The sequence below is a fragment of the Gordonia sp. NPDC058843 genome (genome assembly GCF_042743165.1).
In the GTDB taxonomy this organism is placed as follows: Bacteria; Actinomycetota; Actinomycetes; order Mycobacteriales; family Mycobacteriaceae; genus Gordonia.
The window spans coordinates 1-95,705 of sequence record NZ_JBHYNC010000009.1; the positions used below are offsets into that span (position 1 = coordinate 1).

General features: G+C 67.4%; 92 protein-coding genes and 1 pseudogene. 41 read left to right on the forward strand and 52 right to left on the reverse strand.

All coding sequences use genetic code 11. The annotated features are described in order from the left end of the window. Positions 1-237 precede the first annotated feature (237 nt). The 3 genes from ACFW3F_RS08790 to ACFW3F_RS08800 form a co-directional block, all read right to left on the reverse strand. Positions 238-1,560 (reverse strand): amidohydrolase family protein, encoded by a 1,323-nt coding sequence (locus ACFW3F_RS08790; protein ID WP_388056343.1) that lies wholly within the window; start codon positions 1,558-1,560, stop codon positions 238-240. After that, on the reverse strand, positions 1,557-2,522 hold the full coding sequence (locus tag ACFW3F_RS08795) for a PDR/VanB family oxidoreductase (RefSeq protein WP_388056345.1): 966 nt from the start codon (positions 2,520-2,522) through the stop codon (positions 1,557-1,559). The genes ACFW3F_RS08790 and ACFW3F_RS08795 overlap by 4 nt, the downstream gene beginning before the upstream one ends. Positions 2,523-2,592: 70 nt before the next feature. Then, complete coding sequence (locus tag ACFW3F_RS08800) at positions 2,593-3,198, reverse strand: helix-turn-helix domain-containing protein (RefSeq protein WP_388056347.1); 606 nt, start codon at positions 3,196-3,198, stop codon at positions 2,593-2,595. A gap of 216 nt (positions 3,199-3,414) precedes the next feature. Between ACFW3F_RS08800 and ACFW3F_RS08805 the strand changes: the two genes are divergently transcribed. The 9 genes from ACFW3F_RS08805 to ACFW3F_RS08845 all read left to right on the forward strand — a co-directional run bounded on the left by ACFW3F_RS08805 (position 3,415) and on the right by ACFW3F_RS08845 (position 13,534). Continuing rightward, a complete protein-coding gene (locus ACFW3F_RS08805; RefSeq protein ID WP_388056349.1) occupies positions 3,415-4,749 on the forward strand; it encodes an amidohydrolase family protein in 1,335 nt (444 codons plus the stop codon). After that, a complete protein-coding gene (locus ACFW3F_RS08810) occupies positions 4,749-5,519 on the forward strand; it encodes an ABC transporter ATP-binding protein (protein WP_388056351.1) in 771 nt (256 codons plus the stop codon). Before ACFW3F_RS08805 ends, ACFW3F_RS08810 begins: the two co-directional genes overlap by 1 nt. Next, a complete protein-coding gene (locus ACFW3F_RS08815; RefSeq protein WP_388056353.1) occupies positions 5,516-6,427 on the forward strand; it encodes an ABC transporter permease in 912 nt (303 codons plus the stop codon). Before ACFW3F_RS08810 ends, ACFW3F_RS08815 begins: the two co-directional genes overlap by 4 nt. A gap of 70 nt (positions 6,428-6,497) precedes the next feature. Further along, positions 6,498-7,676 (forward strand): ABC transporter substrate-binding protein, encoded by a 1,179-nt coding sequence (locus tag ACFW3F_RS08820; protein WP_388056355.1) that lies wholly within the window; start codon positions 6,498-6,500, stop codon positions 7,674-7,676. Further along, a complete protein-coding gene (locus ACFW3F_RS08825) occupies positions 7,673-9,004 on the forward strand; it encodes an FAD-binding oxidoreductase (protein ID WP_388056357.1) in 1,332 nt (443 codons plus the stop codon). Before ACFW3F_RS08820 ends, ACFW3F_RS08825 begins: the two co-directional genes overlap by 4 nt. Beyond that, positions 9,001-9,801 carry a creatininase family protein gene (locus ACFW3F_RS08830; protein ID WP_388056359.1) on the forward strand — a complete coding sequence of 267 codons (801 nt, stop codon included), beginning with the start codon at positions 9,001-9,003 and terminating at the stop codon, positions 9,799-9,801. Before ACFW3F_RS08825 ends, ACFW3F_RS08830 begins: the two co-directional genes overlap by 4 nt. Then, positions 9,798-10,409: a pyridoxal 5'-phosphate synthase gene (locus ACFW3F_RS08835; RefSeq protein ID WP_388056361.1), complete on the forward strand. Its 612-nt coding sequence runs from the start codon at positions 9,798-9,800 to the stop codon at positions 10,407-10,409. The genes ACFW3F_RS08830 and ACFW3F_RS08835 overlap by 4 nt, the downstream gene beginning before the upstream one ends. After that, positions 10,406-11,791: an amidohydrolase family protein gene (locus ACFW3F_RS08840; RefSeq protein WP_388056363.1), complete on the forward strand. Its 1,386-nt coding sequence runs from the start codon at positions 10,406-10,408 to the stop codon at positions 11,789-11,791. The genes ACFW3F_RS08835 and ACFW3F_RS08840 overlap by 4 nt, the downstream gene beginning before the upstream one ends. A 105-nt stretch (positions 11,792-11,896) precedes the next feature. Next, a complete protein-coding gene (locus tag ACFW3F_RS08845; RefSeq protein WP_388056365.1) occupies positions 11,897-13,534 on the forward strand; it encodes an oxygenase MpaB family protein in 1,638 nt (545 codons plus the stop codon). Here the strand turns inward: ACFW3F_RS08845 and ACFW3F_RS08850 are convergent. Then, complete coding sequence (locus tag ACFW3F_RS08850; RefSeq protein WP_388056367.1) at positions 13,486-14,124, reverse strand: TetR/AcrR family transcriptional regulator; 639 nt, start codon at positions 14,122-14,124, stop codon at positions 13,486-13,488. The two genes, ACFW3F_RS08845 and ACFW3F_RS08850, sit on opposite strands and share 49 nt — an antisense overlap. A 135-nt stretch (positions 14,125-14,259) precedes the next feature. On the opposite strand from ACFW3F_RS08850, the gene ACFW3F_RS08855 reads away from it, so the two are divergent. Next, positions 14,260-15,012, forward strand: coding sequence for a nuclear transport factor 2 family protein (locus tag ACFW3F_RS08855; protein WP_388056369.1), 753 nt, complete (start codon positions 14,260-14,262; stop codon positions 15,010-15,012). A gap of 157 nt (positions 15,013-15,169) precedes the next feature. Here the strand turns inward: ACFW3F_RS08855 and ACFW3F_RS08860 are convergent, their stop codons facing one another. Beyond that, positions 15,170-15,976, reverse strand: a complete 807-nt coding sequence (locus tag ACFW3F_RS08860; RefSeq protein WP_388056370.1) for an MFS transporter — start codon at positions 15,974-15,976, stop codon at positions 15,170-15,172. Positions 15,977-16,551: 575 nt separating this feature from the next. Here ACFW3F_RS08860 and ACFW3F_RS08865 point away from each other — a divergent pair. Then, positions 16,552-17,296, forward strand: a pseudogene (locus ACFW3F_RS08865) (HNH endonuclease signature motif containing protein); the annotation flags it as partial. A gap of 133 nt (positions 17,297-17,429) precedes the next feature. Here the strand turns inward: ACFW3F_RS08865 and ACFW3F_RS08870 are convergent. Then, positions 17,430-18,848 carry an MFS transporter gene (locus tag ACFW3F_RS08870; protein WP_388056371.1) on the reverse strand — a complete coding sequence of 473 codons (1,419 nt, stop codon included), beginning with the start codon at positions 18,846-18,848 and terminating at the stop codon, positions 17,430-17,432. A gap of 112 nt (positions 18,849-18,960) precedes the next feature. After that, a complete protein-coding gene (locus ACFW3F_RS08875) occupies positions 18,961-20,076 on the reverse strand; it encodes an ADP-ribosylglycohydrolase family protein (protein ID WP_388056372.1) in 1,116 nt (371 codons plus the stop codon). A 118-nt stretch (positions 20,077-20,194) separates the two neighbouring features. On the opposite strand from ACFW3F_RS08875, the gene ACFW3F_RS08880 reads away from it, so the two are divergent. The 3 genes from ACFW3F_RS08880 to ACFW3F_RS08890 all read left to right on the forward strand — a co-directional run bounded on the left by ACFW3F_RS08880 (position 20,195) and on the right by ACFW3F_RS08890 (position 23,611). Continuing rightward, positions 20,195-21,193, forward strand: coding sequence for a TIGR00341 family protein (locus ACFW3F_RS08880; RefSeq protein WP_388056373.1), 999 nt, complete (start codon positions 20,195-20,197; stop codon positions 21,191-21,193). A 111-nt stretch (positions 21,194-21,304) separates the two neighbouring features. Beyond that, the gene (locus ACFW3F_RS08885; RefSeq protein WP_388056374.1) at positions 21,305-23,206 is read left to right on the forward strand and encodes an alkyl/aryl-sulfatase; all 1,902 of its coding nucleotides are present in this window, start codon (positions 21,305-21,307) and stop codon (positions 23,204-23,206) included. A gap of 87 nt (positions 23,207-23,293) precedes the next feature. After that, complete coding sequence (locus ACFW3F_RS08890) at positions 23,294-23,611, forward strand: hypothetical protein (protein WP_086534062.1); 318 nt, start codon at positions 23,294-23,296, stop codon at positions 23,609-23,611. 81 nt (positions 23,612-23,692) lie between these two features. On the opposite strand, the gene ACFW3F_RS08895 is transcribed toward ACFW3F_RS08890, so the two are convergent. Further along, positions 23,693-25,846, reverse strand: a complete 2,154-nt coding sequence (locus tag ACFW3F_RS08895; protein ID WP_388056375.1) for an acyl-CoA dehydrogenase — start codon at positions 25,844-25,846, stop codon at positions 23,693-23,695. A 372-nt stretch (positions 25,847-26,218) separates the two neighbouring features. Between ACFW3F_RS08895 and ACFW3F_RS08900 the strand changes: the two genes are divergently transcribed. The 4 genes from ACFW3F_RS08900 to ACFW3F_RS08915 all read left to right on the forward strand — a co-directional run bounded on the left by ACFW3F_RS08900 (position 26,219) and on the right by ACFW3F_RS08915 (position 29,998). Next, on the forward strand, positions 26,219-27,529 hold the full coding sequence (locus tag ACFW3F_RS08900; protein ID WP_388056376.1) for a fatty acid desaturase family protein: 1,311 nt from the start codon (positions 26,219-26,221) through the stop codon (positions 27,527-27,529). A gap of 51 nt (positions 27,530-27,580) precedes the next feature. Continuing rightward, on the forward strand, positions 27,581-28,372 hold the full coding sequence (locus ACFW3F_RS08905) for a GAF and ANTAR domain-containing protein (RefSeq protein WP_388056377.1): 792 nt from the start codon (positions 27,581-27,583) through the stop codon (positions 28,370-28,372). Next, complete coding sequence (locus ACFW3F_RS08910; protein WP_388056378.1) at positions 28,369-29,160, forward strand: GAF and ANTAR domain-containing protein; 792 nt, start codon at positions 28,369-28,371, stop codon at positions 29,158-29,160. The genes ACFW3F_RS08905 and ACFW3F_RS08910 overlap by 4 nt, the downstream gene beginning before the upstream one ends. Before the next feature lie 67 nt (positions 29,161-29,227). Beyond that, the gene (locus ACFW3F_RS08915) at positions 29,228-29,998 is read left to right on the forward strand and encodes a GAF and ANTAR domain-containing protein (RefSeq protein ID WP_388056379.1); all 771 of its coding nucleotides are present in this window, start codon (positions 29,228-29,230) and stop codon (positions 29,996-29,998) included. A 35-nt stretch (positions 29,999-30,033) separates the two neighbouring features. Here the strand turns inward: ACFW3F_RS08915 and ACFW3F_RS08920 are convergent, their stop codons facing one another. After that, entirely contained in the window at positions 30,034-30,885 is an 852-nt protein-coding gene (locus ACFW3F_RS08920; RefSeq protein WP_388056380.1) for a sulfurtransferase, read from the reverse strand. Between the two features lie 107 nt (positions 30,886-30,992). Between ACFW3F_RS08920 and ACFW3F_RS08925 the strand changes: the two genes are divergently transcribed. Continuing rightward, positions 30,993-32,162, forward strand: a complete 1,170-nt coding sequence (locus tag ACFW3F_RS08925) for a metallophosphoesterase (RefSeq protein ID WP_388056382.1) — start codon at positions 30,993-30,995, stop codon at positions 32,160-32,162. A gap of 197 nt (positions 32,163-32,359) precedes the next feature. On the opposite strand, the gene catC is transcribed toward ACFW3F_RS08925, so the two are convergent. The 8 genes from catC to ACFW3F_RS08965 all read right to left on the reverse strand — a co-directional run bounded on the left by catC (position 32,360) and on the right by ACFW3F_RS08965 (position 39,327). Next, the gene (gene catC, locus ACFW3F_RS08930) at positions 32,360-32,653 is read right to left on the reverse strand and encodes a muconolactone Delta-isomerase (RefSeq protein WP_388056384.1); all 294 of its coding nucleotides are present in this window, start codon (positions 32,651-32,653) and stop codon (positions 32,360-32,362) included. Then, positions 32,653-33,519: a catechol 1,2-dioxygenase gene (catA, locus tag ACFW3F_RS08935; protein ID WP_388056385.1), complete on the reverse strand. Its 867-nt coding sequence runs from the start codon at positions 33,517-33,519 to the stop codon at positions 32,653-32,655. The genes catC and catA overlap by 1 nt, the downstream gene beginning before the upstream one ends. A 62-nt stretch (positions 33,520-33,581) precedes the next feature. After that, entirely contained in the window at positions 33,582-34,685 is a 1,104-nt protein-coding gene (locus tag ACFW3F_RS08940; RefSeq protein WP_388056387.1) for a mandelate racemase/muconate lactonizing enzyme family protein, read from the reverse strand. Then, a complete protein-coding gene (locus ACFW3F_RS08945; RefSeq protein ID WP_388056389.1) occupies positions 34,682-35,674 on the reverse strand; it encodes a LysR family transcriptional regulator in 993 nt (330 codons plus the stop codon). Before ACFW3F_RS08945 ends, ACFW3F_RS08940 begins: the two co-directional genes overlap by 4 nt. A 153-nt stretch (positions 35,675-35,827) precedes the next feature. Further along, positions 35,828-36,487 (reverse strand): 3-oxoacid CoA-transferase subunit B, encoded by a 660-nt coding sequence (locus ACFW3F_RS08950; RefSeq protein WP_388056391.1) that lies wholly within the window; start codon positions 36,485-36,487, stop codon positions 35,828-35,830. 10 nt (positions 36,488-36,497) lie between these two features. Then, the gene (locus ACFW3F_RS08955) at positions 36,498-37,328 is read right to left on the reverse strand and encodes a CoA transferase subunit A (protein ID WP_388056393.1); all 831 of its coding nucleotides are present in this window, start codon (positions 37,326-37,328) and stop codon (positions 36,498-36,500) included. Next, entirely contained in the window at positions 37,325-38,092 is a 768-nt protein-coding gene (pcaD, locus tag ACFW3F_RS08960) for a 3-oxoadipate enol-lactonase (protein ID WP_388056395.1), read from the reverse strand. The genes ACFW3F_RS08955 and pcaD overlap by 4 nt, the downstream gene beginning before the upstream one ends. Beyond that, positions 38,089-39,327 carry an acetyl-CoA C-acetyltransferase gene (locus ACFW3F_RS08965; protein WP_388056397.1) on the reverse strand — a complete coding sequence of 413 codons (1,239 nt, stop codon included), beginning with the start codon at positions 39,325-39,327 and terminating at the stop codon, positions 38,089-38,091. The genes pcaD and ACFW3F_RS08965 overlap by 4 nt, the downstream gene beginning before the upstream one ends. Before the next feature lie 91 nt (positions 39,328-39,418). Here ACFW3F_RS08965 and ACFW3F_RS08970 point away from each other — a divergent pair, with 91 nt between their 5' ends. Further along, positions 39,419-40,324, forward strand: a complete 906-nt coding sequence (locus tag ACFW3F_RS08970; RefSeq protein ID WP_388056399.1) for a LysR substrate-binding domain-containing protein — start codon at positions 39,419-39,421, stop codon at positions 40,322-40,324. A gap of 49 nt (positions 40,325-40,373) precedes the next feature. Here the strand turns inward: ACFW3F_RS08970 and ACFW3F_RS08975 are convergent, their stop codons facing one another. Next, entirely contained in the window at positions 40,374-41,150 is a 777-nt protein-coding gene (locus tag ACFW3F_RS08975) for an enoyl-CoA hydratase (protein WP_388056401.1), read from the reverse strand. Between the two features lie 124 nt (positions 41,151-41,274). Continuing rightward, the gene (locus ACFW3F_RS08980) at positions 41,275-42,381 is read right to left on the reverse strand and encodes an enoyl-CoA hydratase/isomerase family protein (protein ID WP_388056403.1); all 1,107 of its coding nucleotides are present in this window, start codon (positions 42,379-42,381) and stop codon (positions 41,275-41,277) included. An 83-nt stretch (positions 42,382-42,464) separates the two neighbouring features. Here ACFW3F_RS08980 and ACFW3F_RS08985 point away from each other — a divergent pair, with 83 nt between their 5' ends. Next, positions 42,465-43,337, forward strand: a complete 873-nt coding sequence (locus ACFW3F_RS08985; protein WP_388056405.1) for a siderophore-interacting protein — start codon at positions 42,465-42,467, stop codon at positions 43,335-43,337. A gap of 20 nt (positions 43,338-43,357) precedes the next feature. Here ACFW3F_RS08985 and ACFW3F_RS08990 read toward each other — a convergent pair whose 3' ends face one another. Genes ACFW3F_RS08990 through ACFW3F_RS09040 form a run of 11 tightly spaced genes read right to left on the reverse strand, consistent with a single transcriptional unit; the run spans position 43,358 to position 55,670 of the window. Then, on the reverse strand, positions 43,358-44,527 hold the full coding sequence (locus tag ACFW3F_RS08990; protein WP_388056407.1) for a tyrosine-protein phosphatase: 1,170 nt from the start codon (positions 44,525-44,527) through the stop codon (positions 43,358-43,360). A 34-nt stretch (positions 44,528-44,561) separates the two neighbouring features. Continuing rightward, positions 44,562-45,698, reverse strand: coding sequence for a thiolase family protein (locus ACFW3F_RS08995; RefSeq protein ID WP_388056409.1), 1,137 nt, complete (start codon positions 45,696-45,698; stop codon positions 44,562-44,564). Beyond that, on the reverse strand, positions 45,695-46,126 hold the full coding sequence (locus ACFW3F_RS09000) for a Zn-ribbon domain-containing OB-fold protein (protein ID WP_388056410.1): 432 nt from the start codon (positions 46,124-46,126) through the stop codon (positions 45,695-45,697). Before ACFW3F_RS09000 ends, ACFW3F_RS08995 begins: the two co-directional genes overlap by 4 nt. Beyond that, positions 46,126-47,625, reverse strand: a complete 1,500-nt coding sequence (locus ACFW3F_RS09005; protein WP_388056412.1) for a carboxyltransferase — start codon at positions 47,623-47,625, stop codon at positions 46,126-46,128. The genes ACFW3F_RS09000 and ACFW3F_RS09005 overlap by 1 nt, the downstream gene beginning before the upstream one ends. Beyond that, positions 47,622-49,037, reverse strand: a complete 1,416-nt coding sequence (locus tag ACFW3F_RS09010; protein WP_388056414.1) for an acetyl/propionyl/methylcrotonyl-CoA carboxylase subunit alpha — start codon at positions 49,035-49,037, stop codon at positions 47,622-47,624. The genes ACFW3F_RS09005 and ACFW3F_RS09010 overlap by 4 nt, the downstream gene beginning before the upstream one ends. Positions 49,038-49,047: 10 nt before the next feature. Further along, positions 49,048-49,611: an acetyl-CoA carboxylase biotin carboxyl carrier protein gene (locus ACFW3F_RS09015; protein ID WP_388056416.1), complete on the reverse strand. Its 564-nt coding sequence runs from the start codon at positions 49,609-49,611 to the stop codon at positions 49,048-49,050. Continuing rightward, on the reverse strand, positions 49,608-51,353 hold the full coding sequence (locus tag ACFW3F_RS09020; protein WP_388056418.1) for a pyruvate, phosphate dikinase: 1,746 nt from the start codon (positions 51,351-51,353) through the stop codon (positions 49,608-49,610). Before ACFW3F_RS09020 ends, ACFW3F_RS09015 begins: the two co-directional genes overlap by 4 nt. Next, entirely contained in the window at positions 51,350-51,958 is a 609-nt protein-coding gene (locus ACFW3F_RS09025) for a hypothetical protein (RefSeq protein ID WP_388056420.1), read from the reverse strand. Before ACFW3F_RS09025 ends, ACFW3F_RS09020 begins: the two co-directional genes overlap by 4 nt. After that, positions 51,951-53,444 (reverse strand): AMP-binding protein, encoded by a 1,494-nt coding sequence (locus tag ACFW3F_RS09030; protein WP_388056421.1) that lies wholly within the window; start codon positions 53,442-53,444, stop codon positions 51,951-51,953. Before ACFW3F_RS09030 ends, ACFW3F_RS09025 begins: the two co-directional genes overlap by 8 nt. Further along, a complete protein-coding gene (locus ACFW3F_RS09035) occupies positions 53,444-54,949 on the reverse strand; it encodes a hypothetical protein (RefSeq protein ID WP_388056423.1) in 1,506 nt (501 codons plus the stop codon). Before ACFW3F_RS09035 ends, ACFW3F_RS09030 begins: the two co-directional genes overlap by 1 nt. A gap of 10 nt (positions 54,950-54,959) precedes the next feature. Continuing rightward, on the reverse strand, positions 54,960-55,670 hold the full coding sequence (locus ACFW3F_RS09040; RefSeq protein WP_388056425.1) for a PEP-utilizing enzyme: 711 nt from the start codon (positions 55,668-55,670) through the stop codon (positions 54,960-54,962). Between the two features lie 199 nt (positions 55,671-55,869). On the opposite strand from ACFW3F_RS09040, the gene ACFW3F_RS09045 reads away from it, so the two are divergent. The 5 genes from ACFW3F_RS09045 to ACFW3F_RS09065 all read left to right on the forward strand — a co-directional run bounded on the left by ACFW3F_RS09045 (position 55,870) and on the right by ACFW3F_RS09065 (position 61,342). After that, positions 55,870-56,649, forward strand: a complete 780-nt coding sequence (locus ACFW3F_RS09045; protein ID WP_388056427.1) for a response regulator transcription factor — start codon at positions 55,870-55,872, stop codon at positions 56,647-56,649. A gap of 142 nt (positions 56,650-56,791) precedes the next feature. Further along, entirely contained in the window at positions 56,792-57,172 is a 381-nt protein-coding gene (locus ACFW3F_RS09050) for a PEP-utilizing enzyme (RefSeq protein WP_388056430.1), read from the forward strand. After that, positions 57,169-58,362 carry a hypothetical protein gene (locus tag ACFW3F_RS09055; protein WP_388056432.1) on the forward strand — a complete coding sequence of 398 codons (1,194 nt, stop codon included), beginning with the start codon at positions 57,169-57,171 and terminating at the stop codon, positions 58,360-58,362. Before ACFW3F_RS09050 ends, ACFW3F_RS09055 begins: the two co-directional genes overlap by 4 nt. Continuing rightward, on the forward strand, positions 58,359-60,089 hold the full coding sequence (locus tag ACFW3F_RS09060) for a PEP-utilizing enzyme (protein WP_388056434.1): 1,731 nt from the start codon (positions 58,359-58,361) through the stop codon (positions 60,087-60,089). The genes ACFW3F_RS09055 and ACFW3F_RS09060 overlap by 4 nt, the downstream gene beginning before the upstream one ends. Positions 60,090-60,193: 104 nt before the next feature. After that, positions 60,194-61,342: a hypothetical protein gene (locus ACFW3F_RS09065; RefSeq protein WP_388056436.1), complete on the forward strand. Its 1,149-nt coding sequence runs from the start codon at positions 60,194-60,196 to the stop codon at positions 61,340-61,342. 76 nt (positions 61,343-61,418) lie between these two features. On the opposite strand, the gene ACFW3F_RS09070 is transcribed toward ACFW3F_RS09065, so the two are convergent. Both ACFW3F_RS09070 and ACFW3F_RS09075 read right to left on the reverse strand, forming a co-directional pair. Then, the gene (locus ACFW3F_RS09070; RefSeq protein ID WP_388056438.1) at positions 61,419-62,288 is read right to left on the reverse strand and encodes an SDR family oxidoreductase; all 870 of its coding nucleotides are present in this window, start codon (positions 62,286-62,288) and stop codon (positions 61,419-61,421) included. Then, positions 62,285-62,776, reverse strand: a complete 492-nt coding sequence (locus ACFW3F_RS09075; protein WP_388056440.1) for a MarR family winged helix-turn-helix transcriptional regulator — start codon at positions 62,774-62,776, stop codon at positions 62,285-62,287. Before ACFW3F_RS09075 ends, ACFW3F_RS09070 begins: the two co-directional genes overlap by 4 nt. A gap of 92 nt (positions 62,777-62,868) precedes the next feature. Between ACFW3F_RS09075 and ACFW3F_RS09080 the strand changes: the two genes are divergently transcribed. Continuing rightward, a complete protein-coding gene (locus tag ACFW3F_RS09080) occupies positions 62,869-64,350 on the forward strand; it encodes an MFS transporter (RefSeq protein ID WP_388056441.1) in 1,482 nt (493 codons plus the stop codon). A gap of 366 nt (positions 64,351-64,716) precedes the next feature. Here the strand turns inward: ACFW3F_RS09080 and ACFW3F_RS09085 are convergent, their stop codons facing one another. Then, the gene (locus ACFW3F_RS09085; protein WP_388056443.1) at positions 64,717-65,472 is read right to left on the reverse strand and encodes a GntR family transcriptional regulator; all 756 of its coding nucleotides are present in this window, start codon (positions 65,470-65,472) and stop codon (positions 64,717-64,719) included. A gap of 51 nt (positions 65,473-65,523) precedes the next feature. Then, entirely contained in the window at positions 65,524-66,675 is a 1,152-nt protein-coding gene (locus tag ACFW3F_RS09090) for an acyl-CoA dehydrogenase family protein (protein WP_388056445.1), read from the reverse strand. A 182-nt stretch (positions 66,676-66,857) separates the two neighbouring features. Here ACFW3F_RS09090 and ACFW3F_RS09095 point away from each other — a divergent pair, with 182 nt between their 5' ends. Genes ACFW3F_RS09095 through ACFW3F_RS09105 form a run of 3 tightly spaced genes read left to right on the forward strand, consistent with a single transcriptional unit; the run spans position 66,858 to position 69,876 of the window. Beyond that, complete coding sequence (locus tag ACFW3F_RS09095) at positions 66,858-67,670, forward strand: HpcH/HpaI aldolase/citrate lyase family protein (protein ID WP_388056579.1); 813 nt, start codon at positions 66,858-66,860, stop codon at positions 67,668-67,670. Next, the gene (locus tag ACFW3F_RS09100) at positions 67,667-68,692 is read left to right on the forward strand and encodes a MaoC family dehydratase (RefSeq protein ID WP_388056447.1); all 1,026 of its coding nucleotides are present in this window, start codon (positions 67,667-67,669) and stop codon (positions 68,690-68,692) included. The genes ACFW3F_RS09095 and ACFW3F_RS09100 overlap by 4 nt, the downstream gene beginning before the upstream one ends. Before the next feature lie 44 nt (positions 68,693-68,736). Further along, entirely contained in the window at positions 68,737-69,876 is a 1,140-nt protein-coding gene (locus tag ACFW3F_RS09105) for a CoA transferase (protein WP_388056448.1), read from the forward strand. Between the two features lie 17 nt (positions 69,877-69,893). Here ACFW3F_RS09105 and thpD read toward each other — a convergent pair whose 3' ends face one another. The 5 genes from thpD to ACFW3F_RS09130 form a co-directional block, all read right to left on the reverse strand. After that, the gene (gene thpD, locus ACFW3F_RS09110) at positions 69,894-70,811 is read right to left on the reverse strand and encodes an ectoine hydroxylase (protein ID WP_388056450.1); all 918 of its coding nucleotides are present in this window, start codon (positions 70,809-70,811) and stop codon (positions 69,894-69,896) included. Between the two features lie 229 nt (positions 70,812-71,040). Then, positions 71,041-71,826: a PaaI family thioesterase gene (locus tag ACFW3F_RS09115; RefSeq protein WP_388056452.1), complete on the reverse strand. Its 786-nt coding sequence runs from the start codon at positions 71,824-71,826 to the stop codon at positions 71,041-71,043. Positions 71,827-71,829: 3 nt separating this feature from the next. Then, on the reverse strand, positions 71,830-73,197 hold the full coding sequence (hpnE, locus tag ACFW3F_RS09120) for a hydroxysqualene dehydroxylase HpnE (protein WP_388056453.1): 1,368 nt from the start codon (positions 73,195-73,197) through the stop codon (positions 71,830-71,832). Between the two features lie 82 nt (positions 73,198-73,279). Next, the gene (locus ACFW3F_RS09125) at positions 73,280-74,467 is read right to left on the reverse strand and encodes a CynX/NimT family MFS transporter (protein ID WP_388056455.1); all 1,188 of its coding nucleotides are present in this window, start codon (positions 74,465-74,467) and stop codon (positions 73,280-73,282) included. Next, entirely contained in the window at positions 74,464-75,138 is a 675-nt protein-coding gene (locus tag ACFW3F_RS09130) for a FadR/GntR family transcriptional regulator (RefSeq protein WP_388056457.1), read from the reverse strand. Before ACFW3F_RS09130 ends, ACFW3F_RS09125 begins: the two co-directional genes overlap by 4 nt. A gap of 152 nt (positions 75,139-75,290) precedes the next feature. Between ACFW3F_RS09130 and ACFW3F_RS09135 the strand changes: the two genes are divergently transcribed. After that, positions 75,291-76,577, forward strand: coding sequence for a lipase family protein (locus ACFW3F_RS09135; protein ID WP_388056459.1), 1,287 nt, complete (start codon positions 75,291-75,293; stop codon positions 76,575-76,577). A gap of 10 nt (positions 76,578-76,587) precedes the next feature. Here the strand turns inward: ACFW3F_RS09135 and ACFW3F_RS09140 are convergent, their stop codons facing one another. Next, on the reverse strand, positions 76,588-77,448 hold the full coding sequence (locus ACFW3F_RS09140) for an SDR family oxidoreductase (RefSeq protein WP_388056461.1): 861 nt from the start codon (positions 77,446-77,448) through the stop codon (positions 76,588-76,590). A 62-nt stretch (positions 77,449-77,510) separates the two neighbouring features. Then, on the reverse strand, positions 77,511-77,759 hold the full coding sequence (locus ACFW3F_RS09145; protein WP_388056463.1) for a hypothetical protein: 249 nt from the start codon (positions 77,757-77,759) through the stop codon (positions 77,511-77,513). Between the two features lie 244 nt (positions 77,760-78,003). On the opposite strand from ACFW3F_RS09145, the gene ACFW3F_RS09150 reads away from it, so the two are divergent. The 5 genes from ACFW3F_RS09150 to ACFW3F_RS09170 all read left to right on the forward strand — a co-directional run bounded on the left by ACFW3F_RS09150 (position 78,004) and on the right by ACFW3F_RS09170 (position 82,996). Further along, positions 78,004-78,678 carry a PAS and ANTAR domain-containing protein gene (locus tag ACFW3F_RS09150; RefSeq protein ID WP_388056465.1) on the forward strand — a complete coding sequence of 225 codons (675 nt, stop codon included), beginning with the start codon at positions 78,004-78,006 and terminating at the stop codon, positions 78,676-78,678. A 254-nt stretch (positions 78,679-78,932) separates the two neighbouring features. After that, positions 78,933-80,048 carry a glycosyltransferase family 1 protein gene (locus ACFW3F_RS09155; RefSeq protein WP_388056581.1) on the forward strand — a complete coding sequence of 372 codons (1,116 nt, stop codon included), beginning with the start codon at positions 78,933-78,935 and terminating at the stop codon, positions 80,046-80,048. Beyond that, positions 80,041-81,150, forward strand: a complete 1,110-nt coding sequence (locus ACFW3F_RS09160; protein WP_388056467.1) for a glycosyltransferase family 4 protein — start codon at positions 80,041-80,043, stop codon at positions 81,148-81,150. The genes ACFW3F_RS09155 and ACFW3F_RS09160 overlap by 8 nt, the downstream gene beginning before the upstream one ends. Next, positions 81,147-82,130, forward strand: coding sequence for a hypothetical protein (locus tag ACFW3F_RS09165; protein ID WP_388056469.1), 984 nt, complete (start codon positions 81,147-81,149; stop codon positions 82,128-82,130). The genes ACFW3F_RS09160 and ACFW3F_RS09165 overlap by 4 nt, the downstream gene beginning before the upstream one ends. After that, the gene (locus tag ACFW3F_RS09170) at positions 82,127-82,996 is read left to right on the forward strand and encodes a galactosyltransferase-related protein (protein WP_388056471.1); all 870 of its coding nucleotides are present in this window, start codon (positions 82,127-82,129) and stop codon (positions 82,994-82,996) included. Before ACFW3F_RS09165 ends, ACFW3F_RS09170 begins: the two co-directional genes overlap by 4 nt. Here the strand turns inward: ACFW3F_RS09170 and ACFW3F_RS09175 are convergent. Then, positions 82,968-83,393, reverse strand: a complete 426-nt coding sequence (locus ACFW3F_RS09175) for an anti-sigma factor (RefSeq protein WP_388056473.1) — start codon at positions 83,391-83,393, stop codon at positions 82,968-82,970. The genes ACFW3F_RS09170 and ACFW3F_RS09175 overlap by 29 nt on opposite strands. 327 nt (positions 83,394-83,720) lie before the next feature. Here ACFW3F_RS09175 and ACFW3F_RS09180 point away from each other — a divergent pair, with 327 nt between their 5' ends. Then, the gene (locus ACFW3F_RS09180) at positions 83,721-84,173 is read left to right on the forward strand and encodes a hypothetical protein (protein ID WP_388056475.1); all 453 of its coding nucleotides are present in this window, start codon (positions 83,721-83,723) and stop codon (positions 84,171-84,173) included. A 2-nt stretch (positions 84,174-84,175) separates the two neighbouring features. Continuing rightward, positions 84,176-85,354, forward strand: a complete 1,179-nt coding sequence (locus ACFW3F_RS09185; protein ID WP_388056477.1) for a zinc-dependent alcohol dehydrogenase — start codon at positions 84,176-84,178, stop codon at positions 85,352-85,354. On the opposite strand, the gene ACFW3F_RS09190 is transcribed toward ACFW3F_RS09185, so the two are convergent. Then, positions 85,344-86,168, reverse strand: coding sequence for an RNA polymerase sigma factor SigF (locus ACFW3F_RS09190; protein ID WP_388056479.1), 825 nt, complete (start codon positions 86,166-86,168; stop codon positions 85,344-85,346). The two genes, ACFW3F_RS09185 and ACFW3F_RS09190, sit on opposite strands and share 11 nt — an antisense overlap. Further along, the gene (locus tag ACFW3F_RS09195) at positions 86,155-86,496 is read right to left on the reverse strand and encodes a hypothetical protein (RefSeq protein WP_388056481.1); all 342 of its coding nucleotides are present in this window, start codon (positions 86,494-86,496) and stop codon (positions 86,155-86,157) included. Before ACFW3F_RS09195 ends, ACFW3F_RS09190 begins: the two co-directional genes overlap by 14 nt. 117 nt (positions 86,497-86,613) lie before the next feature. Between ACFW3F_RS09195 and ACFW3F_RS09200 the strand changes: the two genes are divergently transcribed. Beyond that, positions 86,614-87,060: an STAS domain-containing protein gene (locus tag ACFW3F_RS09200; RefSeq protein WP_388056483.1), complete on the forward strand. Its 447-nt coding sequence runs from the start codon at positions 86,614-86,616 to the stop codon at positions 87,058-87,060. 82 nt (positions 87,061-87,142) lie between these two features. Here ACFW3F_RS09200 and ACFW3F_RS09205 read toward each other — a convergent pair whose 3' ends face one another. After that, entirely contained in the window at positions 87,143-88,330 is a 1,188-nt protein-coding gene (locus ACFW3F_RS09205) for an acyl-CoA dehydrogenase family protein (protein WP_388056485.1), read from the reverse strand. A 134-nt stretch (positions 88,331-88,464) separates the two neighbouring features. On the opposite strand from ACFW3F_RS09205, the gene ACFW3F_RS09210 reads away from it, so the two are divergent. After that, positions 88,465-89,472 carry a LacI family DNA-binding transcriptional regulator gene (locus ACFW3F_RS09210; protein ID WP_388056487.1) on the forward strand — a complete coding sequence of 336 codons (1,008 nt, stop codon included), beginning with the start codon at positions 88,465-88,467 and terminating at the stop codon, positions 89,470-89,472. Between the two features lie 60 nt (positions 89,473-89,532). On the opposite strand, the gene ACFW3F_RS09215 is transcribed toward ACFW3F_RS09210, so the two are convergent. The 4 genes from ACFW3F_RS09215 to ACFW3F_RS09230 all read right to left on the reverse strand — a co-directional run bounded on the left by ACFW3F_RS09215 (position 89,533) and on the right by ACFW3F_RS09230 (position 92,264). After that, entirely contained in the window at positions 89,533-90,357 is an 825-nt protein-coding gene (locus tag ACFW3F_RS09215) for a mycofactocin-coupled SDR family oxidoreductase (RefSeq protein ID WP_388056489.1), read from the reverse strand. 105 nt (positions 90,358-90,462) lie between these two features. Beyond that, on the reverse strand, positions 90,463-91,140 hold the full coding sequence (locus tag ACFW3F_RS09220; RefSeq protein ID WP_388056491.1) for a hypothetical protein: 678 nt from the start codon (positions 91,138-91,140) through the stop codon (positions 90,463-90,465). An 82-nt stretch (positions 91,141-91,222) separates the two neighbouring features. Further along, entirely contained in the window at positions 91,223-91,540 is a 318-nt protein-coding gene (locus tag ACFW3F_RS09225; protein ID WP_388056493.1) for a DUF2470 domain-containing protein, read from the reverse strand. Beyond that, the gene (locus ACFW3F_RS09230) at positions 91,533-92,264 is read right to left on the reverse strand and encodes a tyrosine-protein phosphatase (RefSeq protein ID WP_388056495.1); all 732 of its coding nucleotides are present in this window, start codon (positions 92,262-92,264) and stop codon (positions 91,533-91,535) included. The genes ACFW3F_RS09225 and ACFW3F_RS09230 overlap by 8 nt, the downstream gene beginning before the upstream one ends. Before the next feature lie 162 nt (positions 92,265-92,426). Here ACFW3F_RS09230 and ACFW3F_RS09235 point away from each other — a divergent pair, with 162 nt between their 5' ends. Beyond that, positions 92,427-93,059, forward strand: coding sequence for a flavin reductase family protein (locus ACFW3F_RS09235; RefSeq protein ID WP_388056497.1), 633 nt, complete (start codon positions 92,427-92,429; stop codon positions 93,057-93,059). Positions 93,060-93,160: 101 nt separating this feature from the next. Here ACFW3F_RS09235 and ACFW3F_RS09240 read toward each other — a convergent pair whose 3' ends face one another. From ACFW3F_RS09240 to msrB, 3 genes are all read right to left on the reverse strand, one after another. Next, on the reverse strand, positions 93,161-94,099 hold the full coding sequence (locus ACFW3F_RS09240) for a PfkB family carbohydrate kinase (RefSeq protein WP_388056499.1): 939 nt from the start codon (positions 94,097-94,099) through the stop codon (positions 93,161-93,163). A 174-nt stretch (positions 94,100-94,273) separates the two neighbouring features. Continuing rightward, complete coding sequence (msrA, locus tag ACFW3F_RS09245) at positions 94,274-94,822, reverse strand: peptide-methionine (S)-S-oxide reductase MsrA (RefSeq protein WP_388056501.1); 549 nt, start codon at positions 94,820-94,822, stop codon at positions 94,274-94,276. Continuing rightward, the gene (msrB, locus tag ACFW3F_RS09250) at positions 94,819-95,313 is read right to left on the reverse strand and encodes a peptide-methionine (R)-S-oxide reductase MsrB (RefSeq protein ID WP_388056503.1); all 495 of its coding nucleotides are present in this window, start codon (positions 95,311-95,313) and stop codon (positions 94,819-94,821) included. The genes msrA and msrB overlap by 4 nt, the downstream gene beginning before the upstream one ends. Positions 95,314-95,705 lie beyond the last annotated feature (392 nt).

Below are 95,705 nucleotides of genomic sequence, written 5' to 3' on the forward strand. Positions count from 1 at the left end.
AACAACCCCCCACACACCCACCCCCCCCCCCCCCCCCCACACCCCCCACCCCCGGACTGTGGGTGGGTGGGGCCCCCCCCCCCCCCCCCCCCACGAAGGGTCTAGCAACCTATCTCGCCAAGACCCTTCGAGGCTCGCTTCGCTCGCACCTCAGGGAGCAAGAGGTCCTTCGTGCTCCTCAGGGAGCAAGGGGTTCATCGCTCGCACCTCAGGGAGCAAGAAGTTCTACGGGCTTCCTCAGGAGGCAGGTACCTGCCGATTCTTGAGTAACCTGCCGAGTTCGGTTGCGAGCGAGCGGGATTGTGCGGTGACGAGCTCGCCGTCGCGCACCACCCACCGGCCGCCCACCATGACGTCGCGGGGTCGCCGACCCGGGCCTGCCCACAGCAGGCCGTCGAACGGGTCGGACACCCCGGCGTCGAAGACGTCCGAGCACTCCCACACGCAGAGGTCGGCCGCAGCCCCGGGCCGCAGGTGTCCCAGCTCGGCCCGTCCGAGACCTGCGGCGGCACCCTCGGACGCCATCGCGAGAACCGCACGGGCCGTGAGTGGTTCACCGATCAGGCCCGAGACCTGCATCGCCAGCCGAGCGTCGGCGAGCATATGCCCGGCATCGTTGCTCCCGCCGCCACTCGTGCCGAGGCCCACCCGCACGCCCGCTGACGTGAGTGCGGCGACCCGCGCGACGCCCCATCCCATCGGCACGTCGCACCCCGGCGCATGGGTCGCCGACGCTCCGGACCGCGCCAACAGGGCTACTTCGTCGTCGGTGATGTCGCACAGGTGTGCCACGGTGACGTCGCCGTCGAGCCAGCCCCACTCGTCCAACAGTGTGAGCGGTCGACGACCGTACCGTTCCGCGGCAACCTGCACATCGACCTGCTCGTTGGCCTGAGTGCGGCGACGCAGACCCAGGCGGGACGCGACCTCGGCGAGCAAGGCGAAGGTCTCCGGCCCGTCGGCGTGCACCCCGGACGGTCCGACCGCCAGCTGAAGCATGCCGTCGGCGCTGGTCCCACGCGCTCCCTCACCCAGATGCGCCCGGTGGATGTCCTCGACCGATGCGGCGGCCAGGTCCGGGTCGTCACGGGCAGTGCCCCGGACGAAGACCAGCCGAGCACCGACCCGCGCCGCCGCACCGATCGTCGCATCCGCCAGCGCGACCGGGTCCTGATCTCGCGGCCAGGTGAGATGGTGGTCGGCCACCGTCGTCACGCCGCACAGCAGCGACTCCGCGAGGCCGACGGCGGCTGCCATGGCAACGAGCTCGGGGTCGACACCGACCGACGAATAGCGTTGCGCCATCAGGCCGAGCCAGTCCGGCATCGGGACGAACCGGCTCTCCGGACGTGACCGAAACGCGGTCTGCAGCAGATGATGGTGGGCGTTCACGAGGCCAGGTGTGACGACGCAACCCGAGACGTCGACGACCTCGCCCGTTCCGGGCCGGCCGCCGACCGTGTTCCCGACTCGTCCGTCCTCGACGACGACTGGGCCATGAGTGACCGTGGTGGCGTCGCGCAGGACCGCCGCGGCCCCGGTGAGCACGGTCGTGGTCACAGTTCGAGAACCAAACGACCACTCGTGCACCGTGACACGCAGATCATCATGGATTCGTTCTCGGACCGCTCCGCCGAGGACAGGATCGAGTCCCGGTGATCCACCTCGCCGCTGACCACCCCGGTCTCACACGTTCCGCACACCCCTTCGCGACAGGACGATGGTGCCACCACCCCGCGTCCGTCCAGGACGTCGAGGATGGTGCGGTCCTTCGGCACCCTCACCGTCACACCCGAAAATGCGAGCGAGAGTTCGAATTCCGAGTTGTCCGCAGACGTGGCCGTGGTGGCGGTGAACTGCTCGGCGAACGAGTCCACCGCTGGTTGCGGTTCGCACACGCGCGCAACAGCGTCCAGCATCGACGGTGGCCCGCAAGCGTAGACCGCGGTGCCGCGCGCGAGCCCGGCCAACTCCTCACCGAGATCGAGACGACCCGAACGACCCGACTCGTGAACCGTCACCAGACCGGGATACCCGGACTCGATCTCGTCCACGAACGCCATCTCCGCGCGGGACCGCCCGACGTAGACGAGCCGCCACGGGCGGCCCGACCGGTGCGCCTGCTCCACCAGAGCGAGGACGGGGGTGATGCCGATGCCGCCGGCCACGAATACGTAACCGAGTGCACGTGTCAGCGCGAAGTGGTTGCGCGGCAGACTGATCGTCACCTCGGCCCCTACGTCGATGTCGTCGTGCGCGGAGACCGATCCGCCGCGGCTGTCGGCGCGACGTTCGATGGCGATTCGGTAGGTTCTCGTGTCGTCGGTCGAGGAGCACAGCGAATACTGCCGCACCGGTCCGGCGGGGGTGTGCAGATCGACGTGCGATCCGGCGCTCCACGGCGGCAGCGCGGCGCCACCGTCCGGTGCGAGAACGAACTCGTCGATCCGACAGGTGAGCTCGCGCCGGGACACGACACGAACACGCACGGCATCCTGAATGCCGGGTGCTGACAATGACATCGGAGATCTCCTCGGTACTGCGATCTCCGCCGGGATTCCCAGCCACAGGAACCACCCCCATGGTCGCGAGTCATAACCCTTGCGCCGACGCCTGGACAACGACCAGGCGAGCAGCCTCGGAACCGATGAGCCGCCACCGATGGGGAATGCCGCCAGCGTAGTAAAGGCTGTCGCCTCTTCGCAATTCGAGGAGGCTGCCGTCGCCGAGGTCGACCTCGACCTCGCCGTCGACGACATGCAGCCATTCATCCTGCTCGTGCTGGAAGTACTCGCCGTAGTCCCGTCTGTTCAACAACTGTTCCTGAGGGAAGAACGCGGCGTCCCCCCGCACGAGCAGCCGCGCATACCCCGCGTTGTCGCCGGCCTGCGGAAGGATCGCGCCTTCACCCGCGCGCACCAATTGCGCCCCGGCCGGCGCCGACGACGGGGCACCCGCCACGTGCGCGGGATCGGCGGCCAGCATGAGGCTCACCTGGGTGGTGTCCAGAGCCCTCGCTATTCGTTCCAGGGTCGTCATACTCGGTCGCGCGTAGCCGCGCTCGAGCTGCGACAGGAACGGGTGTGAGATACCGGCCTGCGCAGCCAGATTGGCGAGCGTGAGGCCGTGTGCCTTCCGTCGCCGGCGAATTTCGGCGCCCAGCGACACCTGCGCGAGATCCGGCTCGTCGAGCGCCATGTGGTCGCACCCTTCCTGCGGTGAACTCGGACCGATGGTTACACGCCCGCAGCGCTGGTTAACGTCGCGGCAACAGCGCATTCCTATATTCGGTCCTGTTGACGTGATCAACAAGTATCACGGACCGCCCCACCCCCGCCGACCCCAGCCACAGCGGGACCACCAACCTCTCGTGCACTGCCGCACGCCACCCGAAGTCCTCGAGAAAGTTTCCCTATGCAGGTTCCGCAGACAGCACCCGTCCCGGGCATCACCGGGTCGCTGGTCGACGGATCAGTGGTCGACGTCGAGCTGTCGACCGATACCGACGGCATTCGTCGGGTCCGGGCGGTCACGCCGTCGTCCCCAGTCGCGCCGCGCACCCTCGGCTGGCTCGATCTCCGCGACCACCTTCTGCTACCGCCGGCGGCCGAGCCCCACGCCCACCTGGACAAGGCGCTGTCCTGGCCTGAACTGTCGCCACCGAGCGGCGATCTCGCCGACGCGATCGCCTCCTGGCGAGCGGGCAGCGTCGCCCTCGACGAACTGTCTTTCCGGACGCGCGCCCTGCACGCGACCTCGTCAATGCTGCGAAACGGGATCACCGCGGTACGCACCCACGCCGATGTGCTCCCACACGAGGACCCACTGCGCGCCGTCCGTGTGCTCACCGAGGTCAGGGATTCCCTACGCGGACTGATGGACATCCAGATCGCCGTACTCGCTAGCCCGATGACGCCGGCGGCGCACATCGAGGCCGCACTCGATGCAGGCGTCGATCTGGTCGGCGGCGCACCGCACATCGCCGACGAACCGCTCGTCGAACTCACCAGGTTGCTCGACCTGGCCGAGGCGCGCGGCATCGGCGCCGACCTGCACGTCGACGAGTTTCTCGACGGCGATCACCTCACCATCGAGGCCTACGCCGACCGTGTCGCCGACTGGCCCGAGGACCGTGTCCGCACGGCGGGGCACTGTTGTCGGCTCGACACCCTGCCCACTGACGACCTGCAGCGGGTCGCACGGGCACTCGCGCGTGCCCGCGTCTCGGTCGTCGCACTGCCGGTGACCAATCTGTATCTGCAGGGCCGATCCGGTCCATCGGCCGGGCGTCGGGGGATCACCCCGATCGACGTCCTGCGCGACCACGGCGTCCGCGTCGCCGGGGGCGCGGACAACATCCGCGATCCGTTCAACCCCGTCGGACGGGCCGACCCGCTGGAGACAGCTGCCCTGCTGATCACCGCAGCCCATCAGAGCCCCTACACCGCAACCGATCTGGTGACCACCGAAGCGCGTTCCGTGCTCGGGCTCGAACCGGCGGGACCCGTCGTCGGTGCGCGCGGCGACTTCGTCGCGATCCGCGGAGGCGACCTCATCGAGGTGATCGCGACCGCCCCGGCCGACCGCGTCGTCATCGTGAACGGCATCCCGGTCGCGCGGACCGAGACGACCACCTGGACGACGTTCCCGCCGTTCCCGGTTCCCTACGCAGCCGGGGCATCGCCGGCCGAAGAGTCCCCCGCCGGAGTGACACCGGTAGCCATGTCCCCCGTCGGTTCGGAGAGATGATGAGTTCACCAGCAACGACCCCCAGACCAGCGCTCGGTCACCCACTCGTCGGTTTCGAACACGTCGAACTCACCTACCCGGACGGCACCCATGCCCTCCGCGATGTGAATCTCACCGTGCGCGAGGGCGAATTCGTCAGCGTCGTGGGTCCATCGGGGTGCGGCAAGTCGACCCTGCTGCGATTGTCGTCGGGATTGGAGACGATCACGGACGGCTACCTGCAGAGTGGCGCCGAACGGATCGGCTACGTGTTCCAGGACGCCACGCTGCTCCCGTGGCGGTCGGTGGCCGACAACGTCGCGCTGCTGGGCGAACTCGACGGCGCACCGAAATCCGAACGGCGCGAGCGGGTTCGCGCGGCGCTCGAAACGGTCGGGCTGACCGGATTCGACAAGCACCTGCCGCACATGCTGTCCGGCGGCATGCGGATGCGGGTGTCGCTGGCCCGGTCACTGACCCTCGACCCCGATCTGTTCCTGTTCGACGAGCCCTTCGCCGCACTCGACGAACTCACCCGCGAGCGGCTCGGCACCGATCTGACCGAGCTGTTCGCGGTCAAACGCTTTGCCGGCCTGTTCATCACGCACTCGGTCGCCGAGGCGGCATTCCTGTCCACACGGGTCCTGGTGATGTCCGGGCGCCCCGGCACCATCGTCGACGAGATCGAGGTCCCGTTCGACTATCCTCGCTCACCCGACCTGCGGTTCGAGCCGGAGTTCGGCGTCATCGCGGGCAGGATCTCCCGCGCACTCCGAGAGGCACATTCATGAGCGCCCCCGATACCGGCACCGCGACCGGAACCACGCGAAGCGCGAGAATCCCGAAGCCCGGCAGGGCCGGCGCGGCGGACCCCGGGTCCACCACGGAGCTCGCGGTGGCCGCGCGCACCGACCGGCGGGGCCGTTCCCGCACGAAGGCGGTCGGGATCGCCGCACCGCTCGTCGTCCTGGCGCTGGTCATGGGGGTCTGGTACCTCGTCAGCTACGCCGTCCTCGATCCCGGGCGACGATTCCTGATGCCACCGCCGCACCAGGTCGTCACCGACGGCCTGCTCGGCGATGCCGCGCCGGCCATGTGGGAAGCGTTGAGTCGCACGGCGACCGTCGCGCTGACCGGTCTGGCGATCGCCGCGATCATCGGCATCGCATGGGCGGTGATCATGTCGCAGTCGCGACTGATGGAGAACGCACTGTTTCCGTACGCGGTGGTCCTGCAGTGCGTCCCGATCCTCGCTCTCGTCCCGCTTGTCGGGTTCTGGTTCGGATTCGGTTTCAGTGCACGAGTTTTCGTCTGCGTACTGATCTCACTGTTCCCGATCGTGTCCAACACGCTCTTCGGTCTGCGATCCGTCGACCGGCCGATGCGCGACCTGTTCGCCCTCCACCACCCGAGCCGCCTCACCATCCTGCGCAAGCTGGAGTTCCCCGCCGCGATGCCGGCGATCTTCGCCGGCCTCCGCATCTCTGCCGGCCTGTCGGTGGTGGGCGCCATCGTTGGCGACTTCTTCTTCAAGCAAGGCAATCCCGGCATCGGCATCCTGATCGACAACTATCGGTCGCGGCTGCAGGCCGAGGAGTTGTTCGCCTCGATCGTGCTCGCCTCTCTTCTCGGCGTCGCCGTCTTCTGGTTCTTCGGCTGGCTCGGCAACCGGATCGTCGGACGCTGGTACCAGCACTGAACACCGTCGATCTGCGATCTGCCCTCGACTCCCTCATCGCCCCGAATCCCCCTGCACGAAGGAAGCACTCATGAGCACACATGTTTGGCGTCGTCTGTCGAAGACCACCGGTGTGGCGGCCGTGGCCGCCGCCCTCGCGTTCACCGCCGCGTGCGGTTCCGGCGAGACCACCGAATCGTCCGGTTACACCGGTGCCGTGGGACCGGTCGACCTGAGCGTCAACTGCCCGGAGAAGATCGTGGTCCAGACCGACTGGAACCCGGAGGCCGAGCACGGCCACCTCTACCAGCTCCTCGGTCCCGAGCCGACGATCAATGCCGGCAACAAGCGAGTTGTCGGTCCGCTCTTCGACCGGGGCGAGTACACCGGCGTCGACATCGAGATCCGCTCCGGCGGACCGGCCATCGGCTTCCAGTCGGTGACCTCGCAGCTGTACTCCGATCCCGAGATCCTCCTGGGCTACGTCGACACCGATCAGGCGATCCAGAACTCGAAGGACAACCCGACGACGGCGGTCATGGCGCCGCTCGACATCAGTCCGCAGATGATCATGTGGGACCCCTCCACCTACCCGCAGGCGCAGGGGATCGCCGACCTCAAACCCGCGAACGCCCGCGTGCTCTACTTCGAGGGATCGACCTACATGGACTACCTGACCGGATCGGGTGTCCTCTCCCCGGACCAGGTCGACGGCAGTTACGACGGAACGCCGGCCAACTTCGTCTCCGACGGCGGCAAGACCGCCCAGCAGGGATTCGCCAGCTCCGAGCCCCAGGTCTATCAGGAGGAGGTCGAGGGCTGGCAGAAGCCGGTGAAGTACCAGCTGATCCATGACGTCGGCTTCCCGACCTACAAGTCGTCGGTGGCGGTTCGCTCGGCTGCGCTGGAGGAGAACGCCGCCTGCCTCGAGCAGCTCGTCCCCGTCTTGCAGCGCGGGTCCGTCGACTACCTGGCGTCGCCGCAGGCAGCGGACAAGGTCATCCTCGACGCCGTCCAGCAGTACGACACGGGGTGGGTGTACTCCCAGCGCAATGCCGACTACGCCCGCCAGACGATGGCCGACCTGAACCTGATGAGCAACGGCACCGACGCGACCATCGGCAACTTCGACACCGCCCGCGTCGCCCGCGTGATGGAGGTGACCGGACCGATCTTCGCCGAACAGGGCACCCCGGCCGCCGACGGCCTGACGCCCGAGGCGATCGCGACCAACCGTTTCATCGACCCCTCGGTGGGCCTGCCGTCATGACCGCGCCGGTGGTCGCCGTCGGTACCGATGAGGGGCGCCCCGATTTCGGACCCGACGACGTCGAAGCGCTGGCCGACGACCTGCTCGCCATCGTCGGTCCGCGCGGCATCAGCTCCCTTCCCCGTGCACTCGAACGGGCCGCCCGCGACGGCTCCGGGATGAGTCCGATCCTGTCGGCGCAGGACCTCGGGCAGCCGGACCTCGTGTGCTACCCGCGCACGGCCTCCGCGGTACCCGAGATCGTGCGCGCCGCGGTCGCCCGCGGGGTGCCGATCACCACGCGCGGCAAGGGCACCGGCAACTACGGCCAGGTCATCCCGCGCTTCGGTGGACTCGTCCTCGACATGACATCGCTGACCGAGATCAGTGACGTCACCGGACGTTCCGTCACCGGACAGGCAGGCGCGCGGATGATCAACCTGGAGCAGGCCGCCTGGGCGCACGGCAGGCAGCTGTGGATGTACCCGTCGACCGTCCAGTCGACGCTCGGGGGGTTCCTGGCGGGGGGTTCCGCCGGTACCGGCACGATCGTGCACGGTCGCAACCATCAGGGCTTCGTCGATGCGCTCGATGTCGTCCACGCCACCGGCGACGCCGAGGTCGTCCATCTCGAAGGCGATGACGCTACACCCTTCGTCCACACCTACGGGGTTGCCGGCATCATCGTCGGCGCCACGGTCCGCATCGAACCACTGCAGCAATGGCGTTGTGTCTACGCGAGTTTCGAATCCGGGCGGGAGGCATTCGACGCGGCGTTCCGGCTGGCGACGGTCGAGCCGAAGCCGCGCCTGCTGTCTGCGGACGGTCCCACCATCACCGCGGCACTGCCCGACGACCCCGCACTCGTCCGTGGCCGCGCCAGCGTGCGCGGGATCATCGACGCTCGTGCACTCGAGGAGACCACCGAGCTGATCGCCGCCACCGGCGGCCGCGTCGAAGCGGTCCGCGAGGGCATCTCCGAGACGGTCAAGCTGTCGACGCTGTCCTACAACCACCCGACATGGTGGTTGCAGAAGTCGCAGCCGGACAAGTGGTTCCACATGGAGGTGCGCGGTGACGCACTCGTCACCCGGCTCGACGAGGTCGAGGAGGTTTACGAGGGCGGCATGCTGCATCTCGAGGTCGGCCACGAGACGATGTTCGGAATGCTCAACGGGATCTACCGCAGTCCGCAGCAGGTCATCGACGGGGTCGCCGCACTCGAGGAACTCGGGGTCGGTGTCCACTCCCCACACCAGTGGTACGTCGATCTCGACGCCGAGCGCGTCCGCGCGCTGGCGCAGCAGACCGATCCGAAGGGGCTGCTCAACCCGGGAAGGTGGATGTGAACGTGGTGGACACGAAGACCGCGATCCCGACCGGACACCGGCGCTACGCCGAGCTGACCACCGAACAGATCGGCACCGCCCTGTCCCGGAATTCGATCCTCGTCCTGCCCACGGGCGCAATCGAACCGCACGGACCACACCTCCCGCTCGCCACCGACCTCATCGTCGCGGAGTCGGTCGCCGAGGCCGTCGTGGACCGCGGTGCTGCCGCGGGGCACGACGTCTGGCTGTTACCCGCTTTGGGATACACGAAGTCCGACGAGCACTCCCGGTTACCGGGCACGATCTGGCTGCGGGCGAGCACCCTGTTCGAGACGATCGTCGACATCGGTGCCTCGCTCGCGCAGACCCCCGCGCGGCGGGTACTCTTCCTGAACGCGCACGGCGGCAACTCCGCATTGATCGAGGTCGCGGCGCGCGAGCTCCGACGACGGTTCGACCTGCAGACGTTCTTCTCCTCCGGGCCGGGTCATCCCGGCCCCACCGAGCGCGGCCTCGGCATCCATGCCGGGTGGGCGGAAACGTCGATGATGCTGCACCTCCGACCTGACCTGGTGCACATGGACAAGGCGGTCGCGTCCGTGGCGGATGCGGTTGCCGACGCCACGCACGTCGGATTCGCCGAGACCGTCCGATTCGGTTGGCTGTCCACCGATTTCGCCGAGTCGGGCGTCATCGGCGATCCCACCGGTGCCGACGCATCGACCGGCGCGAGGCTCTTCGATGAGCGGGTCGAGGCACTCGTCGCCGCGCTACCGGAGATCGCCACGTTCGATCCGGGCCGGGCCGGACGTTGATCACCAGCGGAACGGGCTTCGGAACAGATTGCGCGGCTGCGGATCAGCTCACGATCGAGCCGATGGCGCTCCTGCGAGACTGGCTGCCCGCGCCGGACGAACCGCGCCCGCTGATGGCCCTGGCGACCTGCGGTCGCGATGGTTATCCCCGCGTTCGGCACGTCCTGATCACCGAAGCCGACGACACGGCGATCTACTTCCACACCGACACCAGGTCGGCGAAGGTCGCCGAACTGACCGAGACCCCCCGCGCCTCGGTCGCCGTCGCCTGGCCCGCTGTAGGCCGCCAGGTCGTCGCGCACGGCGATGTCCGGCGGGCGCCGGATGACGAACTGCACCGCGCGTACTCGCGTCGGTCCCGCTACCTGCAGCTGCTGGCATGGATGAACGATGACGATCTCGCCGTGCTGTCACCCGACGAGCGGCGACGACGCTGGGCAGACTTCGACGCGTCTCACCCGGGGCTGACCGCACCGCCGACCTGGACCGGGTACGCCGTCGACCTCCGGGAGATCACCTTCTGGCGGGGCGACCCGGACGGACCGTCGCAACGAGTACGGTTCACCCACAACGGGAATCACTGGACATCGGAGGTTCTACCGGGATGACCGGCACTTATCACAACGCGCTGATCCTGCCGGTCAGCGGAGCGAAGCCGTGGTTCTGGGGATGGCTGTCGATCGGAGACGACGGCCGGATCTCTGGGATGGGCGAGGGTTCTCCACCCGCCGACGCGCCGCTTCCCCGTCATGACCTCGACGGCGCCTTTCTCGCACCCGGATTCGTCTCGGCGCACAGCCACATCTACACCGCCGGGATGCGAGGTGTCGCCCCGAGCAGTCCGCTGTACGAATGGGTCACCCTCAACAGCACCATGCTGCTCGGCGCCGAGGCGGAGGACCTGTACTGGATGACACTGGCGGGCGGACTCGACCATCTGTCCTCCGGCATCACGTCCGTGTACAACTTCACCCAGTCGCGGGTTCTCGCACTGTTCGACTACGAGGAATCCGTCCTCAAGGCCGCGCGGGTGCACCCGCCCGAGTTCGTCACCGCCCAGGTGGATGGTCTGGCGGCCGCCGGAATCCGATTCGTCACCAGCGTCCGACTCGACGACGAGCAACTCGGCGAGGAGGCGGCCTTCGCCGGTTTCGACGAGGTCATGACCCACCTCGCCACCGTCGACCCGGCACTCGATCTGGGAGGCTCGGTCTACGGATCGGTGCAGTGGTCGTCGTCGCAGGCGACCGCGGAACGCGAACGCGCCCTTATGGACCGGTACGGGATCACCAATCAGGCACATTTCGTCGAGACCGCCGAACAGATCGAGATCCAGCAGTCGAAGTTCGACTGGTACGACGCCGCGGGCGTGTTGGGCCCCGACTTCGCGTTCGGGCACTTCGTCCACCCGACCGAGGACATGTTCACGCGTGTCCGCGAGACCGGGTGTGCGGTGGTGTGGCAACCGATGTCCAACGGCCGGCTCGGTTCCGGCATCGCCGATGTACCCCGCCTGCTGCGGGATTCGGTCACCGTCGGCATGGGCGTCGACGACCAGTCATGCACCGACGTGTCGGACCCGTTCGAGAACATGCGCACCGGGTTGTTCCTGCAGCGCGGAAAGCGCAGCGACGCAGCGATTCTGACCCCGATCGAGGTGCTCACCCTGCACACACTCGGGTCGGCATCGGCGATGGGGGTGGCCGACAGAGTGGGTTCGCTGGAGGTCGGCAAGTTCGCCGATCTCCTGGTCGTCGATCCACGCGCGCCCCACCTCGGACCCATCTGGGATCCGATCGCCACCTACGTTCTCGGATGCGGACTGCGGAATCTGCGCGAGGTCGTCGTGGGCGGCCGGACGGTGTGGCATCGGGATGTGGCCGACCCCCTACGTGCGCAGGCTGATTCGGAACTGGCCGAGAGGATGATCGCGTCGGCGGCGCAGGCCGGGATTCATCCGGCGTTTCCGAACCACGTCGCAGGACCGTGAACGCCGTCGTTGACACCTCACGCTCGAAGTGACACGATCCCTCAATCATAGGAATCACCCGATTCCTATGACTGTGAAGGTCAGATGTCGAGATGAGGTACACCCATGCCGGAACCCGGACCGTCGACGCCGACAGAGCCGCCCGGTCCTGACGACGACACGGGCTACTTCGGCCCCGATTCGTGGTCGTGGAAGGTCTTTCTGCACCCCGCGACGCAGGTCATGATCGCGCAGATCACCAATGCGCTCGAATCCCCCCACATCGTGTTCCAGCATGTTCTGGCCGAACACGATCCCGTGTTCGGCGCACCGTCGCGGACGGCGCAGGTCCGAAATGGTCCTCAGGTGACGTTCTTCGAGCGGGTCGTACGGACAGTGAGTGTTCCCGCGCCCATTCTCTTCGGGTCGAAGTCGCAGGCCGATCTGGCTGCCCGCAAGCTGTTCAACTATCACCGGCCGATGCGTGGCACGATGGCCGGGAGTAGCCGAGAGTATTCCGCCACCGACGAATCCAGCATGTTGTTCGCCGCGGTCACCATCGTCCACGCCGCCATCCTGGCGTACGAGAACTTCGCCTACGAGAACGGACGACGCGTACCGGGGCTCTCAGATCGAGAGATGTGTGAGTACCTGTCCGAGGGCTCACAGATCGCGGTTCTCATGGGCGTGCCACGAGAGACATTTCCCACCACACCGGACGATCTCGACAGATACTACGAATCCGTCGCCGATCAGTTCTGCACCAAACAGGGGTGGTCAGCAGACCGGTTGCGCGCGATACGACTCCTGACCACACTCGGCGACGGCCGTCGGCTGCGCCACGTCGCAGTCGATCTCACGCTGGCCCTCTCCGAGCTGATGTGCATGGCCGTTGTGCCAGAGATGTTTCGGCGCGGCAACGGCATACCGAGGATCGCCGATCCATTGCTCCGACTGATGTATATCGCTGCGCAACCCCTCTTTCGCCGGCTCGGCAGCAGTGCGTCTCTCACCGCGAGGGTGCACGACCTCTATCGCCGCGACGACCCGCAGACCACCCGGCTCCTCGACGATGCTTTGCGCCTCACCGCCTCTCCCGCGGAGGCATATTCGCTGCCGCTTGCGTCGACGCACCTCACTCGGCACGGCGACGGCCGCGCCACCGGTGATCACTCCGCTGTACAGGAAGCCTTTGACGAGCTACCCGCTGTCGACGCCGGCGAGCTGCGGGGCCGGTGGCGTGGCACCGAGATTCTCACGAATCACACACTGGATGGATCTCTGGAACGAATCGGATGGTACGGCAAGCATTTCGACGCCGACGGCCGCGCAATGCCGATCTTGATCCAGACTCCGGCCGGACGGGTCTATCCATTGAACCCGGCAATGATCCCAACCCCGCTCCTTCTCAAACCGCCCAGATTCCCGACCCGGGTGGACCAGGTACTCCGGCGGATCCTGCACGCCACGGCTCCGATCCTGTCCAGTGATCGCCCGGCCGCATCAGTCCGCATGATCGGCTATCGCGGGAAGCAGACCGCGGCCATGATCTACGACAAACAGCCTGTCATCGACACTTTCAAGTCAGCCGGGCCGAACCTGGTGTTGGGGGCCATGCAGTCTCGTGCGGAGGATCGCCCCCACTTCTTCCTTCTCGAGAGAGACGACGCCGTGCAGGACGGTGCCGGCACCCGGCACAGCATCACCCGGCGAGCTCATTCGGGCAGGCCGTCACGCGGGCGCGCGGCGTCGGCCAGCGCGTAGACGATGTCAACCGCGGTCTCCGCGAGCTGCTCGCGGTCGATGTCCAGCCGCCCGTCCGCGAACCCTAGATAGAGCGCCACCAGCGCGCCGGACAGTCCGGTCGCCAGCGCGGGGATCCGCTCCGGGCGCGGACTCATCGCGCTCTCCGCGCCGAGCAATCTCAACATGGTCTCGACGAACATCTGGGCGCGTCTCGCACTGTGGTCGCGGAGGATGTCGTCGCTCAACGGTTCACGAAGGAGGATTCGAGCGCGGCGGGGGTCCTCCTCGAAGAAGTCACCGCAGACGACGCAGACCGCGTGGATCGACGTTCGGAAGTCATCGCCCATTTCCACACCCGACACGCGCTCGAGGAGTCGGTTCTCGACGCGATCGTAAACAGCAACGAGGAAATCTTCGCGGCCACTGAAGGTCTCGTAGAAGTAGCGCGGACTGAGTTGCGCCTCGCGTACCACCGCCCGCATCGTCACGGCGCCGACACCCGCGCTTCCGAGCAACTCCTCGCCGACATCCAGCAATTGTTCTCGTCGTTTCAGAGAACGGTCGTGGAGCGTCTGCCCCCGCCACACCTTGTGCGAATCCTCGTCCACCGTTCGACCCCTCGTTGCCGCATCGATCGCCGATCTCGACAATACGCACCCCGTTCCATCCCAGAACCCGCCCGGGCGGGCCGACCACACCCGGATTCCCGCCGTGATCATGCGGCACAACCAGAAAGGAAAGCGATGACGTTCAGCGAAGAGATGTTCCAGGAGGCTCTACGGAAACCGCGGCTCGCGCGACCCGCACCCGAGTATCTCGACTCGAACCGGGGCGATCCCGTCCGTGTCCTCTCCGAGGACGAGCTCCAGGCCACGACGCGCGAGTGGTTCACGATGTGGGAAGCAAAACTGGACATGTACAGCAAGGCATTCGACCGTGACTTCTCATGGCTCATGACCTGGGCCAAGAAGTACTGGTGGAGCTTTCTCGTCCGGGACATGAGCCTGAACCACGAGTTGTACGCGCCGGACATGAAGTACACGGATGTAACGACTTTCGGCCGGACAATCGTCGGGATCGACGACTTCGTGACCTACAACTTCGCCTTCTTCGATGCGATCCCTGACTGGCGCTACGACCCGATGCCGGACCAGGTCTACGTCGACGTCACACCGGAGGGCACGGTCCGCACCATGATCAGATACATGGGGAGCGGACATTTCGACGGATCATTGCGCCTGTACCCGTACGACGAGACGGCCGCGGTTGTGCACGGCAACGGCCGATTCCTCCAGTGCCCCGCCGTGGATCGCTACCACTTCAACGAGGACGGACTCCTCCAGGAAGGTGAAACCCTGTACGACTCACTCGATGCGCTCCAGCGTTCGAGAATCCTCCCACGCGATGACAGTTGGCAGTTCCGTACCCTTTTCGCGGCGTCCAAGGTGCCGTCGGTCCTCCGACAAGCGCAGGTGAGACTGGGGCGGACCTCCTGACGTCTCGTCGTCCGCACTCGGAAAGGATTGTGGCCGGGGCGGTGTCGGGCACACAGGGCCGATTCCTTCGCGGATCGGTGTGAGCAGATCTCGAGCATCGTATGCGCGCCGGCCCGGGCTCGATCACGTCGACGATGTGGTCGGGTTCGGGTTCCGGTCAGCGCCCGTGCCGGCTGCCGGGCGGAGTCGAGAGTGCGCTACCCGGTGTACCCGGCCGCCGTCGCAGTACCGCGATCGTCACCGTCGTGACGACCAGCGCCACGATCGTCCCGACCGCGACTCCGACGACCGCCGTCGTCTCGCCGAGCGCGGTCACGATGATCCCGACGAACGCCCAGATCAGGGTGAGCGGGTAGGCGATCAACACCGACCCCACGGAGGCGGTGACAGCCAGCCCGACAACGGCGCACGCGACCAGCACGACCAGCTGCCATCCCAGGGCCTGCGGATCGGCGAGATCGGCACCGATTGCGGCGGCCCAGTTCTGGAAGACCGCGGCGGTCGCCCAGGCCGCGTACACACCGACGAGGATGCGGGTCAGGACCGTGAGCCACCGTGGCGCCGAGTCGTCGGCCGGTCTCGCGGCGATCCGGGCCGCGTCGAGCAGGACCACCGTCATGACCGTCAGCACGATCGGGGTCACCCACGTCCATTCGGCGGCCGACACCAGAATCCACACCGCCGCGCCTGCAAACGCGACTTCGAGGTCGACGAGCAGACGCCGCGGATCGCCGGTCCCGGTGGCCCCCTTCCACACCACGGCGACAGCGAACGCGATCGACAAAAGGTAGATGAGGCTCCAGATAGAGAACGTGTAGCCGGCCGGGGTGATCAACAGATCGGTCGTCGACTCGTTGGGCGAGGCGCCGAAGCCGGAGAACGGGACGACGGGCGCGAGCACCTGCGCGACCGCGAGGAACACGGCAAGCCAGGTGATCGGACCGGAGATGCGTGTAGGTGTCATGTCTTCCAACGTAGGCACAGTTGCCCGACCACGCCGCTACTCCCGCTGACGTGCAAGGGAGGCTGCTACTTCTCAGCCGGGGGGCCACCCATTGCTCCCTGAGGAGCGAGCGATGCACCCCCCGTCCGAAGAATCACTGACCCCGTGGCCCGTTCTGCTCCCTGACGAGCGAGCGACGCACCCCCTGCCCCCCCCTGAGGAGCTCCCGGAGCTTGCGGAGGGCGCGTCACGAAGGGTCCGGCGACCGATGTTGCGAAACCCTTCGTGACGCTCGCAAGCTCGCTCCTCAGGGAGCAGGGTGACGCTCGCAAGCTCGCTCCTCAGCTCAGCTCAGCTCAGGGAGCGGAGTTCTTTCGATCAGTCCGCCCGATGTGACTGGTGGGGTTTCTGTTCACCACGGTTCACCACGGTTCACCGCTGGGGCGTGAGTGACATCGACTGCAGCACAGCTTGTTTGAAAGATGCCCGGACTGTGGAGAAACCTCGTCGTCGAACGTTTTGGCGAGTACCTTGGTGTCATGACCTCGATCACCGAGCTCCGCAACAGGTACGACACCGATCCAAACGCGGTCACCGCGGCTGACGATGCGTCGCTCAACACCGTGCACACCCGAGTGACCGACGAAGGCAGAGTCGCGATCACCGCAGATGTGACCGCGGTGATCGGGGAAAAGTTCCTGACGATGATCGACGAACGCTCCTGCCCACGCCCCGAACCCGACGGCGCCGAGGATCGCCGTGATGTTGCCCAACGCCGCGCCCTTCTGCTCCCTGAGGTGCGAGCGAAGCGAGCCTCGAAGGGTGTACCAACGCGTCTCACCGGGCCCTTCGTGGCTCGTCGCTTTGGCTCCTCGCACCTCAGGGACCAGGGGTTAAGTGGCTCTTTCGGTATAGGGCCGGTGGTGCACCGCGTCGGCCACAACAGCACGACGGTTGTCGTGTGATGGCGGGGTGACCGAGATCGTCCTCGACAGCGAAGGGGTGCCGTTACGGATGGGAACCACGAAACGACTGTTCCCGCATCACCTGCGACAAGCGATCATCGTGCGGGACGTCTGTTGTGTGAAATGCGGTGCCCCCGCAGCGCATACGCAAGTCCACCACGTGGTCCATTGGGCTGACGGCGGGCCGACTGATCTGGACAACGGATGCCTACTCTGCCAACGCTGTCACACTCAAGTCCATCACCACGGCTGGAGCGTGGTGATGGGTCCCGACCGGCATCCGTGGCTCATCCCACCGGCAGACGTCGACCCGAGACGCCTACCCCGACCGGCCTACAACCGGCGCACCATGCGACTCGACGACACACTCGTCTAACCGCCCCCGCGCCCACCTGTCCCTTCGGCGTCGACCCGGCGCCACCCGACCTTTGACAACTCCACAGTGTGAAACGGGACCCCCTGCCCACCGGGACTCTGTAGCGAAAGACAGTCGATAGCAGTCTGTTTCGCTACAGATCCCGGTGGGGTCGGGGCGATTGTCCGTGAAATGCTTTCGACACCTGCGGTTTCGCTGTTCTGCCTGCCCAGGGTGCCGCACCGACGACGCGCCGGCCGGGGTCGCCCACCGCACACGTCGACGCGGACTGTCCCCCGGTCGCTGCTCGGTCCCGGCGCACCACCAGCGCGATGGCGACGGCCGCGACGACGGCGTAGACGATGCCGGTGACGACGGCCCCGCCGATGGTCCCGACTGCCTGCCCGGCGATCCCGTCGAGGACCACCATCACACCCGCCCCGCTGTAGGCGAAGGCGGAGAACCTCGACGCCACCCGGCCCTGCTCGACGGCGATGAGACCGCCGGTGATGGTAGCGAGCGCCACTCGGTACCCGCCGGCCTGCCCGACCCCTCCGACGACGGTGCCCAGGACGATCACGTCGAGCCGGCCGAGGATCAGGCCCACCACCGCCGTCGACCATCCGATGACAAGCAGTACGCCGACCGCGGGCAGGGTCGTCACGATCCGGACCCCCGCGCCGGCGAAGCTCGCGACCATCGAGACGAGCAGGCACGCTCCACCCACACACTGGGCGACGAGGAGCGAGTCACTCGCTCCAGTGGCGAGGATCGCGGCCGGCATCGCACCCACCGCCAGCGCGCCGATCGCCCACGCCAGCGCACCGACCAGATAGGCGCCGGGATCTCGTCGACGAGCGCGGGCGACATCGAGGTCGCCGGTGTACGCGGGCGCTGTGGACGCGGGCTGTCGGCGCGGCGCCACGTCACCGGCGTCTCGCGACGAATCACGCCGAGGCGCAAGGAGGTCGGGAGCCAGACGTAATCCCACGAGGAGGACGATCAGGCACACTGCAGTCGCGGCGGCGTGGATCGCGTACACCGTGACCAGTTGCCATGGGAGGAACACCGCTATCGCGATGGCGGCGACCAGACCGGTACCCGCGCCGATGAGGGACCCAGAGGCGATGAACGCCCGCCCTCGTTCGCCGCGTGCTGCCACCATGATCGCCGCCGCGGCGCCCGTGCTCAGCCCGACCGACGCCCCGGTCAGGAACCGTCCGGGGAACAACAACAACTCGACCGAGGCACCGGCGATCTGCAGGAGGTCGCCGGTGATCGCCGCCAGGAAGGCGATCGGCAACACCGTGCGGGCGTGGCGGATGAGCGGGCCTCGAGCAGAGATCAGCAGGACGATGATCAGGGCGATGAAGTAGGTGGCGAACAGTACCGACGCCGCGGCGGGGCCGAAGTCGTGGGTATCCATGTAGCCCGGAAGCAGCGGGGTCATCGCATTCGAGCCGCAGATGGCAAGGATGAAGCCGACTCCGGACGCGCCTGCGAGCACACGGATTCCACGGTCGGGTCTCGGAGCGGTTGCCATGGGGGCACTCAATCCGACGTCTGTGGCCATCGGGCGACGCTGTCGTGGCGGTCGTATTGCGCACCTCGTCGACACCACGACGCGGCCTTGACCTGCCACGCTTCCGCCGACAACGCTGATGACGCCGATCGCGCCGCGGAGCTCAGCCCACCGGGTGAAGGCCGGAGGTCGTCCCGGGGCGCGGTCCCCAGTACTTCTCGATCCACCGATGCGACCCGGCCTGCGTACCGGTCTCGGTGATGTCCCAGTCCACGAAGTCGTAGAGGTCGCCTGCCATCTCGACGATGACGCCACGGAGTTCGAGCGTCTCGAGCCAGCGCTGCGGAACTGCTGCGACGCCGTCGCGCGCACCCAGCAGGTTGCCGGCGATCGCACCCGTGGAATCGGAGTCACCGTCGTGGTTGACCGCCAAGATCACCGCGTGCTCGAGGTCGTCGGCCGCGAGCGCGCAGTAGACCGCGATCGCGAGCGCTTCCTCGCCGACCCACCCGCCGCCGAGACGCGTGATCGCCGCCTCGTGGGACAGGCTCGAACCGGCCAGTGCCTCGGCGGCGTCGAGCGCTGCCAGGGTCTCCTCATGACCGGCGCGAGTCCGGAGAACCCCTTTCGCGACCGTCAGCGCCTCGGGAAGGCTCGCCCCGACGGCCAGATCGCGGATCGCGACCGCGAGGACACCGGCAGGCAGCGAACCGGAGGGGTGCCCGTGCGTGAGCGTCGCAAGCGTCACCGCAAGGTCGAAAGTGCCTGCGGCCGACCACTCGGCGCGAGCCGCGAACAACCCCACGGGCGCTACCCGCATGACGCCGCCACACCCCTTGCTGTCGTTGTCGGCGGGCGCGCCAGGACGAGTGGTCACCCGCAGCGCCTCGAGGCAGGTGGCGCCGGGTGCCCGCCGGTTGTGCAACTCCCGATGATCGGCCAACCAGCTCGACCGTTCGGCAGTCGCCAGCACCCCGTGCCGAGGGTGCCCGCCCTGCGTGATGAACCAGCGAAGGTACGCGCGGGCCGTCGTTGCTGCGTAACAGGAGATGCCTCCGGTGCAGTCACGCGCCCACGCGCGAAGCAACCCTTCGGCGGTGAACAGCGTCATCTGGGTGTCGTCGGTGATGGTGCCGACGTCGCCGTACGCTTCCGCGTACGAGGTGATCCCTCTGGCTCCGAACCGCTCGAGAATCGCTTTCCGGGTGGAGAACTCGACCGCCCCGCCCAGGGCGTCGCCGACCGCCCCCGCGAGTAGACACCCGGTGAATCGATCCATCGTCGCCCCCTAGAGTTCTCCCCGGCGTTTCCCCATGGTCACATGCGCGGCCCGAACTCGCTGGACAGCGGACCGCGGCGGGGTATTTTCAACAGGACCTCGAGACGAAGGGGCTCCGATGACGCTCTCCCTCATCCCCGCTTCCCAGCGTCGCACCCTGGGTGAGATCGACGAACGTCTCGACTTCTCGATCGGTGACCGCGCCGCCAAACGCAGCGCTTTCTGGCTGATGCTCACCCTGTCCGGCATCATCGCAGTGTCGGGTGTCGTCGCCGACAGCACGGCGACGGTCATCGGTGCGATGATCGTTGCGCCGCTGTCTACCCCCATCCTCGGCGTCGGCCTCGGAATCGTCACCGGCCGTGGCCGACTCGTACTCGCAAGCCTCGGCTACGTGCTCGCCGGGGTGGTCCTGGTGACGATCCTCGGCGTAGTGTTCGCCCAATTGCTCCCCAACCCGACCAATGTGCTCGCCAATTCGCAGGTCCTGGGCCGGACATCGCCGACGCTCGTCGACCTCCTCGCCGCACTGGCCACCGGAATGGCCGGCGCAGTCGCCATCACACGTCGCGACGTCGGTGACGTGTTGCCCGGCGTGGCCATCGCCATCTCCCTGGTACCGCCGCTGGGGGTCGTCGGGGTATGCCTGGGGTCGGGCGCGCCGTCGCTCGCGCTGGGCGCCTTCGTGCTCTTCGCGTCGAATGTGGTGGCGATGATCATCACCAGTCTGGTCGTGCTGACGATCGCGGGTTACGGTCGCGAGGCCGCGGAGGAGCCCGTCGGCGAACGCCATTCACGTCCTTCGCGACGACGGGCCTACGCGGTACTCGCCATCGCGCTCGTCGTCGTCACCGTCCCGATGGTCGCGAACTCCCTGTCATCGCTGTGGTCACGCCAGATCGCGACCGCGGCGGACTCGTGGCTGCACTCGAGTGGGGACGACACGTCCGAGGTCACGGGTGTCTCCTGGACGGGCGACACGGTGACGGTCAGCGTGTTGTCGCCACCGGACCTTCCGCCGATCGAAGAACTCCAGACGACGGTCGACGAGCTCGTGCCCTGGAACCCCGAGGTCGTCGTCGTCCACACGGTCGGCGAGCGGTCGGCCGCCGGCTGAAATCATCGAAAACCGCCATGGGACATCACCCTCTGCCAGAGTCGTACCCACACAATCGGTCACCGTCCTTTTCACCGGACATCCCACATCAGAATCGACGAGGTCAAGCACATGGCAATGTCACGAGACGCGGTCCCTTCTGTGGCGGAAGCCAACTCGGCTGCGCGAGCGCAGCTACCCTTCCAGGACACGCGAGACCTGGAGGCCACCACACGTGGACTGGTAGCCGAACTCGATCCCCCCGTCGTCGCGGGCCGCGACGGAAGTCCGGTGTGGGATTGCGACGAGTTCTCCTTTCTGAACGACGATGCGCCCTCCACCGCGCACCCCAGCCTGTGGCGGCAGTCGAGCCTCGTTGCCCGACAAGGCCTTTTCGAGGTGACCGGACGGATCTACCAGATCCGCGGGCTGGACCTGTCGAACATGACCCTCGTCGAGGGGGACACCGGCGTCATCGTCATCGACCCGCTCATCTCCCAGGAGACCGCGGCCGCCGGACTCCGCCTCTATCGCGAGCACCGCGGCGACCGCCCGGTGACCGCGGTCATCTACACCCATTCACACATCGACCATTTCGGTGGCGTCAAGGGGGTCACCACGCAGGAGTCCGTCGATGCGGGTGAGTGCCTGGTCATCGCGCCGGTGGGCATGGTCGAGCACGCAGTCGCCGAAAACGTGTACGCGGGGACCGCGATGGCGCGGCGGGCCGCCTACATGTATGGCGCCGCGCTCCCGAGGGGTCCGCGGGGTGCCATCGGCGCCGGACTCGGTCAGTCCACGTCGACCGGAACGGCGACCTTGATCGCGCCCACCCTGGACGTCACCACCACCGGACAGACCGAGACCATCGACGGCGTCACCATCGAGTTCCAGTTGACCCCCGGCACCGAAGCCCCCGCCGAGATGAACTTCTACTTCCCGCAGATGCGCGCGCTCTGTATGGCCGAGAACGCCACCCACACCCTGCACAATCTGCTGACCTTGCGCGGCGCCCTGGTGCGCGATCCACATGTGTGGTCGAAATACCTTACCGAGGCGATCAACGATTTCGCCGCGCGCTCGGACGTGCTCTTCGCGTCCCATCACTGGCCGACGTGGGGAACCGCGGAGCTGACGGAGTTCCTCTCACTGCAGCGCGATCTCTACGGATACCTCCACGATCAGACACTGCGACAGCTCAACAAGGGCAGGACCGGCCTCGAGATCGCCGAAGACATCGAGTTACCACCCGCGCTGGCAAACGTCTGGCACACGCATGGCTACTACGGCTCGGTGAGCCACAACGTCAAGGCGATCTACCAGCGCTACATGGGCTGGTTCGACGGCAATCCCGCCCACCTCTGGGAGCATCCGCCGGTCGAATCGGCGACGCGGCACGTCGAGTTCATGGGCGGTTCTGACGAGGTCGTCCGAAAAGCCCGCCGGTCGTTCGACGACGGCGATTTCCGTTGGACGGCGCAGGTTCTGAACTACGTCATCTTCGCCGACCCCACGCACGAAGATGCCCGGAACCTGCAAGCGGACACATTCGAGCAGTTGGGCTATGGCTCCGAGAACGGCACCTGGCGCAATTTCTTCCTCATGGGGGCGTACGAGTTGCGCAACGGACCAGTCGGGACCCCCACCACGGCCGCAGCCGCCGACATCGTCGCCGCCATGTCGGTCGATCAGATCTTCGACGCCATCGCCCTGCGCGTGAACGGACCGGCGGCCTGGGACGCCCAGATCGTCCTCGACTGGCAGATCACCGACGTCGACCGGCGTCATCGGTCGGAGTTGCGCAACGGCCTCCTCGTGCACTTCGACGTGGATCATGCCGACGCCGACGACCGCGTGGCGGCAACGTTCACCCTGACGAAGCAGACCCTGCTGGCGCTACTCCTCGGGGTCGTGGACCTGGGCACCGCCGTCGCCGCCGGAGACGTCGCAGCCGAGGGCGATCTGGGCGCATTGAACGAACTCGCGGGTTACCTGGACGATCCCGACCCCGATTTCGCGATCGTGACACCCTAGCGCCCGGCCACGTCACGCCTGCTGCCCCGGTGGCGTCGGCCGGAGGTGACATCTATCGAACACACGTGCGAAACTGTGCGGGTGGGCATGAAGTGGATTGGCGGGGACAACGGCCAGCCACACCGGCCGGCGTTCGTTCGCGTCGGTCACAAGGCCGTGCTCATCGATCTCGGCGCTCTCTACCCCAACGCACCCCACTTCAGCGGCGAGTATCACCCCGACGGGCTACAGATCCGGTCTGTGCACCTCGGCGTCCTCACCGAATGGGGGCGGGACGAGTGGGGGGCCTGGTACGGCAAGGTCACCTACACGATCACCTCCAAGGACCGGCAGGAGAAGGTCACGCACTGGGTGCCGTCGTGGGCATTGCGCCCGGCCGGTGATCCCCCGCCCGGGCGACGGTGACCCTTCGAGGCTCGCTTCGCTCGCACCTCAGGGAGCAGAGCAACCCCCGCTTCGCTCGCACCTCAGGGAGCAGAGCTCCCGTCAGCGGATGAGCGGGTCGCGCGGCAACCCGAGGATCCGTTCGGCGATCTGGTTGCGGGTGATCTCCGACGTCCCGCCCGCGATCGACATCCCGCGGGCGCCGAGTATCAGCAGACCCGCCAGCTTGCCGGGGCCGGTGGAGAACGCGACGTCGGGTCCGAGTAGTTCCGCGGCGAGATGAGCGCGATCGCTGAGGTGTTCGGCGAGAAGCAGTTTCGTGACGTTGCCCTCGGGTCCGGGGGCCGCGCCCACCACCGACCGGGCGGCGCGGCGCAGATTCAGCAGCCGCAGCGCGTCTTCGACGGCGAGGAAGTCTCCGACCTTTGCTGCCGCTCCCTCCACCCGCTCCCCGTAGCCCGCGACGAGCGCCACCATCTGCTGCACGGCACCGTCGCTGCCCGGCGCACCGCCGCCGATACTGACCCGCTCGTTGCCGAGGGTCGCGCGCGCCACGGCCCAGCCGTCGTTGGGAGTCCCCACGACGTCGGCGTCGGGGACGAAGACGTCGGTGAAGAACACCTCGTTGAACTCGGACCCGCCGGTGATCTGGCGCAGTGGGCGCACCTCGACCCCGGGTGCCTTCATGTCGATCAGCACCGCGGTGATGCCTTTGTGTTTGGGGGCCTCCGGGTCGGTCCGGACCGTCGCCAGACCACGCCGGCACAGGTGCGCGCCGCTGGTCCACACCTTCTGGCCGTTGATGCGCCAGCCGCCGTCGACGCGCGTGGCCCTGGTGGTGACGGCCGCCGCGTCCGACCCCGCGCCCGGCTCGGAGAACAACTGACACCACACCTCGTCCCCTAGCAGGGCCGGCCGCACGAACCGGTCGATCTGGTCCTGCGTGCCCTGCTGGATGAGAGTGAGGATGACCCAGCCGGTGATGCTGTAGTCCGGGCGCTTCACACCCGCCGCAGCCATCTCCTCCTCGATGACGAGTTGTTCGACCGAGTCCGCCGCGCGTCCCCACGGCGTAGGCCAATGCGGCATGACGTAGCCGGTGTCGATCAGTCTCTCCCGTTGCCCGGACTCGTCGGCAGCGGCGATCTCGGCGATGTCGGCGCGCACGCGCGTCCGGAGTTCCTCGGCCTCGGGCGGAAGGTCCAGGCTGTTGGCACGGGTCACGCCGGCTGCGGAGAACTCGTACACGTCACGCGCCGGTCGCTGTCCGCCGAAGAACGCCTGCAGCACGGTGGCGCGGCGCAGCTGCAGGTGCGCGTCGTGCTCCCAGGTGAACCCGATGCCACCGTGCACCTGGATGTTCAGCTCCGCATTTCGCGTATACGTGGGCAGTGCCAGCGCCGCGGCTGACGCCGCCACCAGTCCGAAGGCGTCGGCCTCCTCGTCGGCCGCCCGTGCGGCATCCCACACCACCGCCGTGGCGGCCTCGGCACCCACGAGCATGTTCGCGCAGTGGTGTTTGACGGCCTGGAACGAGCCAATCGTCCGACCGAACTGCTCGCGCACCTTCGCGTAGGCCACCGCCGTGTCCAGCGCGTCCCGCGCACCGCCCACGGCTTCGGCCGAGACCAGCGTCCGGGTGAGGGCCAGCGCAGTGGCCGCGAGTCTCGGCAGACGGACGACGGCGGCATCGGACAGGGACACCCTGGCCGACCGCCGGGTCGGATCGAGGTCGGCCTGCGCGCCCACCTCGACACCCGTCTGCGACGACTCGACCACCAGCACGTCGTCGGCCGCGACGAGTATCAGCAGATCCGCGAGGGGGGCGCCGAGGACCGCGTCGACCTCGCCGGAGACCGTGCCGCCGGATTCGGCCAGTCCCGGAGCGAGCCCCACACCCGCGGTGATCGTGCCGTCGACGAGTGACCTCAGCCAGCGGGCTCGCGTCTCGTCGTCGGCATGGTTCAGGATCGCCGAGGCGATGACCGTCGGCAAGAACGGCCCCGGCGCCACCGCGCGACCGAATTCCTCTGTCACGACGACCAACTCAGCGATGCCGAAACCGGAACCGCCGTACTCCTCGGCGACGTGCAGGCCGAGCCACCCGAGGTCGGCGGTCTCCTGCCAGAAGGTGGGTCTGGTCTCCTCGGACGCGTCGAGACGCTCGCGCGCCTGCGCCCGCACCTTGCGGTCGACGATGAATTCGCGCACCACCGAGGCGAGTTCGACGTGGTCTTCGGTCAGGGCAATGCTCATGGCGACTCCCGGGATCGTCGGTCACCCGATCACACCATCTCCGCCCGTTCCGGGGTGGACGCTTGAGACAAACTCATCGAATACGTTCCCGACGCGCTCGCTGGACGACGGGGTCGGGGCCGGCCGATACCGCGCTGTGACGGAGAACTCCCTCCGATACCGCGTGATCCGGTTGATCGATACTTCGGATGGGTACTACCTGATCACACACAGGTGCTGGGAGGACTCCGCCACCTGCACACCGCTCAGACGCGCTCGGGTCCGTTCGGACCGGACGGACATATCGAGGACAACGACCCCTCCCCGACACCATCGGTTGCTCGAGATGCACCGTCAGCGCGATGAGTGTGCCGGTAGCAGACAGGAGCCGACATGGCCATCACTGACATCGCAGAGTATGCACATCTGTCCGACGCCGACATCGATTCGCTCGCTGCGGAATTGGACTCGATCCGGTCGGACGTCGAAGCCGATCGAGGGGCACGCGATGCCCGATACATCCATCGGACCGTCGCCCTGCAGCGGTCGCTGGAGATCGGCGGGCGCGTGGTCTTGCTCGGGTCCAGGTGGCGTCCGGCCTGGATCGTGGGGACCGGCCTGTTGGCGTGCTCGAAGATCATCGAGAACATGGAACTGGGCCACAACATCATGCACGGGCAGTGGGATTGGATGAACGATCCCGAACTGCACAGCACGAACTGGGAATGGGACCAGGTCGGGCCGTCCAGGCACTGGAAGCAGGCGCACAACTACTCCCATCACGTCTACACCAACATCGTCGGGATGGACGACGACATCGGTTTCGGCGTCATCCGCATGACACGGGACGTCCCGTGGCGGCCGGCCAACGCGCTGCAGCCGCTCGCCAACATCGTGCTGGCTCTGACCTTCGAGTGGGGTATCGCCCGGCACGACCTCGACTCGGTGAAGGCTCGCGAGGCCGCGACGGCGGTACCGGTCCCCGTGGGGCTCCCGGCCCCGTCCGCGCGGAGCGGTCGCGAGTTCTCCCACAAGATCGGTAGACAACTCGTCAAAGACTTCGTCGTCTTCCCCGCGCTGACCGGACCCGCGTTTCGCTCGACCATCACCGCGAACCTCACCGCGAACGTGCTCCGCAACCTGTGGGCCTACGTGGTGATCTTCTGCGGGCACTTTCCCGACGGCGCCGAGAAGTTCACCATGAGCGACTTCGCATCGGAGACCCGACCGCACTGGTACTTACGACAAATGTTGGGCAGCGCGAACTTTCGCGCCGGACCGATCATGGCGTTCATGAGCGGGAACCTGTGCTACCAGATCGAACACCACCTCTTCCCCGACCTGCCCAGCAACCGCTACCGTCAGATCTCGCGTCGTGTGCAGGCACTGTGCGAGCGCTACGACCTCCCCTACACCACCGGTTCTCTGGCACATCAGTACCTGCTCGCGCTTCGCACCATCCACAAACTCGCTCTCCCCGACCGATTCCTCCGTCGTTCATCGCACGACGCCCCGGAAACCGGTTCGGAGCAACGATTCCGCTCCTCGGTGCCGTTGGTGAACCGGTTGACTCCGAGGGCGGGCACACGCGTCGGACTTCGCACAGCCCTTGCGGAGGCGAGGAAGAGGTCGACCGGTCGCGGACGGATACCGACGCGGCAATCGTGGATCGTGGTCGCGCCGGACCAGGCAACAGCGTGTTGAGACTACGGTTGATCACATGAAGACGGCGCGGGGCCCACTGAGGAGCCCATGGTGAGCGCGCGCTCCCAATTGCGCAGCGATCTCGCCTCAGCGATGACCGGCGTGGGCGGAGGTCTCAAGGCCGCCGATCGGTTGTGCGCCGCCTGTGTCCGATTGCTTCCGGTCGACGGGGCTGCGGTGTCCATCATCACCAGCGGCACCACACGGGGCACCTTCGGATCGAGCAGCGAACTCAGCAGACGCATCGACGAGTTCCAGTTCACCTTCGGTGAAGGACCGTGCCTGGACGCCGTGGCCGCGCGCGGCCCGATCTTCGCCACCGACCTCGACGACCCCCACGAGCAGCGGTGGCCGGCGTTCACCCCGGCCGTGCTGGCCAGCGGCGTACGGGCCGTGTTCGCATTTCCCACCACGATCGCGACGATGTACTCCGGGGTGCTCGACCTCTACCGCACCACCCCGGGACCACTGAGTCCGTATGCGACCGATGGTGCGCTGTGGGCAGCCGAGCTCGCCGCGCTTCCCATGCTGGACCTGATGAGCACCGAAACAGACTGGGCGGCAGCGGCTGAAGGCGAAGGGGACGGAGACAGCTGGAGCGAGCTGGGGTCCCTGGAACGCGTCGAGGTCTACCAGGCGACGGGGATGATCATGAGCCAACTCGATCTGCCGCCTGCCGAGGCACTGGCCCGACTTCGAGCGCATGCCTTCATGAGCGGTCGCACCGCCAGCGACGTCGCCTGGGACATCGTCGAGCGTCGCCTTCGACTCGACAGCGACGACAGCAGCGGCAGCGACGACGACGGCCCGACGAACTCACCGAGGGGGCTACCGGGCCGATGAATCACAATCGCGAACACAAGGTCACCGAGGCGTTCGTGTCGATCGCCAACAACCTCGTCGGCGATTTCGACGTCATAGAGCTGCTCAACGACCTGACCAGCAACTGCGCCGACATCCTCGACATCGCCTCGGCCGGGCTGCTTCTCGCCGACGAGCGAGCCACCCTGCATGTGGTGGCAGCCTCATCCGAAGCCACCAGGGCCCTGGAGCTCTTCCAGCTCCAGCGCGCCCAGGGCCCCTGCCTGGACTGCTACCACAGCGGGGAACCCGTCAGCGCCGCGAACCTCGACGACCACCGTCACCGGTGGCCACAGTTCGTCGACGCCGCAGCTGCAGCCGGGATCGTGTCGGTACACGCTGTCCCGATGCGTCTGCACGATTTCGTCCTCGGCGCCCTCGGCCTGTTCGGCACCCGGGCCGGGGACCTCAGCGGCGGCGACCTCGATCTGGCACAAGCACTGGCCCATGTGGCCAGCATCGCGATCGTGCGCGGCGCGCCGAGCTCCGAGGACACCGCGCAGATCAGCGAACAGCTCAGCAGCACCCTCCACAGCCGAGCCGCACTCGAGCAGGCCAAGGGTTTTCTCGCCCACCGCGGAGACCTCGACATGGACCAGGCCTTCGACGCTTTGCGCAGCTACGCCCGCGACAACCAGCTACACCTGAGCGAGGTCGTGCGACAAGTGCTAACGCGCGTTCTGCCGGCCGAGCGGATTCTCCGGGAGATGGACCGAGTCGGCGACACACACCGACCCGGGCCGACCGAGTCACCCGGACCGCGCGTATGAGCGATACCGATCGCTTTCGCAGCGAGTTGCCTACGCTGGTGTTCGTGACGCCGGATGACCCTCGACCATGACCGCACCCGACGAGATGTCCGCCGTCGACGGTGCCGACGTCCACACGCACATCGCCCGCCTCGCCCGAGCCGTGCACGGGTCGGCCGAGGATGCCGTCACCCCACCAGACGTGCTCGATCACGTCACCGAGTCGGCGGTGCGTCTACTGGCCGCGGTCGATCACGCCGGAATCACCCTCGTGCACAAGCGCCACCGCACTCGACCCCCGGAGTTGGAGTCGACCGCCGAGACCGGACCGGTTGCGCGCACGTTCGACGCACTGCAACACGAGCACGGCCAGGGACCGTGTTTCGACGCGATCTGGCTCCAGCAGACCGTGATCATCGACGACGTCGACACCGAAGACCGGTGGCCGTCCTTCATCACCGCGGTACGCACCGACACCCCGATCCGGGCGTGCTTGTCGCTGCAGCTCTACGTGACCGACCTCGAGCTCGGAGCCCTCAACCTGTTCTCCGAGACCCCGCATGCCTTCGACCCGAACACCGAAGACCTCGCCACGATGCTGGCCACCCACGCGGCCATCGCCCTCGACACCGCCAAACGCGGCCAGCAGTTCCGCAGTGCGCTGGCCAGCCGCGACATCATCGGTCAGGCCAAGGGCATGATCATGGAACGCTACGACACCGATTCGCTGCAGGCCTTCGGAATCCTTCGCCAGCTCTCCCAGGACACCAACTGTCCGGTGTCCGAGGTCGCGGCCCGACTGGTCGACGCCGACCACCCCATCAAGTCCGACCGTTCGAACCGATCGCTCAAGTCCTAGGCACGCCGACGTCTGGCCACACATCGCCGACTCGACTATGCCTCTTCCGGGCGGGTCCCCTCGACGACCGGTCGCCCCGGGTCCGACGACCACTGCGAAAACGAACCCGGGAACAGCGTCGCGTCGATCCCCGCGATGGCGAGCGCCGCGATCTGGTGCGCCGCGTTGATCCCGGAGCCGCAGTAGACCACCACGCCGGGCCCCGCCGCCGAGTCGAGGCCGAAACCCGCGAAGCGGCGTCGTAGCTCATCGGCCGGACGGAAACGACCGGATGCGTCGACGTTGTCCGCCGTCGGCACACTGAGTGCGCCCGGTATGTGACCGGCGCGCGGATCGACGGGTTCGACATCGCCCCGATACCGTTCGGCGGCCCGGGCATCGAGCAGGTGTTCCGGCCCAGCCGCCACCTCGTCGATCGTCGCGACCGGCAGATGTCCGGCCGTGAGGGTCACCCTGCCGGGCCGCGGTCGGCCGCCGTCCCCCGTCGTTGTCCGCAGGCCCTCCGCACGCCACGCCGCGAGGCCGCCGTCGAGGAGTCGCACATCGGCGACTCCCGCCCAGCGCAGCAGCCACCAGGCCCGGGCGGCCGCGAGATTGCCGGAGTCGTCGTAGACCACCACCGGCACACCGTCATCGATCCCCCACCGCCGGGCCGCCTCCTGGAGGTCGGCGACGTCGGGCAGCGGGTGGCGGCCCCCGACCGGACCCGAGGGCGGGGCCGCCAGCTCGGAGTCGAGATCGACGTAGACCGCGCCGGGGATGTGACCCTCGCGATAGGCGCGCCGGCCGTCGAAGTCGCCCAGCTGCCAACGCACATCCAGCAGGACCGGCGGAGTCGCCAGCAGCGACTCGGCCAGCTCGAGTGGGGTGATGAGGACCTCGTTCATGGCGGCGAGGGTACCAACGGGAAGCGATGGCAGAATGGGGCAATCCGCCCGTGACCGGGCACCTGGCCAACCGCAGCCCTGTCGTCAACACCCTCAGGAGTCCATCCGTGGCGTTGTTTCCTGCCGTCGTCTTCGGACTCATCACCTTCTGGCTGCACCGGCGCATCGTCCGCGCAACCGCCCTTCCGCGGCCCTGGTCGATCGTCGCCGACGTCGCGCTGATCGTCCTGTGGGCGCTCGCCCTCATCGGCTTCGGCGCCGGACGTGTGCTCGACCCGTCGTGGGCGCGACCGATCGGCACCATCGGGCTGATCTGGCTCGCCGCCGTGTTCTACCTGTTCCTGGGACTCGCGGTGGTGGGCCTCGTTTCGTTCGCCGCGCACATCGTCCGCTCGATCCGGCGGCGGCGATCCGGGGTGCAGGACAATCCCTCGCTTGCGGCCCGTCGACTCAGCAAGCTCCGGGTCGCGACGGCCGCGGTCGTGGTCGTCGCGCTCGGGGTCACCGGGTACGGCGTCTTCGAGGCGTCTCGGCCACAGATCGTCGACGTCGACGCCACGTTCGCGAGCCTGCCGCCGCAGTTCGACGGGACGCGCATCGCGGTCATCTCCGACCTGCACGTCGGTCCCGCCCGCGACGCGTCGTTCACCCAGCGCGTCGTCGACGACGTCAACGAGCAGAAGCCCGATCTCGTCGTCCTCGTCGGCGACCTGACCGACGGCACCATCCCGAACGTCCGCGACACCCTCGAACCTCTTGCGGATCTGCAGGCGCCGCTGGGCGTCTTCGGCGTCAGCGGAAATCACGAGTACTACGCAGACGACGGCGGCCGCTGGCTCGACGTCTGGGAAGAACTCGGCGTGCGCACGTTGCGCAATGCACGGGTGCCCATCGAGGTCGACGGTGCGACCATCACCCTCGCGGGCATCCACGACGCCACCGCACCGGAACCGTACGAGCCGGATCTTCCGGCGGCCCTGGCGGGATCGTCCCCCGACGACTTCACCCTGCTACTCGCCCACCAGCCCAAGCAGGCGGTCGAGGCCTCCGACCTGGGCGTCGATCTGCAGCTGTCGGGGCATACGCACGGCGGACAGCTGTGGCCCATCCGCTACCTCGTCCGCGCCCAGCAGCCCACGATCACCGGGCTCGACAAGATCGGTGACACCGTCGTGTACACCACCCGCGGTGCCGGCGCGTGGGGACCGCCGGTGCGCGTGCTGACACCACCCGAGATCACGATCCTCACGCTGCGATCGGCACCCCCTGCGTCGTGAGGTGCGAGCCTCGAGCGTCATCCCCGCCCCCTGAAGAACGAGCCTGCGAGCGTCATCCCCGCCCCCTGAGGTGCGAGGAGCGTTAGCGACGAGCCACGAAGGGTCCTGGCGAGACGAGTTGCGAAGACCCTTCGTGACGCAGCCTCCGCAAGCTCCGGCTGCTCCTCAGGGAGCGATGGTTAGGCGGTTCTTTCGGATCAGGGAGCGGTAAGGCCGTTGATGTCCGACGGGTGGGTCGCCAGCGGGGTGACCTTGATCTTCATGTACGGGAAGAGCGGCAGACCCGACAGCAGGGTGTGCAGTTCGTCGTTCGACTCGACGTCGAAGATCGAGTAGTTCGAGTACTCCCCGACGATTCGCCAGATGTGCGGCCACTTGCCGGCGCGCTGTAGGTCCTGCGAGTACGCCTTCTCCCGGGCAACCGTGTCAGCGCGCACCGCGGGGTCGAGGTCGTCGGGGATCCCGACGTCCATCCGCACGTGAAAGAGCATTACTTCGCCGGGTCCAGGACGAAGTCGTAGGAGATGGTGAAGCCGCCCTGTCCGTCGTCTTGCGGGTCCAGCACCAGTTCGGGTTTGACCGCGCTGGCGACGTCGTCGTCGTTGTGCGGGTCACCCGGGAAGTACAGCTGTGCGGTGAGTTGCTCGTGGCCCGGCGCCGAGACCTTGAGGTGCAGGTGCGCGGGGCGCCACGGATGCCAGCCGGCCGCGGAGATCATCTTTCCGCACGAGCCGTCGGTCGGGATCATGTACGGCGCGGGCCGGATGGTGGTGATCTCGAAACGACCCTCGTCGTCGGCGGTGAAGCTGCCGCGCAGATTCCACTCCGGGATTCCGGGTGCGAACTGCGAGTAGAAGCCGTCGTCGTCGGCGTGCCAGAGTTCGACTGTGGCGCCGGCGAGGGCGGTGCCGTCACAGGACCGGACCTGACCGGTCCACACCAGCGGGTCACCGGTCTCGTCGTCGCGCATCGGGAGGGTGCCCTTGGCGCCGAGTTCCGGGGCGTCCGGGACGTAGTACGGCCCTTCGATGCTGCCCTTGTTGCCCTGGCGGTGCTCGGTCGCGACGTCCTCGACGACGTGCTCCACCCACACGTCGAGGAACAACGGCCACTCGCCGTCCTCGCCGACGTTGATGAGCCACGCCTTGAGGGCGTTGTACTCGTCGTAGGTGACCTTGTGCTCGCGGATGGTCTCGTGCACGCCTGCGAGGACCGCGTTGATGAGGGTCGCCACGCGCTCGGGCGGAGTGTCCTTGACTGCCTCGAACGGCGACTTGTCCGCGTGGAATCGCTCGGTCGCGGAGGCGCCGGACGCGGCCGCGGTGGCGACTTCCTGGGGATGCTCGGTGGTGGTCATGTCCTTCTCCTTGTTGCTCCGGTTCGTGGGGCTGCCACGAGACGTGTTGCGGGGTGGTGCATTCAGTTGTCGGTGCGGTATCGGTCGAGCTTGCCCGGATCGACCTCGAAGCCGATCCCGGGCGCGGTCGAACGGTGCAGGTGGCCGTCGCGGATCTGCAGCGGCTCGGTCAGCAGGTCGTCGGCCATGTCGAGGAAATTCGACAGCTCACCCGCGTAGCGCGAGGTCGATTCGAAGGCGCTGCCGAAGGCGAGGGTGCACGCCGTTCCGATCTGGCCGTCGATCTGGTTGCCCATGACGACCGGAACACCCAGACCCTCGGCGAGGTGGTGGATACGACGTGACGTGGTGAAACCCGAACGCGCGGTCTTGATGCTGATGGCGGTCGCCGACCGGCCGAGGATCTCGCGGGTGACGTCGGCCGGCGTGGGCACCGACTCATCGGCGATGAACGGGACCCCCAGCTGTTCGACGAGCCATCGGCGACCGAGCACATCCGCTGCATCACAGAGTTCTTCGGCGAAGAGCAGATCGAGGTCGGCCATCTCCCGCATGGCGCGCGCGGACTCGGCGGCCGTCCAGCCCCGGTTGCCGTCGACATACAGTTCGACATCACCGCCGAATCGCTCGCGCAGCGCGCGGACGACCGCGGTGTCGAGGGTGGCGGGGTGACGTCCGACCTTCACCTTGAAGGTGCGAATCCCGTAGACCTCGACCATCTTCTCGGCTTCGGCGACCATCGCGGCCGGCTCGGCGAAACCGAGCATGTGACTGACCCGCATCCGATCGGTGAAGCCGCCGAGCATGTCTCCGACCGGCAACCCCAGGAGCTTGCCCAGGGCATCCCAGATCGCCATGTCCACAGCGGATTTCGCAGTCGGGTTGCCGACCGTCCGAGCCATCCGCGCGGCGACGACCTCACGCTCCAGCAGGGTGAGGCCGACCACGGCGGGCGCGAAGATGCCGTTGATCACGGCGATGATGCCGTCCTGGGTCTCCCCGTAGGTGAACGGGCGCGGCGGCGCCTCGGCCACGCCGACCACGCCTGCGTCGGTGTGCACCCGAACCAGCACGTGGGTCGCGGCATGTACCTCACCGGACGCGAACTTCAACGGCTTCACATAGGGAATGGCGAACGGGATCGCCTCCACAGCGGTGATTTTCACGGTTTCTCTCCAGATCGAGCACCCCGACGGGCACTCACGGAACGATGGTCGGCGACCCGGGTGTCGCCCGGTTCGGCGACGAAGGTGGGATCGGTGCTGATGGCTTCATCCGGGGCGAAGGCGGCGGCGATGACGTCGGCGACTGCGGCGACGACCGGGTCGTCGGACCCCGACCTCCAGGCGAGGGCGACCTCGACGGTGTCGGCGTCGACGAGGTCGCGTACGACGAGTCCGTCCAGAGGTAACGAACGCACCGAGGCCGGGAGCAGGGAGACCCCCAGGCCCGCGGCGACCAGCGCCAGCAGCACCGCGGTACCCGACGCCTGATGGGCCCGATGGGGAACGAAACCAGCGGCGCGACAGGTGCGCATCGCGGCGTCGTTGACCGCCGAGTCCCGGCTGTCGTAGAGCACGAACGGCTCGTTGCGGAGGTCGGCGACCGAGACCACCGGCTCGACGGCCAGGCGGTGATCGACCGAGACCGCGAGAACCATCGGCTCGACATCGATCACCTTCGTCTCGATGTCCTCGCCGATCGCCGGCGGGCGGAGCACTCCGAGGTCGAGGGCACCGGCACGCAAGGCGTCGCACTGCCCCGGCGTGAGCATGTCGGACTGGATACGGAGATCCACGTCGGGCAACTCACGCTTGACGACCCGTGCGATACGCGGGAGGTGGGAGAAGGCGGCGATGCCGGTGATGCCGACCCGTACGAGGCCGCTACGGCCGGCGGCGATCCGGCGCACGCCGTCCACTGCTTCATCGACGCCGGCGAGGATGCGCCCGGCCTGGACCCTGAGGTACTGCCCGGCCGGGGTGAGCGACACCTGCCGGGTGGTCCGCGTGAACAGCGTGACGTCGAGCTCGGCTTCGAGTTGGCGGATGGCGTACGACAGCGCGGGTTGCGCCACGTGCAGCGACTCCGCCGCCTGCCCGAAGTGGCAGGTGTCGGCCACTGCGGCGAAGTACCGCAAGTGCCGTAGCTCCATGACCTACCTCGTCTCGTACCGATTGACCACCGCGGCTGTGACCGCGGACACGTCTCACGGTAAAGCGTCGATCCATACATGACAAAGACTCAATTTGCACCGATTGATCGATTTCGTTGATCAATCGGCCACTGGCCGGCGCAGCAGGGTCAACTAGGCCCCGGCCGCCGCGTAGACCGCGGTGCGGTCGGTGACCGGCGCGCCGGTCTTGGCCTCGACGATCCCCAGGTCGACGCCCGGCGCGAACTCCACGACGTCGAATCCCGTTCCGGCAATGTCGAACACACCGAGGTCGGTGATCACGCGGCTCACCACGGCGCGGCCGGTCAACGGGAGCGCGCAGCCCTCGAGCAGCTTGGGTTCACCTTGTTTGGTGACATGGTCCATCAGCACGATGACCCGGCCTGCGCCGTTGACGAGGTCCATGGCGCCACCGATGCCCTTGACGAGCGCACCCGGCACCATCCAGTTGGCCAGGTCGCCGTTCATCGCGACCTGCATGCCACCGAGGACCGCGACGTCGACGTGTCCGCCGCGGATCATCGCGAAGCTGGTGGCCGAATCGAAGTACGACGCCCCGGGCAACACCGACACGGTCTGCTTGCCCGCGTTGATGAGGTCGGGGTCGACCTCGTCGTCGTAGGGAAACGGTCCGACGCCGAGGATGCCGTTCTCGGCGTGGAGGTGGACACCGGAGTTGTCGGGCATCAGGTCGGGAATCATGGTGGGCAGCCCGATTCCCAGGTTGACGTAGTCACCGGGGGTGAGTTCGCGGGCGGCGCGAGCGGCCATCTCGGTACGGGTCCAGGTCATCTCGACACTCCTAGGCTGACGGCGATGCGGTGGGACGTTGACGGACGGTGCGCTTCTCGATCCCCTTGCGCGCGACCTGCTCCGGGGCGAGTTCGACGATCCGCTGCACGAAGATGCCGGGCAGATGGATCTCGTCGGGCCCGAGTTCGCCGACCTCGACCACCTTCTCCGCCTCGACGATCGTGGTACGCCCGGCCATCGCCGCCGGCGGGTTGAAATTGCGCGCCGCAGCGTGGAATCGGCAGTTGCCGTCCGTGTCGACGACCGCGGCCCGGATGAGTGCGTAGTCGGTGACGATCGACTCCTCGAGGACCATCTGCCGGCCGTGGAAGGTCCGAACCTCCTTGGGCGGCGACGCCTCCGCGATGGTGCCGTCGGAGTGGTACCGCCAGGGAAGTCCACCCTCGGCGACGAGCGTGCCGACCCCGGTGGGGGTGAAGAATGCACCGATCCCGCTTCCACCGGCGCGCATGCGTTCGGCGAGGGTGCCCTGGGGAGTGAGTTCGACGGTCACCTCGCCGGACAGGAACTGGCGCCCGAACTCCTTGTTCTCACCGATGTAGGACGCCACGACCCGGTCGATGCGACGGGCCTCCAACAGCAGTCCCAGTCCCGCGCCGTCGGCTCCACAATTGTTGGAGACGATCGTCAGGTTCGCCGCGCCCTGCTCGAGGAGCGCGTCGATGAGGAAACCGGGGATACCGGCGAGGCCGAAGCCGCCGACCGCGATACTCGCGCCGTCGGGGATGTCGGCGACCGCCTCGGCCGCCGACGCCGCGAGCTTGATCGGGCCGCCGGGACGGTCGACCGTCGCCGTGGCGGCACTGTCGCGAGTGCTCATTGCTGCTCCAGGTGTTCGATGAGTGCGGGTGTGATGATGTCGGCCTGCTCCGCGTTGGCGAGGTGGGCCGCACCCGGGACCACGAGCAGTCGGCCGTGCGGCACCGCAGTGACGATGTCGCGCAACAGATCCGGCGGGGTGGCGGGGTCATCGGCGCCCGCGATCGCCAGCGTCGTCGCGGCGATCGACGACAGGTCGGGCCGCTGATCCATCGCGGCGATCGCCTCGCAGCACGCCGCGTACCCCTCGGCGGGGGTGGCGGCGACCATCGCCTCGTACGCCTGACGCGCCTCGGTGTTCGCGTCGAGGTATGCGGGCGTGAACCAGCGCTGGACCACGGCCGCGGCGACCGCCGAGGTTCCGTCGGCGCGCACGAGTGCGGCGCGGACCGTCCAGCCCTGTGCCGGAGCCAGATACGCCGCAGTGCAGAGCAGAGCCAGTCGATCCACGCGCTCGGGATTCCGTGCGGCGACGCGCATCATCGTCATCCCGCCGAGTGAGAGACCGACGAGGTGTGCGCGTTCGATGTCGAACCGGTCCAGCAGCGCGATCACGTCGTCGGCCAGTTCGTCGATCGTGTACGGGCCCTGCGGAACCGGAGATTCACCATGCCCGCGGGTGTCGTAGCGCACGACCCGGAACCGCGATTCGAGCGCCGCTACCTGCGCGTCCCACATACGGTGCGTCGACCCCAGCGAGTTGGACAACACGACCGCCGGTCCATCGGCCCGTCCGCTGACCACGGCGTGGACCTGCTCGCTCATCGGATCGCCTCGAAGATCGCGGCGAGTCCCTGTCCGCCACCGATGCACATCGTCTCCAGGACGTACCGGGAGTCGCGACGGCTCGCTTCGTACGCCGCAGTGGCGAGGATGCGGGCGCCGGTGGCGCCGATGGGATGACCCAGCGAGATGCCGGACCCGTTGGGGTTGAGCCGTTCGTCGGTCGGGTCGACCTTCCACTCCGTCAGGCAGGCGAGCACCTGGGCGGCGAAGGCTTCGTTGAGTTCGATGAGGTCGATCTCGTCCAGCGTGAGGCCGGCGCGGCCGAGTGCGGCGGCAGTGGCACCGACCGGACCGATGCCCATCACCTCGGGCTCACAACCGGTGACGGCCCAGGAGCGCAGTGCGAGAAGGGGTTCGAGTCCGCGACGCTCAGCCTCTGCGCGCGTGGTGACCACGGCCATGGCCGCTCCGTCGTTCTGGCCCGATGCGTTTCCGGCCGTGACCGTCGACTCGGCGTCGACCTTGAGGCGGATGGGACGCAGGGCGCCGAGCGCTTCGGCGGTGGCATCGGCGCGAGGGTGCTCGTCGCGGTCGACGACGGTGTCGGGTCGGCCGCGTCGGCCCGGGATGGTGACGGGCACCAGTTCGTCGGCGAAGCGACCACTGTCATGCGCCGCGATCGCCCGCTCGTGGGAACGGGCCGCGAACTCGTCCTGTTCGGTCCGCGAGATGCCGTACCGCGCACGGAGGTTCTCGGCGGTCTCGATCATCCCGCCCGGAACCGGGTGCGACTGGCCGCCCGCGGTCAGACGCCCGCGGTCGAGGCGATCACGGAGTTCGACGCCGCCCTGCTTGATCCCCGACCGCAGACCCAGTGCGTAGTGCTCGACGGTCGACATCGACTCCGCGCCACCGGCGACGACGAGGCGGGCACCACCCGTGGCGACGGCCGCGGCCCCGGTCAGGATCGCCTGCAATCCGGATCCACAGCGACGGTCGATCTGCATCCCCGGTACTCCGACACCGAGACCGGCGTCCAGGGCCGCGATCCGGCCGAGCGCCGGTGACTCACCATTGGCGTAGCCCTGCCCGAGGATCACGTCGTCGACGTCGCCCTCCCCGAGTCCGGTGCGTTCCGCGAGCTCGCGCAGGAGGTCGGTGGCCAGGCGGGTGACGGGGACCGTCGACAGCGCGCCACCCATGCGCCCGACCGGGGTGCGCAGCGGAGAACAGACGACGACGTCGGTACCCGCGGCCGTGCTGGAAGAAGCCATGCGTCCACCCTAGGGACCAGGGTCGATATGGAGAAGTATCCATATCGGCGCGTTTGATATGCAGCAGATATCAAACACCTACACTGGCGGCATGGAACTGCGACACCTGCGGTACTTCCGCGCCGTCGCCGAGGAGCTGCACTTCGGCCGGGCCGCCCAGCGCCTCCACATGGCCCAGCCACCGCTGTCTCAACAGATCCGCCAACTCGAGGATGAGCTGGGTGTCGCGCTGCTGGTCCGGTCGACGCGGCGCGTCGAACTGACCCCGGCGGGCGCGGATTACCTGCAGCGAGCCGTCGCGATCCTGAACTCGGTCGACGCCGCATCCCGGCAGGCGCAGCGGATCGCCGACGGGCGTCAGGGCAACCTCGCGATCGGCTGCGTGGGTTCGGCCACCTACTCGCTGCTGCCCGCGCTGGTACGCGCACTGAGCGACGAACTGCCGGATGTGGACGTCAGCGTTCGCGGCGAGATGCTGGCGCCCGCCCAGATCGCCGCGCTCGCATCGGGGGACATCGACCTCGCGTTGCTGCGCATGCCGATCGACACGAGCGGACTCCAGGTCGAATCGATCCGCAGCGACCGCCTCATCGTGGCACTGCCCCACGACCATCCGCTCGCCCACGGTGCACCGGATGCGACCGTCGACCTCGCACTGCTGGGCGGTGACGACTTCATCGTGCACGCGGGCGGCGGGAAGTCGATCATGCACGGGGTCCTGTCGGCGGCCGCCGGACGCGCGGGATTCGTCCCGCGCATCCGGCACGAGGTCGAGGAGACGTCGACCCTCGTGACACTGGTCGCCGCCGGGGTGGGGGTCGCCCTGGTTCCCGAACCCACCTCGGCGCTCGGGGTACCCGGCGTCGTCTACCGGCCGCTGGACACCAACGACGAGGTCGAACTGGCCGTCGCGTTCCCGGACGGGCGCCGGACCCCGCTCGTCGACCGGGCCCTCACCGTGCTGCGGAGGGTTTCGACGAGCTCAACCGGCAGATAGGTGGGCTCAACCGGCAGATAGGTGGGCTCAACCGGCGGAGCAAGCGCGCTCAGCGGTGCGTGAAGTTCGGGTCCCGCTTCTCGACGAAGGCAGCCATGCCCTCGGTCTGATCGTCGGTGGCGAACGTGGAGTAGAACAGCGCGCGCTCGGCGCGGACGCCCTCGACCAGGCTCGACTCGAAGGCGCGATTGACCGCGTCCTTGGCGGCAGCGGCGGCGATCAGCGACTTCGAGGCGATGACCTCGGCGACCTCGATGGCCGCGGCGCGACAATCCTCCTTGGGAACGACCCGCGACACGAGACCGAGGCGTTCGGCCTCGTCGACCTTCATCTGCCGGCCGGTCAGCACCATGTCCATCGCCTTCGCCTTGCCGACGGCGCGGGTGAGACGCTGCGAACCGCCGATGCCGGGGATGACGCCGAGGTTGATCTCGGGCTGACCGAAGACGGCGTTGTCGCCGGCGATGATGGTGTCGCACAACATCGCGAGCTCACAACCGCCGCCGAGCGCATAACCGGTGACCGCGGCGATGATCGGCGTGCGCGCCTGCGACAGCTCATCCCAGGCGCCGAAGAACTGCTCGTTCACCACATCCGCGTAGGACTTCGACGACATCTCCTTGATGTCCGCACCCGCGGCGAACGCCTTCTCCGAACCGGTGATCACGATGGCGCCGATACCCTGATCGACGTCGAACTCCCGGACGGCACCGACCACTTCGTTCATCAGCTCGGTGTTGAGAGCGTTCAGTGCTTTCGGGCGGTTGAGGGTGACGATGCCCACCCGGCCGCTGGTCTCGACGATGATGGTCTGGTATTCGGTCACAGTGAGTCCTCTTTCGATTCGATGACGGCGCAGGACGGTACGGGCCGCGGTGGTACGGGCGGGATGCTACGGGCTGATCCCGGACGCGGGGAAGGCCCGGCGCTCGTGCCGGGGGTCGCCGCGGTCAGGCGTTGGGAAACGTGAGGTCATCGGGTAGCGGCGCGAAAAAAGCGTCCACGGTGTCCTCGGAGAACGCGGCCCAGCTCGGATTGCGGTCCTTGTCGATGACCTGGGCGCGGATGCCCTCGGCCATGTCGGGATGCAGCAGGCAGCGCACCGAGACGCGGAATTCGCGGACGAGCGTGTCCTCGAGGGTCGCGTCGCCGGCCGCCTCGCGCAGCGATCGCAGCGTGACCGCCAGTGCGGTCGGGCTCTTCGCGGCGATAGCGTCGGCCGTCTTGTCGGCGAAGGGTGAGCCCACCGCGCGGCATCGTTCGATGATCTCCGAGACGGACTCGGCCGCAAACGCTTCCGCGATCCACCCACGCTGTTCGGCGAGTTCGGATGCGGGCGCGTCGACGGCATGGGCAGCCAGGGCCGCCTCGACTCCCGACTCGGCGATCGCGGCGAGGAACGCCGGAAGGGACTCCGACGGGACGAAATGGTCTGCCAGGCCCATCGCGATGGCGTCGGCACCGCGCAGATGGCCTGCGGTGAGACCGGCGTAGGTTCCGAGTCCGTCCGGTACCCGCGAGAGCAGATGCGTGCCACCGACATCGGGCACGAACCCGATGCCCACCTCCGGCATCGCAAGCTTGGTGCGATCGGTCACGATGCGGATCTCACCATGCGCGGACGCCCCGACACCGCCGCCCATCACAATGCCGTCCATGATCGCCACATACGGCTTGGGGTAGCCGGAGATCAACGCGTTCAGCCGGTACTCGTCGAACCAGAACTTCGCCGACGGCGACTGCTCGGCATCGAGGTCGGTCGACTCGGGATCGCCACTCAGCGCGGACGCATCGCGATGGATGGCGACGATGTCGCCGCCCGCGCACAGCCCTCGCTCACCGGCCCCGGAGAGAACGACGACCTCGACCGTGTCGTCGGCCGCCCAGGCCGCGAGATGCTCGGCCATCGAACCGACCATCTCGTGATCGATGGCGTTGATGGACTTCGGACGGTTCAGGATCAGCGATCGCGCCGATCCGTTCTCCTCCGTCAGGACCGATGGTTCGGACACGGGCGAACTCCTCTCCACACCGACATGCTCGTCAGATGGTTGCATATCCTAGTAACCCGGGTCCAGTCCCAAGTCAAGTTCGGCCCCAGGCAGGTTTGGCCCGAGTCAGGTCAGGTTAGGGTTACCTCATGGGCTATTCCAGAGCACGAGTTGTCGACGTCGCCGACCTGACGCCCAATCTGCGTCGCATCGTCTTCCACGTGACAGATCTGCCAGGACTCGGCTTGCCCGGCGGCGCCGACGAAGCCGTGGGCATCTACTTCCCGCACGAAGGCGAGCGTGTCACACCGGATATGGAATGTCGCGACGGCACGTGGGCCTACTACGACATCGAACCCGCGCCCGACGGCCGGAACTACTCGATCCGTTCGGTCGACCACTCCGCCGGAACGATGGTCGTCGACTTCGTCATCCACGCCGCAGGTCCCGCGACGCTGTGGGCGCAGCGCGCCGAGGCCGGGCACGACGTGGTGATGACGCACGCGCGTAGCTGGTACGCGCCACCCGCCGGCGTCGAACGCCTGATCCTCGCCGCCGATCTCGCCGGGCTCCCCGCCCTGGCGCGCATCCTCGACGAACTGCCGTCGACCGACGGGGTCACTGCCGTGGTCGAGGTTCCGGCACCGACCGAACTCTCCTACCTACCCGAGTGCGACGTCGACCTGATCACGCTGGTCGGCGGGAACTCCCGCACGCCGAGCCGACTCGCCGACACGGTCTGCGGGCTCTCGCTGCCCACCTCGGGCGCGTACTGCTGGTTCGCCGGCGAGGCTGCGGAGTCGCGCGCGGTGCGCAAGCACCTGCGCGGGAACCTTCGCTGGGACCGCCGGTCCTACGACGTCATCGGCTACTGGCGCGTCGACGCCGAACGCTGGACGCGGGCCTACGCCCGACACGGCGCCGAGCTGTTCGCCGTCTACCGCGAGGCGCTCGCCGACGGCAAGAGCGAGAAGCAGGCCTCGGAGGAGTTCGACGAGGCGCTCGAACGGGCGGGACTGTAGGGACGCGCAGACGGGGCCGGTTACGAGCGCCCGTCGAGCAGTGCCCTCAGTTCGCCGAGACTCGCGTCGTACAGTTCCTCGACACTCCGGACCACCGCCGGATCCGCCACGAGGGTCGCGTCCCAGGTGATCAACGCGCCGTCGCCGTCATGGTGCGGCGCCACCGACAATCTGGACTCGTACTCCTCGAGCGGGATCGGTCCGTCGAGATAGGTGTAGGAGTAGGTCCGCTCGGCGTCACTGTGCGTCAGGATTCTCTCGCGCGCCTCCTCGCCGCCGTCGAAGGTGGCGACACGGACCTGCCCCTCCATCCGGGTAGCGGAGATCGCCGGCACCCACCTGTGTACCCCCGCGACGTCGCCGACGACCCGCCAGGCGTCCTCTGCTGACGCCGCCACGGTGATGGCCTTGTTGATCTGGGACATGGTTTCTCCTTCGTCGGGGACCAGGAGGTGATCCGCCAGGTCGTTCAACTCGGCGTCGGTCACGCCGATCCTCGTCAGATACTCACGCGCGCCTCCGTGTTCGAGATCCACCCAGGACAGAAATCTCAGGATGGTCGCCGGGTCCGAGGTGTATGCCTCGGGTGGATAGACGTCCACCGCGTTGCCGTAGCTCTCCATCTGGCGGAGTCTGCGCATCATCGTCGTGACGTCGCCGGACCTGCGCGCATAGTCCTGCGCGATGTCGGCGCGCAGGATTCCGATGGCATCCAGCATGATCGCGACGGCGACCCCTGTTCGGTCCTTGCCCACTGTGCAATGCACCAGGGCGGGAAGCGCATCCGGCTCGACCAGCCTGCCGACGAGGCGCCGGAAGGGCACTTCGGCCGTCAGGTAGATCAGATAGGTGTTGACGAGCGGGTCGGAGCCCGGCATCGGTGCGACTGCCGAACCCGTCGACACCGTCGGGCGCACGGCGAAGGGGATGTTCACGATCTGCACTCCGGCCCCGGTGAATCCGCCGCTGCCCTCTCGCTGCGCCTCGTCTGCGAGCCGTAGGTCGACGATGCTCGCGAGACCGAGCTCCTCGACGAACGCCCTCGCATCCACCTGATCAACAAACTGCGGTGTGGCGCTGCGGAACAGGGTCCGGCCCGCCATTCGTCGCCCGTCTGTTGTCCGGAGTCCGGCCACCGGGCGGAATCCGAGCAGGCCCGCGGGGCCGGCATCCTGGAATGTCCTGGTCATGCGCTCTCCTCGGCTCGGGTCACGTAACGCGTTCTCAGATCGACACGACGGTGACGACACACGCGTTCCCGTCCATCCCGGCGGCGCCGCCACCCATCGTCTCGACCAGTCCGACACCGTGCCGGGCGACCTGACGACGATCCGCCTCGCCCCGCAATTGCCAGACGACCTCGGCGAGCTGTGCGGTTCCGGTGGCGCCCAGCGGGTGACCCCGGGACAGAAGACCCCCGCTGGGATTGACGGGTTGACGGCCGGCGCGCGCAGTGTGTCCCGACACGGCGAGATCTCCGCCGGAACCGATCTCGGCCATCCGGAGTGCTTCCAGGGTGGTGATCTCACCGATGGTGAAAGCGTCGTGGACCTCGAGGACATCGATCTCATCGATGCCGCGACCCGCCTCCCGCAACGCCTGGTCTCCGGCGCGACGAACGCAGTTGAAGCCCCAGACCTCGTCATTGCGGTGATCCCACGGCCGTCCCGAGACCGATGCCGACGCCTCGACGACGACGTCACGTGGGCCGCGGCGTCCCGCACCGACCACGATCGCACCGGCACCGTCGGTCGTCGGGCAGCATTGCAGCATCGTCAGCGGATCGGCGATCGGCCGCGATTGCAGGACCGACTCGATCGTCGGCGGGTCGCCCCGCAGGTGCGCGCGCGGGTTGTGCAGGCCGTTGCTCTTGTTCTTGACCGCCACCGCGGCGAGCTGTTCAGGTGTGAGCCCGTGGACGTCCATGTATCGGGCGGCGGTGAGTGCGTAGAGACCCGGCAGCGGGAGACCGCTCGCACCTTCGGGGTCGGTGGCCTCGGGGACGATGGCTCCGGTGAACAGCGTCGACATCTGCTCCACGCCGATGACCAGGACACAGCCGAATCGCCCTTGCCGCACCGCCGTCACCGCTTCGTGATAGGCACTCGTCCCGCTGGCACAGGCATTCTCGATGGTCCACATCGGGATCGCTCCCAGACCGAGGCCGCGCTGTATACGTGTTGCCACACCGGGTGGGCCGAAGACCGAGCCGACGACGATCGCGTCGACCTGGTCCGGGGTGATCTCGGCGTCGGCGATCGCCTCGGTGACGGCCTCCCAGGCGAGGCCCTCGACCCGGCGGTCGGGAAACACACCGAAATCCGATGTTCCGACGCCCCAGATCGACGCGTCGGCGGTCACTGCGCGCCCCCCATCGCCAGTTCTCTCTCCACCAGATCCCCACCCTCGGTGACGAACTCGATGGTCGAACCGCGCAACGGGATGTCCTCATCGGCCGGCACGTGCACCAGGACACGGGGGCCGTCGACCACGTCGACATAGGCAAGTCCGAACGGGGGCTTCCACCGGCCCACGGGAATTCGCGCCGTGGTGGCCGCCCACACAGTGCCCACCGGTTCGAACGCCGCCCGTTCGACGGCGCCGTAGCAGTCGGGGCACCACGGGACGTCATGCTGAGCGATCACATGGCCGCACCTCGTGCACCGCGCGCCGATCAGCTTGCCGTCGACGACCTGCGGGCGCGATTCGGCGACGGTGAGTCCACCCGCGCCGGACCCCGCGCGCCGTTTGTTCGGCCGGTCGGTGAGCTCGGACTTCCTGGCCGACATCAGTGATCACCATGCAGGGTCAGCTCGAACCCGCCGGATTCCACGTGGAGATACGCGCCGACCGATGTCGAGATCAGCTTCCGGATGTTGCGCAACTCGCGGCTCGTGAGTCCGTAGTCGACGTTGCGGGCCGGCGTCGAGCGCATCACGTCGATGTCGTGCTCGGGAACCAGCAACCGCAGGATCAGTTCGTCGTCGGAGATGTCCTTGCCGAACTTCTTCCGGAGTTCGGAGAGTTCGGGCTGCGGGGGTTCCCAGTCGCTGTAGCTCTGGGCCTTGGGGCTGTCCTGGATCCTGTCGAGAACGTTGCCGTCGATGGGTGCGACGGGGTTGCCGTAGAAGCCGTTGACGTACAGGAGGACCTCGTCGGGGACGACGGAGTAGCGCTGACCGGTGACCACGTTGAGCACCGCCTGGGTCCCGACGAGTTGCGAGAACGGGGTGGCCATCACCGGATAGCCGAGTTCCTTACGGATCAGCGACATCTCGTCCAGAACCTCCTCGAAACGATCTTCCATGCCGCGATCCTTGAGCTGGGCCTTGAAGGTTCCGGCCATCCCGCCGGGCAGCTGATGGCGGTACTGGAAGAGCGAGAACTCGGCGGGTTTGCCGACCGGGAGGTCGTCGATCCCGGCCACGTTGAGCAGGTGGTCCTCCACCGCACCCAGGCGGGAATCATCCACGTCGACATCGAATCCCGCGTAGCGAAGGTTGGCGACGGTGTTCTCGGTCGACGGCAACGACACCCCCGCGGCGAGTGGACGGCTCGCGGTGTGGACGATGTCGGCTCCGGCCAGGACTGCCTCGAGGTAATTCATCGGGGACAGGGCGTTGTTGGAGTGGAAGTGTGCCTCGACCGGCAGCTCGCCGGCCTCCCGCTTGATCGCCCCGATCAGGCTACGGGCTCGGTCGGGGGTCAACAGACCGGCCGCATCCTCGAGCTCGATGCCGTCCGCGCCGAGTGCGACGAGTTCGCGCGTCCGCTCGGCGTAGTACTCATCGGTGTGGAAAGGACTGTCGGCGAACAGGATGCACGGTATCGCCTTGGCGCCCTCGGACTGCGCAACCTTGACCAGTCGTCCGATCTTCTCTGTGTTGAACAGACCGTCGTAGATCCAGAAGCTGCCGATGCCGTGGGCGCAGAGCCGCTGCACCCACAGGTCCATCACACTGTCGGCGGTCAGACCGAAGGTGACTATGCCATTGCTTCGCGTGCCCGCACGCACCGTGGTGTTCGGCATCGCCTTCGACAAGGACACCAGCTGATCCCACGGGTCCTCTTTGCAGTGCCGGACCAGGACCTCGAAGATCGAACTGCCCACGAGGTCGATGGTGTGGAAGCCGGTGCGGTCGAGCTGAGCGGCGATCGGCAACCCGATCGCCTTGGTCATCCGCATGCCCCACCAGCTCTGCGGTCCGTCGCGCAGGGTCTGGTCGATCACGCCGATGGTTCGACGGCCACCCACCGACCGGTCGGCGCAGTCCAGGTAGCTACTCATCTCGTCTCCTCACGATTGTCGCGATAGTCGTCCGCGCCGACCTGGTCGATCCACCTCGTGGTGATCTCGCCGTCCCGGAACGCTGGGTGCTGCAACAGGTATCTGCTGAATGGAATGGTGGTCTCGACTCCCGCGACGCCGATCTCGGTCAGGGCCGCGGTCAACTTGTCGGCCGCCTCCTGCCGCGTCGGCGCGTGTGCGATGACCTTGGCGATCATCGAGTCGTAGTAGGGGCTGATGACCGTTCCGGCGCGGCAATGGGAGTCGACCCGGATGCCCATGCCTGACGGTGGCTGCCAGGTGGTCACGGTTCCCGGCGTCGGGATGAAGCCCCGCTCCGGCGATTCGGCCATGACCCGGGCCTCGATGGCATGGCCGGATGCACGCACGTCGTGCTGCCGAAAGGACAGCGGGAGCCCGGCGGCGACGCGGATCTGCTCGGCGACGAGATCGATGCCCGACACCATCTCCGACACCGGGTGCTCCACCTGGATGCGCGCGTTGAACTCGAGGAAGGCGAACTCGCCCGTGTCGGCGTCGTAGACGAATTCGACCGTCCCGGCACTGTCCAGCTCGATCGCCTTCGAGAACCGCAGCGCCGCCTCATGGATGTCGTTGCGCTGCTGCTCGGAGAGGCCAGGGGCCGGCGACTCCTCGATCACCTTCTGGTGCCGCCGTTGCGCACTACAATCGCGTTCGCCCACATGGACCACCGATCCGTGCTTGTCGCCGATCACCTGGACCTCGATGTGGCGGGCCCGGGCGATGAATTTCTCCACATAGATCCGTCCGTCACCGAACGCCGCGGTGGCTTCGCCGATCGCGGTGGGCAGTCGTCGACGCAGCTCGGCTTCGTCGGTGACGACGGACATCCCGCGGCCACCCCCGCCGGCCACCGCCTTGATCAGCGCCGGATACCCGATGGTCTTCGCAGCGGCCACGGCCGCGTCGGGGCTGTCGGTGATGTCGGAGCCCACGAGTGTCGGGACACCGGCGTCCTGGGCGATGGCGCGGGCGGCGGCCTTGTCACCGGTGCCTGCGACGATCCGTGCGTTGGGGCCGATGAAGACCAGGCCCTCTTCCCCGCACCGCCGGGCGAATCCGGGGTTCTCCGACAGGAATCCATATCCCGGATGTACCGCGTCGCAACCGGTGCCGGCGGCCGCGGCGAGGACGGCGTCGACGTTCAGGTAGCTCTGAGATGCGCTCGCCCCACCGATGCAGACCGCTCGGTCGGCGAGTCGGGCAGCGAGTCCGTCCCGGTCGGCGTCGGAGGTGACGACGACCGTCTCGAGTCCGAGATCGCGGCATGCGCGGATCACGCGTACCGCGATCTCGCCGCGATTGGCGATGAGCACTCTGCGCAGGAGCGCGCCGACAGGAGTCCCGGACCCTGCGCGCGAGTTGGTCATCGTGACGGGGCTAGTCATCGGGGCGGATGAGGAACAGGGGCTGGCCGAACTCGACCATGTCGGCGTTGCGCGCCCGGATGGCCGCGACCACCCCGGCGACGTCACTCACGACCGGACTCATCAACTTCATGACCTCGACGATGGCGAGCTGATCGCCGGCCTCGACGCGGGATCCGACCTCCACGAACGGCGGTGAACCCGGGTCCGGCGCCACCCAGAACGATCCGACCGTGGGTGCGGTGATCGCGACCAACCCGCCCTCGTCGATGGCCGTGTCGGCCTCTGGACGCACCGGGGCAGAGGCGGCCGTGGGCGCAGCGGCTGCCGAGGGAGGCGCGGAGGCCGTGGGAGCGGGTGCGGTAACCGGTTCGGACGGCACGGATGCGGGAGCTCTGCCGGTCGCGGGCGGCGGCGCATCCTTGCCGGCCGACACCGTCACCCCTCCCACGGTGAGATGCAGTCCGGTCCACGCCGACTCCTCGAAGGAGCGCAGGATCTCGGTGATCTCGTCCGGGCCGAAGCCGATGTCTTGCCGGTCGCCCGCCGTGTTCCTGATGCTGTTGTCGTTACTCACGATTGCGCCTTTCGGTGTGCGATGGCTGCCAGCAGAACGGGCAACGGATTGCTCGAGACGATGACCGAGGCACCCGCGGCCAACGCCGCGGCGACGCCTTCGTCGGTGTCGAAGAACGCTCCGGACACCGCCTTCGCACCGGCCGGGACCGATGGCAGCTCCTCGCCGGACTCGGCGACCGCGCGATCGGCGTCGAACACGTCCTCGACGGCCTGGGAGACTGTTTCGACGACGGTGACAGGTGCCAGTTCACGTGCCCAGGCGAGCAACGATGCGAGGTCCTCGTCGTCGTCGACCGAGTTCACCCTGCCCTCGAGCCGGCCGGCGAAGACCCGACCGCCGTTGGCGTCCACCGTGATCAATCGGCCGATGAGCTCCGCAGACGAACCCGCACCGCATCCGACGACGCAGGGGGTGTCGAGTGCGCGGCTGACAACGGCGGCATGCGATGTCGAACCGCCGCGCTCCGTGACAACCGCAGCGGCGGCGATCATGCCGTGGACATCCTCGGGGCTGGTGGCGTCGCGGACCAGGATCGAGCCCGGGTTCTGTTGTGCCTCCTCAGAACTCGCGACAGCGATGCCGACCGCGAAACCCGGGCTCGCACAGACGCCGGTGGCGATCGGCGTGTGGTCGCCGACCTTGGACGGATCGAGTGTGGGCCGGAGCAGGTGCCGGGTCTGATCTGCCGTCACCCGCTCACACGCGGTGGCTGTGTCGATCACGCCCTCGGCAACCAATGCGGTCGCGATGCGAACGGCGGCCTCGGCAGTCCGTTTGGCCGGTCTCGACTGGAGCAGGTAGAGCGTTCCGTGCTGGATGGTGAATTCGATGTCCATCGCGTCGCGACCCTCGCGATCCAGCAGTTCGGCGGCGGCGACGAGCTCGCCGTACAGATCCGGCCGATTATCGGCGAGCCAGGTCAGCGGCCGCGGGGTGACGCGGCCGGACACCACGTCTTCGCCCTGCCCGCGCGGAAGATACTCGCCGTAGGGTTCACGACGACCCGACAACGGATTACGGGTGAACAGCACCCCGGTGCCGGAGTCGTCGTCGAGGTTGCCGAATACCATCGCCTGGATGGTGACGGCGGTTCCGATGTCGTCGGGGATGCCGTAGTGGGCGCGGTAGGCCTTGGCTCGGCGAGAACGGCTCGACTCGAACACGGACGCCACCGATTCGCGCAGTGCCACCCGCGCGTCGTCGGGCACCGTGTGCCCGGTGTCCTCTGCGAGCGCCGCCAGCACGCTCGGGGTGTCGGGAAGGTCCTCGAGGTCTTCGAGACTCCCGCCGACGAGCTTGCCGTAGAGCGCGCAGAACCGGCGACGGACATCAGCGGCGAAATCGGGCCGGCCCGACTCGACCGCAAGCGCCTTCTCGGTCTCGTCGTTCACACCGAGATTGAGGACCGTGTCCATCATTCCCGGCATGGAGACCGCGGCGCCCGAACGCACCGACACGAAGAGGGGCTTCGGTCCGGAACCGAAGGTGCGGCCGGTCCGCTCCTCGAGGTAGGCGATGCCCCGCTCGATCTCGGCGAACAGTTCGTCGGTGATGCGACGGCCGTTCTCGAAGTACTGAGCGCAGGAGCTGGTGGTGATGACGATCGCCGGGGGTACGTTGAGACCCAGCTGAGTCATCCGCCAGAGGCTCCATGCCTTGCCGCCCACCAGCTCTCGACCGGGATCCTCATCGAGGTCGGCGATGCGCAGCACTGCTGACTCCATCACGCCGGCGCTCATTCGTCCCGCTCCTCGCCCATGACGCGCAGCAGGTGCTCGTGCATCTGGTACCACACGGTGTGATAGCTGTCGATGCGCACACTGCTGACATAGTCGTGCTCGCCGTGGTCGACTTTCTGGAGCGCATCGTCGAGTCGCGCGAGGAACCTCTTGCACAGCGCATCCGCGTCCGCGAACGGTGCGAGCAAAACGGTGGCGCGGTCGTGGAGCTGGGCGAGTCTGTCGATCACCTTGGCGTCGTGGTCGGAGTCGGAGTGGTCGTTGGGTTGTTCGGTTCCGTCGATGACGATCGTCTGCCAACTGGTCATCAGGGCGAGGTTCTTCTTGTTGATGCCGTGCTCGAAATCGGCCAGGGTGGAGACGAGTTGGGCATCGGACCGCAACGCGGCAAAGGCCCCGGGGTAGACCGCGTCGAGGTGTTCCCGGCCCGCCGGGGTGATCATGTACGCACCCCGGGCCGCGATGGCCCTGCCGTCGGCGACAGCCTGGTCGAGTGCCGTACCGATCGCCTCCGAATCGAGGCCGGTGACGTCGGCGAGCTGTTCGATGGTCGCCAACTGTCGCAGGGTGAGGCCGTGCAGGGCGAGATCGTTGATGTCAAGCATTTTCGGCTACCTTCTGTGCATTCATCGTCTCGCGCACGCTGCGACGCAACGACTTTCCGACCGGACTTTTCGGGAGCTCGTCCCAGATCTCGATGTGCCGGGGTCTCTTGAATCCCGCGAGTCGACTCGCGCAGTGGTTCATCAGCGCGTCGTCGTCGACCGGCTCACGCAGAACCACCGCCGCCGAGACCTTCTGTCCCCACTTCGCGTCGGCGATGCCGACGACCGCGGCTTCACGAACGGCGGGATGAGTGAGCAGAACGTCCTCGACCTCCCGGGGATAGACGTTGAATCCACCGCTGATGATGACGTCGTGCCTGCGGTCGAGAAGGTAGAGGTAACCCTGCGCGTCCATCTGACCGATGTCCCCGGTCCGTAACCAACCGTCGGCCCCCAGGGTTTCGGCGGTGGCGTCGGGTCGCTGCCAGTATCCGCTCATCGTGTGCGGGCCACGGGTCACGACTTCGCCGGATTCCCCTGCGGGTAACGACTTCCCGCTGCTGTCTCGGATGTCGACCTCGACGAGCGTGTACGGCTTGCCCGCCGAGGCGAGACGCTCCGGGGTGTGCTCGGTGGGCTGCAGGCAGGTGATCGCCAGCGGCGCCTCGGCCTGGCCGTACAGCTGCGCGAACACCGGCCCGAGGACCTCGATGCCCCGCGCCAGCAGTGCCGGTGCGATGGGGGCGCCGCCATAACACAGGCGCGTCAGGTGGAGCCGGCTGCGATCGATGTCGGCGTCCTCCAACATCATCGAGATCATCGTCGGCACCATGAAGGTCGCCGTCGCACGGTGCTGCACCGCCGCGTCGACGAAAGCCTGGGCGCTGAACTTCTTCAGGATGACATTGCACCCGCCCTTGACCAGATGCGGCAGGAAGAACGCGCCGCTGCCATGGGTGATCGGTGCTGCGTGCAGCATGACCGACCCCGGACCGACATCCGGCAGCAGGTCGACGAGGAAGTTCGCGACCTCGGCCAATTCGCTGCGCGTGGTGAGGATGACGGCTTTGGGTTTACCGGTCGTCCCGCCGGTGTAGGCCAATCGGAAGACCGCTTCCTGATCCCGAACCACCTCACAGGGGCTCGCGTCACCCGAGGTCATCATCGTGGCGAGCTCGTCGGTGGTGATGACGCTCTCCGTGGGACCCGGGACGCGGCCGTCGGTGATGAGGGCCCGCGATCTGGAATCCTCGATCTTGTAGGCGAGTTCGACGTCGGTCTCCCGCGCGTTGAGCGAAACCCGGACCAATCCCGCCTTGGCGAGGGCGTAGTAGGTGACGACGCCGTCGATGCCGTTGGGGACGAGGACCGAGACGTGGTCACCGGGCTCGAGTCCCCGGGCCAGGAGACCGTTGCCCACGCGGTCGGTGGCGACGTCGAACTCGGCGAAGCTCATCGTGCGCCCGTCCTCGACGAGTGCCGGTGCGTCACCGAAAGTGCGCCCCGCGCGCCTTATCAGGTCACCGATCTGTTGCCGGGAGCCCATCACCGATCCTGTCCGCCACCGGGGCGACCGACGCGGTAGAGCTCGGCGGCCTTCTCGGTTCCGTGATTCCATTTCACCCATTCCTCATCGAGATAGCGGAACCGCTGGTCGTGGATGGTCGGTGCGAAAGCCGCCGCCTTCGCGTTGTACTCGTCGATACCGATACGACCGGCGCTGGTGGTCCAGAGCCCGGTCTTCGGGTCGAGGCTGCTCCGTCCGCTGAGCTCGGCGCCGACGGTGGGCGCGTAGTCACCTTCGGAGAGGATCGAGAACGGGACCGCACTGATCATGTTCTGGTTCAGTCCCGAATACCGAGCCATGGTGTACGGGTTGGCCTTCTGATGGGGAAGCCCCAAGAGCCCGACCATCTCGGCGAGGTGATCGCGTGCGTACTCGTCGTTCATGAGCACCTTGAAACGCTGCGCACGATCATCGAGTTCGAACCAGTCCGACTGGCGGTACGTGCCGGCCAGGTGAGCGAAATCCTTGGCCACCGACGAATACACCAGTGCCCCCGCGTCGATCTGCTGTTCGCGCGTCCACGTCGCCATCCGCTTCCACAGATCGGATGTCGCCTCGGCCAAGATGTCCCGGTACTGCTCCATCGTCTCGGCGAGGGTCTCGGCATTGTCCATGGCGATGGGCACATAGCCCTCGGTCAGCGGATCGGACGTGTACATACCGACCGCCTGGATGTTCGCGGCGTCGTAACCCGGCTCCGCCTCGAAGGACGCCCAGTCGTCAACCAGCCGGAAGTCGGTGTCCTTGAACACGATCGGGATGGTGATGTTGTTGTGCGGCAACGTGACCGCGATGCCGTCGAGCCACGGGTAGTCGCCCTCGGTGAGGTCGAAGAAGTCGCGCATCAGCAACTGGCGGTTGTCCCCGAAGTTGTAGGGCCCGCTGTTGTGGATACCGATTCGGCACTCACAGTGCGCCAGGAATGCGTACTGCGACAGTTGTGCCAGCAGTTTGACGGTGGCCGTGTGCAGACGATCGCCGTCTCCGACGCCGATCAGCTGGTCGGCGAAGCCGTCGAGGGTGCGCTCGGGCAGGAACTGCGACCGGTCGCCGAACTCCTTGTTGGTGATGTGCCCGTCGTTGCGGTGGTACGAGAGATTGAAACGACGGCTGAAGTCGAGGACGTCGATGACGTCTTCGGCGGCATCCTGGGGACGGATGAGACCCCAGTTGAGCAGCATCTCGCGGCCCAACAGGTAGAAGGTCGGCATACCCCACGCGGCGTTCACCGTGTTGACCTTGAAACTGGCCTCGCGCACACGGTCGCCGAGTTCCTCTGCGGGAGTGGCGGCGTCGATCTCGCGCAATAGGGTCGGCAGGCGGTAGAAGCTGTTCAGGTAGGACAGCAGCATGTACGGATTCATCGGGAAGAGCTTGGATTGCTGCACCGTCCGGGTGATGCACAACCAGTAGGTGGTGTCGCTCAGGTTGCGCAGGAAGCTGTTCGTCTCGAGCAGCTCGGGGTACTTGATCTCGCGTGCCATGGTGATGTCCTCAGCTCTGCAGTTTCCAGATTCGGGCGTGACCGGTGTCTCCGGTCTCGTAGGCATCGGCGGCCGGCGGCGGCGTCGTGCTCTCGAGCTCGACGCGATCACCGTCCTCGAGACCGTCGATGCGGCAGTTCATCAGCGTCGGGATGCCGTACTCGCGGGCGAGGATGCCGAGGTGGGATCGGACTGTCCCGCCCAGGCAGATCACACCGGCGAAGTCCTCCAGGATGGGCGCGGTCAACGTGCCGCCCGAGTCGTCGATCACGGCGATCGTGTTCTCCGGGACACCGTCGCCGAGTAGTTCCATGACGTGTTCGATCCGGGACACCTTCATGACCGTGCCGACGGTGTTTCCGGTGGTCGTGAGCACATTGTCGCCGCGCCCGGCCAGTGCCTCGTCGGACTCACCCTCACCGGCGACGAAGGCCGAGTCCGACGCATCGGGACGTCGGTACTTGTCGGGCTCACTCTCCAGCGACGAGGCGGCGGAGAACTCGAAGCGGTAGCCCTCGTCCAGGAGCGCCTGCTCGATTGCGGCCGCGTCGTCGGCACCGAAGAGCTGACCGGATTCGGCGAAGACGTCCCGAGTCCAATCGAGGTCCTTCTCGGCCGCACGAGCGGCCACGAGCTCGCGTACCGCCGAGTTGTACCGCCGCGGGAGAGGCAGAGTCTCCTCCGCACCCCATTTCGGTCCGATGGCCGAAGATGTCGCCATGTCTGAACTCCTTGTTCGATCGTGCTGGCCGCTGGGGTCCCCGCGCCGCAGAGTCTGACTGTCTGCCCAGTTCAGGGACCTGAGTTCGCTCAAGTCGCCGCTGGTGATGTAAACCTAGGTCAGGGCCTGAATGTGATGTAGTCCACATAGGGGGACACTTTCGGGGGGCGCACGACCCCGGGCTCACCCGAGGAGAACGATGAACACGTCAACACATTGGGAACCGTCACCGATCCTGGATGTCGCCGACTACCGCCGCGCATTCGACATCATCGCCGGGTGCCACGACGCCTCGACGCTGGCGGAGTTCCGCGAGTCGCTCACCGAGTCGCTGTGCCGGAATCTCGCGGTGGCCAACGTGTCGTTCTTCTCGGGTTCCACGTTCAACCTGGTGTTCGAGGACAGCTGCCCGCTCACCGAGGGGGCAACCGAAAAGATGCTGCCGGAGTACCAGGAGCGATGGGCGGCCAACGACGTCTTCGGTTCGCCCGCCGCAGTTCGGCAGCTGCTGAGCAGTTCCGTGGCCTCGCTGAACGAACTGACCTCACAACGCAGGCTCCCCTCCTCCGCCGATGCCTACGTCCGCCACTTCCTGCACGGCCGGTGGGACATGGGTGCCGCAGCGGCCATGCGGCTCCCCCTCGCGGGCGGTCGCACCGCCCTCGTCGGACTCTTCAGCCACAATGCCGAGGATCTCGGGCCGCATCAGGTAGCCACCCTGCGCCTGGTCGGCCAGCAACTGGCGCCGGTCACCAAACGCCTCCCCATCGGGCCGGCGGTCACCGCGATCAGCAAGCTCACCGGGCGTCAGCGCGAGGTCATGCGGCTGGTCGCCGATGGCCAGAGCAACGCCCAGATCGCCGAAGTACTCTCTCTCGCCGAGGATTCGGTGAAGAAGTACGTCACCAGAATTCTTCATCAGACCGGTTGCCAGTCGCGGCTCGAACTCGCACTCATCGCGCGCGACGCGGGCATGTGACGACGTCCGTCGAAGCCGTCGCGAGCGCTTCGTGAACTCTCCGCTCGGGGATCTGTCCCCCAAAGGGGACTGCCCCCTCATGTGATCCAGTTCATATTCTGGCCGAAGTCCACTCCCGGACCGCGGAAAGGATCACCACCCCATGACGAGTTCTGCACCACACGCCGGCAGCGGCGTGAATCTCTTTGTCACCGAGGACGTCTCGGGTACCGCACGCTGGTTCGAAGACACCGCGGACGTACTGTCCATCGACGACGACGACCTCGAGGACACCATCGCATTCGTCCGAAAGGGAGGCATGACCTTCCTTTCGCCCATCCTGCCCGACCTCAAGGCCATCGTGTGCACGGCCGGCAGCCGGGAATCCCACCTGGCGATCCTGTCTCGAGAATCGGCCGTGCCGTGTGTCCTGGCGGCGAGCATCGACGCCGACATCCCGAACGGATCGCGGGTCCGGCTCGGCCTCGCCGATTCCGATACTGCGACGATCGAGGTCGTCAGCACCGACTCGGTGACCGCATGAGCGCGCCCACCGCACTGGACCCACGCGTACAGAACGACCCCGACTACGAGCCCACCCTCGAGGAGTGGAACGAGCTGGTACAACAGGGAGGGCGAGCCTACAAGAACGAACTCCAGGCACGGACCGTCTTCGAATCCGAACTGTTCGGGATGAACACCTACATCATCATGTCGATGATGGAGGACTACCTCAAGGTGCCCGAGCGGCTGCGGGTCATCACCGAGCACCTCACACCAGAGGAACTCGTCCGCGCCGGACTGCCCGTCGGCTCCAAGCGCAGCTTCATCAATCTCGCGGCAATGCCGTTGCACTACATGACCGGTCGCGAGCTCTATGTCGACCTCGGCGAGAACTCACTGGACAGCGGCCTCGCCGATCAGCTCGACGTGCTCCGGTTCTGGCGTCGCGCCACGATCGCCATGCGCACGGACGGCGTCCTGTACAACATGGACGCCACCCCGCCCAACAGCTCACATGTCGTAGGCCACGATCTCTTGGATGACATCCGCGGGCACCTGCTGCCCAACGATCCATCGACGACCGCGACGATCCGCAAGTTTGCCGCGCGCCTGACCGCGTACGCCTTCCTGGAGAACTGCGACGCACGAACTGCCGTGTGCGACACCGGACCCTACGATCTCGGGGACGGCACCTTCCTCGCGCTCCGCGAACTGTGCTGCGACGGCGACGCGGATTTCCCATGGCTCGACGGCATCCGGGAAACGCTGCCCGAGCATCGGTTCGTCCTCGCGTACCGCCTGCCGAACTCGGTCGACATGGACAACAACGTCTGGGGTACCGCGTGGTTCACTCCCAGCGACTACCTCGGTGACGTTGTCGAGGCACGCGTGTTCGCCCAGCGGGACGGCGACCTCCGCCCGCTCTCTCTCGACGAGGTCAAGGACATGACCGGCCACATCCGCAAGGCGCACCGTGCGCTGTACGCACGTCTCGCCGAGACCGATCCACAGGAGCGCAACCTCTACGCCACCCAGATGTACAGCTGGAAGCTGAAGGCCTGGGCCAGGATTGCCGGCTGCTACGACGAGATCGACTGGTCGATCAGTCCGTCGATCGTCGACTCATATCAACGCTTCAGCGATCCCGAGGTGGCACTCGGCCTGATCGGCGGGGTCTTCGTCCCCGCGGACCGGGACAGCTGTTTCCGCCCCCTCGGAGGACTTCGATGACCGCGACCACGACCGCCCGGCACCAGGGCATGAGTTCCTACGACTTCGGCCTGACCAGTGGACGCCTCCATGCTTTCCGCACCCCCCAGGACGTCATCGACGTCTTCGATCAGGATCTCGACGACGTCATAGCCTTCGTCGAGTCGGGCGGTACGACGTTCCTGTCGCCGATCCTGGGCAGGCTCGGCGGCATCGTGTGCACGTCGGGCACCACTCGTTCACATCTCGCCATCGTCTCCCGCGAGTACGAGGTGCCGTGCCTGCTCGCGGTCGAACTCGACGGGTGGGAGCCGGAGGACGATGCAGTCGTCACGATCGGCTCGTCACCATCCGGCGAAGGTTGGCTGTCTCCCGGCTCAGGGCCTGCCGCACAGACGGATTCACCGGTCACGTCGACCCCCGTCGACACGACTTCGGGTTCGGGTTCGGGTTCGGGTACCGGCATCGTCCGGCAGTACACGTCGGATTCCTCCGGGTCACCGGTCAGCGACTGGTGGACCTACATCGAGAGTGTCGGCGACGAGATCGGCCGCAAGCCGTTCCCCTCGTCGGTGACACCGGACACCGTCGCCGAGCTGATCGGTGAACCCCTGACCGAAGAAGGGCTCGACGCGCTGATCCAGCACATGGGGCGGTCGTTCAAGCCCGAGATGACCAGACGGTCGGGATTCACCTCGGAGATCTTCCCGATGATGCCCTACATGTCGATGTCGGTCATCGAGGACTTCCACAGCTATCCCGCACGCATCCGCGCCATCGACGCTGCGATGCCGGCCGAGCAGATCGGCGCTCGCCTGCGCGACGACGCCGGCCTGGTGAGCCCGTTGTGGATCTGGATGGTGGGCTACCACTACCTCTGTGGCCGTGAGCTCTTGATCCATTCCGGACGACTCGGTCCCGCCGACGATCTCGACGACGTCGGCACGGTCGTCGATTTCTGGCGGCGGCTGACCCTCGCACATCGCGGGGACGGCACCCTCGACTACAAAGATGCCGGGTTCAGCAACCAGTACCTGCCCGCGGACGTCGTCGACGAACTCCGCGCGACACGTCGCGATCTCGACGACGAGACCAACGCATCGCTCAAGAAGCTCAACGCCGCCCTGTCCGGCTACTGCTTCATGTACTTCACCGATTCGCGAGTCGGGATCTGTGACAACGGCCCCTACCCCGAGCCCGACGGCGAAGCGACCGTGGTGCGGGACTTCCTGAGTCTGGACTCGGGAACGTTCGCCTATCCGTGGGCCAGCGATCTCGATCCCGGTGTCAACGGCATCACCGTCACGCTGACCTATCCGGTCTCGGCGTTCCACGACTTCGAGATCAACGACTGGGGAACGACTTTCACCGAGCCAGATCACTTCCTGTCGGCGGTCACCAGGGCATCGGTGACGGCGCGGTACGCCGACGGGACGGCCCGTGTCCTGGAACCCCACGAATGGTCGGAGCTGGCAAGTCGCCTCAGCACCGAACATCTGAAGCTATATCAGACCTTCTCCACGATGAGTCGCGACGACCGCATCCTGGCGGCGACCCGGATGTACACCTGGGGCCTACGGCCGTTCGCCCGACTCGCCGGCGTCGAGGACTCCATCGACTGGTCGTTCTCCGGGAGCACGATGGCACTCTTCCCCGAGCCGCTGGCCGACGATGACCAGGCGGCCGCACTGTTCGGCGGAGCTCTTGTGGCGCATGACCGTCCGAGCGCGTTCACCGGAATTCGCTGATTCTCCCGGGCCATCACCCGGCACCCGGTTCTTCCGGCGACACCCGTGTCGCCAACAGACGAAAGGCGACACCCGTGTCGCCAACAGACGAAAGGCACATCTCGATGCGTCAACCAATTCAGCTCGTCACTCCCGCAGACGAATACCTGAACCACCAGACTCCCGACACCTTCTCCATCGTGTCCCACGCCGACATCTCATGGACAGAGAAGATCTGGTGCTCACTGTTCGCCCGAGACGGGTCGTTGCAGATCGATTTCGGAATCGGCAAGTACCACAACCGCAACGTCATCGACGGGTTCGCGGGCATTTCGCGCGGCGTCGAGCAGATGACTGTGCGGGCGAGCACCGAACTCGACCAGCACCCGGACCGCATCGGCGTCGGACCGATCGACTACGAGATCATCGAACCCAACCGCAAGGTACGGGCGATCCTCGCCGAGAATGACGTGCAGCCGTTGAGTTTCGACGTGACCCTGACCGCCATCATGCCGCCGTTCCTCGAGCGCAAGGACGCGCAACGCGGTTCCGACGGATTCCGCATCGCGTCGGATCTCCGTCGATTCCACCAGTTGTGCACCGTCTCGGGCTGGGTGGAGATCGACGGCAAGCGCACCGAGATCACCGACGAGACCTGGCTGGGTTATCGAGACCGGTCCTGGGGTGTCCGTATGGACGTCGGTGAGCCGGCCCCGGATGTTCATGCGCCCAACCGGATGAACGAGGACTTCCTGCTCACCTGGAGTCCGATGTACTTCCAGCCGGCAGACGGGAGCGACCCCTACGAGATCCACCACTATCTGCAGTGGGTCAACGGTGAAGTCCACTACTTCTCCGGTTTCGTCAACCATGCCGACGGCCGCCAGGAGCCCCTGCACAACATGGTGGATGACCTCAAGTACGACCCGGTCACACGACGCCTTCTCGGAGGTACGATGACCTTCGACTCCGGCTGGGGCAGACAGCGGACCATCGAGATCGCGCCGCTGTCCGACATCGGCTTCCACCTCGGCGCCGCGAACTATTTCGGGTTCAAGGGTGATCGCCACGGTAAATGGCACGGAATCGACCACACGTCCGGCGAGTACTACAAGGACATGACCGACCGCGAGACGCTGGAGGAAGCACACCAGCTGCGCGACTGCGTCATCACCACGCGCGAGGGTGATGCGACGGGTTACGGCATCTTCGAGTCGATGGTCATCGGTGGACATCAGCGGTACGGGCTGACGCGCGAGGACTCTTTCCTCTGACCTGCGGCATCGTGCGGTCATCGGCGACGTCGCCCTCCGTCGCCGATGACCGAATCGCAGAGCGACGCCTCGGCAGTCAGTACCGGGCGACCTGTCCATCCTTCGGTGCGCGGTACATCGACCACAGCAATCGGGGCACTCCCCGCAACGGAAGCGGTGACGGCCATGCCCGTGAACGGATCAGGGCGTCCGTTCCGCCGTCGACGGTGACGACCGCACCGGCCATGAAGTCCGCCGCCGGCGACAGCATGAGCTTGACCCAGGATGCGAGTTGCTCCGAAGTCCCGAACTCGCGCACCGGAATCGGGAAGGACCGCACCCGCCCGGCCTCGGGTCCGTCGAGCTGCGACCGGAGCATCGGAGTCATCACCGGACCAGGCGCGATCACGTTGACCCGGATACCGGATCCCGCCCATTCGGGCGAGGTGCCGTGGCGCCGGCACCACTGCGTGACAGCGATCTTCGACGACGCGTAAGCCACCGGCCCCGTGACTCCACGCCGCCGGCGGATCGCACGAGTGGCGCCTTCGGCGTCGCCGTTGAGCAGGCGACGCACCGCAGACCTGGGGACCAGCGGAGTGACGGTCGTCGAATTAGACCCGAACACAACCACTTTCGCCTTCTCCGCAGATGCCAGCGCCGGCCGCCATGCCTCGAGGAGCTCGGTGACGCCGAGGACATTGACTTCGACGATCATCCGTTCGCGTCCGGCGGCCGGACCCATGCCCGCGGCCAGCACGGCGCCGTCGAGGATGCCGTCGGATCTGCCGAGAACCTCGTCGGCCGCTGCACGTCGGCCCGCAGATGTCGACAAGTCGGCGACGACGTCGGCGTCGCGCAAATCGACGCCGATCACGGCGTGCCCGTCCGCGCGCAGTGCGGCGGCCACCGCCGCACCCATCCCCGACGCCGAGCCCGTCACCACATAAGTGCCGTTCACTGTCACCCCATTCCCCTTTTCCCTGTATCGGATTCGTCAGTCGCACCGTGGAGGTGCTGGGTCCGTTCGTACGCGTCGTTGAAGGCACGCAACTCGTGGAGCAGGGCTTGCGGGGAACCCGGGGCCAGATCCGCGAAGACCTGCTCCAGCCGTTCGGCACGCAGCAGACCGTCGCGCCGGAACGCATCCCGCCCCGCCTCCGTGGGACGGATCATCTTCGACAACGAGTCCTCGACCTCGAACCGTTCGACGTAGCCGTGCTTGATGGCGGCGTTGACCTGCCGGTTGACCGTCGACTGCTCGAGTTGGAGGTCGGCGGTCAGCTCCCGCAACGTACGCGGCCGACCGTCGGAGAGAATCCAGAGGATCGCGAAAGCCGAACGTTCCAGGCCGACGCCGGGGTGCACGAGGCTGCGCCGCCGCGACATCCGCAGCAACTCCTGCGCCAGGTCGCGATGCACCGGCGACTGCCATGGCGCATGGTTCTCCGACATCTCTTCTCCATCCCTCGACGTGCACAATCTACTGTCCGATTTGCGTGTGTACCTTACATATGTATGCTGCATACCTCGAAGGAGGTCTCTTCATGAGCCAAGCACGGGGTTCCGCACCCGAACTGACCACCGACGCAGCCGACGCCGTCGAGAAGGCGCCCACCGGCGCCATCGGCAGCGTCGTTGTGCTGTGTTTCGGCGGCCTGGTCGCCTCGTTGATGCAGACGCTGATCATCCCGATCCAGCCCGACCTGCCGCGCCTCCTCGGGACGTCGATCGGCAACGCCTCCTGGATCATCACCGCGACCCTGCTGGCCGCGGCCGTTGCCATGCCGATCGCCGGACGCCTCGGCGACATGTTCGGCAAGCAACGCGTCCTTCTCGTCAGCGCGATACTGCTCACCGTGGGCTCGCTGATCTGCGCGCTGGGCGACTCGCTCGTCCCGCTGATCATCGGACGCGGCGTACAGGGTCTGGCCATGGGTTTCATCCCCGTCGGCATGAGTCTGATCCGCGAGATCACCCCGCCCCGGATCACCTCGATGGCCGTCGCCGCCATGAGTGCCACCCTCGGCGTCGGCGGTGCGATCGGCCTACCGCTCGCCGCATGGATCGTGCAGACCTGGGACTGGCATGCCCTGTTCTATGTGGCAGCCGGCCTCGGCGTCCTCGTCACGGTGGCGGTGCAGGTCCTGGTCCCGCGCGTCAACGACGCCGCCGGAGGCCGCATCGACATCCCCGGCGCCATCGGACTGGCCGTGGGACTATCCGCCTTCCTCATCGCGGTGTCGAAGGCCAACGACTGGGGCTGGACATCCGGCGCCACGCTGGGGCTCGGTATCGGCGGGATCGTCGTGCTCATCGGATGGGGAGTCTTCGAACTGCGCCAGCGGGAGCCGCTGGTCGACCTCCGGACCACCGCGCGCCCCGCCGTCCTGCTGACCAACATCGCGGCGGCGGCGATCGGCTTCGGCATGATGGCCCAGTCCATCGTGCTGCCGATGCTGCTGCGCCTGCCCGAGGCCACCGGTTACGGCCTGGGACAGTCACTTCTGGCCGCGGGCCTGTGGATGGCGCCGGGTGGTCTGATGATGATGATCTTCGCGCCGATCTCGGGCATCCTCATCAACCGGATCGGCGCCAAGATCACGCTCGCCATCGGCGCAGCCATCCTGGGATGCGGTTACCTGCTCGCGTTCTTCCTCATGGACGCCGCCTGGAAACTGATGCTGGCCTCGATCGTGTGCGCCATCGGCGTCGGCGTCGGCTACGCAGCGATGCCGACACTCATCATGGGTTCGGTTCCGGCCACCGAAGCCGGTGCAGCCGTGGGACTCAACGGGCTCATGCGCTCGCTGGGCACCACCATCGCCTCGGCCGTGATGGCCCTGATCCTCGCGAGTGCCACCATCTCGCTCGGCGGCACCGAGGTGCCCGACGAGTCGACGTTCACCTGGTGCTTCCTCGTCGCCGCGGCCGCCGCGTTCGTCGGCATGGCCATCACGCTCACCATCCCGACGCGTCGCGGATCGTCGAATGTGCCGGAAGAGCAACCGCTTCCGGCACGGGGTTGAGACGGGTACCGCTTCGTTAGAGGGCGCGTGCCCCCTGCTCCCTGAGGAGCGTCCGGAGCTTGCGAAGGGCGCGGCTGCCCCTGCTCCCTAATCCGAAAGAACCGCATAACCCCTGGTCCCTGAGGTGCGAGGAGGGCAAGCGACGAGCCTCGAAGGGCCTGGTGAGACACGTTGCGAGACCCTTCGTGGCTCGCTTCGCTCGCACCTCAGGGAGCATGGATTTCGGACACTCACGAGTGTCCTTTCGTGGTCCACGACGGCCGCCAGGCCGCAGATACTGAGGAGCGGGAATGACGCTCGCAAGCTCGCTCCTCAGGGAGCGGGAATGACTGCTTGCAAGCTCGCACCTGGGGAGCATGGGGTGACTCACTCCGATCGCGGATCGGTGGTACGGCGCAGGGTCACCCGGTAGGTGTAGTGCTCGGGCAGGAAGTGGCTGACCGCGAGTTCGACTGCCCGGCCGCGTGAGTCGGTGTACAACCGGTCGACGCGCAAGACCGTGTGCCCCACCGGACAGTCGAGCCGGCCTGCGGTCTCGACGTCGGCGGTCGTGGCGGTGATGGACTGCGCGCACTCCTCGATCGGATGGACAAGGTGCGGCTCGAGCAGGCCGATCATCGTCTGGTCACTTCTCGCGCCTGTCTCGACCTCCGGGGCATCGAGCACCAGACGCGCCACCGACTCCGGCCACGAGACCGTCGTCACGACGAACGGAACCCCGTCATGAAACCGCTGGAAGACGATGCGGTACACCACGTCGGTGTCGAGGCGCAGCCGTCCTGCTGCCTCCAGATCCACTCGGCGCGAGGGTGACTCGAGGACCTGCATCTCGGTGTCGGTGGACAGGTTCATCAGGTCCTCGATCGAACCCAGCTGCCGCAGGTACTGGCCGGCGTTGTCGGTCGCGAAGGTCCCGCGACCGGGCACGCGATACACCGATCCCTCGGTGACCAGTTCCAGGAACGCCCGGCGGACCGTCTGCCGGCTGAGACCGTACTCCTGCGACAGTTCGGACTCGGTGGGCAACCGGACGCCACCCGCATACCGACCGGCGGCGATGTCGGAACGCAGTTCCGCAGCCAGCGTCTTGTACGCCGGTTCGGATTGTCCGGCCTCACTCATCGATTCACCCTCCTGTCGGTCCGACGGCGGGGCCGCAGCCGCGTGTCCGCGCTAGAGACCGCCGCGGGACACGAGTTGCGCGGCGATCACGTTCCGCTGGATCTCGTTGGTCCCTTCTCCGACGATCATCAGCGGCGCGTCGCGGAAGTACCGCTCGACGTCGAACTCGGTGGAGTAACCGTAGCCGCCGTGGATGCGGACCGCGTTCAGGGCGATCTCCATGGCGACCTCCGACGCGAACAGCTTGGCCATCCCGGCCTCCATGTCGCAGCGTTCGCCTTTGTCGTACTGTTCGGCGGCATGCCAGGTCAGCTGCCGCGCCGCGGTGAGCTTGGTGGCCATGTCCGCAAGGTAGTTGCCGATCGACTGGTGCTTCCAGATGGGCTGACCGAAGGACTCACGCTGCTGCGCATAGGCCAACGAGTCCTCGAGCGCGGCGGTCGCGACACCGAGAGCGCGGCAGGCCACCTGGATGCGCCCGGTCTCCAGGCCCTTCATCATCTGGCCGAATCCCTTTCCCGGAACACCGCCCAGGACGGCCGATTTCGGTGCCCGATACCCGTCGAAGGACAGTTCGCAGGTCTCCACCCCCTTGTAGCCGAGCTTCGGCAGGTCGCGGGACACGGTGAGCCCGGGGCCGTGTTCGACGAGGACGATGGAGATCCCCCGGTGGCGCGGAGTCGCGGCCGGGTCGGTCTTGCACATCAGCGCGATCAGTCCGGATCGCCGGGCGTTGCTGATCCACGTCTTCGACCCGCTGATCACCAGATCGTCGCCGTCCACTTTGGCCACCGTCGACATAGCCTGCAGATCGGAACCGCCGCCCGGCTCGGTGAGTGCCATGGTGGCCCGCATCTCACCGGTTGCCAGTCGGGGCAGGTAGTTCTGCTTCTGCTCTTCCGTGCCGAACAGGGTCAGCAGCTTGGCGACGACGGTGTGCCCGCCCATCGCGCCCGCCAGGCTCATCCAGCCGCGGGCGAGCTCCTGCGTGACCCGGGCATAGCACGGCATCGAGACCGGCGAGCCGCCGAATTCCTCGGGAACGGCAAGCCCGTAGATCCCGATCTGCTTCATCTGCTCGATCCACTTCTCGGGGTAGGAGTTGGCGTGCTCGACCTCCTGCACCGACGGCTTGACCTCGCGGTCGACGAACGACCGGACGGTCTCGACGAGGAAGGACTCTTCGGGAGAGAGCGTGCTCATTGGGTGTTCCACCTGCGATCTGAGAGACGGGCGACATTTGTACGGCCATTTTGGTGAGGAGTTGACGTCCTGTCAACCTTCCCAACAGCCATCGGCGTCTGATAGAACCGTGGACGACAGAATTTGGCCGCACATTTAATGTGTAGACAGGAGCCATCGTGCAGAGAAGACGAGGCGTCTTGGTGGCGCCTGCCTCCGACGACCGCAAGGCCCGCAAGGCATTGGCATCGATCGCCGACGAAGTGGTCCTCGACCTCGAGGACGCAGTGACCCCGTCCAACAAGGATTCGGCGCGTGCCGCCGCTGCCGAGCTCGTGGCCGAGTTCGGAGCCGATCGCGCTGTCTCCCTGCGGATCAACGCCATCGACACGCCGTGGGCCGCCGCCGATCTCGCCGCCTGTGCCCAGATGCCGAATCTGACGTCGGTGGTGCTACCGAAGGCCGACTCGCCCGCCGATCTCCGGTCCGCCGACGAACAGCTCGGCCGCGCGCCGGTCCGCCTGCAGGCGCTGCTCGAATCGCCCCGGGGCATCCGTGACGCGGGCGCCATCTGCGCGGCCACGAACCGGCTCGACGCCGTCCTCATCGGTTACGCCGACCTCGCCGCGTCGTTGGGACGCAGCCCCGGCCTGCCCATGCAGACCTGGCATGTCGTGCAGGAGTCGGTGCTGCTCGCCGCACGCGCCGCCGGGGTCGACGTCATCGACGGACCGCACCTCACGATCGCCGACGACAACGCATTCCGCGACGCCAAGCGTTGGGTCCGCGACCTCGGCTTCGATGGCACCTGGGTCATCCACCCCGCGCAGCTCCAGGCCGCCATCGAGATCTTCACCCCGGACACCGCGGCCGTCGAGGATGCACGCCGGGTGCTCGACGCGCTCGAGAAGGCCGCCGCCGCAGGCGCCGGTGCGGCCGAACTCGACGGCCGGATGCTCGACGAGGCGCTCGCCGTGTCCGCGCGACGCGTCCTCGCGAAGGGAGCTGACCAATGACCGCGACCGATCCGGGCAGTGCCGAGGTCGTCGACGTCGGCGGCCCGTATTTCGACGAGCTGTCCCACGGACAGATCTTCGACGACGCGCCGTCGATCACGTTGACCGGTGGCCTTGCCGCGTCGCATCAGATGATCCTCGGCGACCGTCTACGCCTTGCCCTCGACGCGCATCTGTCCGACCGCGTGATCGGCGGCGGCACCCTCGCCCATCCCGGGCTGGTCACCGACGTCGCGATCGGTCAGTCCACCCTGGCCACTCATCACGTGAAGGCAAATCTCTTCTACCGCGGTCTCCGGTTCCTGAGTCACCCCCGGATCGGCGACACGCTGGCGACCGTGACCGAGGTGGTCGGGTTGCGCGAGAACAGGTCCAAGCCCGGCCGTGTGCCGACCGGGCTCGCCGCACTGCACATGGTCACGACCGATCAACACGGCGCCACCGTCCTCGACTTCTACCGCTGCGCCATGCTGCCGTTGTCCGCAACCGCCGATCCCGGACGGATCGTGCACGCGGACGACCTGAGCACCATCGGACCCGACGACGAGGCGCAACCGCCCATACCTGCATGGGACCTGGAAACCTACCGCACGTCCGCACGTGGACAGCACTTCTCGCCCGAACTGATCGGCCGCACATTCCGATCCAGTGCCGACGTCGTCTCCAGCGCACCCGAACTCGCGCGACTCTCGCTGAACATCGCGGCCACCCATCACGACGAGCGGGTGGCCGGAATCGCCGCCGGCGGCCGTCTGGTCTATGGCGGACACACCATCGGACTGGCCCTTGCACAGGCGAACCGAGCATTGCCGAACCTCGTGACGGTGATCGGCTGGGATTCGTGTGATCACACCGGGCCGGTACACGAGGGCGACACCCTCAGTTCGACGATCCTCGTCGAGGACGCCGCGTCGCTGACCTCCGGGGGCGGTGTCCTGCGTCTGCGCTCCACGGTCGTCGCGCACGGCGAGGGCGCCGACCGGGAAGTCCTCGACTGGCGCTACCGCGTCCTGATGGCCTGACCGTTCCCCGAAATCCGCACCCACGATCCAGGAGTCTTCCGCGCATGAGCCCGAATCCCCGCCCGCTCCATGGCCTCCGCATCGTGGAGGTGTCGAGTTTCGTCGCCTCACCGCTGTGCGGCCTGACCCTGTCGCAGCTCGGCGCCGAGGTCATTCGCGTCGACCCGCTCGGCGGCGCCGCGGACGTGAACCGGTGGCCGGTCACCGGCGACGGCACCTCGATCTACTGGACCGGGCTCAATCGCGGCAAGAAATCGGTCACCGTCGACTTCCGTGATCCCCAGGGCCAGAGAACTGTTCAGGACCTCGTCAGCGACAGCGGACCGGGCGGCGGAATCCTCGTCACCAATGCGGGCGGACGGCCGTGGATGAGCCACGAGACGCTGTCCGCTCGCCGCCCGGACGTCATCACATTGGAGCTGCTCGGCCGCACGGACGGCACCCCGGGAGTCGACTACACGGTCAACGCGGCGCTGGGATTCCCGGCGATCACCGGTCCCACCGACTACGCCGGTGTCGTCAACCATGCGCTGCCGGCGTGGGACATCGCTTGCGGTCTCTATGCCGCGCTGTCGATCACGGCAGCCGTACGACGACGGGACCAGACCGGGGCGGGCGCACAGATCACCCTGCCCCTGGAGGACACCGCCCTCGCCCTCGCCGGGACGCTCGGATACCTCACCGAACCACAGCTGGGCGGTGGTACCCGCCCGGCCACCGGAAACGACGTATACGGAACGTACGGAACCGACTTCGAGGCTGCCGACGGTGGCCGATTCATGCTCGTCGCCCTCACCAGCCGCCACTTCCGCAGCCTCGTCGAGATGACCGGGACCGGCGATGCGATCGCTGCCGTCGAACGGGCGCTGGATGCGGACTTCAGCAGGGAGGACGACCGGTACACCCACCGCGGTGTTCTCACACCGTTGTTCGCGGCCTGGTTCGCGCGGCACTCGACCGCGGAGGTCGAGACGGCGCTGGCAACGGCTTCGGTACTGTGGGAGCGGTATCGGACCTTCGGTGAGGTCGTCGAATCCGGTGTACTGCAGCGCAATCCACTCTTCTCCGAATTGGACCAGCCCGGTATCGGCACCTACCTGGCGGCCGGACTACCCGCGAGGTTCGATGGTGAGCACCTCTTCGCCGAGCCGGCCCCGGACCTGGGGTCCTCGAGCGGGTTCTGACAGTCCTGCGCGCCGCGTCACCTGTGCGCGAGATGATCCGGTCGCGGTGGGGTCCCCCCGTACGGCTCCTGCAGCGCATTGGATTTCGCATTGAAGACGACGAACAGATTGCTGCGCGGGTAGGGCGTGATGTTCCCGCCGGACGCATGCAGACAGTTGGAGTCGAAGTACAGTGCGGACCCGGCCGGGCCGGTGATCGTGTCGATGCCGAGTTCGTCGGCGAGGCTTGCGACGTCCTCCTGCTCCGGTGTCCCGAACTGCGGACGGTAGGACGTCAGCGATTCCCGGTGGTAGTCACCGGGCGTCGAGCCGACACAGCTGACGAACCGTCGGTGCGAACCGGGGATGATCATCAGCGGACCGTTGGTCGAGAAGTTCGGCGTCAGGGCCAGCGACACGCTCAATGCACGTGGCGCCGGCATCCCGTCCTCGGCGTGCCAGGTCTCGAAGTCGGAATGCCAGTAGAACGGACCACCAGCGAAGCCGGGCTTCAGGTTGATCCGGCTCTGGTGGATCGTCACGTCGTCGTCGAGGATTTGCCGTGCTACGCCGACAATCGATTCCCGCCAACAGATCTCGGCGATGACGTCACTGAGCCGATGCACCGCGAAGAGCGATCGCACATCACCGCTGGACGATTCGCGGATCACCCGCTCGTCGTCGCCGAGACGTCCGGTGATCGACTCGACCTCACGCAGACAGGCGGCGATGTCGGAGTCGGCAAGAACGTTTGTCTCGGTGTGGTATCCGCGATCGGCGTAGTGCCGGAGTTCTGGCGCCGACAGCGGTCCGGGGTTCCCCATGCTTCCCCAGACGGTGTTGTGCGGGCGCGGTTCGATCTGGCTCCGGTGCGCGAGCCTGGTGCGGTAGACGTCGACACCCTTGTGTGTCGCCCGTACCGACTCCGGCATTCTGGTTGCTGTGTGAGTCACCACGATCTGGGCGATCCTTTCCCTAATCCGGCTGGCCGCTCTCGAAGCAGACATGCCTCGGCGGCAGGAAGGTGATTGTGTTGTGCGCGAACGTCACACGGCGACGAATCGCGATATGCACGGCGGTGGCGGCGCGAACGGTCTTCACGCGCGTCGGAAACGGCCGTCTGTCTGCAGCCTGCCAGGCACGACGGGCCCCTGCAACCATGCAGGTATGCCGGTCGCGCGGACGTCAGATGTGCTGCAGGACCACGGTTGCGATCGCTGCGGGCTTGCGACCCTCATTGGCCGCCACCACTCGCACCACCGACAGCGAGCGTCCGCGGTGCAGGATCTCGGAGGTGAAGGTCGTCGTACCGACCGCGTCACACGGGCGGACGTAGGTGATGTCGATGCTGGTCGTGCGCATGTCACCCTCGGCGCCGACGCAAGTCGACGCCGCGAGTTCGCATCCGCACACCAGGATTCCGCCGTGTACGCTGCCCATCCCGTTCGCCGACAGGACGGTGGGTGCCATCGACGCGACTCCCGGTGAGGTCTCGACGAGTCCGAGCTGCTCGCGGACAGGACTCTCCGGCGCCTCGAGGATCTGCGGGGTGGCGTGCTCCCCCGGGGTTCTCGGTGCGTCGATGAGGTGCGACCGCTGGATGATCGTCGCGATCGTCCGGCCCGAGGGGTCGGTCACGGCACCGCGGGTCATCGCACCGCGCTCGTCGCGGGCGACCAGTTCACCCGTGACACGCAACGTCCCGTCGAGCGGGGGGTCGGCCAGGAAGTCCATGCGGATACCGAGGGAGACCGGCCAGCGGCCGCGGGGGCTGCCGGCGGCGACCAGATATCCGGTCACGTCGTCGCAGGAGACGGCGAGCGCGCCTCGGCTCACGCCGGCGACGGGGTCGGCGAGCCATGGGCCGCCTTCCGTGCGCGCCTCGCCTCGTTCGGCCGAGACCGTCACGTCGCCGATGCGCAACATCACCTCGGGACCACCGACGTGGAACACGGGAGAAGAAGTCGTCATGGGTTATCGGCGCTGCTGGGCGCGTCGGGCATCGGCGTGTTCCAGGATCACCTCGACGGCGCGCGCCGCACTCTGGCACGCACCCTCCATCGTCGTGGTCCAGTCGGTGCGGGTCCAATCACCCGCGAGCGCAAGGCCGTTCACGGCAGTCCGCTGATCGGGGCGGAGGCCGGCCGTGCCCGGGCGTTGCGCGAACGTCGATTTCGGCATGCGGACCACGTGGCTGTGGATCACCTCGGCGTCGGCCGCCTGCGGGAAGTAGCGCCGCAGCATGTCCATCTGGATCTCGGTGATCTCGGCGTTGGTCTTGCCGATCAGGTCATAGGACGCGGAGACCGTCGTCGAATAGAAGTGATTGTCGCGTGGTTCGCGCCCGTGCATGCGCTGGCGATCCCACACCTGTTCCAGCACACCCTCACCGCCGTACAGGATCTCACCCCAGTCGGACATGCCGATCGAGCGGTCGAGGTAGAGGTTCACACTGACGATCGGCACGGCGGTCAGGTTGTCGACGGCACGATAGATCTGCTCGTGGCCGGGGACCTGGTCGAGTAGCCCCTTCACGCTCCACACCGGTACCGCGCAGACGACTGCGTCGGCCGCGACCTTCTCGCCGTCGGCCAGTGTCACACCGCTCACGGTTCCGTCGTTCACGTCGATCGACGACACCACCGCGCGGTGGCGGACCTCCACACCCGCGTCGGCGAACCGCTTCTCGGCGCCCTCGATGAACAGCGTGTCGAGGTCGACCGTGGGGTAGCCGATGGAGATCGGCGTTCGCGTCTCCCGTGCTCTGCGCGCTCCGGTCACCAACAGATCCGCCGGAACCTTGGCCGAGGAGATGTCCGGTTTGTCACCGGTGAGACCGATGACGATGCCGTCCCACAGCGCATCCCGCGCCGACTGCGGCATTCCGATGCGACGGAACCACTCGTCGGCGGTGATGTCATCGAGCCAGTCGGGTTGCCGGAATGCCTGTCGTATCAGAGTGATCTGGGCACGCGCGGTCCGCAACCGGTCCAGACCGGTCACCCCCGGGAGATCGCCGAACGCCGCACGGAGGCCGGCCAAGCCCGCGAAGCCCGACCTGCGCGTCGCCCCACCGGGCATCCGGATCGTCATGTGTCCGGGGAAGGCGACGTGTTCGCGGGTGCCCACGCTGTCCAGATAGCGCATGAGGTGCTCGTATCCACTGGCGAACACGTGCTGACCGTTGTCGGGCACATCGTCGACGGCCTGGAGCGGCATCGAGATGGTGCGACCGCCGAGCGAACCGCGCCGCTCGAGAACGGTGACACGCTGACCTGCCTCCGAGAGCCACACCGCCGACGCCAGACCGGCGAGTCCCCCACCCACGACCACACAATGCATGCGTCCGAGATTAGCGGTCAGGACTGACCGGTACCGGGGATGCGCGGTTTCGCTCTCTGCAAGCCCGCGCGCCACCGCACCGTCAGCCGGTCATCTTGACGTCCTTGGCAGCGCCGAGGACGGAGAGCGCCTGCGGCACCAGCACCAATCCGAGAACCGCCATCGCAAGGGTCCACGAGCCGGTGACGTCGTGGATGGCGCCGACGGCGATCGGGCCCGCCGCGGCCGCCAGATAGCCGACGGACTGGGCCATTCCGGAGACCTGTCCCGTCTGCTGCGACCCAGAGCTGCGCAGCACCATGAAGAGAAGGGCCAGACTGATCGACGAACCCGGCCCGACCATCACACACGCCGCCCAGAACCCCGGCCACACGTCGGTGCTCAACAGCCCCACGAAGCCGATGGCGCAGACGGCGATCACCGACAACGTCACGGCGCGCTGGCCGGCGAAGCGGCCGGCGACGATAGGCGCGAGCAGCGACATGATCAGGGCGACCACCTGCGCCGACGCGAGGACGGCACCCGCGCGCAGCGGCGACATCCCGGTGTCGACGAGATACTGCGGCAGCCACGCCACGAAGGTGTAGAAGATCAACGACTGCGTGCCCATGAACACCGTGATGGCCCACGCGATCGGGTTCTTCAGCAGCGACGACGTCGGTCCGGCCGACGTCACCCGGTGGACCATGGGGAGCTGCGGTAGCCAGACGATCACGGCGACCACCGCGAGGATCGCCCACATGGCGAGCGCGAGCCGCCAGTCCCCACCCAGCGCGTCGTTGATCGGGACACTCACACCGGAGGCCACCGCGGCCCCGCCCGACAGCGTCATCGAGTACAGGCCCGTCATGAGTCCGGAGCGTCGGGCGAAGTCCCGTTTGATCAGCGCCGGCAGCACCACGTTGCAGGTGCCGATGGCGGCTCCGATGATGGCCGAGCCGGCGAAAAGAGCTGCCGCGGAGGGGATCAGACGCACCAGGATGCCGACGATCAGCACGAGCAACGCGCCGAAGATGACCCGTTCGATCCCGAAACGGTTGGCGAGGCGTGGTGCGACCGGTGCGGAGATGCCGAAGAAGAGCACCGGCAGCGCGGTGAGAAGACCTGCGACCGCGCTGCTGAACCCGGCGTCGTCGGAGATGACGCCGATGAGTGGCCCGACCGCGACCACCGCGGGTCGCAGATTCGCGGCGACCAGCATCACCCCGACAGCCGTGACGATGACCCCGACGCCGGACTTCTCGCGCGTGGACAGAGCCTGCCCGCTCACTCCGGCACCTCGGTGAAGTCGACATAGGCGTACACGGCCGCGCGCGCCGCACCGGCGTCACCGCGCTCGATCGCGTCGACGACGTCGCGGTGTCCGCGCGGGTGCGTCTGTTCGGCCAGCGGTCGTCGCAACACCGACGGGTGGGTGCGGGCGATCACCTCGGCTATCCCGTCGTACATCTCGATGAGCAGGGCATTCCGGGATGCGACGACGAGCTCGGCGTGAAAGGCGATGTCCGCCTCGGTGTATCGATCCAGATCGCCGTCGGCCAGCGCATTCTCGGTGCGGGACAACAGCATGCGCAGGCGCTCGACATCGGCGGCGTCGCCCCGACCGGCCGCACCCGCCGCTGCCTCGCTCTCGAGCGCGCGACGCACCTCGAGCAGGTCACGGAGCTCCGACGGTGCGGAGCGTCGTGCGATGGCACCGGCGAGCGGGCTCCGTCCGCGCACATACGTGCCGTCGCCGCGCCGCGGCTCCAGCATGCCGGCGTGTTCCAGGGCCCGGGCGGCCTCACGGATCGTGTTCCGTCCGACGCCGAACTGCGCCACGAGCTCCGGCTCGGCGGGGATCCGCTCACCCAGCGGCCAGGTGCCGTCGGCGATCAGCTCCTGCATGCGCTGCACCACGAGTTCGCTCGTCCTGCGGGGTGGGGTGATCGGTCCGGACACGGCAAACAACCTAACATCCCATGTTTACCGAGTGCGTCGGGGACCGTCGTCGGCCGGCCTGGCACCCCGTCCGGCCGACCGCGGCGGGAAACCGACATCCGCCCGATCAACCTTCCCCTTACGCGGCGTCCCGTTCGATGTTTAGATGAGCCATGTCGTTCGGGGTGCGCACGAGTTGGTTGCGCGTGAGTGTCATCGGTGTGGTCGTCGGCGTGATGATCGGCATATTCGCCGGCACACCTCCCGCTCAGGCCACGCCCGGGCCGGGTTCGCCGTTGCCGTCGGCCGACCCGTTCTACAGATTCGACGCCTCGCTGTCGGGTGTCGCACCCGGAGCAGTACTCCGCAGCCGTCCGATGCAATTCCGGACCCCCACGATGTCCACACCGATCACCGGCTCGCAGGTGCTGTATCGCACCACCGACCAGTTCGGCGAGAGCGTGGTGACGGTCGCGACCGTGCTCCGGCCCCTGACCCCGGGACCGACCCGCCTGGTGTCGTACCACATGGCCTACGACGCGCTGGGGTCCCAGTGCGACCCGTCCTACACACTCAGCGGCGGGTACACCAACGGCACCGCGACTGCCGAACAGGGCGTCATCGCAGGCTATCTCGCCGCCGGTTACACCGTCGTGGTCCCCGACTACGAGGGCGAGAAGCTGCAGTGGACCATCGGCCGGCAGTCGGGGTACGCCGCGCTCGACGGCATCCGCGCCGCACAGTCGTTCCTGCGGCTTCCCCGGTCGACCCCGGTCGGACTGGTCGGCTACTCCGGCGGGTCGATCCCCACCCAGTTCGGAGCCGAGGTCGCGCCGCGCTACGCCCCTGAACTCAACATCGTGGGCGCCGCCGCGGGCGGCCTGCCCGTCGACCTCGCGCACAACCTGCCCTACATCAACGGCAGCGCGAAGTGGGCGGGCGTCATCCCGGCACTGGTGGTCGCCTACCAGCGGGCCTACCGGCTCGACACCTCGACTTTCCTGTCGGCGCGGGGCCGGCAGGTCGCCCAGGACGTGAGCGATGAGTGCATCTCCGAGTTCGCGTCGAAGTATCCGGGCCTCACGAGCGCGGACATGGTCAAGCCGCCGTACACCGGGCTCCTCGACGTGCCGCAGGTGGTGCGGGCGATCAACGACAACATCATGGGCCGTTCGGGCACCCCGTCGACGAAGATGCTTCTCGCGGTGGGCCACTACAACGCCATCGGCGACACCCTGATGATCACCGGCGATGTCATCGGCCTCGCGAACGAGTACTGCTCACGCGGCGTCGACGTCACCTACCGGCAGATCAACGGCCTGACCCATCAGGAAGCCTTTCTGCCGTTCGAACCTCTTGCGCTGCAGTATCTCACGGAGAGATTCGCCGGCGCTCCGACGCAGAGCAACTGCGGTTCGCTGCCGCGCGGGAACAGCCTGGCACCGCTTCCGGTGCCCTGACCTCGCCGACTCAGCCCGGCAGCGTCTCGCCACCGATCGGCGCCAGGACCTCACCCGTGTAGTACGACGACAGCTGTTCGGCCGCGAAGAACACGTACGACGGCGCGATCTCGTCGGGTTGCGCGGCGCGTCCCATCGGCGCCTGCGTACCGAAGTCCTTGACCGCATCGGCGGGCATGGTGGCCGGGATGAGTGGCGTCCACACGGGGCCCGGGGCCACGCAGTTCACGCGGATCTTCCGTTTCATCAACGCCTGTGCCAGCGAATAGGTCAGCGCGAGAACAGCTCCCTTGGTCGCCGAATAGTCGATCAGGCTGTCGTTGCCGCGTAGGCCGTTGATCGACGAGGTGTTGATGATGGCTCCGCCGCCGGTCAGGTGCGGGACCGCGGCTCGCGTGGTGTGGAAGAAGCTGTCGATGTTGACGTCGAAGGTGCGCCGCCACTGCTCGGGCGTGAGGTCCAGGAAGTCGTCGACGACCTCTTGATAGGCGACGTTGTTGACCAGGATGTCCAGCGCACCGAGTTCGTCGACGGTCCGCTTCACGATGTCGGCGCAGTGCGCCGGGTCGGCGAGGTCGCCGCGGTAGGCGCGTGCCTGCCGTCCCTGGGCCTCGATGAGCTCGACGGTGTGCCGGGCGTCGTTGTCCTCTTCGAGGTAGGCGATGGCGACATCGGCACCCTCCTTGGCGAAGGCGACCGCGACTGCGCGGCCGATACCCGAATCGCCACCTGTGATGAGCGCGGTCTTGCCCGTCAACAGATCGCGACCGCGGTACTCGCGCATCTCGTCCCGTGGGCGGTCACCCATCTCGTCGGTCTCGCCGGGGTACGGGATCGTCTTCGGTACGTGCTCGGGGTTCTCGTCACTCATGGGCGACGCATGCCCGTGCAGGCTCGCCCGGAAACATCACGCGAGCCCGGCCGCCTGCGGCGTCAGGGATGATCGTCGGGAATCTCCTGGTCGAGCTTCTCGTCGAGGGATTCCCCTTCGCGCTGTTCACGTGCGGTCGTCCCGGTGCGATCACTGGCCGACCAGTCCTCCGGCGGATCCATGCCCTCCTCGAGTGGATCCTGACCGAGTCGGTCCTCGTCCAGGTCCTCGAAACCCGCCGCGGACGTCAAGTCGGGATTGATGCCCTCGGTCGCCGCTGCCGCGCTGTCACCCACGTTGTCGGTGCTCATTCTCGTCCTCCTCGCCTAGGGCAGATCAGGGTCCGGTGCGGGTCGGCGGGGGTGGGTCTCATCGTCACCGCCGAGCCCGGCGTCCCGCAGATACCCGTTGGGTCGACCCACGAAACGAACCGCGCAAGTCGGACATGCAGCACGCCGCCCGGCCCGATTCCCGTCTCGGACGACAGCCAGGTAAGCTGACTTTTCGCCCGAGACCGCTGGCACCTTTGTTGATTTGTGGTTTGTAGGGGTGAGGGTGACAGACGCCAACGATCACACCGCCGGCGAGTCCCGCATCAGTCACGTCGGCAGCTTCCGGTTCTTGTTCGACACCCAGGAGTGGGAGTGGTCCGACGAGGTCGCCGAGATGCATGGTTACCGGCCCGGTGAGGTCACTCCGACGACGGAGCTGATCGCCGGGCACAAGCACCCGGACGACAGACAGTCGTTCGACGAGTTGCTCGCGACCATGCTGGACCGCCGGATTCCGTTCTCGAGCCGGCATCGCATCGTCGACACCGCGGGCCAGGTCCGTCACGTGGCGGTCGTCTCGCAGCAACTCACCGACGACTCCGGGGCGGTCATCGGCGCCGAAGGTTTCTACCTCGACCTGACGGCGATCGAGGAGAGGGCCGTCAAGGACCGCGTCGACGAGCATGTCGCGCGGTTCCGCGAGCACCAAGGAGTCATCGAACAGGCCAAGGGCATGATCTCGCTGGCATACGGGGTGAGTGCCGATCGCGCGTTCGAGGTCATGCGCTGGCGGTCGCAGACGGCGAACGTCAAGGTGAACGAGCTCGCGCGGTCGATCGTCACCGGCGTCCACAAATTCGTGGTGCTTCCCGACCCGGTACGGCAGTCCTTCGACCATCTGCTCCTCAACGCGCACAGCATCGACGACCAGAGCGCGCCACAGTCGAACTCTCACTGACCCGCACCACCGTTCACCGCGTCCACTCACGGTTTCGCGGCAGGCGATCCGGGGTATTCACGCCGCATGAGAACTGCCGGAGATCGGCAGTCGTCTGCGGCAGGCGAAGCCGTGGTCGCGCAGGCCGGTTGAGTACACAGCCGTTCGGACCCGAGTGAACGGATGTGGCAGTGGGCAGTGGGCAGTCAAGTGGAACAGCAACCCTCGCGACTGCGGGGGTGCCCGGCACGGCACGAGACCGGTCGGCACCGGCGGTGTCGGCAGGCCTGCGTTCGCCGGCGAGCACCACGCGCGTGCGCGTCGCCTCCGTGCCGCAGTCCCATGTGTACGTCCGGCACCTGTCGCCGCTCAACGGCACGGTGAGCACGCTCGACACCGGCGCCGTGTCTGTCGTCCGCCTCCCCGACCCCGTACCCGCCGACGGCGTCCGGGCCCCCGGGAAGTGGTGGCCGCCACTGATGCTCGACCCCGCGTGGATCGCGGAGCACCACAACGAGTTCGACGTCTTCCACATCCACTTCGGGTTCGACGCCGTCGAGCCTGCGGTGATGTCGGCGGTGATCGACGAACTGCGGACGCACGGCAAACCGCTCGTGTACACCCTGCACGATCTGCGCAATCCCCATCATCCGGAACCGGGCCACCACGAAGAAGTCCTGGACATTCTCGTGCCCGCGGCGGACGAGGTCATCACGTTGACCCCCGGCGCGGCCGGCGAGGTCGCGCGCCGGTGGCACCGACAGGCGACTGTTCTTCCCCACCCTCACGTCGTGCCGCCGGGACGGTTCGCACCGCGCGAACCGCACACCGACGAGTTCGTCGTCGGCGTCCACGCCAAGAGCATCCGCGCGAACATGGATCCGCTGCCGGTGATCATGACCCTGCTCGAGGCGGCCGCGGACTACCCGGACATGACCGTTCAGATCAACCTGCACGACGAGGTGTTCGTTCCGGGAAAGCACTCCTACAATCCCGACTTCGGCACGACGGCGCTCGCGCTGTCGCGGCATCCGTATGCCCGTGTGCTCGTCCACGAGTACTTCTCCGACGACCAGCTGTGGGACTACCTGCGGGGCGTTTCCGTATCGGTACTACCGTACCGATTCGGCACCCACTCGGGCTGGCTCGAGGCCTGCCACGACCTCGGTACCACGGTCATCGCGCCGAGCTGCGGCTTCTACCACGAGCAGCAGGACTGCCTGTCGTTCGAGTTCACCGAGGACCACTTCGATCCGGATTCGTTGACTTCCGCTCTGGCACAGGCCTATACGGCCCGGCCGGCAGCGGCAATGTGGCCGGACCGGCGTGCACAGCGCCAGTCTCTCGCCGAGCACCACGCCGCCCTCTACACCCGGATTCTGGATGCGTGACGCCCTGCGGATCGCCATCGTCGCGTCGAGCCGCTACCCGATCGCGCAACCGTTCGCCGGCGGACTCGAGGCCCATGTCTGGCACCTCACCCGCGCACTGACCCTCGCCGGCCACGAGGTCACCCTGTTCGCTGGTGCCGGTAGCGATCTGCCGGTCGACTCGGGTCGCCTGCGCGCGGAGTTGTTCGAACCGTCGGCCGCCGCCCGATCCGACGTGTCGATGCCTGCGCTCGAGGTGATGCACGATCACCACGCCTACCTGTCGCTGATGCTGTCGTTCAGCCGTAACCCCGGTGAGTACGACGTGATCCACAACCACAGCCTGCACCACCTGCCGGTCGCCATGGGACCTGCCGTGCAGACCCCGATGGTCACCACACTGCACACCCCACCCACGCCATGGCTCGAGTCGGCGCTGACACTCGCGCCCGGCACCCGCTGTGTCGCCGTCAGCCGGCACACCGCGCGGTCCTGGTCGCATGTGCTCGGCGACATACCGGTGGTGCACAACGGAGTTCAGCTGGACCACTGGCCCGTCGGTCCGGGTGGCGACGACCTGGTCTGGTTCGGACGTTTCGTGCCCGAAAAGGGTCCACACCTCGCGATCGAGGCCGCGCATCGAGCCGGCCGCCGCCTCCGGCTCGCCGGACCCATCAGCGACACAGAGTATTTCGCGCAACACATCGCCCCTTCGCTGGGTGACCTCGTCCATTACGAAGGACATCTCCACCAGCACGACCTCGCTCATCTGGTCGGCTCCTGCGGCGCGACCCTGGTCACCCCGGTCTGGGACGAGCCGTACGGCCTGGTGGTCGCGGAATCCCTCGCATGCGGCACGCCGGTGGCGTGCTTCGCCCGCGGTGGCATTCCGGAGATCGTCGGCAAAAGCGCCGGCGTTCTGGTGCCGCCGGGCGATGTCGACGCGCTGGCTGTCGCGGCGACGCAGGCGCTCGGCATCGACCGAGGGGTCGTCCGACGACATGCGGAGGACCACTGCTCCGACACCGCGATGATCGACCGGTACATGGACATCTATGCCGACCTGGTCGCCGAGGGCCCGGTCGCCGGTGCATGGTCGTTCCCCCAGGAGGTACCGGTGTGATCGGCTACTACGTTCATCACCAGGGACGCGGGCATTGCTCCCGCGCCACCGCCATCGCCGGGCAGATCGGCACCGACGTCGTCGCACTGACCAGCGCCGCACTGGCCGACCCTGCGTTCAGCGAGGTGATCAGTCTCGACCGCGATGACACCGACGAGCAGCCGCACGACGTCGACGCGGGCGGCCTGCTGCACTGGGCACCGCGGCACGACACCGGCCTTCGCAAGCGCATGGCGCAATTGGCGGCATTCGTCGCCGAGCGTAAGCCGGCGGCCGTCGTCGTCGACGTGTCGGTGGAGGTCACCCTGTTCCTCCGGCTGCTCGGTGTCCCGGTGGTCGTGACCGCGATGCCCGGGGTCCGCGACGACCTGCCGCATCAGCTCGCCTACCGAGCCGCCGATGCGATCATCGCGCCCTGGCCCGCCGAGCTGTACCAGCCGGACTGGCTGCGTGAGCACCTCCCGAAGACCGTCTTCACCGGCGGCATCTCGCGATTCGACGGACGGCTGCCCGTGTCGCATCCCACGTTCGCCGCCGACGTCCTCGTACTCACCGGCGCCGGCGGTGGCGACGGCCGTGATCCACATCCGGCGACCACCCTCGCCGACGAGCTCCCGGATCACACCGTCGTCGGGCTCGGACCTGCCTTCGGAACCTGGGTCGACGACCCGTGGCCTTTCCTGTGCAGCGCCGGGGTCGTCGTCATCGGGGCGGGTCAGGGCAGTGTCGCCGACGCCGCCGCGGCGGGCCGTCCGGCGGTGGTGATCCCCGAGGATCGCCCGTTCGCCGAACAACGGACGACCGGCAACACGCTCGCACGCTCCGAACTGGCCTTCGTCACCTCCTCCTGGCCGGACGCGGACAGCTGGCGGTCGATCATCGGAACCGCCGGGGACACCTCACCGACGTGGTCGCGGTGGCACACCGCGGGTGCCGCCGAGCGGGCCGCGCGGGCCGTCGAGGCGGTCGCGCACCGATGACCGGCTCCCCCGATGTGGTCGCGGTGATCACGATCGTCTCGGGGCGGCACCTCCACCTGAGGCGTCAGCTCGAGGCATTCGACCATTCGACCCGCCGGCCCGACCTGCACATCATCGTCGCGATGGACGACCCGGACGTCGCGACCGTCGCCGAAGGGCATCCGGTACGGGTCATCGGGTTCAGCAACGACGACCCGGGCACCCTGCAGCTTGCCGACGCGCGCAACGCCGGGGCAGCGGCCGCGATCGCGGCGGGAGCGTCGATCCTGCTGTTCCTCGACGTCGACTGCATTCCCGGCCCGAACATGCTCGGACGCTATCTACAGTCCTGTGGGGCCACGCCGGACCAGCCCCTCCTCTACTGCGGCCCGGTCACCTACCTACCCGCCGACACGCCGACCTTCGACGCCCGCGAACTCTCCCGGTTCACCGATCCGCACCCCGCGCGTCCCTCACCGCGGTGCGGGCAGACGCAGCTGTCCTCGGAACTCATGCTGTTCTGGTCACTGTCGTTCGCCATCCGGACATCTGACTGGCTCGCCCTGGGTGGCTTCCACCACGGCTACCGAGGATACGGCGGTGAGGACACAGACTTCGCGATGTCGGCCCGCCACAACGGTTTTCGGATCGCCTGGGTGGGCGGCGCATACGCCTATCACCAGCATCACCCGGTCTCCGACCCACCCGTCGAGCATCTGACGGACATCCTGCGCAACGCGCGGGTCTTCCACCGGCGCTGGGGCACGTGGCCCATGGAGGGGTGGCTGCGCGCGTTCGCCGAACGCGGCCTGATCGCCTACGACACCGCAGGCAGCGACTGGAGACTGCCCAGCGACGTCAGCCGCGGAATTTCGAGAAGCGGATGACCACACCGCGGTTCCCGGCGCCCGGCCGCGGGTCCTCATAGGAAATGGTGTGGGTGTCGGTGACGGTCTGCACGATCCGCCATCCGAATGTCGACTGCTTCAGGGTCACGTCACCGAGCAGTTCGCCACGAACCTCGCCGATCACGCCCTGCGGCGACAGATGCAGCGTGATCTCGATCGACGAATCCTCGGCGGCTGCGGAGATGATCTGCGAGCAGATCTCGTCCACGGCCACCTTCGCGTCGATGACGTCGTCGAGTGCCCAGTCGTCGATGTACAGCGCGGTCTCCACAAGTCCCCGCACGAGTGCGAGGCGATCGGTCGCGGCCGGAACACGCAGGATCGTCGGCGCACCACCTTCGATCGATAGCTGGGACGCGGCGTCGGAATCGGTCATCAAATGAGTCTTCTTCGCCCGTTGCTTGTCGGTGCCGGTCTCGGCTGGTCTGGTCATGAGTGCCCCGCGATGCCGTGTTCCAAACCGCGGCTGTGGAGACCTCGCCGCGCTGAATGGTGCCCCCGCACACGTGCGGCAACGGTAGCAGAGCGTCTGCCGGGAGACGGATTCGATGAGATTCGACTCTCATTCCGTCCCAGTTCCGACCCACGGTCCGGCCGCGGGGGTTTCATCACCGCCCTGGCGCGGTAACCCGTCCGCACACCGAGGCCGGCAGTCGACGCACAGCGGCCGCCGGCCACAACCAGACAGCGCAGGGAGTGCACCATGCCAGATCTGTCACCTGATCAAGAAGTCGCCTCACGAGAGGCGATCGCACGGCGTCCGGGACGAAAGTCGCGAGGACTGAAGGCCATCGGCCTCCTCGGCTTCGTGTGCCTCGGCTTCATGCTCGTGCTCGCAGCCACCGCAATCGCGGCCGGCGCAAGTGACCGCGATGCGACGGTGTGGCTCGCCGTGGGAGCCGTCATCGCTGGTCTACTGGCGATCGGTCTCCTGATCGGCAGCCGTGTCCTGCTGCGTCGTCGCGCGGCCCGGGACGGTGACCGCGCCCATCAGGACCCGATCCAGCCGGAGACCACCGCCGAGGAAGCCGAACGATACGAGGAGCGTTTCCACGACTTCCCGGTCGAACACGCCGGCAAGCGCGAACGAGGTCGGGACGACCGGCTGGAAGAGATGCACGACGAGCGTCGCCGAGACAACGACGGGAAGGCGTGACCATGCGCGCAGTGACCTGGCAGGGCAAACGACAGGTGTCGGTCGACACCGTGCCCGACCCGAAGATCATCGAGCCCACCGACGCCATCATCAAGGTGACCTCGACCAACATCTGTGGATCGGATCTCCACCTCTACGAAGTCCTCGGCCCGTTCATGCAGGCCGGCGACATCCTCGGGCACGAACCGATGGGCATCGTCGAGGAGGTGGGCAGTGAGACCGGAGACCTCCGCGTCGGCGACCGGGTGGTCATCCCGTTCCAGATCTCTTGTGGTTCGTGCCTCTTCTGTCACGACGGACTCATGACGCAGTGTGAGACGACCCGCGTCACCGAATCCGGGATGGGCGCCGCACTCTTCGGCTACTCCCAGCTCTACGGCTCGGTGCCGGGCGGACAGGCCGAGTATCTGCGTGTACCGCAGGCCCAGTTCACGCACATCAAAGTGCCTCTGGAGAAGCCGGATTCACGCTATGTGTACCTCTCCGACGTACTTCCCACGGCCTGGCAGGCGGTGGCCTACGCCGAGATCCCCAAGGGCGGAACGGTCACGGTGCTGGGCCTTGGCCCGATCGGCGACATGGCTGCTCGCATCGCCGCGCACCAGGGCGCGCGGGTCATCGGCGTCGACCGCGTGCCCGAGAGACTCGCCCGGGCGGAGGCCCGCGGTGTCGAGACCGTGAATTTCGACGCTGTCGACAACGTCGGCGACGCCATCCGCGACCTCACCGGCGGACTGGGTACGGATTCGGTGATCGACGCCGTCGGCATGGAGGCACACGGCTCGCCGATCAACAAGGCACTGCAGAGCGTCGTCGGACTGCTGCCGGATGCCGTGGCCCGCAAGGCGATGTCCGAGGTGGGTACCGACCGGCTGGGTGCTCTCTACTCGGCCATCGACATCGTCAAACGCGGCGGGACGATCTCGCTCTCCGGGGTCTACGGCGGCGCGGCCGACCCGCTGCCCATGCTGACCATGTTCGACAAGCAGATCCGGCTGCACATGGGTCAGGCCAATGTGAAGCGATGGGTTGACGACATCATGCCGCTGCTCACCGACGACGACCCGCTGGGTGTCGACACCTTCGCCACCCACGAGCTACCGCTGGACGAGGCCCCGCAGGCTTACGAGACCTTCCAGCGGAAGAACGACGGCATGGTCAAGGTGATCCTCAAGCCATGACACCAGGGGGTTTGCCGCTGACGCCGTTACCGTCCTCGTCCTCGACGACGACCTCGGCCCGGAGCGTTTCGAGGATGCGCGTCAGCAGTCGCGACACATGCATCTGCGAGATCCCCACCTGACGCGCGATCTCGCTCTGCGACATCGATTTGAAGAACCGCAGGGTGAGGATCGTGCGTTCCCGTTCGGTGAGTCGCGCAAGCGCCGGCTGGAGCGTGACGAACTCCTCCACGAGTTCCAGGCGTGCATCCTCGTCGCCGAGGGTGTCGGCCAGGGTCCAGCCGTCGGTCGAGGAGCCGGCCTCCGCGTCGATCGAGCTCGCGGTGTAAGCCGATCGGGCGACCATGCCCTCGATGACCTCGTTGACGGGTAGTCCGAGATGCTTGGCGATCTCGCTCGGGCGCGGCGACCGGCCCAGGGACTGCAACAGCTCTTCGCTGGCCTTGGCGATGTTGAGGGAGGCCTCCTGCGCCCGGCGAGGAACGCGGATAGACCAGGTGCTGTCGCGGAAGTACCGCTTCACCTCGCCCATGACGGTCGGCACGGCGAACGCGAGAAAGTTGTTGCCGCGCTCGACGTCGAAGCGATCGACCGCGTGCATGAGACCGATCCGCGCCACCTGGCGCAGATCGTCGATGGGTTCCCCGCGCTCGGAGAAGCGTCTGGCGACATGATCCGCCAGAGGCAGGCACCTCGCGATGACGTCGTCCCGAAGGCGGGCACGGCGAACGTCGTCCTTCTCCTCGCGCATCGCCCGAAGTGAAGGTAGGACGTCGCTGTAGTCGTCGTGATCGCCTCGGTCACCCGACGCCATTCTCACCACCAGACATGTGCAGATTGCTCGAAATGATGCGCCGAGGTGTCCAGGCCGCATCCCGAAGAAGCGCGATGTGCGCACCGGTTTCGACGCATATCCGACTCAAGCCAACCACGGTCACCGGTTTGCGTCCAGCCACACCCGGTTGCGGCCTGGTCACGGCGATATGGCGGCAAGACGCATCTCCGTCACGGCCGCCGAAGTCGGCACAGCCTTGTACGCAACCCGTCTGCAACGTAGGGTAGGGAGTGCGGTTCAGGTAGAAGCTGCGTTCGAAGTGATAGGCGCCCAGGGCCTTCTCGCTTTCCACCATCACGTTCCACATGCCCGCTGTCCGGGCACCCGTGAACTTGGGGGTACCCCACCGATCACACGGGGCACCAAGGCTTCCGATCCAGAAGTGACGGTCGGGCCAGACGCATTCCACTGAAACGAGAACATCATGGCTCTCACTTCTTCGACGACTTTTCGCTCAGCCTTCGACCCCGCCACCGAGCCCACCCCGAAGGTACATCCGCATCAGTTCGTCTCACCGAAATCATATTGCGTGCAGGGATTTTCAGGCAGTGTCGATCGTGACTCGGCCGCCGATTTCGCCGCCGCGCTCGACCGCGTGATCAGCGGCCCGGTCGACGGCATCGTCTTCGACTTCTCCGGTCTGAACTTCCTCGGAACTGTGGGGCTGGTCCTGCTCCGTTCGTTCATCGACGACGCCGGCGCACGCTCTGTGCCAGTCGTCCTGGTCGGTGGCCGTAGCGTCACGAGGCCCCTCGAGCTCTGCGGAATGGACTCCTACGTAAGAACTTTCGAGACCATCGAGGATGCCGGCCACGCGCTGACCGAGACCCAGGTCGGTCCGAGCACGATGGAATTCACCATCGCCGAGTAAGCGAATCGCTCTACTGCGTCGCCCCCCACCGGCGAGCAGGTGAACACACCCGGCTGACCGCGTGTCGGCCGGGTTTGTCGCGTCAGCGGAACGCCGAGGACCCCGTGAGCGCGCGACCGATGGTGAGCTGATGGACTTCGGAGGTGCCTTCGTAGGTCAGGACCGATTCCAGGTTGTTGGCGTGGCGGATCACCGGATACTCCAGGGTGATGCCGTTGGCGCCCAGGATCGTTCGGCATTCGCGGGCAATCGCGATCGCCTCCCTGGTGTTGTTCAGCTTGCCGGTGCTGACCTGTTCGGGCGTGAGCTCGCCGCGATCTTTCAGACGGCCGAGGTGGTAGGCCAGCAGGTGACCCTTGCCCACCTCGAGTGCCATGTCGGCGATTTTGGTCTGGGTGATCTGATACCCGGCCAGCGGCTTGTCGAACACCTCGCGGGACTGCGCGTAGTCGATGGCGACCTCGAGGCAGTCACGGGCTGCGCCCATGGCCCCGAAGATGATGCCGAAGCGCGCCTCGCCGAGGGCGGTCAGCGGCCCGCGAAGGCCCTCCGCCTTCGGCAGGATCGCGGAGGCAGGGAGACGGACGTCGTCGAACACGAGCTCTGAGGTGACCGAGGCGCGCAAGGACATCTTCTTGGAGATCTCCGGCGCCGAGAACCCCGGCGTGTCGGTCGGTACCACGAACCCCCGGATGCCGCCGGGACTGTCGGCGAGATCGGTCTGCGCCCACACCACCGCGACATCGGCGATCGAACCGTTGGTGATCCACATCTTCGTCCCGTTGAGGACCCAGTCGTCGCCGTCGCGCTTGGCGTGGGTTCGCATCCCCGAGGGGTTGGACCCGAAGTCGGGCTCGGTCAGTCCGAAACAACCGATCGCCTCACCCGCCGCCATCCGGGGCAGCCATTCGTTCTTCTGCTCTTCCGAACCCCAGTGGTGGATGGAGAACATCGCGAGCGACCCCTGTACCGACACCAGGCTGCGGATTCCGGAGTCGACGGCCTCGAGTTCCAGGCAGGCCAGCCCATAGGACATCGCGCTCAGACCAGGACAGCCGTATCCGTCCAGGTGCATTCCCAACGCTCCGAGTCCCCCGAGTTCCCGGGCGATCTCGCGGGCGGGCAGGCGAGCCTCCTCGAACCAGTCGGCGATGTGCGGGCGCAACTTCGACGCGGCGAAGTCCCGCACGCTGTCGCGGATGGCGATCTCGTCGGCGTCCAGCAGGGAGTCCAGGGCGAAGAGCTGGGGCAGGGTGCTGGAACGAGACATTCGGACCTCCGTCGAGAGTTGGACGCGGCGGCGGACCGAGCTCGCCGCGAGAACGTTTGCAAGAACGTTTGCATCGCCTAAGGTAGGTGTTCGGCCGTCGACGGTCAACAGGCACCGGCCAGAGGAGGAGCAGCGTGGTCAGTGGTCAGCGTGCGCCCACGCTGAAAGAGATCGCGCATCGTGCCGGCGTCCATGTGTCCACCGCGTCCCGGGTGCTTCGCCAGGCCGAGCCGGCCGACGGCTGGTCGGAGTCGGCGCTACGAGTGCGGGAGGTCGCCGACCAACTCGGTTACCAGCGCAACGTGTGGGCGGCCAGCCTGCGGACCCGCAAGACCACCACGATCGGGGTCGTGATGACGCGACTCACCGACGGCGTCGTCGCGACGACGTACCAGGGCATCGAGCAGGCCGCCACCCGGGCCGGTTACTCGGTGTTGCTGTCGAGCCCACCCGATGACGACGCCGCCCAACGCCGCGCCATCGAACTGCTCGTCGGTCGGCAGGTCGACGGCCTGCTCCTGAGCGGGCTACACCGACCGGGACGCGACTTCGTCGAGTCCTTGCGCATCGGCGACCTTCCCCTGCTGACTCTCACCCGGCACGCCGACGCCGGACTCGCGTTCGTGGGCGGCGACGACGTGCGTGGCGGACGGATCGCCGCCCGCCATCTCCTCGAGCGCGGGCACACCGATCTCGCCGTCATCGCCGGCCCCACTCATGCCACGACGGCAACCGACCGGCTCAGCGGATTCCGCGCCGAACTCCACGACGCCGGGATCTCGCTGCCCGACGACCGCATCATCGCCTCGACCTTCGAGGTCGACGGCGGCACAGCGGCCGGTTCCGCCCTGCTCGACCGTCCGGACCGTCCGCGGGCGATCTTCGCGGTGTCGGACACGATCGCGATCGGAGTCCTCGGCGTGGCACGCGATCTCGGACTCCGCATACCCGACGACCTCGCCCTGATCGGCTACAACGACATCCCGGTGGCCGCCCAACTTCCCGTCCCGCTCACGACCATCCGCTCACCGGCCCAAGAGATCGGCGAGGTGGCGGTGCGCGGTCTCCTCGACCTCGCCCTCGGGCGAGACGTCGAATCCCGCCGGTTGCCTGTCGAACTCGTGGTGCGCGGCAGCACGTGACGGTACGGCACGGGATGCCCACCGGATCGCACTACGCCGCCGTCGCACCGCAGACCCGAATCAGAAGTGCTGCGCCCCACCGTCGATGGAGATCTCTTCGGCGGTGATGAACTTCGCCTCGTCCGAGGCGAGGAAGGCAACGACGCCCGATACCTCCTCGGGCTCGGCCGCGTACTGGTTGACGAACGTCATCCCCATGCCGGCCAGGCGCGGATTGGCCTGGTTGGTCTCCTCGATACGCGCGACCATCCGTCCCGATCCCATCGGGGTGATCACCGCGCCCGGGTGAACGGTGTTGACGCGGATGTCGTGGTTGCCGAGTTCGGCGGCGAACGCCCGTGACATGCCGACGAGGGCGTGTTTGCTGGTCGTGTAATGGACCATGAAGGGCTGCAACTTCTTTCCGGCCAGCGAACTGATCAGTATCACCGAACCGCCACCCCGATCGATGAGGTGGCGAGCCGACGCTGTGACGGTGTTCCACACGCCGGTCACGTTGACGTCCATGGTGTCCCGGAAGGTCTGCGGCGTCACCTCCGCCCAGGTCTCCGGGATACAGATACCCGCGTTGGCCACCACCACGTCGAGTCCGCCCAGGGCGGCCACTCCGTCGGAGACGGCCGATGTCAACCCGTCCAGATCACGTGTGTCGCACCGGGTCAGGATAGCCTTGGCGCCCTGCTCCTCGATCAGACGCCGCGTCTCGTCGAGGTCTTCCTCGGTGGCCGAGTCGTACGGTACGCCCGGTAGCGGGCCGGCGAGGTCCACACCGATGATCTGCGCACCTTCTCCCGCGAGACGAACCGCATGCGCTCGACCCTGGCCGCGGGCCACTCCGGTGATGAACGCGACCTTGCCCGCCAGACGTTCTCCTGGATACCCCACAACCGCTCTCCTCTCACCGCCGATGGTCGGACACTACCGATGACGAGCACCCGGGAGGGGGTTTCGACCCACTCGCCGGGACACACGCGCGCACCACCGCCGGGTTCACAGGCCGACTGGTTCGGACCGGCGGCGCACCGCCCACGCACGGGCGAGGGCAAAAGTCGCGCCCAGGATCGTCATCACGACGAGGATCGTGGCCACCCACGTCGGCGTCGAGGTCGTGTAACCGAGCCAGCCGGCGACACCGACGCCCGCACCGGTGGCCAGGATGGCGCCGACGGGCAGGGCGACCGCGGTCGCGGCGACGGTCGCCCTGGTGTGCCCGTCGCCGGACACCCGCAGCACCCCGAAGATCCCGGCGAGCACGAGCACATAGCCGAAGACGCCGCTGACGGCGTAGACGACGAGAACCGGATTCTCGGCGTCGGAATTGCCGGTGAATGCATCAGCCAGCAGGATCACCGCGGGAGCCAGCCCGACCACGACACCGATCAGCCCGGCGCCGACGACGCGACCCAGCCGGAGGCCGGCGGGTTCCGCCAGCCGCACACCCGCCGCCCGCAGCACGGACGCCACGAGCAGGCCGACGACGGCGCCGGCCACGGCCGCGACGATCAACGACCCGCCCGAGTCCATCCGGCCGAACCCTGCTGTGTAGGCGGGGCCCCACACCATCCCGAAATCGGGGCCGCCGGCGGACCCGCGTCCCTGGGCCAGTGCGGCACCCAGAGCCGCCACGACGGCTCCGAACGTCGCGAGACCGGCGAGTTGTTTCCACATACCGCCACTATGGTCGGTCGCGACCTCCGCCGCGGCACGGACACGCTGGCCCGCCGACACCCGTGCGGGGTGTCGCGCCTCGTCAGGACTCGGAATCGCCTGAACGCTCCTGGGCAACCCGGAACATCGCGACGACCGCCGTCCGGACGTCGGCACGGTCGCGGACCGGCCGATCCCAGGCGATCCGCACCCCGACGACCCCCTCGGGGACCGAGATGTCGAAAGTAGCTGCCTCGTGGTCGAATCCGGTCATCGTCGCCGCGATCGCGTCCGGGCGCCCGCCCAACACACGGCAGATCAGCAAGGAGTCGTCGGCGTGATCATCGTTCATGTGCGCGAGCACGGCAGCCACGACGTCCGGGCCGAACTGCGCCCTCTCCGCAGCGTTCTGGTCAGTCACGCGCAGCCTCATCGGCATCGGTGCGCACGAATGCGGCGACCCACCGCTGGAAATGTTCGACGTCACCGCCGTTCGCCTCGAACCACCCCCAGGACCCGCCGCGTGCACCCGTCACATCGCCGACGACCAACTCGATGGCCTCACGCGGTGTGCGCAGAATGGGTGCTTCCAGCGTGGTGCCCGCCGGGATCCGCTTACGTGCCCGCAGCCGGGCGAAGACACCGGCGATACCGTCCTCGGTCCGGTGGTAGTCGGTGATCACCGACGATTCGTCGACGCCGGCGAGCAACAGGGCGATGGCGATGATCACGCCGGTGCGGTCCTTGCCTGCGGCGCAGTGCACCAGAGTTGCGCCACTGGGGTCGAAGTCGTTCAGCGCGGCGGTCAGCCGATGGCCACCCGTCCGCATCATCGCGGTGTAGATGTCGACGAGTGCGGTGTCGGCAAGGCGGTCGACGCGAGCACCCGACGACACCGGACGGTGCACGACCCGCACATTCGCCGGCCACGTGACGGCCATCCGGCCCAGCTCCGTGGGGTCCCGCAGATCGACGACGGTCGCCGGCGGCCACGGCATGCCCACGGGATCCTCGTCGTCGGGATAGGGGGCGTCGCTGCGGATCAGCACGTTGGCGGCGGTGACGCCGCCGTCGGCGACCCGCATGCCACCCAAATCGCGAATGTTGGCGAAAGTCCGCAGATCAGAGGCGGAGGAGAGGGTCACAGCTTTCCCGATCGTCGATGTGCGCGGTGGTCGGTCGCACCTCACCTTACGCAGGCGGTGACACGCCGGGCCGCTGACGTACCGTGGCGACGGTGCGGTCGGCAACCCGATCGCCCCGACCGCCCCACCGCCCGACCGCAAGACCGCCACGAGAGGACACCGGTGACGACCTACCACTCCTACGAGCCGTCGCACGGCCACCGGCTGTCACACGACCCCGTCAACGCCATCGTCGCGCCGCGGCCCATCGGCTGGATCTCCACCGTGTCCGGGAGCGGGGTTCGCAACCTCGCGCCCTACAGTTTCTTCAACCTCTTCAACTACACGCCACCGATCGTCGGCTTCGCCAGCATCGGCTACAAGGACACGACCACCAACTCGATCGAGTCCGGCGAGTTCGTGTGGAACCTCGCGACCGACGACCTCGGCGAGAAGATGAACGCCACCTCGGCGGCGGTACCCGCAGGCGAAGACGAGTTCGACGTCGCCGGCCTGACACCGGTCGCTGCCGATCTCGTCGCGCCGCCGCGCGTCGGGGAGAGTCCGGTGAGTTTCGAATGCCGGGTCACCCAGTCGTTCCAGTTGCGCACGGCCGCAGGCGATCTCGTCGACACCTGGATGGTCCTGGGTGAGGTCGTGAAGATCCACATCGCCATCGAGCTCTTGCGCGAGGACCAGACTTTCGACACGGCCGGGGCGCGGCCGCTGCTGCGGGCGGGCGGACAGGGCGACTACTTCCTGCCGAGCGACGACCATCACCGTTTCATGAAGCGGCCCAAACCCGCCACGCGCTAGCCGCCACCGGTCGGCGGGTTGCCGCTCACGAATTCCGGAGCCGCTCACCGAGTTTCGGTGATCGGGAACGGAATCGGTGAGCGAAACCGGGTGGTCAGAGGCTAGGCGCCGCGTACGGCATGGTCGATGTCGGCGCCGGTCGGCATACCGGTACGCGCACCGACGGCCGCGACGGACAGGGATGCCGCCGCACCACCGCGCTTCGCGGCGTCGACCACTGACGAGCCGTCGGCGAGCGCAGCCGCGAACACCCCGTTGAAGGTGTCGCCCGCACCCGTCGTGTCGACCACCTGGTCGACGTGGCCGGCAGGCAGTGTCACCGTGTCACCGGCCGGGTCAGCGATGAGGACACCCTCGGCACCGAGCGTCACGAGAACCGATGCACCCGTTCGGGACGCCACCGCCACTGCCCGATCGGCCGCCGCCATCTCCGGAGCATCCCGACCGTCGGCGATCAGTCCGTAGAGGTCGCGGAGCTCCGACTCGTTGGGCGTGAGTACCGGCGCCGACGACATCAGGTCGATGGTCGACGGCAGCACCGGGGCGGGATTGACGACGCATCGGATACCCCGCGCAGCTGCCGCTGTCACTGCCGCTGCAACGGCGTCGGCCGGGATCTCGGTGCTGACCAGGACACATCCGGCCCAGCTCGCAGCGCGTTCGACCGCGGCACCGACCGCGGTGGCGTCGAGGGCGGCGTTCGCGCCGGCCCCGACGGCGATCTGGTTCTCACCGAATGGATCGACCACGATCAGTGCCATCCCGGTCGCGACTCCGTCGAGAACGCCCACCTCTGTCACGTCGACGCCCTCGTCCTGCAATTCGGCGAGTGCGGCCGCGCCCATGTCGTCGGAACCCACAGCGCCGCAATATCGAACCTCGGCACCCGCGCGCGCGGCAGCGACGGCGGCATTCGCACCCTTCCCGCCGCCGTGGCGAGTCACCGTCGGGCCGACGACCGTCTCGCCGGGACCCGGGAGGCGGTCGGTCTCGACAACGAGATCGACGTTGACGGCCCCGACGACGAGAAGTTTCGGCATGGTCCGGACCGATCCTTTCGAGGTTGCTGCTCACGCCGCGGCACGAGGTGGCTCGTGCCCGCAGATGTCGACAACGTACCCGCCGACGCGCGAGAAGACCGTCGACCGCCACGCGCGGCAACCGGCCCCGGCGCGGGAAGCGCCGGGGCCGGTCACATCACAGGGCCGGGAGCATCAGCTCGCGGCGGTCGCGTCCCGCTTCGGTAGCACCCAACCCGGGCGCGCGAAGTGGCAGGTGTAGCCGTTCGGGAAGTTGAGCAAATAGTCCTGATGCTCGGGCTCGGCCTGCCAGAACGGACCAAGCTCCTCGATCGTCGTGACCGCCTTGCCAGGCCACAGTCCCGATGCATCGACATCGGCGATGGTGTCCCGGGCGACCTGCTCCTGCTCCGGTGTCACCGGGAAGATCGCCGAGCGGTAGCTCGTGCCGACGTCGTTCCCCTGCCGGTCGCGCGTCGACGGATCGTGGATCTGGAAGAAGAACGCCAGGATGTCGCGATACGAGGTCTGGGTCGGGTCGAAGACGATCTCGACCGCCTCGGCATGACCGGGGTGGTTGCGGTAGGTGGCGTGGTCGTTCTGTCCGCCGGTGTAGCCGACCCGGGTGTCGAGGACGCCGGGCTGCTTACGGATCAGGTCTTCCATCCCCCAGAAGCATCCGCCCGCGAGGACCGCGGTCTCGGCGCCGGGGCGGACGGTGATCTGGCCGGTGTCGTTGGTCATGCGTTCTCCTCGTGGGTGTCGGTGTCGTGGGAATCGGTGGTGTGCGTGCCGGCGAACAGCTCGACGTACTCGCCGTAACCCTCCGCCTCGAGCTCGCCGACCGGAATGAATCGCAGCGAGGCCGAATTCATGCAGTAGCGCTGTCCGCCCGCATCGCGGGGCCCGTCGTCGAAGAGGTGCCCGAGATGGCTGTCGGCGCCGGCGGACCGCACTTCGATACGCCGCATGAACAGGCTCCGATCGACCTTGGTCGCCACGGCGTCGGGGTCGATGGGCCTGGTGAAGCTCGGCCATCCGGTCCCGCTGTCGAACTTGTCGGTCGACGAGAACAGCGGCTGCCCCGACACGACATCCACGTAGATACCCGGTTCGTGGTTGTCCCAGTACTCGTTGTCGAAGGCGCGCTCGGTGCCGTCACGCTGGGTGACGCGGAACTGCGTGTCGGTGAGGCGGCTCAATGCCTCGGGGGACTTGCGATAGGTGTTGCTCACGTTTCCTCCTGCTGACGCTCCCCCGCCCCGTCGATCGACGGCGCTCGGAAGGCGTCACCGTGCACAACACCACGATGCCCTGTTTTGGTCCCGACACGCCAAGGGCCGCCGCCCACCAGGTGGACGGCGGCCCGCGCACGGCATCGCGGAGTCCGATCAGCCCACGACGTCACGCCCGAAGATCTGCCGTGCGAGCACCCAGCGCACGATCCGAAAGAACTGCATAACCCCTGGTCCCTAATCCGAAAGAACCGCATAACCCATGCTCCCTGAGGTGCGAGGAGCGCAAGCGACGAGCCTCGAAGGGCTCGGTGAGACACGTTGCTACACCCTTCGTGGGGGGGGGGGGGGGGGGGGCCGGGGGGGGGGCGTGGGGGGGCGCCCCCGCACCC

What these genes read in the sequence shown, in the direction of transcription:
- ACFW3F_RS08795 (WP_388056345.1), bottom strand. Translation starts at nt 2,522, where the DNA reads ATGTCATTGTCAGCACCCGGCATTCAGGATGCCGTGCGTGTTCGTGTC.
- ACFW3F_RS08800 (WP_388056347.1), bottom strand. Translation starts at nt 3,198, where the DNA reads ATGGCGCTCGACGAGCCGGATCTCGCGCAGGTGTCGCTGGGCGCCGAA.
- ACFW3F_RS08805 (WP_388056349.1), top strand. Translation starts at nt 3,415, where the DNA reads ATGCAGGTTCCGCAGACAGCACCCGTCCCGGGCATCACCGGGTCGCTG.
- ACFW3F_RS08810 (WP_388056351.1), top strand. Translation starts at nt 4,749, where the DNA reads ATGAGTTCACCAGCAACGACCCCCAGACCAGCGCTCGGTCACCCACTC.
- ACFW3F_RS08815 (WP_388056353.1), top strand. Translation starts at nt 5,516, where the DNA reads ATGAGCGCCCCCGATACCGGCACCGCGACCGGAACCACGCGAAGCGCG.
- ACFW3F_RS08820 (WP_388056355.1), top strand. Translation starts at nt 6,498, where the DNA reads ATGAGCACACATGTTTGGCGTCGTCTGTCGAAGACCACCGGTGTGGCG.
- ACFW3F_RS08825 (WP_388056357.1), top strand. Translation starts at nt 7,673, where the DNA reads ATGACCGCGCCGGTGGTCGCCGTCGGTACCGATGAGGGGCGCCCCGAT.
- ACFW3F_RS08840 (WP_388056363.1), top strand. Translation starts at nt 10,406, where the DNA reads ATGACCGGCACTTATCACAACGCGCTGATCCTGCCGGTCAGCGGAGCG.
- ACFW3F_RS08845 (WP_388056365.1), top strand. Translation starts at nt 11,897, where the DNA reads ATGCCGGAACCCGGACCGTCGACGCCGACAGAGCCGCCCGGTCCTGAC.
- ACFW3F_RS08855 (WP_388056369.1), top strand. Translation starts at nt 14,260, where the DNA reads ATGACGTTCAGCGAAGAGATGTTCCAGGAGGCTCTACGGAAACCGCGG.
- ACFW3F_RS08860 (WP_388056370.1), bottom strand. Translation starts at nt 15,976, where the DNA reads ATGACACCTACACGCATCTCCGGTCCGATCACCTGGCTTGCCGTGTTC.
- ACFW3F_RS08870 (WP_388056371.1), bottom strand. Translation starts at nt 18,848, where the DNA reads ATGGCCACAGACGTCGGATTGAGTGCCCCCATGGCAACCGCTCCGAGA.
- ACFW3F_RS08875 (WP_388056372.1), bottom strand. Translation starts at nt 20,076, where the DNA reads ATGGATCGATTCACCGGGTGTCTACTCGCGGGGGCGGTCGGCGACGCC.
- ACFW3F_RS08880 (WP_388056373.1), top strand. Translation starts at nt 20,195, where the DNA reads ATGACGCTCTCCCTCATCCCCGCTTCCCAGCGTCGCACCCTGGGTGAG.
- ACFW3F_RS08885 (WP_388056374.1), top strand. Translation starts at nt 21,305, where the DNA reads ATGGCAATGTCACGAGACGCGGTCCCTTCTGTGGCGGAAGCCAACTCG.
- ACFW3F_RS08890 (WP_086534062.1), top strand. Translation starts at nt 23,294, where the DNA reads ATGAAGTGGATTGGCGGGGACAACGGCCAGCCACACCGGCCGGCGTTC.
- ACFW3F_RS08895 (WP_388056375.1), bottom strand. Translation starts at nt 25,846, where the DNA reads ATGAGCATTGCCCTGACCGAAGACCACGTCGAACTCGCCTCGGTGGTG.
- ACFW3F_RS08900 (WP_388056376.1), top strand. Translation starts at nt 26,219, where the DNA reads ATGGCCATCACTGACATCGCAGAGTATGCACATCTGTCCGACGCCGAC.
- ACFW3F_RS08910 (WP_388056378.1), top strand. Translation starts at nt 28,369, where the DNA reads ATGAATCACAATCGCGAACACAAGGTCACCGAGGCGTTCGTGTCGATC.
- ACFW3F_RS08915 (WP_388056379.1), top strand. Translation starts at nt 29,228, where the DNA reads ATGACCGCACCCGACGAGATGTCCGCCGTCGACGGTGCCGACGTCCAC.
- ACFW3F_RS08920 (WP_388056380.1), bottom strand. Translation starts at nt 30,885, where the DNA reads ATGAACGAGGTCCTCATCACCCCACTCGAGCTGGCCGAGTCGCTGCTG.
- catC (WP_388056384.1), bottom strand. Translation starts at nt 32,653, where the DNA reads ATGCTCTTTCACGTGCGGATGGACGTCGGGATCCCCGACGACCTCGAC.
- catA (WP_388056385.1), bottom strand. Translation starts at nt 33,519, where the DNA reads ATGACCACCACCGAGCATCCCCAGGAAGTCGCCACCGCGGCCGCGTCC.
- ACFW3F_RS08945 (WP_388056389.1), bottom strand. Translation starts at nt 35,674, where the DNA reads ATGGAGCTACGGCACTTGCGGTACTTCGCCGCAGTGGCCGACACCTGC.
- ACFW3F_RS08950 (WP_388056391.1), bottom strand. Translation starts at nt 36,487, where the DNA reads ATGACCTGGACCCGTACCGAGATGGCCGCTCGCGCCGCCCGCGAACTC.
- ACFW3F_RS08955 (WP_388056393.1), bottom strand. Translation starts at nt 37,328, where the DNA reads ATGAGCACTCGCGACAGTGCCGCCACGGCGACGGTCGACCGTCCCGGC.
- pcaD (WP_388056395.1), bottom strand. Translation starts at nt 38,092, where the DNA reads ATGAGCGAGCAGGTCCACGCCGTGGTCAGCGGACGGGCCGATGGACCG.
- ACFW3F_RS08965 (WP_388056397.1), bottom strand. Translation starts at nt 39,327, where the DNA reads ATGGCTTCTTCCAGCACGGCCGCGGGTACCGACGTCGTCGTCTGTTCT.
- ACFW3F_RS08970 (WP_388056399.1), top strand. Translation starts at nt 39,419, where the DNA reads ATGGAACTGCGACACCTGCGGTACTTCCGCGCCGTCGCCGAGGAGCTG.
- ACFW3F_RS08980 (WP_388056403.1), bottom strand. Translation starts at nt 42,381, where the DNA reads ATGCAACCATCTGACGAGCATGTCGGTGTGGAGAGGAGTTCGCCCGTG.
- ACFW3F_RS08985 (WP_388056405.1), top strand. Translation starts at nt 42,465, where the DNA reads ATGGGCTATTCCAGAGCACGAGTTGTCGACGTCGCCGACCTGACGCCC.
- ACFW3F_RS08990 (WP_388056407.1), bottom strand. Translation starts at nt 44,527, where the DNA reads ATGACCAGGACATTCCAGGATGCCGGCCCCGCGGGCCTGCTCGGATTC.
- ACFW3F_RS09000 (WP_388056410.1), bottom strand. Translation starts at nt 46,126, where the DNA reads ATGTCGGCCAGGAAGTCCGAGCTCACCGACCGGCCGAACAAACGGCGC.
- ACFW3F_RS09005 (WP_388056412.1), bottom strand. Translation starts at nt 47,625, where the DNA reads ATGAGTAGCTACCTGGACTGCGCCGACCGGTCGGTGGGTGGCCGTCGA.
- ACFW3F_RS09010 (WP_388056414.1), bottom strand. Translation starts at nt 49,037, where the DNA reads ATGACCAACTCGCGCGCAGGGTCCGGGACTCCTGTCGGCGCGCTCCTG.
- ACFW3F_RS09020 (WP_388056418.1), bottom strand. Translation starts at nt 51,353, where the DNA reads ATGAGCGCCGGCGTGATGGAGTCAGCAGTGCTGCGCATCGCCGACCTC.
- ACFW3F_RS09025 (WP_388056420.1), bottom strand. Translation starts at nt 51,958, where the DNA reads ATGCTTGACATCAACGATCTCGCCCTGCACGGCCTCACCCTGCGACAG.
- ACFW3F_RS09030 (WP_388056421.1), bottom strand. Translation starts at nt 53,444, where the DNA reads ATGGGCTCCCGGCAACAGATCGGTGACCTGATAAGGCGCGCGGGGCGC.
- ACFW3F_RS09035 (WP_388056423.1), bottom strand. Translation starts at nt 54,949, where the DNA reads ATGGCACGCGAGATCAAGTACCCCGAGCTGCTCGAGACGAACAGCTTC.
- ACFW3F_RS09040 (WP_388056425.1), bottom strand. Translation starts at nt 55,670, where the DNA reads ATGGCGACATCTTCGGCCATCGGACCGAAATGGGGTGCGGAGGAGACT.
- ACFW3F_RS09045 (WP_388056427.1), top strand. Translation starts at nt 55,870, where the DNA reads ATGAACACGTCAACACATTGGGAACCGTCACCGATCCTGGATGTCGCC.
- ACFW3F_RS09050 (WP_388056430.1), top strand. Translation starts at nt 56,792, where the DNA reads ATGACGAGTTCTGCACCACACGCCGGCAGCGGCGTGAATCTCTTTGTC.
- ACFW3F_RS09055 (WP_388056432.1), top strand. Translation starts at nt 57,169, where the DNA reads ATGAGCGCGCCCACCGCACTGGACCCACGCGTACAGAACGACCCCGAC.
- ACFW3F_RS09060 (WP_388056434.1), top strand. Translation starts at nt 58,359, where the DNA reads ATGACCGCGACCACGACCGCCCGGCACCAGGGCATGAGTTCCTACGAC.
- ACFW3F_RS09065 (WP_388056436.1), top strand. Translation starts at nt 60,194, where the DNA reads ATGCGTCAACCAATTCAGCTCGTCACTCCCGCAGACGAATACCTGAAC.
- ACFW3F_RS09075 (WP_388056440.1), bottom strand. Translation starts at nt 62,776, where the DNA reads ATGTCGGAGAACCATGCGCCATGGCAGTCGCCGGTGCATCGCGACCTG.
- ACFW3F_RS09080 (WP_388056441.1), top strand. Translation starts at nt 62,869, where the DNA reads ATGAGCCAAGCACGGGGTTCCGCACCCGAACTGACCACCGACGCAGCC.
- ACFW3F_RS09085 (WP_388056443.1), bottom strand. Translation starts at nt 65,472, where the DNA reads ATGAGTGAGGCCGGACAATCCGAACCGGCGTACAAGACGCTGGCTGCG.
- ACFW3F_RS09090 (WP_388056445.1), bottom strand. Translation starts at nt 66,675, where the DNA reads ATGAGCACGCTCTCTCCCGAAGAGTCCTTCCTCGTCGAGACCGTCCGG.
- ACFW3F_RS09100 (WP_388056447.1), top strand. Translation starts at nt 67,667, where the DNA reads ATGACCGCGACCGATCCGGGCAGTGCCGAGGTCGTCGACGTCGGCGGC.
- ACFW3F_RS09105 (WP_388056448.1), top strand. Translation starts at nt 68,737, where the DNA reads ATGAGCCCGAATCCCCGCCCGCTCCATGGCCTCCGCATCGTGGAGGTG.
- ACFW3F_RS09115 (WP_388056452.1), bottom strand. Translation starts at nt 71,826, where the DNA reads ATGACGACTTCTTCTCCCGTGTTCCACGTCGGTGGTCCCGAGGTGATG.
- hpnE (WP_388056453.1), bottom strand. Translation starts at nt 73,197, where the DNA reads ATGCATTGTGTGGTCGTGGGTGGGGGACTCGCCGGTCTGGCGTCGGCG.
- ACFW3F_RS09135 (WP_388056459.1), top strand. Translation starts at nt 75,291, where the DNA reads ATGTCGTTCGGGGTGCGCACGAGTTGGTTGCGCGTGAGTGTCATCGGT.
- ACFW3F_RS09140 (WP_388056461.1), bottom strand. Translation starts at nt 77,448, where the DNA reads ATGAGTGACGAGAACCCCGAGCACGTACCGAAGACGATCCCGTACCCC.
- ACFW3F_RS09145 (WP_388056463.1), bottom strand. Translation starts at nt 77,759, where the DNA reads ATGAGCACCGACAACGTGGGTGACAGCGCGGCAGCGGCGACCGAGGGC.
- ACFW3F_RS09160 (WP_388056467.1), top strand. Translation starts at nt 80,041, where the DNA reads ATGCGTGACGCCCTGCGGATCGCCATCGTCGCGTCGAGCCGCTACCCG.
- ACFW3F_RS09170 (WP_388056471.1), top strand. Translation starts at nt 82,127, where the DNA reads ATGACCGGCTCCCCCGATGTGGTCGCGGTGATCACGATCGTCTCGGGG.
- ACFW3F_RS09175 (WP_388056473.1), bottom strand. Translation starts at nt 83,393, where the DNA reads ATGACCGATTCCGACGCCGCGTCCCAGCTATCGATCGAAGGTGGTGCG.
- ACFW3F_RS09180 (WP_388056475.1), top strand. Translation starts at nt 83,721, where the DNA reads ATGCCAGATCTGTCACCTGATCAAGAAGTCGCCTCACGAGAGGCGATC.
- ACFW3F_RS09185 (WP_388056477.1), top strand. Translation starts at nt 84,176, where the DNA reads ATGCGCGCAGTGACCTGGCAGGGCAAACGACAGGTGTCGGTCGACACC.
- ACFW3F_RS09190 (WP_388056479.1), bottom strand. Translation starts at nt 86,168, where the DNA reads ATGGCGTCGGGTGACCGAGGCGATCACGACGACTACAGCGACGTCCTA.
- ACFW3F_RS09195 (WP_388056481.1), bottom strand. Translation starts at nt 86,496, where the DNA reads ATGTGGAACGTGATGGTGGAAAGCGAGAAGGCCCTGGGCGCCTATCAC.
- ACFW3F_RS09200 (WP_388056483.1), top strand. Translation starts at nt 86,614, where the DNA reads ATGGCTCTCACTTCTTCGACGACTTTTCGCTCAGCCTTCGACCCCGCC.
- ACFW3F_RS09205 (WP_388056485.1), bottom strand. Translation starts at nt 88,330, where the DNA reads ATGTCTCGTTCCAGCACCCTGCCCCAGCTCTTCGCCCTGGACTCCCTG.
- ACFW3F_RS09220 (WP_388056491.1), bottom strand. Translation starts at nt 91,140, where the DNA reads ATGTGGAAACAACTCGCCGGTCTCGCGACGTTCGGAGCCGTCGTGGCG.
- ACFW3F_RS09240 (WP_388056499.1), bottom strand. Translation starts at nt 94,099, where the DNA reads ATGCCGAAACTTCTCGTCGTCGGGGCCGTCAACGTCGATCTCGTTGTC.
- msrA (WP_388056501.1), bottom strand. Translation starts at nt 94,822, where the DNA reads ATGACCAACGACACCGGCCAGATCACCGTCCGCCCCGGCGCCGAGACC.